The sequence below is a fragment of the Acidovorax bellezanensis genome (assembly GCF_025421555.1).
Classification (GTDB): Bacteria; Pseudomonadota; Gammaproteobacteria; order Burkholderiales; family Burkholderiaceae_C; genus Comamonas; species Comamonas bellezanensis.
The window spans coordinates 1-110,774 of the sequence record NZ_JAODYH010000004.1 but is presented as its reverse complement, the minus strand read 5'-3'; the positions used below and the strand labels follow the sequence as shown (position 1 = coordinate 110,774).

General features: G+C 66.7%; 110 protein-coding genes (1 of these 110 running past the window's edge). 62 read left to right on the top strand and 48 right to left on the bottom strand.

Features of this window, described 5'->3' with window-relative positions:
• From N0K08_RS08700 to N0K08_RS08690, 3 genes are all read right to left on the bottom strand, one after another.
• Positions 1-170: the 5' end (the start) of a CaiB/BaiF CoA transferase family protein gene (locus tag N0K08_RS08700; RefSeq protein ID WP_261499827.1), read on the bottom strand. Its footprint begins 955 nt before the window's first position; the window shows 170 of its 1,125 coding nt (coding positions 1-170); it begins with the start codon at positions 168-170; its stop codon lies beyond the left edge, outside the window.
• Between the two features lie 162 nt (positions 171-332).
• Positions 333-1,310, bottom strand: a complete 978-nt coding sequence (locus N0K08_RS08695) for a Bug family tripartite tricarboxylate transporter substrate binding protein (protein ID WP_261499826.1) — start codon at positions 1,308-1,310, stop codon at positions 333-335.
• Between the two features lie 70 nt (positions 1,311-1,380).
• Complete coding sequence (locus N0K08_RS08690; RefSeq protein WP_261499825.1) at positions 1,381-3,066, bottom strand: acyl-CoA dehydrogenase family protein; 1,686 nt, start codon at positions 3,064-3,066, stop codon at positions 1,381-1,383.
• A 185-nt stretch (positions 3,067-3,251) separates the two neighbouring features.
• On the opposite strand from N0K08_RS08690, the gene N0K08_RS08685 reads away from it, so the two are divergent.
• Complete coding sequence (locus tag N0K08_RS08685; protein ID WP_261499824.1) at positions 3,252-4,163, top strand: LysR family transcriptional regulator; 912 nt, start codon at positions 3,252-3,254, stop codon at positions 4,161-4,163.
• Positions 4,164-4,206: 43 nt separating this feature from the next.
• Entirely contained in the window at positions 4,207-4,836 is a 630-nt protein-coding gene (locus N0K08_RS08680) for an FMN-binding negative transcriptional regulator (protein WP_261499823.1), read from the top strand.
• Between the two features lie 20 nt (positions 4,837-4,856).
• On the opposite strand, the gene N0K08_RS08675 is transcribed toward N0K08_RS08680, so the two are convergent.
• Positions 4,857-5,555 (bottom strand): FadR/GntR family transcriptional regulator, encoded by a 699-nt coding sequence (locus N0K08_RS08675; protein WP_261499822.1) that lies wholly within the window; start codon positions 5,553-5,555, stop codon positions 4,857-4,859.
• Positions 5,556-5,687: 132 nt separating this feature from the next.
• Here N0K08_RS08675 and N0K08_RS08670 point away from each other — a divergent pair, with 132 nt between their 5' ends.
• From N0K08_RS08670 to N0K08_RS08650, 5 genes are all read left to right on the top strand, one after another.
• Complete coding sequence (locus N0K08_RS08670; protein WP_261499821.1) at positions 5,688-6,656, top strand: Bug family tripartite tricarboxylate transporter substrate binding protein; 969 nt, start codon at positions 5,688-5,690, stop codon at positions 6,654-6,656.
• Positions 6,657-6,662: 6 nt separating this feature from the next.
• Positions 6,663-7,865, top strand: a complete 1,203-nt coding sequence (locus N0K08_RS08665; protein WP_261499820.1) for a mandelate racemase/muconate lactonizing enzyme family protein — start codon at positions 6,663-6,665, stop codon at positions 7,863-7,865.
• A 101-nt stretch (positions 7,866-7,966) separates the two neighbouring features.
• Positions 7,967-8,998, top strand: a complete 1,032-nt coding sequence (locus N0K08_RS08660; RefSeq protein WP_261499818.1) for a porin — start codon at positions 7,967-7,969, stop codon at positions 8,996-8,998.
• A gap of 35 nt (positions 8,999-9,033) precedes the next feature.
• Positions 9,034-9,945: a dihydrodipicolinate synthase family protein gene (locus N0K08_RS08655; protein ID WP_261499816.1), complete on the top strand. Its 912-nt coding sequence runs from the start codon at positions 9,034-9,036 to the stop codon at positions 9,943-9,945.
• Entirely contained in the window at positions 9,945-11,420 is a 1,476-nt protein-coding gene (locus N0K08_RS08650; RefSeq protein ID WP_261499815.1) for an aldehyde dehydrogenase (NADP(+)), read from the top strand. Before N0K08_RS08655 ends, N0K08_RS08650 begins: the two co-directional genes overlap by 1 nt.
• Before the next feature lie 46 nt (positions 11,421-11,466).
• Here the strand turns inward: N0K08_RS08650 and copM are convergent, their stop codons facing one another.
• From copM to N0K08_RS08625, 5 genes are all read right to left on the bottom strand, one after another.
• Complete coding sequence (copM, locus tag N0K08_RS08645; RefSeq protein ID WP_261499814.1) at positions 11,467-11,826, bottom strand: CopM family metallochaperone; 360 nt, start codon at positions 11,824-11,826, stop codon at positions 11,467-11,469.
• On the bottom strand, positions 11,823-13,193 hold the full coding sequence (locus tag N0K08_RS08640; RefSeq protein WP_261499813.1) for a YncE family protein: 1,371 nt from the start codon (positions 13,191-13,193) through the stop codon (positions 11,823-11,825). The genes copM and N0K08_RS08640 overlap by 4 nt, the downstream gene beginning before the upstream one ends.
• Positions 13,194-13,295: 102 nt before the next feature.
• Positions 13,296-14,132 (bottom strand): anti-sigma factor family protein, encoded by an 837-nt coding sequence (locus N0K08_RS08635; RefSeq protein WP_261499812.1) that lies wholly within the window; start codon positions 14,130-14,132, stop codon positions 13,296-13,298.
• 11 nt (positions 14,133-14,143) lie between these two features.
• Positions 14,144-14,662 carry an RNA polymerase sigma factor gene (locus N0K08_RS08630; protein ID WP_261499811.1) on the bottom strand — a complete coding sequence of 173 codons (519 nt, stop codon included), beginning with the start codon at positions 14,660-14,662 and terminating at the stop codon, positions 14,144-14,146.
• Positions 14,663-14,851: 189 nt separating this feature from the next.
• On the bottom strand, positions 14,852-15,091 hold the full coding sequence (locus N0K08_RS08625; protein WP_261499810.1) for an acetate--CoA ligase family protein: 240 nt from the start codon (positions 15,089-15,091) through the stop codon (positions 14,852-14,854).
• Between the two features lie 184 nt (positions 15,092-15,275).
• On the opposite strand from N0K08_RS08625, the gene N0K08_RS08620 reads away from it, so the two are divergent.
• The 7 genes from N0K08_RS08620 (at position 15,276) to N0K08_RS08590 (ending at position 22,298) form a co-directional block, all read left to right on the top strand.
• Positions 15,276-15,983: a GntR family transcriptional regulator gene (locus N0K08_RS08620; RefSeq protein ID WP_261499809.1), complete on the top strand. Its 708-nt coding sequence runs from the start codon at positions 15,276-15,278 to the stop codon at positions 15,981-15,983.
• A 75-nt stretch (positions 15,984-16,058) separates the two neighbouring features.
• Positions 16,059-17,000 carry a Bug family tripartite tricarboxylate transporter substrate binding protein gene (locus tag N0K08_RS08615; protein WP_261499808.1) on the top strand — a complete coding sequence of 314 codons (942 nt, stop codon included), beginning with the start codon at positions 16,059-16,061 and terminating at the stop codon, positions 16,998-17,000.
• On the top strand, positions 17,000-18,214 hold the full coding sequence (locus tag N0K08_RS08610) for a CaiB/BaiF CoA transferase family protein (protein WP_261499807.1): 1,215 nt from the start codon (positions 17,000-17,002) through the stop codon (positions 18,212-18,214). The genes N0K08_RS08615 and N0K08_RS08610 overlap by 1 nt, the downstream gene beginning before the upstream one ends.
• Positions 18,215-18,231: 17 nt before the next feature.
• Positions 18,232-19,824: an acyl-CoA carboxylase subunit beta gene (locus N0K08_RS08605; protein WP_261499805.1), complete on the top strand. Its 1,593-nt coding sequence runs from the start codon at positions 18,232-18,234 to the stop codon at positions 19,822-19,824.
• 27 nt (positions 19,825-19,851) lie between these two features.
• The gene (locus tag N0K08_RS08600) at positions 19,852-21,213 is read left to right on the top strand and encodes an acetyl-CoA carboxylase biotin carboxylase subunit (protein ID WP_261499804.1); all 1,362 of its coding nucleotides are present in this window, start codon (positions 19,852-19,854) and stop codon (positions 21,211-21,213) included.
• A gap of 54 nt (positions 21,214-21,267) precedes the next feature.
• A complete protein-coding gene (locus N0K08_RS08595; RefSeq protein ID WP_261499803.1) occupies positions 21,268-21,489 on the top strand; it encodes an acetyl-CoA carboxylase biotin carboxyl carrier protein subunit in 222 nt (73 codons plus the stop codon).
• Between the two features lie 101 nt (positions 21,490-21,590).
• Positions 21,591-22,298, top strand: a complete 708-nt coding sequence (locus N0K08_RS08590) for a GntR family transcriptional regulator (RefSeq protein WP_261499802.1) — start codon at positions 21,591-21,593, stop codon at positions 22,296-22,298.
• On the opposite strand, the gene N0K08_RS08585 is transcribed toward N0K08_RS08590, so the two are convergent.
• A complete protein-coding gene (locus tag N0K08_RS08585; protein ID WP_261499800.1) occupies positions 22,291-23,112 on the bottom strand; it encodes a FadR/GntR family transcriptional regulator in 822 nt (273 codons plus the stop codon). The genes N0K08_RS08590 and N0K08_RS08585 overlap by 8 nt on opposite strands.
• Positions 23,113-23,340: 228 nt before the next feature.
• Between N0K08_RS08585 and N0K08_RS08580 the strand changes: the two genes are divergently transcribed.
• Positions 23,341-24,279 carry a Bug family tripartite tricarboxylate transporter substrate binding protein gene (locus tag N0K08_RS08580; protein WP_261499799.1) on the top strand — a complete coding sequence of 313 codons (939 nt, stop codon included), beginning with the start codon at positions 23,341-23,343 and terminating at the stop codon, positions 24,277-24,279.
• Here N0K08_RS08580 and N0K08_RS08575 read toward each other — a convergent pair.
• Genes N0K08_RS08575 through N0K08_RS08560 form a run of 4 tightly spaced genes read right to left on the bottom strand, consistent with a single transcriptional unit; the run spans position 24,276 to position 27,033 of the window.
• Complete coding sequence (locus N0K08_RS08575; RefSeq protein WP_261499797.1) at positions 24,276-25,049, bottom strand: N-acetylmuramoyl-L-alanine amidase family protein; 774 nt, start codon at positions 25,047-25,049, stop codon at positions 24,276-24,278. The genes N0K08_RS08580 and N0K08_RS08575 overlap by 4 nt on opposite strands.
• Before the next feature lie 4 nt (positions 25,050-25,053).
• Entirely contained in the window at positions 25,054-25,437 is a 384-nt protein-coding gene (locus N0K08_RS08570) for a lysozyme inhibitor LprI family protein (protein ID WP_261499795.1), read from the bottom strand.
• Positions 25,438-25,493: 56 nt separating this feature from the next.
• Complete coding sequence (locus N0K08_RS08565) at positions 25,494-26,591, bottom strand: NAD(P)/FAD-dependent oxidoreductase (RefSeq protein WP_261499794.1); 1,098 nt, start codon at positions 26,589-26,591, stop codon at positions 25,494-25,496.
• Positions 26,581-27,033 carry a ribosomal maturation YjgA family protein gene (locus tag N0K08_RS08560; protein ID WP_261499793.1) on the bottom strand — a complete coding sequence of 151 codons (453 nt, stop codon included), beginning with the start codon at positions 27,031-27,033 and terminating at the stop codon, positions 26,581-26,583. The genes N0K08_RS08565 and N0K08_RS08560 overlap by 11 nt, the downstream gene beginning before the upstream one ends.
• 514 nt (positions 27,034-27,547) lie before the next feature.
• On the opposite strand from N0K08_RS08560, the gene N0K08_RS08555 reads away from it, so the two are divergent.
• Positions 27,548-28,027, top strand: coding sequence for a DUF3597 domain-containing protein (locus N0K08_RS08555; protein WP_261499792.1), 480 nt, complete (start codon positions 27,548-27,550; stop codon positions 28,025-28,027).
• A 61-nt stretch (positions 28,028-28,088) separates the two neighbouring features.
• Here the strand turns inward: N0K08_RS08555 and N0K08_RS08550 are convergent, their stop codons facing one another.
• The 3 genes from N0K08_RS08550 to N0K08_RS08540 form a co-directional block, all read right to left on the bottom strand.
• Positions 28,089-28,244 carry a hypothetical protein gene (locus N0K08_RS08550; protein WP_261499791.1) on the bottom strand — a complete coding sequence of 52 codons (156 nt, stop codon included), beginning with the start codon at positions 28,242-28,244 and terminating at the stop codon, positions 28,089-28,091.
• Positions 28,245-28,394: 150 nt separating this feature from the next.
• Positions 28,395-28,583, bottom strand: a complete 189-nt coding sequence (locus N0K08_RS08545; RefSeq protein WP_261500474.1) for a helix-turn-helix domain-containing protein — start codon at positions 28,581-28,583, stop codon at positions 28,395-28,397.
• Positions 28,522-29,001, bottom strand: a complete 480-nt coding sequence (locus N0K08_RS08540; protein ID WP_261500496.1) for a hypothetical protein — start codon at positions 28,999-29,001, stop codon at positions 28,522-28,524. The genes N0K08_RS08545 and N0K08_RS08540 overlap by 62 nt, the downstream gene beginning before the upstream one ends.
• A gap of 160 nt (positions 29,002-29,161) precedes the next feature.
• On the opposite strand from N0K08_RS08540, the gene N0K08_RS08535 reads away from it, so the two are divergent.
• The 5 genes from N0K08_RS08535 to N0K08_RS08515 all read left to right on the top strand — a co-directional run bounded on the left by N0K08_RS08535 (position 29,162) and on the right by N0K08_RS08515 (position 35,202).
• Positions 29,162-30,739, top strand: a complete 1,578-nt coding sequence (locus N0K08_RS08535; RefSeq protein ID WP_261499790.1) for an acyl-CoA synthetase — start codon at positions 29,162-29,164, stop codon at positions 30,737-30,739.
• Positions 30,740-30,793: 54 nt separating this feature from the next.
• The gene (locus N0K08_RS08530; RefSeq protein ID WP_261499789.1) at positions 30,794-31,936 is read left to right on the top strand and encodes an FAS1-like dehydratase domain-containing protein; all 1,143 of its coding nucleotides are present in this window, start codon (positions 30,794-30,796) and stop codon (positions 31,934-31,936) included.
• A 3-nt stretch (positions 31,937-31,939) separates the two neighbouring features.
• Positions 31,940-33,169: a CaiB/BaiF CoA transferase family protein gene (locus N0K08_RS08525; protein WP_261499788.1), complete on the top strand. Its 1,230-nt coding sequence runs from the start codon at positions 31,940-31,942 to the stop codon at positions 33,167-33,169.
• 112 nt (positions 33,170-33,281) lie between these two features.
• On the top strand, positions 33,282-34,244 hold the full coding sequence (locus N0K08_RS08520) for a Bug family tripartite tricarboxylate transporter substrate binding protein (RefSeq protein WP_261499787.1): 963 nt from the start codon (positions 33,282-33,284) through the stop codon (positions 34,242-34,244).
• Between the two features lie 187 nt (positions 34,245-34,431).
• Positions 34,432-35,202, top strand: coding sequence for an IclR family transcriptional regulator (locus tag N0K08_RS08515; protein WP_261499786.1), 771 nt, complete (start codon positions 34,432-34,434; stop codon positions 35,200-35,202).
• Between the two features lie 68 nt (positions 35,203-35,270).
• On the opposite strand, the gene N0K08_RS08510 is transcribed toward N0K08_RS08515, so the two are convergent.
• The 10 genes from N0K08_RS08510 to N0K08_RS08465 form a co-directional block, all read right to left on the bottom strand.
• Positions 35,271-36,002, bottom strand: coding sequence for a type 1 glutamine amidotransferase (locus N0K08_RS08510; RefSeq protein WP_261499785.1), 732 nt, complete (start codon positions 36,000-36,002; stop codon positions 35,271-35,273).
• A 118-nt stretch (positions 36,003-36,120) separates the two neighbouring features.
• A complete protein-coding gene (locus N0K08_RS08505) occupies positions 36,121-37,290 on the bottom strand; it encodes an acyl-CoA dehydrogenase family protein (protein WP_261499784.1) in 1,170 nt (389 codons plus the stop codon).
• Between the two features lie 16 nt (positions 37,291-37,306).
• Entirely contained in the window at positions 37,307-38,269 is a 963-nt protein-coding gene (locus N0K08_RS08500; RefSeq protein ID WP_261499782.1) for a tripartite tricarboxylate transporter substrate binding protein, read from the bottom strand.
• 49 nt (positions 38,270-38,318) lie between these two features.
• Positions 38,319-39,056, bottom strand: a complete 738-nt coding sequence (locus N0K08_RS08495) for an SDR family NAD(P)-dependent oxidoreductase (protein WP_261499781.1) — start codon at positions 39,054-39,056, stop codon at positions 38,319-38,321.
• Positions 39,057-39,089: 33 nt separating this feature from the next.
• On the bottom strand, positions 39,090-40,058 hold the full coding sequence (locus tag N0K08_RS08490; protein ID WP_261499779.1) for a Bug family tripartite tricarboxylate transporter substrate binding protein: 969 nt from the start codon (positions 40,056-40,058) through the stop codon (positions 39,090-39,092).
• A gap of 36 nt (positions 40,059-40,094) precedes the next feature.
• Positions 40,095-41,066, bottom strand: a complete 972-nt coding sequence (locus N0K08_RS08485; protein ID WP_261499778.1) for a Bug family tripartite tricarboxylate transporter substrate binding protein — start codon at positions 41,064-41,066, stop codon at positions 40,095-40,097.
• 49 nt (positions 41,067-41,115) lie between these two features.
• Positions 41,116-42,351: an alkyl sulfatase dimerization domain-containing protein gene (locus N0K08_RS08480; RefSeq protein ID WP_261499777.1), complete on the bottom strand. Its 1,236-nt coding sequence runs from the start codon at positions 42,349-42,351 to the stop codon at positions 41,116-41,118.
• Positions 42,348-43,727, bottom strand: coding sequence for a DUF1254 domain-containing protein (locus N0K08_RS08475; RefSeq protein ID WP_261499775.1), 1,380 nt, complete (start codon positions 43,725-43,727; stop codon positions 42,348-42,350). The genes N0K08_RS08480 and N0K08_RS08475 overlap by 4 nt, the downstream gene beginning before the upstream one ends.
• On the bottom strand, positions 43,728-45,095 hold the full coding sequence (locus N0K08_RS08470; RefSeq protein ID WP_261499773.1) for a DUF1254 domain-containing protein: 1,368 nt from the start codon (positions 45,093-45,095) through the stop codon (positions 43,728-43,730).
• Positions 45,092-47,254 (bottom strand): acetate--CoA ligase family protein, encoded by a 2,163-nt coding sequence (locus N0K08_RS08465; RefSeq protein WP_261499772.1) that lies wholly within the window; start codon positions 47,252-47,254, stop codon positions 45,092-45,094. The genes N0K08_RS08470 and N0K08_RS08465 overlap by 4 nt, the downstream gene beginning before the upstream one ends.
• Positions 47,255-47,535: 281 nt before the next feature.
• Here N0K08_RS08465 and N0K08_RS08460 point away from each other — a divergent pair, with 281 nt between their 5' ends.
• Entirely contained in the window at positions 47,536-48,264 is a 729-nt protein-coding gene (locus N0K08_RS08460; RefSeq protein ID WP_261499770.1) for a Crp/Fnr family transcriptional regulator, read from the top strand.
• A 6-nt stretch (positions 48,265-48,270) separates the two neighbouring features.
• On the opposite strand, the gene N0K08_RS08455 is transcribed toward N0K08_RS08460, so the two are convergent.
• Positions 48,271-49,185: a LysR family transcriptional regulator gene (locus N0K08_RS08455; RefSeq protein WP_261499768.1), complete on the bottom strand. Its 915-nt coding sequence runs from the start codon at positions 49,183-49,185 to the stop codon at positions 48,271-48,273.
• Between the two features lie 218 nt (positions 49,186-49,403).
• Between N0K08_RS08455 and N0K08_RS08450 the strand changes: the two genes are divergently transcribed.
• The 5 genes from N0K08_RS08450 to N0K08_RS08430 all read left to right on the top strand — a co-directional run bounded on the left by N0K08_RS08450 (position 49,404) and on the right by N0K08_RS08430 (position 57,012).
• A complete protein-coding gene (locus N0K08_RS08450; protein WP_261499766.1) occupies positions 49,404-50,255 on the top strand; it encodes an alpha/beta hydrolase in 852 nt (283 codons plus the stop codon).
• 146 nt (positions 50,256-50,401) lie between these two features.
• On the top strand, positions 50,402-51,613 hold the full coding sequence (locus tag N0K08_RS08445) for an efflux RND transporter periplasmic adaptor subunit (RefSeq protein WP_261499765.1): 1,212 nt from the start codon (positions 50,402-50,404) through the stop codon (positions 51,611-51,613).
• Positions 51,614-51,636: 23 nt separating this feature from the next.
• The gene (locus tag N0K08_RS08440) at positions 51,637-54,867 is read left to right on the top strand and encodes an efflux RND transporter permease subunit (protein WP_261499763.1); all 3,231 of its coding nucleotides are present in this window, start codon (positions 51,637-51,639) and stop codon (positions 54,865-54,867) included.
• 16 nt (positions 54,868-54,883) lie between these two features.
• On the top strand, positions 54,884-56,317 hold the full coding sequence (locus N0K08_RS08435; RefSeq protein ID WP_261499762.1) for an efflux transporter outer membrane subunit: 1,434 nt from the start codon (positions 54,884-54,886) through the stop codon (positions 56,315-56,317).
• Between the two features lie 107 nt (positions 56,318-56,424).
• The gene (locus tag N0K08_RS08430) at positions 56,425-57,012 is read left to right on the top strand and encodes a rhodanese-like domain-containing protein (RefSeq protein WP_261499760.1); all 588 of its coding nucleotides are present in this window, start codon (positions 56,425-56,427) and stop codon (positions 57,010-57,012) included.
• A 387-nt stretch (positions 57,013-57,399) separates the two neighbouring features.
• Here the strand turns inward: N0K08_RS08430 and N0K08_RS08425 are convergent, their stop codons facing one another.
• From N0K08_RS08425 to N0K08_RS08400, 6 genes are all read right to left on the bottom strand, one after another.
• Positions 57,400-57,738, bottom strand: a complete 339-nt coding sequence (locus N0K08_RS08425) for a tetratricopeptide repeat protein (RefSeq protein ID WP_261499758.1) — start codon at positions 57,736-57,738, stop codon at positions 57,400-57,402.
• Between the two features lie 150 nt (positions 57,739-57,888).
• Positions 57,889-59,316 (bottom strand): carotenoid oxygenase family protein, encoded by a 1,428-nt coding sequence (locus tag N0K08_RS08420; RefSeq protein WP_261499757.1) that lies wholly within the window; start codon positions 59,314-59,316, stop codon positions 57,889-57,891.
• Positions 59,317-59,335: 19 nt separating this feature from the next.
• Entirely contained in the window at positions 59,336-60,370 is a 1,035-nt protein-coding gene (locus tag N0K08_RS08415) for a MerR family transcriptional regulator (RefSeq protein ID WP_261499756.1), read from the bottom strand.
• An 88-nt stretch (positions 60,371-60,458) separates the two neighbouring features.
• Positions 60,459-61,472, bottom strand: a complete 1,014-nt coding sequence (locus N0K08_RS08410) for a zinc-dependent alcohol dehydrogenase family protein (protein ID WP_261499755.1) — start codon at positions 61,470-61,472, stop codon at positions 60,459-60,461.
• Positions 61,473-61,507: 35 nt separating this feature from the next.
• Positions 61,508-62,209 carry an SDR family NAD(P)-dependent oxidoreductase gene (locus N0K08_RS08405; RefSeq protein WP_261499754.1) on the bottom strand — a complete coding sequence of 234 codons (702 nt, stop codon included), beginning with the start codon at positions 62,207-62,209 and terminating at the stop codon, positions 61,508-61,510.
• Positions 62,210-62,283: 74 nt separating this feature from the next.
• Positions 62,284-62,790 carry a MarR family winged helix-turn-helix transcriptional regulator gene (locus N0K08_RS08400; RefSeq protein WP_261499753.1) on the bottom strand — a complete coding sequence of 169 codons (507 nt, stop codon included), beginning with the start codon at positions 62,788-62,790 and terminating at the stop codon, positions 62,284-62,286.
• Positions 62,791-62,915: 125 nt separating this feature from the next.
• On the opposite strand from N0K08_RS08400, the gene badH reads away from it, so the two are divergent.
• The 16 genes from badH (at position 62,916) to N0K08_RS08320 (ending at position 76,469) form a co-directional block, all read left to right on the top strand.
• Entirely contained in the window at positions 62,916-63,683 is a 768-nt protein-coding gene (gene badH / locus N0K08_RS08395; RefSeq protein ID WP_261499752.1) for a 2-hydroxycyclohexanecarboxyl-CoA dehydrogenase, read from the top strand.
• A 41-nt stretch (positions 63,684-63,724) separates the two neighbouring features.
• Positions 63,725-64,507, top strand: coding sequence for a 2-ketocyclohexanecarboxyl-CoA hydrolase (gene badI, locus N0K08_RS08390; protein ID WP_261499751.1), 783 nt, complete (start codon positions 63,725-63,727; stop codon positions 64,505-64,507).
• A gap of 17 nt (positions 64,508-64,524) precedes the next feature.
• Positions 64,525-65,682 carry a cyclohexanecarboxyl-CoA dehydrogenase gene (gene aliB, locus N0K08_RS08385; protein WP_261499750.1) on the top strand — a complete coding sequence of 386 codons (1,158 nt, stop codon included), beginning with the start codon at positions 64,525-64,527 and terminating at the stop codon, positions 65,680-65,682.
• Between the two features lie 36 nt (positions 65,683-65,718).
• Positions 65,719-67,356, top strand: coding sequence for a cyclohexanecarboxylate-CoA ligase (gene aliA / locus N0K08_RS08380; RefSeq protein ID WP_261499748.1), 1,638 nt, complete (start codon positions 65,719-65,721; stop codon positions 67,354-67,356).
• Between the two features lie 149 nt (positions 67,357-67,505).
• A complete protein-coding gene (locus tag N0K08_RS08375) occupies positions 67,506-68,219 on the top strand; it encodes an RNA polymerase sigma factor (RefSeq protein WP_261499747.1) in 714 nt (237 codons plus the stop codon).
• Positions 68,220-68,236: 17 nt separating this feature from the next.
• Positions 68,237-68,806 (top strand): ferritin-like domain-containing protein, encoded by a 570-nt coding sequence (locus tag N0K08_RS08370; protein ID WP_261499746.1) that lies wholly within the window; start codon positions 68,237-68,239, stop codon positions 68,804-68,806.
• The gene (locus N0K08_RS08365) at positions 68,803-69,189 is read left to right on the top strand and encodes a c-type cytochrome (RefSeq protein WP_261499745.1); all 387 of its coding nucleotides are present in this window, start codon (positions 68,803-68,805) and stop codon (positions 69,187-69,189) included. Before N0K08_RS08370 ends, N0K08_RS08365 begins: the two co-directional genes overlap by 4 nt.
• A gap of 255 nt (positions 69,190-69,444) precedes the next feature.
• Entirely contained in the window at positions 69,445-70,017 is a 573-nt protein-coding gene (locus N0K08_RS08360; protein WP_261499743.1) for a TRAP transporter small permease, read from the top strand.
• Between the two features lie 27 nt (positions 70,018-70,044).
• Positions 70,045-71,325: a TRAP transporter large permease subunit gene (locus tag N0K08_RS08355; RefSeq protein WP_261499741.1), complete on the top strand. Its 1,281-nt coding sequence runs from the start codon at positions 70,045-70,047 to the stop codon at positions 71,323-71,325.
• 10 nt (positions 71,326-71,335) lie between these two features.
• Entirely contained in the window at positions 71,336-71,995 is a 660-nt protein-coding gene (locus N0K08_RS08350; protein ID WP_261499739.1) for a GntR family transcriptional regulator, read from the top strand.
• Positions 71,996-72,040: 45 nt separating this feature from the next.
• On the top strand, positions 72,041-72,931 hold the full coding sequence (locus tag N0K08_RS08345; RefSeq protein WP_261499737.1) for a fumarylacetoacetate hydrolase family protein: 891 nt from the start codon (positions 72,041-72,043) through the stop codon (positions 72,929-72,931).
• 66 nt (positions 72,932-72,997) lie between these two features.
• Positions 72,998-73,399 (top strand): cupin domain-containing protein, encoded by a 402-nt coding sequence (locus N0K08_RS08340; protein WP_261499735.1) that lies wholly within the window; start codon positions 72,998-73,000, stop codon positions 73,397-73,399.
• Between the two features lie 36 nt (positions 73,400-73,435).
• Complete coding sequence (locus N0K08_RS08335) at positions 73,436-74,473, top strand: TRAP transporter substrate-binding protein (protein ID WP_261499734.1); 1,038 nt, start codon at positions 73,436-73,438, stop codon at positions 74,471-74,473.
• A gap of 104 nt (positions 74,474-74,577) precedes the next feature.
• Positions 74,578-75,354 carry an SDR family oxidoreductase gene (locus N0K08_RS08330; RefSeq protein ID WP_261499733.1) on the top strand — a complete coding sequence of 259 codons (777 nt, stop codon included), beginning with the start codon at positions 74,578-74,580 and terminating at the stop codon, positions 75,352-75,354.
• 12 nt (positions 75,355-75,366) lie between these two features.
• Positions 75,367-76,146, top strand: coding sequence for an SDR family NAD(P)-dependent oxidoreductase (locus N0K08_RS08325; RefSeq protein ID WP_261499732.1), 780 nt, complete (start codon positions 75,367-75,369; stop codon positions 76,144-76,146).
• A 14-nt stretch (positions 76,147-76,160) separates the two neighbouring features.
• Entirely contained in the window at positions 76,161-76,469 is a 309-nt protein-coding gene (locus tag N0K08_RS08320; RefSeq protein WP_261499731.1) for a Dabb family protein, read from the top strand.
• Between the two features lie 36 nt (positions 76,470-76,505).
• Here N0K08_RS08320 and N0K08_RS08315 read toward each other — a convergent pair whose 3' ends face one another.
• From N0K08_RS08315 to N0K08_RS08305, 3 genes are all read right to left on the bottom strand, one after another.
• Entirely contained in the window at positions 76,506-77,477 is a 972-nt protein-coding gene (locus tag N0K08_RS08315; protein ID WP_261499730.1) for a PDR/VanB family oxidoreductase, read from the bottom strand.
• Between the two features lie 78 nt (positions 77,478-77,555).
• Positions 77,556-78,116, bottom strand: a complete 561-nt coding sequence (locus N0K08_RS08310; protein ID WP_261499729.1) for a carboxymuconolactone decarboxylase family protein — start codon at positions 78,114-78,116, stop codon at positions 77,556-77,558.
• 94 nt (positions 78,117-78,210) lie between these two features.
• On the bottom strand, positions 78,211-79,221 hold the full coding sequence (locus N0K08_RS08305) for an AraC family transcriptional regulator (RefSeq protein WP_261499728.1): 1,011 nt from the start codon (positions 79,219-79,221) through the stop codon (positions 78,211-78,213).
• Positions 79,222-79,363: 142 nt separating this feature from the next.
• Here N0K08_RS08305 and N0K08_RS08300 point away from each other — a divergent pair, with 142 nt between their 5' ends.
• The 8 genes from N0K08_RS08300 (at position 79,364) to N0K08_RS08265 (ending at position 86,181) form a co-directional block, all read left to right on the top strand.
• Positions 79,364-80,425: a BKACE family enzyme gene (locus N0K08_RS08300; RefSeq protein WP_261499727.1), complete on the top strand. Its 1,062-nt coding sequence runs from the start codon at positions 79,364-79,366 to the stop codon at positions 80,423-80,425.
• Positions 80,422-81,009 carry an RBBP9/YdeN family alpha/beta hydrolase gene (locus N0K08_RS08295; RefSeq protein ID WP_261499726.1) on the top strand — a complete coding sequence of 196 codons (588 nt, stop codon included), beginning with the start codon at positions 80,422-80,424 and terminating at the stop codon, positions 81,007-81,009. Before N0K08_RS08300 ends, N0K08_RS08295 begins: the two co-directional genes overlap by 4 nt.
• A 73-nt stretch (positions 81,010-81,082) precedes the next feature.
• Positions 81,083-81,484: a carboxymuconolactone decarboxylase family protein gene (locus tag N0K08_RS08290; protein WP_261499724.1), complete on the top strand. Its 402-nt coding sequence runs from the start codon at positions 81,083-81,085 to the stop codon at positions 81,482-81,484.
• A gap of 103 nt (positions 81,485-81,587) precedes the next feature.
• Complete coding sequence (locus tag N0K08_RS08285; protein WP_261499722.1) at positions 81,588-82,598, top strand: Bug family tripartite tricarboxylate transporter substrate binding protein; 1,011 nt, start codon at positions 81,588-81,590, stop codon at positions 82,596-82,598.
• A gap of 104 nt (positions 82,599-82,702) precedes the next feature.
• Positions 82,703-83,677, top strand: a complete 975-nt coding sequence (locus N0K08_RS08280; protein ID WP_261499720.1) for a Bug family tripartite tricarboxylate transporter substrate binding protein — start codon at positions 82,703-82,705, stop codon at positions 83,675-83,677.
• 34 nt (positions 83,678-83,711) lie between these two features.
• On the top strand, positions 83,712-84,743 hold the full coding sequence (locus N0K08_RS08275; protein WP_261499718.1) for a zinc-binding dehydrogenase: 1,032 nt from the start codon (positions 83,712-83,714) through the stop codon (positions 84,741-84,743).
• Complete coding sequence (locus tag N0K08_RS08270; protein WP_261499716.1) at positions 84,740-85,543, top strand: TauD/TfdA dioxygenase family protein; 804 nt, start codon at positions 84,740-84,742, stop codon at positions 85,541-85,543. Before N0K08_RS08275 ends, N0K08_RS08270 begins: the two co-directional genes overlap by 4 nt.
• A gap of 176 nt (positions 85,544-85,719) precedes the next feature.
• Positions 85,720-86,181 carry a bacteriohemerythrin gene (locus N0K08_RS08265; protein ID WP_261499715.1) on the top strand — a complete coding sequence of 154 codons (462 nt, stop codon included), beginning with the start codon at positions 85,720-85,722 and terminating at the stop codon, positions 86,179-86,181.
• Between the two features lie 99 nt (positions 86,182-86,280).
• Here the strand turns inward: N0K08_RS08265 and N0K08_RS08260 are convergent, their stop codons facing one another.
• The 4 genes from N0K08_RS08260 to N0K08_RS08245 form a co-directional block, all read right to left on the bottom strand.
• Entirely contained in the window at positions 86,281-86,970 is a 690-nt protein-coding gene (locus tag N0K08_RS08260) for a Crp/Fnr family transcriptional regulator (RefSeq protein WP_261499713.1), read from the bottom strand.
• A 128-nt stretch (positions 86,971-87,098) separates the two neighbouring features.
• Positions 87,099-88,304, bottom strand: coding sequence for a Rieske 2Fe-2S domain-containing protein (locus tag N0K08_RS08255; RefSeq protein WP_261499711.1), 1,206 nt, complete (start codon positions 88,302-88,304; stop codon positions 87,099-87,101).
• A gap of 39 nt (positions 88,305-88,343) precedes the next feature.
• On the bottom strand, positions 88,344-89,324 hold the full coding sequence (locus tag N0K08_RS08250; RefSeq protein WP_261499710.1) for a Bug family tripartite tricarboxylate transporter substrate binding protein: 981 nt from the start codon (positions 89,322-89,324) through the stop codon (positions 88,344-88,346).
• A gap of 26 nt (positions 89,325-89,350) precedes the next feature.
• Positions 89,351-90,214, bottom strand: a complete 864-nt coding sequence (locus N0K08_RS08245) for a fumarylacetoacetate hydrolase family protein (protein ID WP_261499708.1) — start codon at positions 90,212-90,214, stop codon at positions 89,351-89,353.
• Between the two features lie 176 nt (positions 90,215-90,390).
• Between N0K08_RS08245 and N0K08_RS08240 the strand changes: the two genes are divergently transcribed.
• Positions 90,391-91,395, top strand: a complete 1,005-nt coding sequence (locus N0K08_RS08240) for a porin (protein ID WP_261499707.1) — start codon at positions 90,391-90,393, stop codon at positions 91,393-91,395.
• Between the two features lie 51 nt (positions 91,396-91,446).
• Here the strand turns inward: N0K08_RS08240 and N0K08_RS08235 are convergent, their stop codons facing one another.
• The 6 genes from N0K08_RS08235 to N0K08_RS08210 form a co-directional block, all read right to left on the bottom strand.
• Complete coding sequence (locus N0K08_RS08235) at positions 91,447-93,021, bottom strand: DHA2 family efflux MFS transporter permease subunit (protein ID WP_408642923.1); 1,575 nt, start codon at positions 93,019-93,021, stop codon at positions 91,447-91,449.
• A 21-nt stretch (positions 93,022-93,042) separates the two neighbouring features.
• Positions 93,043-94,341, bottom strand: coding sequence for an HlyD family secretion protein (locus tag N0K08_RS08230; protein WP_261499706.1), 1,299 nt, complete (start codon positions 94,339-94,341; stop codon positions 93,043-93,045).
• An 83-nt stretch (positions 94,342-94,424) separates the two neighbouring features.
• A complete protein-coding gene (locus tag N0K08_RS08225; protein WP_261499705.1) occupies positions 94,425-95,876 on the bottom strand; it encodes an efflux transporter outer membrane subunit in 1,452 nt (483 codons plus the stop codon).
• Between the two features lie 81 nt (positions 95,877-95,957).
• Entirely contained in the window at positions 95,958-96,470 is a 513-nt protein-coding gene (locus N0K08_RS08220; protein WP_261499704.1) for a MarR family winged helix-turn-helix transcriptional regulator, read from the bottom strand.
• Positions 96,471-96,915: 445 nt separating this feature from the next.
• Positions 96,916-97,638 carry a hypothetical protein gene (locus tag N0K08_RS08215; protein ID WP_261499703.1) on the bottom strand — a complete coding sequence of 241 codons (723 nt, stop codon included), beginning with the start codon at positions 97,636-97,638 and terminating at the stop codon, positions 96,916-96,918.
• A gap of 59 nt (positions 97,639-97,697) precedes the next feature.
• Positions 97,698-97,871: a hypothetical protein gene (locus tag N0K08_RS08210; RefSeq protein WP_261499702.1), complete on the bottom strand. Its 174-nt coding sequence runs from the start codon at positions 97,869-97,871 to the stop codon at positions 97,698-97,700.
• Positions 97,872-98,251: 380 nt separating this feature from the next.
• On the opposite strand from N0K08_RS08210, the gene N0K08_RS08205 reads away from it, so the two are divergent.
• Complete coding sequence (locus N0K08_RS08205; protein WP_261499701.1) at positions 98,252-99,172, top strand: hypothetical protein; 921 nt, start codon at positions 98,252-98,254, stop codon at positions 99,170-99,172.
• 19 nt (positions 99,173-99,191) lie between these two features.
• Here N0K08_RS08205 and N0K08_RS08200 read toward each other — a convergent pair whose 3' ends face one another.
• The gene (locus N0K08_RS08200) at positions 99,192-100,118 is read right to left on the bottom strand and encodes a LysR family transcriptional regulator (protein ID WP_261499700.1); all 927 of its coding nucleotides are present in this window, start codon (positions 100,116-100,118) and stop codon (positions 99,192-99,194) included.
• 109 nt (positions 100,119-100,227) lie between these two features.
• Here N0K08_RS08200 and N0K08_RS08195 point away from each other — a divergent pair, with 109 nt between their 5' ends.
• The 9 genes from N0K08_RS08195 to N0K08_RS08155 all read left to right on the top strand — a co-directional run.
• Positions 100,228-102,342, top strand: coding sequence for a 3-hydroxyacyl-CoA dehydrogenase NAD-binding domain-containing protein (locus N0K08_RS08195; RefSeq protein WP_261499699.1), 2,115 nt, complete (start codon positions 100,228-100,230; stop codon positions 102,340-102,342).
• 142 nt (positions 102,343-102,484) lie between these two features.
• On the top strand, positions 102,485-103,666 hold the full coding sequence (locus tag N0K08_RS08190; protein ID WP_261499697.1) for an acetyl-CoA C-acyltransferase: 1,182 nt from the start codon (positions 102,485-102,487) through the stop codon (positions 103,664-103,666).
• A gap of 9 nt (positions 103,667-103,675) precedes the next feature.
• Positions 103,676-104,884 carry an acyl-CoA dehydrogenase family protein gene (locus N0K08_RS08185; RefSeq protein WP_261499695.1) on the top strand — a complete coding sequence of 403 codons (1,209 nt, stop codon included), beginning with the start codon at positions 103,676-103,678 and terminating at the stop codon, positions 104,882-104,884.
• A gap of 10 nt (positions 104,885-104,894) precedes the next feature.
• Entirely contained in the window at positions 104,895-106,028 is a 1,134-nt protein-coding gene (locus N0K08_RS08180; RefSeq protein WP_261499693.1) for an acyl-CoA dehydrogenase family protein, read from the top strand.
• Complete coding sequence (locus N0K08_RS08175) at positions 106,028-106,840, top strand: oxepin-CoA hydrolase, alternative type (protein WP_261499691.1); 813 nt, start codon at positions 106,028-106,030, stop codon at positions 106,838-106,840. The genes N0K08_RS08180 and N0K08_RS08175 overlap by 1 nt, the downstream gene beginning before the upstream one ends.
• 23 nt (positions 106,841-106,863) lie before the next feature.
• On the top strand, positions 106,864-108,117 hold the full coding sequence (locus N0K08_RS08170) for a CaiB/BaiF CoA transferase family protein (RefSeq protein WP_261499689.1): 1,254 nt from the start codon (positions 106,864-106,866) through the stop codon (positions 108,115-108,117).
• Positions 108,118-108,194: 77 nt separating this feature from the next.
• Positions 108,195-109,202, top strand: coding sequence for a Bug family tripartite tricarboxylate transporter substrate binding protein (locus tag N0K08_RS08165; protein WP_261499687.1), 1,008 nt, complete (start codon positions 108,195-108,197; stop codon positions 109,200-109,202).
• A gap of 7 nt (positions 109,203-109,209) precedes the next feature.
• Positions 109,210-110,193: an NAD(P)H-dependent flavin oxidoreductase gene (locus N0K08_RS08160; protein WP_261499686.1), complete on the top strand. Its 984-nt coding sequence runs from the start codon at positions 109,210-109,212 to the stop codon at positions 110,191-110,193.
• A gap of 39 nt (positions 110,194-110,232) precedes the next feature.
• Positions 110,233-110,774: electron transfer flavoprotein subunit beta/FixA family protein (locus N0K08_RS08155; protein WP_261499685.1), on the top strand; the 542-nt coding region annotated here is incomplete at its 3' end.

Genomic DNA, 110,774 nt, shown 5'->3' with positions numbered 1-110,774 from the left:
GGCGGCCCCCAGGCGCGCGTGTCATCGCCGTTGGGCGGTTCGACCTTGAGCACATCCGCGCCATGGTCGCCCAGAATCTGTCCGCACAGGGGCCCGCCCAGAATGCGTGAAAGATCCAGCACCCGCGTGCCTTGCAAAGCGCCGGTGCCTGGCTGTTGTGTCGATTGCATGTGTTTTCCTAATTTGAATGCAGGGTCTCAGCTATCCATCCGTCGCCATGAAACTGGCGCGCCCCAGCAAGGGGGCAGCGAGCAAGCGCCGCCGCGCAGCGAGGCTGCCGTCCCCCTCAGGGGGAAGCGGGGGCGGCCCATGCCGCGCAGTCGCTCAGGGGGTCAATCCAGTTTCGCACCAGACTCGTCGACCACCGTTTTCCACTTGGCCGTCTCCGCCTTGATGAAGCGGGTCAGGCCTTCGGGCGTGTGGTCGGACGCGGATTCCAGGCCTTGGGCGGCAAAGGTGGCGCGCACCTTGTCTTTTTGCAGGGCCTTGATGAAAGCGCTGTTGAGCTTGGCGATGCGGTCCGCGGGCGTGCCGGCCGGGGCGACCACGCCGAAGAACACGCTCACGTCGTAGCCGGGCAGGCCTTGCTCGGCAATCGAGGGCACCTCGGGCATGGCTTGCGAGCGCTTTTCCGTCGCCACGCCGATGGCCTTGAGGCGGCCGGCCTTGATGTAAGGCATGGCCGTGAGAATGTCGGTAAAGCTCATCTGCACCTGGCCGGCGATCAAGTCGTTGAGGGCCGGGCCCGTGCCCTTGTAAGGCACATGCTGCAGCGTGGTGCCGGCCATCTTGTTGAACAGCACGCCCGCCAGGTGGGAAGAAGCGCCGTTGCCCGATGAGGCGTAGTTCAGGCTGTTGGGCTTGGCCTTGTCCAGCGCGATCAACTCCTTGAGGTTGCTGGCCTTGACGCTGGCATTCACCACCAGGATGTTGGGCAGGTAGCCGACACGGATGATGGGCGCGAAGCTGGTCACCGGGTCGTAGGTGACCTTGCTGTACAGGCTCTTGTTGATGGCCAATGGGCCCGACGTGCCGAACATGATGGTGTAGCCGTCGGGCTTGGCGCGCGCCACCGAGTCGGCGCCGATGTTGCCGCCCGCGCCCGCGCGGTTTTCCACGATCACGCTCTGGCCGATTTCTTCCGTCAAGGCCGCGGCCAGGGTGCGGGCCATGGCATCGGTGGGGCCGCCGGGCGGGAAGGGCACGACGAAGGTCACGGGCTTGGACGGGAAGGCATCACCTTGGGCCAGGGCCGGGGTGACGGCCACGCAGGCCAGGCTGCATGCCAGCAGAAATTGACGCTTTTTCATTGCTTGTCTCCATGTGTCGTGAAACTCCGCCCCTGTGTCGGGGCGTGCGCGGGGCGCCAAGGCGCTTTGTTTACTGGGCCCAGTCCTGGGGAATTTCCATGTCCTGCAGCGGATCGCGCGGCAGCACGCGGTGCACCAGCACCAGCTGCGCCCAGCGCATGCGGTCGGCACTGGCCGTCTGGCTGGCTTCCCAGGCCATGGCGATGGCGGTGAAGCTGTTGTACAAGGCCGAACCGGCGGTGCGTGCCAGGCGTTCGCCGTCGGCATTGGCTGCCACGGCCGCGGCCGCAAAGCGGGCAGCGCGGTCCATGGCGTCCTTCAGCGCCTGCTTGAAGGCCGGCGCGGCCTTGACTTGCGCCAGCAACTGGGCCGCGTGGGCTTGCAGCGCCGTCAGCGAGTCTTCGCGGCGGATGGCGCGCAGCACGTCCAGGGCCACGATGTTGCTCGTGCCTTCCCAGATCGAGCCCAGATGGGCATCGCGCACCAGGCGTGGATCGCTCCACTCCTCGATGTAGCCGCAGCCGCCGCGCACTTCCATGGCGTCGCCCGTGACCATGCGGGCGTCGCGGCAGGCGCGGAACTTGATCAGCGGCGTGAGAATGCGCAGCAGGGCGTAGCCGCCGTCTTCGCCGGCATCCGAGCGCTGCAGCGCCTGGGCGGTCTGCAGCACCATGGTGCGGGCCTGCTCGGAGCGGATGCGCAGCTTGTCGAGCTGGCGGCGCATCAAGGGCATGTCCTGCAAGGCCTTGCCGAACGCATGGCGCTCCTGCGAGATGTACTCGGCTTCGGCCACGGCGCGGCGCATCATGCCGGCGGCGCGCACGCCGTTGGACAGGCGCGAGTTGTTCACCATGTCGGCCATCTGGGCAAAGCCCCGGCCTTGTTCACCCACCAGATAGGCCACGGCGCCATCGATGCGGATCTCGCCGCTGGCCATGGAGCGCGTGCCCAGCTTTTCCTTCAGGCGAATGATGTGATAGCTGTTGGTGCTGCCGTCATCGAGGGTGCGCGGCAGCAGGAACAGGGACACGCCCTTCATGCCGGCCGGGTCGCCTTCGACGCGCGCCAGCACCATGGCAAAGGCGGCGTCGGGATTCGAGCAGAACCATTTGTCGCCCGTCAGGCGCCAGGAGCCGTCGGCCGCGGGGCGGGCCAGGGTCATGGTGTTGCCGATGTCGGAGCCGGCCGCCTGCTCGGTCATGAACATCGCGCCCTGCGCCTGGTCGGCGAAGTCGGTGGCGGTGAGCTGCGCCCAGTACTTGCTGACCAGCTCGGGCGCGCCGAACTTGCGCAGCGTGCGCGTCAGCGAATCCGTCATCGACAGCGGGCAGCACAGGCCGAACTCGGCTTGCACGAACAGATAGGTCAGCGCGTATTTGGCCAGGGGCGGCAGCTTGCCGGCCCAGCCCAGCACGCCTTCGCGGTGGGACATGATGGCCAGGCTGAAGTCGCCGTAGGCGACCTGTTCCATTTCCACATAGGCCGGGTGCTTGTGGATGCGCTGTGCGTCCTGGCCGGTGCGGGTGCGGTGCTCCAGCGTCGGCGGATTCTTGTCGGCCACCAGGGCCAGCTCGTCGAGGCGGCCGCCCGCGAGTGCGCCCATGCGCTCGAGGTAGGGCTGCAGGTGGGCATCCACGTCCGGCGGCAGGTACAGCTGCAGCAGGGGTGCGAACTGGGTGTCGGTCGTGTAGAGGTTGCTGCCGTGGCGATCCGGCACCGGATGGGCGGGGGCTGCGGGGGAAGTTGCTTGGCTCATGTGTGTTTGTCTCCTGGAAGGCAGGCGGGCCGCCGGGGTGGAATAGGACAAATTCTGTGCACGGAGCTGATTCGCGTCAAATATTATTAATGTATTGATCTATATTTAGTGACTATGATTCGTGCTTCCTGGAAGGGGGCGCGGCGTTTCGCGCATTGCGCCACTACCAGGGCCTGGAGCCTCCCATGAGCCATCTCGAAACCCGGCAGCTGCAGTACTTCGTGGTGCTGGCCGAAGAGCTGCATTTCAGCCGTGCGGCCAAGCGGCTGTGCATTTCGCAGCCGCCGCTGAGCATTGCCATCAAGCAGCTCGAAAGCACGCTCGACGCCCAGCTGTTCGAGCGCAACAGCCGGGGCGTGCGTCTGACGCATGCGGGGCAGCATCTGTTGCTGCAGGCGCGCGATATCCTGGAGCGCACGCGCCGCGCCGCCATGGATACCCGCGCTGTCGCCCATGGCATGGCCGGCAGCCTGCGCCTGGGCTTCGTGGGTTCGAGCATGTACCGCGGCCTGCCCCAGGCACTGGAGCTGATGCGCGCCCAGTACCCCGACGTGCGCGTGGATCTGCACGAGCTCAACAGCATCGACCAGATCGCGGCGCTGCAAAGCGGCAAGATCGATCTGGGGCTGATGCACACCATCGCCCCGCCCGTGGGCCTGATCGCCCAAGCCCTGGTCAGCGAGCCTTTCGTGGCCTGCATTCCGGCCGGCCACCCGCTGGCGGGTGAGGCAAAAATTGCCATCGCCCAGCTGGCCAACGAACGCCTGATCCTGTTTTCGGAAGCGGTTTCGCCGGACTACTTCCGGGTGATCCGCAACATGTGCCAGAAAGCCGGGTTCGACCCGGAGCTGCGCCACGAAGTGCGCCACTGGCTGTCGGTGCTGTCCCTGGTGGGCGCCGGCCAGGGCGTGTCGATTGTTCCCGCCTGCCTGCAGCGCGCGGGCATGCAAGGCCTGGCGTTCAAGGCGATTGCCGAAAAAACGCCGTCGTCCGTGCTGCAGGCCATGTGGCAGCCCCTGCCCGCGCATCCGCTGATCCCGATACTGCTGGGGCATTTGCAAGCGGTGGTGAAAAAGCAGTTGCGCGCAACGGTTTAAGCTTGGCGCACCGCTCCCTTGTTTTTTCCAGGATTTCGCCGCCATGTATACGCCTTCCCATTTCGCCCTGGTGCAGCCGGATGAGTTGCACCGGGTCATGCGCACCTACGCGCTGGGCACTCTGGTCACGCACAGCGCTGACGGGCTCGACGCCAACCATTTGCCTTTTGAGTTCGACGCGGCCCAGGGCCCGTTGGGCACGCTGACCGGCCATGTGGCGCGCGCCAATCCGGTCTGGCAGCAATGCGCGGCCGGGGCCGACGTGCTGGTCATCTTTCGCGGGGTCGAAGGCTATATCTCGCCGAGCTGGTACCCGAGCAAGCACGAGGCGCACCGCCAGGTGCCGACCTGGAACTACGAAGTGGTGCACGCCCACGGCCGGCTCACGGTGCGCGATGATGAGAAGTTCGTGCGCGGCGTGGTGGGGCGCCTGACGCGCCGGCACGAGGCTGGCGAGCCCCAGCCCTGGAAGATGGGCGACGCGGCGCCGGGCTATATCGACGCCATGCTGCAGGCGATTGTGGGCCTGGAAATCACCATCACGCGCCTGGAAGGCAAGGCCAAACTGAGCCAGAACAAGGAGTTGAGGGACCGGCAGGGTGCGGTGGACGCCTTGCGCGAGCGAACGTACGAGGGCCTGGCGCAGGCGATGGGAAAAACAATAGCGCCCTGAAACGAGGCCCTGCGACAGGCTTAAGCCAGTCCGCTGTGGATGCGCACCACGGCGCGGGCTATGAGCGCCAGCACGGCGGCTTCCGCGCCCTGCGGGTCGTGGGCTTCGATGGCGTGCAACAAGGACTGGTGCAAGGCCAGGGCCTGGGCGTCCGGTCCCCAGGCGTCGCTGGACGCCTGAAAACTGGTTTTCCAGACGGCCGACAGGGCCGTCTCCAACTGCATGATGAACTGGTTGCCGCAGGAGCGCACGACGGCGCCGTGAAAGCGCAGATCGGCCTGGATATAGGTGACCTGGGTCTGGGCCTGGGCCATGGCTTCGAAAGCTTCGCGGATGTCGGCCACCTGCTGCGGCTGCGCCCGGCTTGCGGCCAGGCGGGCGGCCAGCGGCTCGATCGTCTGGCGCAGCTCCATCAGGTCGGCGATCAGTTGGGGGTCGGGCGGCGCTTCACTTTGCCAGCCCAGCACGGCGGGGTCGAACAGATTCCATTCGGAGCGGGGCAGTACATGGGTGCCGGTGCGCGGGCGGATGGACACCAGACCCTTGGCCGCCAGGCTTTTCATGGCTTCGCGAATGATGAGCCGGCTCGCGCCATAGGTTTCGGCCAGTTGGGGCTCGGTCGGCAGCTGGGAGCCCTCTGCATAGCGTCCGGCAACGATGCTGGCACCGACTGCGTCAACGATTTGGTGGTGAAAGTTGCGCAAACGTGGTGGAGACATAGGCCGCAAGCATAACCGCAGCCCTTTGTGTGACTGGCAAATCGCGCCTTGACGTTAATCATATGATGATTGTATTATTGCCACCGACGCTCAGCACCGTCCCATAAATCAACCAAGAGCTGGAGACAAACCATGAAAAAGAGCCTTGTAGCCATTGCGCTCGCATGCGGCGCGACCCTGGTCCTGCACCCTGTTGCACACGCCCAGGACTTCCCTTCCAAGCCAATCCGCATGATTGTTCCGGTGCCCCCGGGCGGTTCGGGCGATTTGGTCTCGCGTTTGACGGCCAATGCCGCCGCCAAGGAGCTGGGCCAGGCCATCGTGGTCGAGAACCGTCCGGGCGCGACCGGCAACATCGGCACGGCCGCTGCCGTCAAGGCGCCCGCCGACGGCTACACCATCTTCCTGTGCAGCATTGGCAACTGTTCGGTCAACTCCAGCCTCTATGCCAACCCCGGCTTCGACCTGTTCAAGGACATCGCGCCGGTGGTGTTGCTCGGCTCCTCGATCAATGTGCTGACGGCCAGCCCCAAGTCCGAGATTCACAGCGTCGAAGACCTGGTGGCGAAGGCCAAGCGCGGGCAACTGAGCTACGCCTCGTCGGGCGTGGGCGCGTCCAACCACCTCGCGGGGGAAATGTTCAAGAAGATGGCCGGCGTCGAGCTGCTGCACGTGCCTTACAAGGGCTCGGGCCCGGCCATCACCGATCTGCTGGGCGGGCAGATCGACGTGTTCTTCGACAACGAGCCGTCGATTGCGCCCTTCGTCAAGAGCGGCAAGGTCAAGGGCCTGGCGGTCACGGGCAAGGGCCGCTCGGCCAATCTGCCCGAGCTGCGCTCCATGGAGGAAATCGGCTACAAGGGCTTCGTCATCGAGCCCTGGTTCGCGATTGGCGCGCCTGCCGGCACGCCCGCGGCCGTGATCCAGAAACTCAACGCTGCGTTCAACAAGGGCCTGCAGGACCCCGTGGTGCGCAAGACCATGAGCGATGCCGGCATCAATCCCCTGGGCGGAGCGCCTGCCGTGCTGGGCAAGCACATCCGCGCCGAACACGACAAGTGGGCCGACCTGATCCGCTCGCAAAAGATTTCCGCGGAGTAACCACGCATGCGCATTACAGCGATTGAAACCACACGCCTGAAAACCCAACCCAACCTGCTGTGGGTGGAGATTGAAACCGATGCCGGCATCGTCGGCCTCGGCGAGACTTTCCGCGGCGCGGAAGCCGTCGAAAGCTATATCCACTCCATGGCCGCGCCGCTGATCCTGGGCCAGAGCCCGCTGGACATAGAGCGCCTGCACAAGATCTTGCTGCGCGGTTACCTGGGCTTCAACGGCAGCGGCGTGGAAACGCGCGCCGCCTCGGCCATCGATATCGCCCTGTGGGACATCCTGGGCCAGGTCACGGGCCAGCCCATCTACCAACTGCTGGGGGGGGCCTGCCACGACCGCATGCGGACCTACAACACCTGCGCCGGCGTCGACTACAACAGCAAGAGCATCCAGCGCCGCCTGGTGCAGCCGGGCGACGCGAAAGTGCGCCACCGTTATGACGACCAGATCGCGTTCATCGAAAGCCCGGCCGAGCTGGCCCAGAGCCTGATCGAAGAGGGCTATAGCGCGATGAAGATCTGGCCCTTCGACGGTGCCGCGGCCGAGTCGGATGGTCAGTACGTGAGCGCAAAGGCGATGCGCCAGGGCCTGGAAGTGTTCGAGAAAATCCGCCTGGCCGTGGGCGACAGGATAGAAGTGATGTGCGAGTTCCACTCCATGTGGAACCTCACCTCGGCCTTGACGATTGCGCGCGAGCTCAAGCAGTACCGGCCGTTCTGGGCCGAGGACCCGATCAAGATGGACAGTCCGGGCGCGCTGGCCGACTACCGCCAGCTGGCGCAGATACCGGTCTGCGGCAGCGAGACGCTGGCCGCGCAGGGCGCGTTTCGCGATCACCTGGCGGCCCACGCCCTGGATTTCGTCATGCTGGATTTGTCCTGGTGCGGCGGCATCACCGAAGGGCGCAAGATCGCCAGCCTGGCCGACGCCTACCAGAAGCCGATTGCGCCGCACGACTGCACCGGCCCCGTGGTGCTGTGGGCTTCGCTGCACCTGGGGCTGGCATCCCCCAACGCCATTTTCCAGGAAGTGGTGCGCGCCTTCCTGAGCACCTTCTACAAGGACCTGGTGACCGAACTGCCGGTGCTGGAAAACGGTTTCCTGCTGCGCCCCGACAAGCCTGGCCTGGGTACTTCGCTGGCGCCCGGCGTCAAGCGCGACCCAGCAGCCAGCACGCGCCGCAGCACCGCCACATAAGACCGTCGCCCGGACCGACGGTTCCCCGCTACGCCCACACCACAAGGCCGCAATGACGGCCGGGCGCAGCCATGCCCGATGACAACAAGGAGACATAAAAAATGAGCCACAAGATCCACCAAAACCTGGCCCTGGGTGCTCTGCTGAGCTGCTGCGCCGCGGCATGCGCGCAGTCGAGCGTCACGCTCTACGGCCGTGCCGACGCCGCACTGTATTCGCAGTCACGCTCGCATCCTGGCAGCAACCAATGGACCCTGTCTTCGGACACCAGCTACTTCGGCCTGCGCGGCCAGGAAGACCTGGGCGGCGGCCTGAGCGCCACGTTCAAGCTCGAAAGCCAGCTCGATCTGTCGAGCGGCGCGAGCAGCACGGCCTTCTTCAATCGCGAAGCCTATGTGGGCCTGTCGGATCGCCGTCTGGGCACGTTGCAGCTGGGCTCGATGTGGGGCCCGTCGGTCTGGATTTCGGGCAAGGCCGATGCGTTCGGTCGCGCCCAGCTCGGCGCGGTGCAGACGCTGCTGCAAGGCGCGAACAACCGCGGCAACACCTTCAAGTTCGACAACGCCGTGCAGTACATCAGCCCCAGGATAGGCAATGTGTTCGGCCGCGCCTACGTGCAGGCCGCCGAAGGCGCGGCCACGGGCCGCAACTATGCGCTGGCGCTGGACTACAGCCGCGGTCCGGCCTTCCTGGGCCTGGCCTTTGACAGCGCGCAGATCGCGGGCTCGGCGGTAGGCCTGAGCACGCCGCAAGTGCGCGCCAACACGCTGGGCATTGGCGGCGCCTACAACTTCGGCGTGGCGCGCATCCATGGCTACTACCAGCGCAACCATGTGCCCGGCCTGGCCGACGCCAATTCCGTCAACGCCAGCGCCGCCATTCCCGTGGGCGCGGGCGAGTTTCGCCTGGCACTGGGCCGCTGGTCGCGGCCGGGCGATGCCAGCGCGCAGCGTCTGGCGCTGGGTTATGCCCACTTCCTGTCCAAGCGCACCCAGCTGTATGGGACGTTTGCGCAGCTGAAAAACGGCAGCCGTTCGACCACCATGCTGTTCCCCATCAGCCAGGACTCGGCGCCGGCCGTGGCCGGGCAGGACGTGCGCGCGCTAGGCGTCGGCATGCGCCACATGTTTTAACCGTATCCATTCCTCTTCCTTTTTCAGGAGCCTCCATGTCCCGTTTCACCCCCTCCCAAGTCCGCGCTGCCTTGAACGGCATTTCCGGCATTCTGGTCACGCCTTTCGACGGCCGGAACCAGATTGCGCCCCAGCGCCTGGCGCCCATTGTTGACAAGGCGATTGGCGCCGGCGTACATGTGCTGGTCGCGAATGGCAACACCAGCGAGTACTACGGTCTGCGCTACAGCGAAAGTGAAGCCATGGTCCGGGCGGCGGCGCAGCTGATCGACGGCCGCGTGCCGCTGCTGGGGGGCGTGGGCCGTAGCGTCGAAGAAGCCTGCGACTTGGCCGCTGCGTCGCAGGCCGCCGGCGTCGATGCCTTGATGGTGCACCAGCCGCCAGATCCGTTTGTGTCCCCGCGCGGCGTGGTGGCCTATGTGCAGCGCATCGCCGAAGCTGCCCCGGGCTTGCCCCTGGTGCTGTATCTGCGCAACGAATCGATTGGCATGGCGGCCATCGAAGCCCTGTGCCGCATTCCGGGCGTGATCGGCATCAAATGGGCTTCGCCCACGCCCTTGCTGCTGGCCGAAGCGATTCGCCGCACCCGCGATCTGGACATCGCTTGGGTGGGCGGCCTGGCCGAGACCTGGGCGCCGACTTCGTATGCGGCCGGCGCGCGCGGCTTCACTTCCGGCCTGATCAACGTCCTGCCCGAACGCTCCATGGCCATCCATGCGGCGCTGGAAAGCAGCAACTATGCCCTGGCACTGCAGCTGATCGAGCAGATGCTGCCGTTCGAGGAGCTGCGCGCGCAGGAGAACAACGGCGCCAATGTGACCGTGGTGAAGACGGCCTTGCGGTTGCTGGACATGGACTGCGGCGCCACGCGTCCACCTTCGGCCTGGCCCATGGCGCCGCAGTCGCTGGACGTGCTCAAGGACTTGCTGCGGTCCCTGCAAAGCTGATGGCCGATCTTCAATCCATAAACGCCCGCACCGGTCAGCCTCTGGGCGCTGCCTGGGCGGCTTCGACGGCCGAGGAGATCGATGCGGCCGTGGCGGCAGCCGCGCAGGCGGCTGCGCTGTTCGCGGCCACGTCGGCCGCCGAGCGCGCGGCCTTGCTGCGCGATCTGGCCGAGGCCTTGCTGGCGGGGCGCGACACGCTGGTGCCGTTGGCCGACCGTGAAAGCGGTCTGGGCCTGGCGCGGCTGGGAGGCGAGCTCGATCGCACGGCGTTCCAGCTGCGCGGCTTTGCCGATGTGCTCGAGCGCGGCATCGTGCACGCCGTCATCGACGATGCCGCCGTGGCCGGCATGCCTCCCGCAGGCCGCCCGCGCATGCTGCGGGTGCGCGTGCCGCTCGGCCCGGTGGCGATGTTTTCTGCCAGCAACTTCCCGTTCGCGTTCTCGGTGCTGGGTGGTGACACGGCCGCGGCCCTGGCCGCGGGCTGCCCGGTGGTGGTCAAAAGCCACCCGGCCCATCCCGAGCTGTCGCGCCAGACCGTGGCTCTGGCCCGGCAGGTGGTGGCAGCGCGCGGCCTGCCGGTGGGGGTGTTCCAGTCGGTGGAAGGCGCTGCGGTCGAAACCGGCGTGCGCCTGGTGCAGGCGCCGGCCATTGCGGCCGTCGCGTTCACCGGGTCCTTTCACGGCGGCATGGCCCTGGCCCGGGTGGCGGCCGAGCGCGCGCGGCCGATACCGTTTTATGGCGAGCTGGGCTCGGTGAATCCGCTGGTGGTCTTGCCGCCGGTGGTGCCGTCCCAGGGCGCGGCACTGGCTGAAACACTGGCCGCGTCCATCTGCCAGGGCGCTGGCCAGTTCTGCACCAGCCCCGGCCTGGTGATCGTGCGCCAGGACGCCGCGGGCGATGCCTTCGTCCAGGCCCTGGCCGACAGGCTCGTTGCACAGACGCCGCACGCCATGCTCACGCCCGGCATCCGCCATGCGTTCGAGCAAGGTGTCAGCGCCTGGAGCTGCCATGCCGGAGTCCAGACCCTGGTGCCTGGCGGGGCGGGCATGGATGCCTTGCCCCGTCCGTTCCTCGGTCAGGTGCAGGCCGGCGACTTCATCGCCGATGCCCGTCTGCAGACGGAAGTCTTTGGTGCGGCGGCCCTGGTGGTGCGCGTGGACTCGCTGGCGCAAACCCTTGCCGTGCTGCGGGCCGTGGGCGGCGCGCTCACCGTGACGCTATGGGGCGCCGACAGCGACACGCCGGAGCACCGCGACCTGGTGCGTGCTGCGACCCAGGTCGCGGGGCGCGTGCTGTTTGCCGGTGTGCCCACGGGCGTGGCCGTCACGGCCGCGCAACAGCACGGCGGGCCTTTTCCGGCGTCGACCGCACCTGCGACGACCTCGGTGGGCTATGCCGCGCTGGACCGCTTTCTGCGTCCCGTGGCCTTGCAGGAAGCGCCGGCCTGGGTGGTGAACTGCCGAGGCCTGGTCTGAAGCAAAGGCGGGGCCTCTGTTTTTAGCCGCTAAAACCCATGCGGCGTCAGCGCCCGCGCGTGCCGCCCAGTGCCGGGAATTCTTCCAGGCCCGCGGCTGGCGCGCGCTGCAGCAAGGCCAGGCGGCGCTGCATGCTGTCGATTTCCACCGTCTGGCCGGCGATGATTTCCTCGGCCAGCTGGCGCGTGATGGGGTCGCGGCCGTGCTGCAGCACCAGGCGTGCCATGTCCACCGCGCCCGCGTGGTGGGGAATCATCATCGCCAGGAAGTCCTGGTCGGCATCGCCGCTGTAACCCGGCGCGTGCATGGACTGCATCATGCGCGCCATGCTGCGGTCCATGTCCTGGGCGAAGAGGCTGTCGGCCGCGGTCGCCGCAGGCGCGTGGTGGTGCGCGCCGTTCTTCATGCCGTCTGCCCGCGCGTGCCCGGCCGCACGTAGACCAGGTTGATGCTCTTCTTGTTGCGCAGTCCGCCCGAAGGCAGGGCCAGATCGCCCAGGGGAATCTGGGCGATGAAGGCCGGGTGCAGCGGATCGCTGACATCGAAGGCACTGCACACGGTCTGGCCCGCGCCAGGCGTGCCCGGCAGTTCGTCCTGCTCATGGGCGACGTAGAGCAGCGTGTTTTCCGGGTTGGTCCACAGGCCGTGGGCTTCGCGGCCGTGGGTGAAGAACTGGCCCACGACCTTGCGCTGGCCCGCGGGGGCCGAGCGGTCGATGATGGCGATGCGGCTAGCCGCCACGCCGCCGGGGCCGCCATCGTCGATGCGCGCCAGGCTGGCGTAGGTCACGCTGCCGCGCGCATTGGCGACGAATTCGACATGGTTGGGGCGCGCGCCCGCGCCCAGGAAGACATGGTCCAGCAGCGCGAAGTCGCCTTGCGTGCTGCGGCAGGAGACTGCGTCGGCGAGCTTGTGCGAGAACCAGACCTCGCTGCCGTCGGGCGTGGTCTTGAGGAAAGGCGTGAAGCCGGGCTTGTCCTGGGCCGCGATATCCAGCGTGGTCAGGCGCCGGGGCTGGGAATGGCCGTCGGCGCCGGCATGGACGCGGAACACGTCGATGCGCGCGACTTTCTGGCTGGCGACGAAGGCCAGCGTGCCTTCGCGGTTGAACCAGACCTGGGCCGGGCCGTGCAGCGTGGGCAGGTACTGGCGCACGGGCGACTGGTCGGCGCCGCGCAGGTGGCGCAGGGCCTGGGCCACGTCGAGGATGGCGATGCGGTCTTCGCCGCGCAGGCTGACCCACAGCTCCTTGCCATTGCGCGTGAACGTGGGTTCGTGCGGTTCGCGGCCCAGCAGAATGCCGCCGGAAACGCGCTCGGCATTGGTACTCGGCCCGGCCAGCGGATTGGGCGTGTTGCCTATGACCTGGCGCTTGACGGCGTCGATCAGGTAGATGTTGCTCGAGCCGCGGCCGCTGGTGGCCAGCAGCGTGCCGTCGGGCGAAGGCACGGCGCCATGGGCATCGATGCAGCCGTGGTACAGCGGCTTGTGGATCATGGCCGCGTGCGTGGGCGCGACGCCGCCGGTGACGAAGCGAAACGGCGGGCGCGGGTCTTCGTCGAAGCTGGTCAGATTGATGGTCTGCTCGACCGTATTGCTGCGCGGGTCGATCACGACCACGGTGTTGGAGTCTTCGTTGGTGATGAAGACCCGGTCGCGCGGGTCCATGGCCGAGGCGGCGCCGGGCGCGGGCTGGGCCATCGCCGCGGGCAGGGCGGCCAGGGCCGTGACGGACAGGGAGTGCTTGAGGAATTCGCGGCGGTCTTGTGTCATGGAAGTGTGGGCGCGCCAGACCCGCGGGTCGGCCGCAGGTGCACGCGCAGGGGTGGGTGAAGAAAAGCGGCCGGCGCACGCGGCGCAGGCCGGGAACAGGTCTCAGGGGCTGGCGGCCGCCGACAGCTGCTGGTGCACGGCGATGGAAATGCGCGCCAGCTCCGCGCGGTCGGCCTCGGACGACAAGGCATAGCCGAACGGGCCGTCCACCCAGTAGAAGACGTTGACGCCGCCTTCGTGGGCAAAGCGGAACGCGGTGTCGGTGTTCACATGGCTGCCCTGGACTTCGGCCAGGTCGTTGATCTGGTTGGAGACATACAGCGTCAGCTTGCGGCCCTGGGCGTCGCGGTACATGAACTGCGCGGCCGGGCCTTGCCCGCCGGGCAGCAGCCGCCCGCCTTCCAGGGAGTAGCCCGTGGCCTGCAGGTGGGGCGGGCGCATGGGCGCGCCCATGCGCTTGCTGAGCCAGGCCACGAGCTGGTCTTCATGGGCGGCATCGACTTCCACGGGACGGCGCTGGTCGGGCGAATAGACCGCGTGGGCGACGGCGGCGCGCTGCACGAAGCCCACGGTCTGCGCCATGGCGCCCGCGGTCTGCCGGGCCAATTGCGGGGCGGGGGCGGGCAGTTGGGCGCCGCGCAGGCTCCAGCCGAGCGCGCCGCTGACCAGGGCCAAGGCCAGGCCGGCCACCAGCCGCTGGGCGTACCAAGGCGTGCGCGGCCGCGCGCTGCGGATCAGGCGTGAGGGCAGGGGCTCGTCCTGCACGGGATCGAACAGGGCGCGCAGCTCGCGCTTTTGCGCGCGCCAGGCGTGTACGCGCTGGGCTTCCTCGGGACGCGTCGCCAGATAGGCTTCGACTTCGCGTGCGCGCTCTGCCGCCAGCTGGCCGTCAAGCCAGGCATGCAGATCGGCCTCGCTGATCGGCGGGGGGGCGTTCATCGGTATGTCTTTCATTTCACCACCCTCAGGCGCACGGGCTCGGCCGGCTGGCCTGAGTCTTCCATCAAGGCCCGCAGGCGTTCGCGGCCCCGGGCCAGGCGCGACATCACCGTGCCTATGGGAATGCCCAGCGTCTGGGCGACGTCGGCATAGGCCATATCTTCCAGCGCGACCAGCAGGATGACCTGTCGTTGTTCCAGGGGCAGTCGCTCCAGGGCGGCCTGCAGGTCCAGCACGGCGATGCGCTCGCCCTGGGTCGCGGCCACCGGGATTTCCGGCGTGTCGGCATCCAGGTTGACGGTCAGCACGCGGGGGCGGCGCACACCGTCCACATGCAGGTTGTGCATGATGCTGAACAGCCAGGCGCGCATGTCGGACACGCCGCCCCAGAGGCCGGCCCGGTTCCAGGCCCGCTCCAGCGTGTCCTGCACCAGATCGTCGGCGTCGTCACGGTTGCCGGCCAGCGCGCGCGCATAACGGCGCAGGCGCGGCAGCCAGGTCAACAGTTGCTGGTGGTCGGTGGTGGGCATGGTGTGGCAGTGTGACAGCAGCGGATGCCCAGGCCCATGGAGGCTGCGGCGCGGGGCGGATGCCGGGCGCCGTCTGTCATGGAGGTGGACGGGCGGTGCGCCGGTTTTATTCCGTGGTCAGCGGAATTTTTGCAGAAGGCGGCCGTGGCCCTGCATGCGCCCCGCCTATTCACCGACCCGCGTCAGGGTTCAAGCGAGCAAGGCCCGGCCATCGACCGCCACACAGCCCAGGCCGGCGCGTCGTACCAGCAGAGGGTTGATATCCAACTCCTGGAGGCCCGCGCCCCAGTCGTGGGCCAGCCAGCTCAGGTGCGACACGGCGTCGGCCGCAGCCTGGATGTCCAGCGCAGGCTTGCCGCGCATGCCTTCGAGCACCGGCGCAATCCGCAGTTGCCGCAGTATGCGCAGCGATTTCCGCCGGACATGCACCCGCAGGCCTGCAGCCCAATTTTTCCCATGGCAAGGGCCCAGCGCTGCAGTGCGTTGGCCCGCGGCCGCGCTGCGGAGCAGTCCCTGGGGGCGGGGTGACTTTTAAAGATTACAAAATTGATTACAAAATTGATTGCAATAATGATTCTTCAAAGTTAGCATGCGATCCAACAAGGAGATTCACATGTCGAGTTCGGCCTCCCCGCGCACAACGGGTACACCCCCAGCAGCGACCCGGCGCGTCACGCCGGGCGCGCCGCGGCTCGACGTGGTGCAGGAACTGCGCCGTCGCATCGCCAGCCACGGTCTGCCGCCCGGCAGCAAGCTGAAGGAGACGGATCTGTCGCTCGAATTCGGCGTGCCAAGACCGCGCATTCGCGAAGCCTTGTCGACCCTGGAGGAGCGCGGTCTGGTGGAACGCATTCCCAACAAGGGCGCCGTGGTGATGCGTCTGGACCTGGCCCAGGTGATGGCCATCTACGAGGCGCGCGAAGCGCTGGAAGGGCTGTGCGTGCGGCTGGCGGCCGAGCGCAGCCCCCAGGGCTATTGGGATGACTTGTGCGTGCTGTTTGGCGAGCCCATGCTCGGCTATCTGCGCGCGGGGGCGTTCGATGCGTTTCTGGCGGGCTACGAGAAATTCCGGATCCGGGTGTTCGCTGCTGCCAGGAACGACGTCCTGCAGGGCATGCTCGACAGCATTCTCGAGCGCACCCAGATGGTGATCCGGCGCGCCATCATCCTGCCCGGACGCGCCGAGCGTGGTCTGGAGCAGCACCGCGCGGTGCTGGCCGCCCTGCAACGGGGCGACGCGGCCGAGGCCGAGCAGATCCGAAAAATGAACTTGCGCGAAGCCAAGGAGTGCGTTCGCCAGCACCACCAGTTTGTCATCTGAGTGAGCACCCTTCCAACTACCAAGGAGACGGCAATGAGGTTCAGGATTTCCCCCGTAGGCAAGGCGCTTGGCGCCATGTTGTTCGCGTCTGCGGCATGTCTTGCGCATGCGCAGAGCGCGTATCCCGCCAAGCCCATCACCATGTATGTGGGCTTCGCCGCCGGCAGCGCCACCGATATCGTGGCCCGGGTGGTGGGACAGAAGTTGTCGGAGCGCCTGGGGCAGCCCGTCGTGGTTCAGAGCCTCACGGGCGCCGCATCCACGCTCGCCACAGCCGCGGTGGCCCGCGCATCGCCCGATGGTTACACGCTGATGACCGTGTCGGGGGCGCTGGCCATCGGGCCGGCCGTCTACTCGAACCTCAAGTTCGATGTCGAGAAGGACCTCACCCCCATCGGACTCGTGGGTTCGCTGCCCACGGTGCTGCTGGTCAATGAGTCGCTGGGTGTGAACTCGTTCAGTGCGTTCGTTGAGCAGGCCAGGAAGCGACCGGGCCAGTTGAACTATGGCTCCTCGGGCAATGGTGGATCGACACATCTGTCGGCCGAACTCCTGAGCCATACCCTGGGTATCAAGATGACCCACGTGCCGTATCGCGGCAATGCACCGGCCGCCTCGGCCCTGATGGCGGGCGAGGTCCAGGTGTTGATGGACACCGTCATGCTGGCATCGCAGTCAGTCAAGACCAACCGGGTGCGTGCGCTGGCAGTGACGGGAAAAACCCGTTCGCCGGTCCTGCCGGATGTGCCCACTTTCGCTGAAGTGGGTTTGCCGAATTTTGATGCCTCCATCTTCTTCGGCATCATGGGACCGGCCAAGTTGGCTCCGGACATTGTGGAGAAGCTCAACCGGGAACTCAATGAGGTGCTCAAGGATCCTGGCGTGAAATCCACGCTGGTCAGCGGCGGCGGCTTGCAGCTGTCGGGCGGAACGCCGGAACAGATGGGCCAACTGGTGCACACCGAGGTGGCCAAGTGGAAAAGGGTCAGCCAGCAGGCTGGCATCAAGGCCGAATGATGACGCATGGATTCACACCCGGACTTGGTTCCCTGGGCAATTACCGCGTCCTGGAACTCGGCTCTACGGTCGCCGGTCCTTTTTGCGGGCGCCTGTTCGCAGACTTCGGCGCCGAAGTTATCAAGGTCGAAATGCCCGAAGGCGATCCGGTGCGCACCATGGGCAGCATTGAAGGGTCCACGTCGCTGTATGCAGCCAGCATTTTTCGCAACAAGTCGCTGATCGCCGTTGATATGCGCACCGCGCAAGGTCAGGACATCGTGCGGCGCCTGGCCGCGAGGTGCGATGTGGTGATCGAGAACTTCCGCCCTGGCACCTTGGAAAAGTGGGGGCTGGGATATGAGGACCTGAGCGCCCTCAATCCGGGCGTGGTGATGGTCCGGATCAGCGGCTTCGGCCAGACCGGTCCCTACAGCGCCCGCCCCGGCTATGGCGTCATCGGTGAAGCGTTGAGCGGGCTGCGCCATCTGACCGGCGATGCCGACAGGCCCCCCACGCGCATGAACACATCGCTGGGCGACTATGTCACCGGCCTGTATGCGGCTTTCGGTGCCATGGTCGCGCTCAATGCCCGCCGGCAGACCGGCAAGGGGCAGGTCGTCGACGCCGCCCTGTACGAGTGCGCCTTCAGCTTCATGGAGCCGCACGTGCCGGCCTATGACCGGCTGGGCATCGTGGCCCAGCGCACGGGATCCGCGCTGCCTGGCTCGGTGCCCAACAACCTCTATACCTGCAGCGACGGCCGGCACATCCACATTACGGCCATGGCCGACGCGATCTTCCGGCGCCTGTGCGAGGCCATGGGGCGCCCGGACCTGGCAAGCATGTACCGGCTTGCCAAGGACCGGATCCAGCAGGCGGCCATGGTCGACAGCGCAATACAGCACTGGGTGGGCGAGCGCACGCTGGAAGAAGTCGAGGCGGCGCTGCTGCAGGCGGATGTTCCGGCGGCCCCGATCTACACCATTGCCGACGTGTTTGCCGATCCGCACTTTCGCGCGCGAGGAATGCTCGCCTCCGTGCCTTCGAACGAACTTCTGACGGATGTCACCGTCGCCAACGTCGTGCCCAAGCTCAGCGCCACGCCGGGGCATATCCGCCATGCGGGCCACGCCGTGGGCGCCGACACGCGGCAGGTGCTGGCGCAGTGGCTGGATCTGGCCGACGAAGAAATCGATACCTTGATCCGTAGCCGCGTGGTGGTGACGGCCTAGTTTTTATGGGAGACAACATGTCTGAGCAGAACAAGATGATGGATGCACCGGATTGGAGCCTGGAGATCCAGGAGCTGGAGCAACGCGCGGCCTATGCGCACGAAATGGGCGGCACCGCTGCCGTGGAGCGCCACCACGCAGCCGGGCGCCTGACGGTGCGCGAACGCATAGTCCAGCTCACCGATGCGCAGTCCTTCCAGGAAGTCGGCAAGCTGACGGGCCAAGGCCATTACGAGCAGGGTGTTCTCAAGGGCGTGACGCCCGCACCCTATGTGATGGGTCTGGCGTCCATCGACGGGCGCTCGGTGGCCATCGGCGGCGAGGACTTCACCATCCGCGGCGGATCGAGCTGGAGCGGCGACCGCAAGAAAGGCGGGCAGGGCGGTTTCGTCGAGGAACTGGCGCTGCAATACCGGATCCCGCTGGTCAACCTGATTGACGGCGCGGGCGGCAGCGTTTCCTCGCAGAAAAAGCGCGGGCACACGGTGTTCCCCGGCGTGCATGGTTTCGAGACTTCGGTCGAGCTGATGGGGGTCGTGCCGGTGGTCAGTGCGGTGCTGGGCACCGCCGCTGGCGGGCCTGCGGGGCGCGCGATCCTGTCGCACTGGTCGGTGATGGTGCAGGGCACGAGCCAGATTTTCGCCGCGGGCCCGCCAGTGGTCGAACGCTCGCTGGGTCAGAAGATCACCAAGGAAGAACTGGGTGGGCCCAAGGCGGCCGTGGACCAGGCCGGGTTGGTCGACAACATTGCCGTCGACGAAGCGCAGTGCTTCGAAATGATCCGGCGCTACCTGTCCTATATGCCTTCCAATGTCTGGGAGCTGCCGCCGGTGCTGCCCTGCCAGGACCCTATTGACCGGCGCGAGGAGGAGCTCGCGCGCATCGTGCCCAAGGACAGGCGCAAACCCTACAACATGCGCAAGCTGATCAGCTTGCTGGTCGACACGGATTCCGTGTTCGAACTCCAGCCGACCTTTGGCAAGGCGGTCATCACGTCGCTGGCGCGCCTCAATGGCAAAGTCGTCGGCATCGTGGCGAACAATCCCATGGTTTATGGCGGGGCCATGGACGTGAAGGCGGCGCGCAAGCAGACCCATTTCATCGAGCTGTGCGACACCTTCCACATCCCGCTGATCTTCCTGGTCGATGTGCCGGGATTCATGGTCGGCAAGGACGCCGAGATGGCCGGGACGCTGCGCGAAGGCATGCGCAGCGTCTACGTCAGCCTGCAGGCCAGCGTGCCCATGGTGACCGTGGTGATCCGCAAGTGCTATGGCATGGCGGGCATGGCCACCACCGACAAGAATGGCATCGGCTTGAAGCTCGCCTGGCCGTCGGCGGAATGGGGCTCGCTGCCCATCGAAGGCGGGGTGGCGGCGGCGTTCCGGCGCGAAATTGCCGAAGCCGCCGATCCGCAGCAAAAGGAACTGGAGCTCGAGGCCGAACTGCGCGCGCTGTCCTCGCCGCTGCGCACCGCCGAGGCTTTCGGCGTGGAGGATGTCATCGACCCGCGGGACACGCGCCGCTATCTGTGCCACTTCATTGATGCCGCGCAATTGCGTCTGAAAACCAGCCTGGGACCCAAGCCGCGGTACGGCGTGCGCCCCTGATCATCTCAGTCATTCACGGAGAAGCCCATGTTCCACAAGATCGTTGTTGCCAACCGCGGCGCCATTGCCGCCCGCGTGCTGCGTGCCTTGAAGAAGCTCGGCATCCGGTCGGTCGCGGTGTATTCGCAAGCCGATGCGGGCCTGCCTTATCTGGCCGAAGCCGATGAGACTTTCTGCATCGGGAGGGCCGAGCCCAAGGCCAGTTACCTGAATCAGGACGCCCTGCTCGACGTGCTGCGCCAATCGGGCGCCGACGGCCTGCATCCCGGTTATGGCTTTCTGTCGGAAAACGCGGAGTTCGCCCGGCGCGTCAATGCCAGCGGGGCGCGCTTCATCGGCCCAAGTCCCGAGTGGATTGAAGCCATGGGCCACAAGACCCGTGCGCGTGACCTGATGGCGCAGCATGGCCTGCCCATGGCGCCTAGCTCCGGCCTGTTGACTGGCGATCCGGCACAGGCACTGAAAGCCGCGCAGGCAATTGGCTTTCCTGTGCTGGTCAAGCCCGCTGCGGGCGGCGGCGGCATAGGCATGGTCGCGGCCCATGACGCCGACGAACTGGTCCAGGCGATAGCGCGGGCCGGCTCGCTTTCCGAACGCAGCTTTGGCTGCGCCGAGATCTATCTGGAGCGCTTGATGCTCAAGCCGCGGCATATCGAGTTCCAGATCCTGGCCGATCGCCATGGCAACGTGCGGCATCTGTTCGAGCGCGATTGCTCCATCCAGCGGCGCCACCAGAAAGTCATAGAGGAGTCGCCCGCGCCGCTGCTGCCGCGCGCGCTTGCCTCGGCGGCCGGCGAGAACATGGTGAAGGTGCTGGGCAAGCTGCGCTATGACGTGATCGGCACGGTGGAAACGCTGTACGGTGGAGGCTCGGACTTTCAGTTCCTCGAGATGAATACCCGGCTGCAGGTGGAGCACGCGGTGACCGAGGAAGTGACCGGCATCGACCTGGTGGTTGCCCAGATCCGCCTGGCGGCAGGGGAGCGCATCGATGACGTACTGCCTCCTGTCATCACCACCCAGGGCCATGCGATCGAAGCCCGTATCTATGCCGAAGACCCGGTGCGCTTCTATCCTTCGCCTGGCCTGCTCAAGAAGCTGCGCTTGCCTAGCGGCGAAGGCATCCGGGTCGAGACCGGCTTTGCCGAAGGCTGCAGTGTGACGCCGTATTACGACCCCATGATCGCAAAGCTGATCGTGCATGCCGCGGACCGCGCCAGCGCGATTGACCGCTTGATTGCCGCGCTGGATGCGACATGCATAGAAGGCGTCAAACACAACATTCCGTTCATCCGCCAGGTGCTGGACAGCGAAGAATTCCGCGCGGGACGGGTGCATACCGGACTGGGCGCCGAAGTTCTGGCGCAAGAACGCAAGGCCGTCGCCTGACGGGCTTATCCCCGCCGGCCGGCAGGTCGGCATATCACCTCTAGGAGTATCGCAATGGCACGTATTGAAATCGCAGCGGAAGTCACGGGCAAGATCTGGCAGATCCAGTTGCAGGAAGGCGCTCAGGTCGGTGTCGATGACTCGATCATGGTTGTCGAATCCATGAAAATGGAAATTCCCGTGGTCAGCACGGGTGCCGGCCGGGTGCTGGAAATTCTGGTCAAGGAAGGGGACTCCGTCGAGGACGGGCAGGTCGTGGCCGTGATCGAGACCTGAGTCGGGAATGCAGTTCTATCTCCAGAATACAAATTTGTATCCAGAAATGATGGAAACAATGTTTCTTAGCAGATAGGATGCGCTGCACCAAGGAGATTCTCATGCCCCGTTCCCCCGTTCCTCAGTCTGCGAGCCCGACCCCGTCAGGCGTCAAGCCCACCAAGCCTGCCGGGGAACGGGTCGATGTGGCGCAGGTGCTGCGCCGGCGCATCGCCAACCACGATCTCCCGCCCGGCAGCAAGCTCAAGGAGGTGGAACTGTCGCTCGAATTTGGCGTGCCAAGACCGCGCATTCGCGAAGCCCTTTCGACCCTGGAAGAGCGTGGTCTGGTTGAACGCATTCCCAACAAGGGTGCGGTGGTGATGCGTCTGGATCTGGACCAGGTGCTGGCGATCTACGAGGCGCGTGAGGCGCTCGAAGGCCTGTGCGTGCGGCTGGCGGCCGAGCGCAGTCCTCCGGGCTACTGGGATGATTTGTGCGTGTTGTTTGGCGAACCCATGCTCGGCTATCTGAAAGCCGGCGACTTTGAATCCTTCCTGGCAGGGCATGAGAAGCTCAGAACCCGGGTGTTCACTGCCGCCAAGAACGCGGTGGTGCAGGGCATGCTCGACAGCATTCTGGAGCGTACCCAGATGATCGTCCGGCGGACCATCATTCTTCCTGGACGCGCCGAGCGCGGTCTGGAGCAAAACCGCGCGGTACTGGCGGCTTTGCAGCGCGGCGATGGCGAGGAGGCCGAGCAATTGCGCAAACTGAACCTGCGCGAAGCCAAGGAGTGCGTGCGCGAGTTCCACAAGTTCGTCATCTGAGGCCGGTGCCAGGCACGGGGCCTTCGCGTTCAGCGCCCAGGCGTGCGGGCTGGACTGTCCCTGCGGCAATCGAAAAATCCCCGCCGCGTGCCAGATCCTGCGGCTGCCCCAGGAAGTGCTCCGCATAGCCGGCGACATGGCGTTCCATGCGGCGGCGCGCTGCGGCGGGGTCGCCGCTTTGCACGGCCTGCAGCACGCGGTGGTGCGACTGCAGGATCAGCTGCCTGGTTTGCGCGGTGGCAATGCCTTCCTTGCCCGACTCCTCCAGGATAGGCCCGGCGATGGAGGAAAAGAAGGCGCGCAAGAGGTCGTTGTGGCAGGCCTCGGCCAGTGCCAGGTACCAGCGCACATTGGCGTCCAGGAACAAGGGAACGTCGTCGATGGTTGCCGCGAGTTCCTGCGTCAGCAGCTCCAGCGCCGCCAGTTCCTCCGGTGTGCGCCGGCCGGCCGCGAGTTCCGCGACCATGGGCTCGACCATCACCCGCACTTCCACGATTTCGCGCAGCGACACCTGCCGTCCGCGCACGAACACGGCAATGGGCTTGTCGAGGGCGTCGCTCGCCGGCTGGCGCACGATGGAGCCGCCGTAGCGCCCCGGCCGGGTTTCGATCAAGCCCTCGGTTTCCAGGATGCGCAGCGCATCGCGCACCGCGGCGCGGCTGAGCCCGGTTTCCGTCACCAGCAGGCGTTCGGCGGGCAGCACGCTGCCGTGCTGGCGCTGCCCGTCCAGGATCTGGTCACGCAGCACATCGGCCAGCGCGTCGCGGGTGCGCTGGCCCTTGATGGGCCCCAATGCATTAGAACTTACCAGCATATACACCACGGAAGTTTGATTTTCATAATAGCAGGGCGCAATGGTTAACCATTGAACAATTAGCGACAGCGCGGTGCACCGGACAGGCCTCGGCGCCTGGCGGTCCGCCGCGCAGCGGTGTATGCGTTCCTCGTGGCGCTATCGGTGTTTTTTGCAACCTGGATCCAGGAGACAGTCATGCCCCAAGACACGAAACAGCCGGTTTCTCGCCGGAATGCTTTGAAAACCATGGCCGCCGCAGCCGCGTGCGCGAGCCTGCCGGCCTACGCCAGCGATGTCTACCCCAGCCGCACCGTGACGCTGATCGTGCCGTTTCCCGCGGGCGGCACGACGGACATCGTGGCGCGCCTGATCGCGCAGAAGCTGTCGGAAAACCTGCACCAGACTTTTGTCGTCGACAACCGCGGCGGCGCCAACGGCCTGATCGGCATGGAAGCCGCCGCGCGCGCCGAGCCCAACGGCTATACCTTGCTGTTCAACACCGCTGGCGCGCAGACGCTGACGCCCGTGCTCTACAAGACCAAGCTGCACCCCGCCGACAACTGGGAGCCCATCAGCCTGGTCAGCACCTTGCCCTTCGTCGTTGTCGCCACGGAAAAGCTGCCGGTGAAGGACTTCGCCGGGCTGGTGGCCCTGGCCAGGGCCGGCAACCCGCCGATCAAGGCTTCGGCCGGCAGCAGCATGCTGACGCTGCTGACCGACGAGTTGAAACGCACCATCGACGCGCCCACGCTGATCAACGTGCCCTACAAAGGCACGGCGCCCCAGGCCCAGGCCGTGCTGTCGGGCGAGGTGGACATTTCGCTCGACTCCTTCGTGACCATGCCCCACATCAAGGCCGGCAAACTGCGCCCGCTGGCGGTCACCTCGGCCAAGCGCGTGGCTTCGCTGCCGGATGTGCCGACGCTGGAGGAGCTGGGCTACAAGGGCATGGTGCTGGGCAGCTGGACCGGTCTGCTGGCGCCCAAGGGCACGCCCAAGGCCGTCGTCGACCGGCTGACCAGCGAAGTGCAGAAGATCGTGCGCGACCCGCAGATCCAGGAGCGTCTGCGCGGCTACGACCATACGCCCGTGGGCGGCACCGGCGCCGAGTTCGGCAAGACCCTCGTGGACGACTACGCGCGCTGGCAGCGCATCGTCAAGGAGACGGGCTACAAGGTGAGCTAGGGCCTTGCTGACAGCGTTGCGACATACCGGCGCACGGCAGCGACCACCTCGCGCGCGATGTCGGCCTGGTGGTGGTGATCGTTGACGTAGGCTTCGTCGACCGGATCGACGATCACGCCGGCCTCCAGCAGCACGGCCGGCATCTCTGTCTGCCGCAGCACCACCAGATCGTCGAAACGGTAGACCCCGATAGCGGGCGCGAGCAGCTCGCGCGACTCGCCCGCAATGGGCTCCGCGTGGTGCAGGGTCGGCGGTCGGCCGAGCTTGCGCATTTCCTCGCCGAGCAGCTGCGCGAACGCATGGCTTTGCGTGAAGCGCGGGTTGCGCTTGGACACGAAGACCGAATAGCCCGCGATCGGGCGCGTCGTCCGATACGCCTCCTGCCCGGCCAGCGTGAATTTTTCCAGGTACTGCAGCTGGGCGGAGTCGTGGTGGATAGACAGGAACAGGTCGGCGCGCCGTGCGTTGGAGATGCGGGCGCGCTCTTCGAGCGAGATCTTCTCGTCCGGCCGCCGCGTCAGCGAGGCGTCGAAGCCGGCCTGGGTCAGCGCCTGCACCACCTGCGAGGCCAGCCGGTCGTTGTAGCGCACCTCGTGGATGGCGCGCACGCCCAGGGCCCCGCCTTGCGCGGGCGTGTGGCCCGGATCGATGACGATGCGTGCCGCAGCGTTCCCGCCGGCCGTGGCCACTGCCGGCAGGCAGGCCGCGACCGACATGGCGAGCGCGGCCAGCATCCCTTGCCAGGAGCGCAAGGATGCGGGGTAGGCCATGGCCTCAGTCCCAGGACTTCTTGGCGACCATTTCGTTGCGGCAGGTGCCGGCCTTGCATTCGCGCACCCGGTCGCGCAAGTATTCCGTCCGGGAGCGATTGACCCGGTAGTTGCAGTCCACATCGATGGATCCACCGGATTCGCATGCGCCATTGCGGTAGCGGATCCAATCGAGTTGCGACTCCTTGAGCTGCTGCTTGGTCGTGTCGTTGACGAGGTTGCGCAAGTCCTTGTAGCTGGCGTTCAACTCGTTGTCGGACTCGAAGAAGATCTTCGCCATGCAGTAGGTCTTGTCGTAGCTGGTGCGGTACTTGTCGCATTCGCCCGCTGCGTGGGCGGCGACGGGCATCAACAGAGCGAGGGTCAGGGACGAGAGGATGCGTTTCATGGGTGGTAGGCAGTGAAGTGATGGGCCTGCAATGGAAGTTGCAGTCGAATCATGCCCTAGGCGGAGGTGTCACCCTTGCGATGGAAGTAAACCCGCTCGGCCGCACGCCGCATGGTCGAGGTGGCCAGCAAGTGGTTGAACACCCAGTCGTTCTGGAAATGGTCGAAAGCCCAGCGCAACGCGCGCTTGATCCTGAAGCGCGGATAGCTTCGCACAAACCATGTGGACGGGTCATCGGCTTCGCCGCGGATGAAACGCGCCACCGCATCGCCCGCGCTCTCGCCGTGCTGAAGCGCTGTGCGGATGCCGCCCGCGGTGACGGGGGAGACCATTCCCGCGGCGTCGCCCACCAGCAGGGCGCGCTCGCGGGCCACGACCGGCAGCACGCCGCCACAAGGAATCATGCCGGCACGAATGGCCAAGGGAACTTCATCGCCAGGAGAAACCACATTCGAAATCTTGGCGAGCAGCGGGTCCAGTCGCAGCGGCGTGCCTTTGCGGCCCGTCATGCGCCGGGCGATGCCGATCTGGCTCATGCCGACGCCGTTGAGCGCCCAGCCGATATAGCCCGGTGCGAGTTGGCGGTCAATGAAGCAATGCAGCAGATCGGGCTCCAGCAGGGCATCCCGGTACTCATGCTCCACGCCATAGAGAAACTCTGTGTTGCGCGAGAGTCCGAGGGCCTTCGCGACGCGCGAATGCGGGCCGTCCGCGCCCACGATGAAACGCGCCTCCAAGGCATCGCCGGTGGCCAGCGGGACCTGCCACGCCGTGCCTGCCCATTGCGCCTGGTCGAACAAGGTGTCGAGCCGGACTTCCACCCCGCAGCGTCGCACGTCTTCCACCATCCAGGCGAGCATCGCGGCGGTGTCCGTGGCCCAGAAGTAGTATCCCGGCGCGTGCAGATCGACGTGGCGCATGTTCGGCGCATAGAGGCGCACGCCCTCGATGCGCCTCACCAGCGCAGGCGGCACTTCGGCCAGCCAGGGCGTGCTGTCGACGGCATCCTTGACGATGATGCCGGTGGTGTGCAGCTTGGCGCCCGAGTTGGACTTCTTTTCGAGCACCACGACACTCAATCCGGCCAGTGCCGCCGCACGGGCGCAAGCCAGTCCGGCGAAGCTCGCGCCGACGATCAGGAGGTCAACTTTCATGGGTGCGGCGCTGCTGGATCCGGATCGCTGCGAGGATCAGCACAAAACCGATGGCGTAGGCCAGCAGATCCAGCCAGTCGAACGTGGCGCCCAATGCAATGTGAAGAATCGTGCCCCGCTTCAGGCCCAGCCAGTCGGCGAGATGGACATACTGCAATGCTTCGATCACGACACAGAAAGCCAGCGCCCCAGCGGCCAGCTTGGCGGAGGCCGCCTGCACAAACGTTTTCAGCAGGCTGAAGACCACGCCGACGACGATCACGTCGCCAACGAACGAGCGTATGAAGCCGCCATGCAAGTATTTGGCGATAGCGATCTCGACGAGCACCAGGACGATGCAGATCGCCAGGAAGCGCAGGTCCATGGGGCCGCGAACGGCAGGCGTGGCGCAAGCCAAGGGCGCAGACGACTGCAGGGTGTTTTCAGTGCTTTGATCGCTCACTGTGGGCTCCGAAAAGGGGAAGCGCCTTCTTTGAAGGGCATGGTCGTGCGAAAAAATGGAACCGCGTGCGCATGACGCAGGCATTGCGAGCCGTCGCCTGGGGGCGGGCGGAGTTCGTCGAAGGCTGTACGGAGCGCGAAATTGTAACCGCCAGGGTCCAACCGCGGCCCGCACGAAGCCGCGACGCAAGCCCTGCGCAGTGAAAGAAATGGCAGCTGCGATCACCGGTGATACGCTCGGCGCTGGCAGGCTGTGGATGGCATGTTTCCCCCTGTCGCACCCGTACTGCCCGACAGCCTGGCCGTAGCCATGGACACCATCCGCAAGGAGCATTTTTATTCTCAAGACCATTGCCAGAACTGCGCTTGTCTGCCTTTGCTCGGCCGTCTTGGCCAGCTGCGTGGCAAGCCGTGACGGGCCTGCGACGCAAGCGTCCATCTCCAGCGGCGTCGAGGACGTGCCGGAGTCAAGCTCCGGAGCGTCGTCCAAAAAGGAGATCGTTTCCGTTCAATGGATGAACCGCGACTTCACGCAGAAAATCGACACTGTGCCGTCGGGCAGCGATGTCGGACTGTGGGTGCAGACCAGAAATTACCCGGTTGGCGAGGTCATTTCGGTCGTTGTGGGCGAAGAGGTCGAAGGACTGAGCGTGGGGGATAGACGCTTTTCCGGGGTGGTCGATTCCGAGGGCAATGTACGCATGCTGGTCGACACGTCGGCGAGAGCGGAGGCGATGACCGAAGCCCAGGTCCGGGAGATGCTCGACGCTCTGGCACGGAAAGCGCCACAGAAGCTCCACTGGGCCACGTCGGTCGTCGATCTGTTGAAGCTGCTCGGGCAAGACAGTTCGCTCGCCGCTCGCCAGCGAGTCGCCGCCGAGGGCCGGTACACCGGCGCAATGGGCGACTCGGCCACGAGAAATGTCTGGATGCATCGCCACGTGATGAGCCAGCTCGCCGCAAGTGGCGGAAAACTGCCGTTCACACTCCGATAGCTTCAGGCCACGCCCTAGGCCATCGTCGACCGGCGGTTCAACGAAGGTGGGCCTGAGCGCTTCAGGTGTCCGTGCCCTGGCGGAACTTGTGCGCCTGGGCACGCGTTTCCTTGAAGGCCTCCGGGCTGGAGGAAGAGGGAGAAGTTCTTGGCGTGTCCATCGATGGCGCCCAGCAGCCGACCCGCTCGCCGTTCATCCAGACACCGAGTGCGGGCATTACCAGCTTCCTTTCGGCTTCTTGTCCTGCCAGCCAGGTGGCAGCGTCTGGGTCTTGAAGGGGCCTATGCCCATGCGGGCTGCTTTGGCGGTCTTTGCGCCTGGGATCTTGGGCCCCAGGCCGTGCAATGGGGCGAACTCCGCCGGCGAACTACCCGTGGTGCGCGGCGCTGAATGCGGTAGAGGGCTTGCTGCAAGAGTGCGTATGACCAGTTCGGCATCGAGCAATTGCAAAACTGCCATAAATTGACCCAGGCTGACCGCCGCCGGGCCATTTTTCAATGGCTGAGACACGCGACTGCGTCACTCCAAGCGGTTGGGCGAGCTGGGCTTGGTTCATGCCTGCCGTCTTGCGCAAGGATTTCAGGTGCAGGCTGAGCTGCTCGGGGAAATTCAATGCGCAGTCCATTGCCTTTGCCTTGGATAAAAACAAGCATGAAGTGATAGTTCAGAGTGAACACCTTTAAATGATATTTCGCAAATATCACCTGCAGATGATGGTCCTGATGGACGCACAGGCTGCGCTGCGTGCCTGCGGTCGCGAATTCCAGCGCACTGCCCCGGATAAACCCTGAATGATGCGCCGCTGACAGCGCCAGGCAGCGCTGTTTTGGCCTTTTCCCGACGACATCGACACTGATCCCAAAGCCATGCCGCGCGGCACGGAGAGGCGCGCGCGAAAACTCGCAAAAAAAGAGCAGCAAAGCCTGCCCAGATATAGAGTCTGGAGGACTTGATCGCCTGCCGTAGGCCTGCATGGAGGGGGCTGCAAGCCAGCGGAAAAGCGGCTCGGTGCGGGGTTTGGCGTTCGATCTATTTAGATTATTTTTGTACTAATACAAACAATAACGCTATTTGACAAAAACTAGCCAAAACTGAACACTGCATTCAACCCCATCAACCACGTTGGATGCAGCCATGACACCTTTGACCGCCTACCAGAGCTATGCCGATGCACAGCTGCAGTTTTCGCCCGAGCGCCTGTGGGATCTGTTCGACGGTCAGCGCGATGCCTTGAACATCGCCCACGAGTGCGTGGACCGCCATGCGGGCTCGGAGCGCGATGCCCTGATCGTGGTGCAGGCCCAAGGCGGCGATGAAGTCATCAGCTACCGGCAGCTGGCGGAAGATTCCTCGCGCCTGGCCTTCTGGCTGCAAGCCCAAGGCATAGGGGCCGGCGACCGGGTGGCCATCATGCTCGAGCCTTCGCGGGCTTTCTACACGGCCATGTTCGGCGTCATCAAGCGCGGCGCGATTGCGGTGCCGCTGTTCACGCTGTTCGGGCCCGACGGCATCCGTCTGCGGGTGCAGGACTGCCAGCCCGCGCTGCTGATCACCAATGCCGACAAGGAAGAAGCCGCGCGGGCCACCGGCCACGCCCATGTGCAGGTCTTCGACGCGGCCTTTGCGCAAATGCTCAAGGCCTACCCCACGGCCTACAAGTCCCAGACCCGGGCCGATGACCTGGCGGTGTTCCAGTACACCTCGGGCACGACCCGCGAGCTGCCCGAAGCCGTCAAGCACACGCACAAGGCGCTGGTGACCTTGATGGTCGCCGCCTTGTACGGCACGGGCCTGCGCCCAGGCGACCGCTATTTCTGCCCGTCTTCGCCGGCCTGGGGCCATGGGCTGTGGCACGGCACGCTCGCGCCCCTGGCGCTGGGCCTGACGGTGGGCGCCTACAGCGGGCGCTTCCATCCCGAGCGGCTGCTGCAAGGCCTGTCCCAGCATGGCTTCACCAATATGTCAGCCGCGGCCACGCACTACCGCATGATGAAGAACTGCGGCCAGGCCGGCGCCCATGCCTACGCGCTGACCAAGCTGTCGTTCACCGGCGAGCCCATCGACGACGACACGGCCGACTTTGTCCGCGCCACCTTCGGCCTGGACGTGTGCAGCATGTACGGCACGACGGAAATCGGCGTGGTGCTGGCCAGCTACCCCGGGGCTGGCGACTTCGCGGTCAAGCGCGGCTCGCTGGGCAAGGCCGTGCCCGGCACCGAAGTGCAGGTGCAGGACGCCGAAGGCCGGGTCTGCGCGCCCGGCGTGACCGGCCAGTTGATGGTGCTGCGCCGCGGCCAGTGGGTGGCGACGAAAGACCTGGGCCGCACCGATGAGGACGGCTACTTCTACCACGGCGGCCGCGCCGACGACGTGATCATTTCCGCGGGCTGGACCATGAGCGCCGTCGAGATCGAGAACGTCATCCTGATGCACCCGGACGTGCTCGAAGCCGCGGTGATCGGCGTGCCCGATGCGCTGCGCGGCCAGGTCGTCAAGGCCTTTGTCGTGGGCCAGCGGCCCGCCTCCCAGGCGCCGGCCTTCGCGGCCGAAATCCAGGCGCTGGTGAAAACCAAGCTCAGCCAGCACGAATACCCGCGCCATGTGGCCCTGGTGGACGAACTCCCCAAGACGCCCGCCGGCAAGGTGCATCGCAAGCAACTGCGCGAGCGCGAACACGCCGCTGCCCTGGCCTGCGCCGCCGGCGTCGCCTGAGCCCCCCCGTTTCCCCGTCCTCACTTTCCCATCCCACCACCAGGAGCCATCACCATGGACATGAAAGCACAGCGCAACTTCCCGAAGATCACCGAAAGCGGCCTGGACGAGTTGCGCCAGCGCATAGGCACGAAGATCGGCCATACCGTCGAGCCCTGGTGCCATGAGGCCACGCGCGACAACATCCGGCATTACGCGCACGGCATCGGCGATGACAACCCGCTGTGGTGCGACCCGGATTACGCCGCGAAATCCCACTACGGCGGCATCGTGGCCCTGCCCAGCTTCTTGTTTTCCACCAGCCGCATCGTCTCGGGCTATGTGGGCGGCCTGCCGGGCGTGCACGCCATGTGGTCGGGCGCCGACTGGACCTGGCACAAGCCCGTGCTGCGCAACGACGAAATCCATACCGAGGCCCACCTCAAGGACCTGGTCGAGCACCAGACGCGGTTTGCCGGCCGCGCCGTGCAGCAGATCTACCACGTCGACTTCTTCAACCAGAGTGGCGACAAGGTGGCCGAAGCCGACAGCTGGTGCTTTCGCACCGAGCGCGACCATGCGCGTGAGCAAGGCACCAAGTACCAGGAAGCGCGCGAGCGCGGCCAGCGCGTCTACAGCGACGAGGAGCTGGCCGAAGCCTTCAAGCTGTACCGCGGCGAGGAAGTGCGCGGCGCCGTGCCGCGCTACTGGGAAGATGTGAAGGAAGGCGAAGCCTTGCCGACCATGTTCAAGGGGCCGATGACGGTGACCGGCTTCATCGCCTACGCCCAGGGCTGGGGCGGCCTGTACATCCGCGCCAACAAGCTGGCCTGGAAGCTGATCGACGCCCATCCGGGCGTGGGCATCAAGAACCGCTTCGGCATCCCGGACGTGCCGGAGCGCGTGCACTGGGAAGAGGACTTCGCGCTGGAAGTGGGCGCGCCCGGGGCTTACGACTACGGTCCGGAACGCACATCCTGGCTGACCCACCATCTGACCAACTGGATGGGCGACGCCGGCTTTCTGCACAAGGCCAGCTGCAAGATCCGCCGCCACAACCCCGAAGGCGACATGCTGTTCATCACCGGCAAGGTGGTGCGCAAGTATGTGCAGGACGGCAAGCACCTGGTCGAGATCGAGCAGATCGCGCACAACCAGGACAACGAGCTGTCGGTGGTCGGTGGCGGCACGGTGGTCTTGCCCAGCCGCGGAGCCTGAGCCATGGACCGCGCAGGTGCTTTGCAGGGGCTGAAGGTCGTGGACCTGACCCGGGTCCTGGCCGGGCCCCTGTGCACGCAAATCCTCGCCGACCACGGGGCGGATGTGATCAAGGTCGAGCCGCCGGCGGGCGACGAGACCCGCAAGCTCGCGCCGCCCTATACGCCCAGCCGCCAGGCCGCCTACTTCTCGGCGCTCAACCGCGGCAAGCAATCCATACGCCTGGACCTGTCCGGGCCTGAAGGCCAGGACGTGCTGCATGCGCTGCTGTCCGACGCCGACGTACTGGTGGAGAACTTCGTGCCCGGCACGCTGGAGCGCTGGGGCCTGGGCTACGAGGCGGTGCTGGCCGCGCGCTACCCGCGTCTGGTGCTGTGCAGCATCAGCGGCTTCGGCGCCGACGGCCCGCTGGGCGGGCTGCCGGGTTATGACGCTGTCTTGCAGGCGATGTGCGGCATCATGAGCGTCAACGGCAGCCCCGAGGCGGGCGGGACCAAGGTGGGGATTCCCGTCGTGGACCATTTGACGGGCTATGTCGCGCTGTCGGGCATTCTCATGGCGCTGCAGGCGCGGGCGCGCGACGGCCGGGGCCAGCGCGTCGAAGCCACGCTGTACGACACGGCCATCAGCCTGTTGCTGCCGCACGCGGCCAACTGGATCAGTTCAGGCGAATGCCCGCAGCCCCTGGGCAATGCCCACCCAAACATCGTGCCCTACGACAGGTTCCAGGCAGCGGACGGCGCGCTGTTCATCGGCATTCTGAACGACGGCCAGTTCGGGCGCTTTTGCGACGTGATAGGGCAGCCCGCGCTGGCGCTGGATGCGCGCTTTTGCGGCAATTCGCAACGCCTGGCGCACCGCCAGGCCTTGTATGCCTGCATCGCCGCGGCGATCAGCGCCCAGCCGGCGCAATTCTGGGCCGAGGCCTTGATGCGCGCCGGCGTGCCGGCCGGGGCGGTGAACAGCGTGGCTGCGGCCTTGAACCATCCGCACACGGCCCACCGGCAGCTGCTGGTGCGCCGAGGGCGCTACACCGGCATCCGCTCGCCCGTGCGGCTGCTGGGCACGCCGGCCTGCCCGGGCGGCCCGCCGCCGGACCTGGACCAGGACCGGGCGGCCATCCTGGCAGGGCTGGGCCTGGCCGAGGCGTCCGCACTTGGCGCTTCCCCGCCTGTACAAGCCCATCGGTCGACCCTGAGAATGCGGGAGGGCCATATCACCACTCCGCTGTAGCTGGCAGAAAACGTCTACCCGAAGGCGACGGCTACGGTACAGCTTCAGTGCTGCCCTCCAGTCCAGACAAAGCCTTTGTGTAGCTCAATCATTGCACCAAGAGGAGACAGACATGAGAGTCGTAGCACTGGGATGGGCGGTCGCGGTGGGTCTTGCAGCAGCGCCTGCGCTGCAGGCGCAGACCTACCCGTCCAAACCCATCAAAATCATCGTGGCCTATCCCGCCGGCCAGGGCACGGACATCGCCACGCGCTATCTGGCCGACCAGATCTCCCGGGATCTGGGCCAGCCCATCGTCATCGACAACCGCCCCGGCGCCGGCGGCAATGTGGGCACGGATGCCACGGCCAAGGCCCATCCCGATGGCTATACGCTGACCATGGGCACCAACGCCACCCATGTGCTCAACGAGTTTCTCTATAGCAAGATCCCGTTCAACGCCGGCAACGACTTCGAGCCCGTGGTCATGGTCGGCACTTTCCCCATGGTGCTGGCGGTGGTCGGCAGCTCGCCGCTGACGTCGGCCCGGCAGCTGGTCGACACCGTGCGCACCACGCCGCGCGGCGCGGACATCGCCCTGCCCAGCACCAGTGCGCGGCTGGTGGTCGAGCTGCTGAAGGAGCGTTCGGCCGTGGCCTTGTTCGGCGTGCCCTACAAGGGCTCGGGCACGGCGGTGACCGATCTCATCGGCGGCCAGCTCACGGCCATCGTCGACACTCCCACCAGCCTGCGCCCGCACCTGCAGGCGGGCAAGCTGCGCGCCCTGGCCGTGACTTCGCTGCAGCCCAGCGCCCTGGTGCCGGGCGTGCCGGCCATCGCCGAGCAAGGCTATCCGGGCTTTGACGTGATCGCCTGGAATGCCTTGTACGCGCCCAAAGGCACGCCAGCGCCCATCATCCACACGCTCAACGCCGCCTTCAACAAGGCCTTGCAACGCCCGGAGACGCGGCAAAGGCTGCTGGAGCTGGGGTTCGAGCCCGCCGGCGGCACGCCCGAATGGCTGGCGGGCTTTGGCAAGACCGAACGCAAGAAGTGGCAAGTGGTAATCGCCACGGCCGGACTCAAGGCAGATTGACGGGCGGCCCATGCCGGGGCGGCCCATGCCGGGGTCGGCCCGGCCGGCGGCCGGTAACCGCTAACAAGGAGCTGTGATGCACGAGATGACAAGCGAAATGCGGCCTGCCTGGATGCCTTTCGGCCAGCCTGTTTGGGGTAAGCTGGACAGCCCATCCACGCGTCACCGCAAGCAGAAAACCCGCACCATGGCCGCTGAACCGAGTAAAAAGCCCAAGGAGGTCCGGGTCCGTCCGGTTCCCGCCGTCAGTCGCTCCATCGCCATCCTGCGCTTGCTGGGCGAGGAAAAGCCGGGCCTGGGCGTCAAAGCCATCGCCGACCGGCTGGGCCTGGTGCCCAGCACCTGCCTGCACATTCTGCGCGTGCTGGTCAGCGAAGACCTGGTCGGCATCGACACCGCCACCAAGCGCTACACGCTGGCCGCGGGCATGATCAGCCTGGCGCGCAGCGTGCTGGAAGGCGGCAGCTTCGCGAGCCAGGTCCAGCCGGGACTGGACCGGCTGGCCGCCCGGCATGGCGTGACGGCCATGGGCGTGGAAGTGACCCAGCACCAGAGCGTGGTGGTGCTGGCCCTGTCCAAGTCCAACCAGCCGTTTCGCTTGCACACCGATGTGGGCAGCCAGTTTTCCAGCCTGGTCAGCGCCACGGGCCGGCTGATCGCCGCCCAGCTCGACGCCAGTCCCGCCCAGCTGAAGAAGCTTTTTGCGGCCATCGCCTGGGATGATGCACCGTCCTTCACTACCTGGAAGAACGAAGTCGCACTGGCGCGGCAGCAGGGCTGGGCGCTGGACCGCGACAATTTCGTGCGCGGCCTGAGCGTGGTGGCACTACCGGTGTTCAACGTGCGCGGACAGCTCACCCACACGGTGGTCGCGGCCGGCATGAGCAGCCTGCTCAACGCGCCGGCCGTCCACCGGCTGGTGGAAGACATGCGCCAGGAAGTGCAGGCGCTGGGGTAAAGGCACCTCCATGCTGCCTCGGCCTGGGGGCGGATTGGGATAGCGAGATGCCATAGGGACGCAGGTGTTCAAGCGCTCCAGCCAGCGCTCACGGCCATCACCGGACGCTCGATCTGATCGGTCCAGGCCCCATACACCTGGTAGGCCGTGGCCCGCAGTTCCGGCGCGCGCGCTGACAGTTCGCTGAGGATTTGCGCCTCGGTCTGCACGGCCGGGCCGCGGGCGCATTGCAGTTCATCGTGTCCCGCGGCGCACCAGGCCTGGACGCTTTCGGGCGTGACTTCGAGGTGGCCCTGGAAGGCCCACTGCCGGCCGCGGCGAAAGCCCTTGTTCAGGCAGTGCTTGCCGTACATGGTGCGCACGGCGCCGCGCGGGATGTCGAAAGTGTCGTAGTGCCAGTGAAAAATGGTGGTCTGGCCGGGCAGGTGCATCAGTTGCTGCGCGGGCTGGGTCACCCAGACCTTGCTCCAGCCGATATTGGCGCAGGTATTGCGCCAGACGCGTGCGTCCATGGCGCGCGCCAGCATCTGGGCGCCAAAGCAATGGCCCAACGCTGGCAGGTCGTGCTGCTGGGCGTCGCGCAGCAAGGCCAGTTCGGCGTCAATCCACGCCAGGCGTTCGTTGGCGCAGTGGTTGCTGCCCAGGGACACCACGGCGCTGTAGTCGTGGGCCTGCCGGGGCGCGCTGCCCTCCAGGGGCGGGCAAAAAAGTTGGTAGGGAATGTCCAGGGAGTCCAGATGCTCGCGCAGCACACCCGGGCCTTGCGTGGCTTCGTGCTGGAGAATGGCGATGGGTTTCATGGGGACACAGCCTCTTGCAAGAGGCTGGTTGTTGCGAGACCTTGAATCTAAGGAATCGCCCCTCAAGACCGCATCGAGATTGCATCCTCGCGCGTCAAGACCGCATCAAGATGCGGCGTCAAGCGTGCAGACGCTGCTTGAAGGCCCGTTTGGCGATGGCCGCGCGGTGCACTTCGGAGGCGCCGTCATAGATGCGAAACGGCCGCAGCATGCGCAAAATCATGGACAGCGGCACATCCTCGGAAATGCCCAGGGCGCCGGTGATCTGCACGGCGGAATCCGCCACGCGATTGACGGCTTCGGAAACGAAGACCTTGGCCATGGACGAGGTGTGGCGTATGGACTCGCCCAGGTCGAGGCGGCGCGCCACGTCCAGCGTCATCAGCCGCGCCGCATACAGGTCGATGTGCGCGTTGGCCACCATGGCCTGCACCATCTGGTGTTCGGCCAGCCGCGCGCCATGGGATTGCCGCTGGGCCGCATAGTCCTGGGCCATGTCCATGGCGCGCGACGACAGTCCGATGAAGCGCATGCAGTGGAACAGGCGCGCGCCTTCCAGGCGCAGCTGTGCGTACTCCAGGCCCTTGCCTTCCTCGCCGATCAAGGCTTCGGGGCCGAGCTGGCAATCCTTGAGCAGGATTTCGGCATGGCCGCCGACGTCAAACGGCTCCATCGAGGGAATATCGCGCAGCACCTGGAAGCCGGGGTTGGAGGTGTCGACCAGGAACCAGCAGACGCCGTTGTCGCTGCGCGCCACGACGATGGCGAAATCCGCGCGCATGGCGCCGCTGATGAACCATTTGTGGCCGTCGAGCACCCAGCCGTCGCCCTGGCGGCGTGCCGTGGTGGCGAGCATGCGCGGGTCCGAGCCCGCCCCCGGGGCCGGCTCGGTCATGGCAAAGCAGGAGCGCGATTGGCCGCGTGCCAGCGGATCGAGGTAGCGCTGGCGCTGCCAGGGACTGGCGAGCTGTTCCAGCGCGGCGATGTCGGGCTGGCCCGGCGGCGCGCACTGCAGGATGGCGGGGCCCAGAAAGCTGCGCCCGGCCTCTTCGAGAAAAGCGCAGCACTCTTCCCAGGACAGGCCCAGGCCGCCTTCGCTCACGGCCAGGCGCGGCGCGCCAAAACCCAGGGCTTGGGCGCGCAGGCCCAGTTCGGCGCTGAGGCGCTGCACGGCAGCCCCGTCGTGGGCCGAGCGCAGGTCTTCGCGGGGAATCACTTCCTGGTCGATGAAATCGCGCAGACCGGCGATCAGCGCGGCGAATTCGGTGGCGGGGCGGGTCAGGCTCATGGTGCAGGTCTATTCATCAGGGCTTGACGGCTTTGACCGCGGCTTCCCAGCGCTGCGCATCGGTTTTCACGAAATGGGCGAAATCGGCGGTATTGAGAAACGCCTCTTCGCCGCTGGCGCTGACCAGCCGCTCCCTGACTTCGGGCGTGCGGGTGGCGGCCTGGATGGCGGCCTCCAGCTTCTGGATGATTTCGGGCGGCGTGCCCGCGGGCGCATGCAAGCCGTACCAGGACAGGGCGGTGGAGCCCGGATAGCCGGCTTCGGCGATGGTCGGGACCTTGGGCAATTGCGTGGAGCGGCTGCCGCTGGTGTTGGCCAGGGCGCGCAGCCTGCCGGACAGGATGTGTGGGTAGGCCACGCTGGACGGCACGACGCTCATGGGCAGCACGGCGTTGAGCAGGTCCGGAATCATGGGCGGCGCGCCCTTGTAGAGCACGGCTTCCAGCCGGATGCCCGCTTCGTGCTGGAGCATTTGCACGGCCATGTCCTGGGTGGTGCCTACGCCGCCGCTGGCGAATTGCAGGGGCGGTGTGGCCTTTTTGGCCAGCTGAACGAATTCCTTGAGCGATTGGACGGGCGAGGACGCCGGCACGACCAGGTAGCTGGGCGACTGCGCGAAGCGCGCCACGGGCGCAAAACTTTTCGGCGACCAGCGCAGGCTGTTCTCCAGCAGGGGGTTGAGGGTGATGTAGGGCGCCGAGACCAGCAAGGTGTAGCCGTCGGCCGCGGCCCGGGCCACGAAGTCGGCGGCGATGTTGCCGCCCGCGCCGGATTTGGCCTCGACCACGATGGGCTGGCCCAGTTCCACGGCCAGGCGCTGGGTGACCGCGCGGGTCTGCACGTCGACCACGCCGCCCGCCGAGAACGGCACGATGACGGTGATGGGCTTGCTGGGGTAGGGCGGCGGCGCCCCATGGGCCAGGGACAGACCCAGCCAGGAAACAGAGCCCAGAACCAGGCTCACCAAGGTGCTTTTCATGACGATGCTCCAAAAAGAAGGGGGCTGACGGCTCGCTATCGGCTTGGCTTCAGGCCCGGCGCATCAGGCTGTAGCTTTGCGCCGTGGGGCCGCGGTCGGCCTGGGTGGCCAGGAACATGGCCAGCGGCACGACGTCCGCGGGCTCCTTGATCCACTCCTGCGGCGGAAAGGTCTGCTCGCCAAAGCGCGTCATGGCGGTCTTCACGGGCCCGGGAATCAACTCGTTGACGCTGATGTTGAACTCCTCGAGTTCCACGGCCAGGACCTGGGTCATCATCCACAGCGCGTTCTTGGAGCAGGCATAGGCCGACATCCCGGGCACGGGGCGGTGGCGGCTGCCCGATCCGGTGAGGATGATCTTTCCCGCGCCCCGCGCCTGCAGGTGGGGGATGGCGGCGTGCACGGTGTGGTAGGCGCCGATCACATTGACTTCCATGGTCTCGCGCCAGCGTGCGGGATCGCTGTTGTGCAGCTTGCGGGATTCACCGGCCGTGCCCGCGTTGACCAGTACGATGTCGACGCCGCCGTGGCGGTCGGCGGCATGCTGGAACAAGGCCGTCATCTGGGCGTGATCGACCACGTCGGCGGCGAACAGGCTGGCTGTGCCGCCGGCTTGGGAGATCAGCGCCACCGTTTCCTGCAGCTCTTTTTCCTGGCGGGCATTGCACACCACGGCCGCGCCGGCCTGGGCGTAGGCACAGGCAATGGCGCGGCCGATACCGCGGCCCGCGCCGGTGATCACGGCCACTTTGCCGGCCAGGGGCTGGTGCTGGGAGTTTGCGTTCATGGGATTCCTGCGGTGGTGAAAGTGAAGGGACGGCTATTCGGGCTGCAGATCGAGCTTGCGCACCAGCACGCCCCACTGGGCCATGTCCTGCTGCACCACGCTGGCGAACTGCTCGGGCGTGGTCAGCGGCAGGTCGGTGAAATTGAGCTCGGCCAGGCGCTTGGCGGTGGCGGGTTCCTGCAGCATCTGCTGCATGGCCGCGTTGAGTTTTTGCACGATGGGCCGCGGCGTGCCGGCCGGCGCGAACACGCCGTACCAGGCGTAGTTGCTGAAGGGGTAGCCGGCCTCGTTGAGCGTGGGCACGTCGGGGAAATTCGGCAGGCGCGTGGGGCCGCTGAGGGCGATGGCGCGGACCTTGCCGGTCTGCACCAGGCCGATGGTGGAGGTGACATCGGCGAAGCCGGCCTGGACCTGGCCGGCCATGATGTCCTGCACGCAGGGCATGGCGCCTTTGTAGGGCGCGTGGGTCATGACCAGGCCGGCCTGCTGCTTGAGGTTCTCCATGGTCAGGTGCCCGCCTGAACCCGTGCCCCAGGAGCAGTAGTTGAGCTGGTCGGGGCGGGCGCGCACATAGTCCACGAACTCCTTGACGGTCTTGACCGGCAGCTGGGGGTTGACCAGCAGGACATTTCCGCCGCGGCTGACCTGGGCAATCGGCGCGAAGTCCTTGAGCGCGTCATAGGGCATCTTCTTGAGCAGATAGGGATTGACCACATGGGCCGCGGCGTAGGTCAGCAGCAGGCGGTAGCCGTCGGGCTTGGCGTGGGCGACGCTGTCGGTGCCCAGAACGCCGTTGGCGCCGGGCTTGTTCTCCACGATGAAGGACTGCTGCAGGATCTTGCCCAGCCGGTCGGCGATGAGGCGGCCGACGATGTCCGTGCCGCCTGCCGGGGGCGTGGGCACGACCAGCGTGACGGGCCGCTCGGGATAACGCTCCTGGGCGCCGGCCAGCGCGGTGAAAGCGGCGAGAAAAAAGCCAAGGCCATGTAGCAAACGTGTCATGAGTACTCCTGCGAAAGGAAGGCGGGGCGCTTGCGCCTATTGCGGCTTGAGATCGAGCGTGCGCACCAGCGCGCCCCACTGGGCCATGTCCTGCTGCACCACGCTGGCGAACTGCTCGGGTGTGGTCTGCGCCAGATCGCTGAAGTTGAGTTCCTGCAGGCGCTTGATGGTGGCGGGCTCCTTGAGCACCTCCTGCACGGCGGCGTTGAGCTTTTGCACTATGGGTCTGGGCGTGCCGGCGGGGGCGAAGATGCCGTACCAGGAATAGGTGGTGAAGGGGTAGCCGGCCTCGTTCATGGAGGGCACGTCGGGGAAGCTCGGTACGCGCTGCGGGCCGCTGATGGCGATGGCGCGGACCTTGCCGGCCTGCACCAGGCCTACGGTGGAGGACACGTCGGCAAAGCCGGCCTGGATCTGGCCGGCCATGATGTCCTGCACGCAAGGCATGCTGCCTTTGTAGGGCGCGTGGGTCATGACCAGGCCGGCCTGGTGCTTGAGGCTTTCCATGGTCAGGTGACCGCCCGAGCCCGTGCCCCAGGAGCAGTAGTTGAGCTGGCCGGGGCGGGCGCGCACATAGTCCACGAACTCCTTCAAGGTCTTGACCGGCAGCTGGGGGTTGACCAGCAGGACGTTGCCGCCGCGCGCAATCTGGACCACCGGGGCAAAGTCCTTGAGCACGTCGTAGGGCATCTTCTTGAGCAGGAAGGGGTTGACCACATGGGCCGCGGCGTAGGTGAACAGCAGGCGGTAGCCGTCGGGCTTGGCGTGGGCGATGCTGTCGGTGCCCAGAACGCCGTTGGCGCCGGGCTTGTTGTCCACGATGAAAGGCTGCTTGAGCACGTGGCCGAGCCGGTCCGCGATCAGGCGGCCCACGGTGTCCGAGCCGCCCGCGGCGGCGGTGGGCACTACCAGCGTGACGGATCGTTCAGGATAGCTGTCCTGGGCGCCGGCCAGCGCGGCGCCAGCAGCCAGCACAGCGCCCAGGCCGAGGTGTACAAAACGGGTCATGAAAAGTCCTGCTCAAGGTTGGCGTGGAAGGCGTGGATCGACGGCGACTTCAGCGGGCGGGCTCCAGGGAGCGCTCTATCTGTGCGGCACCGTTCTTGTAGAGGCTGCGCGAGACGTAGCTGGGCACCTGGGCTACGCGCTCGCGCAGCCAGCCGGCCTTGAGCGCCTTGGCCTGGGCGATTTCCGGGGCCGGGCCTTCGGCCAGGGCCAGCAGGTCGATCACATGCAGGGCGAGCTGCAACTCGCCGCTGGCGGCCAGCTGCCGCGCCTGGGCCAGCACGGCGGCCTTGTCGGTGATGGCCGCGGCCTGGGCGCGGGCCACGGCGTCGGGCGCGGCGGGGTGCAGCGTGGTGGGGTTGCGGTCCCACCAGCCGTTTTCCGAGCGGTAGATGTCGCGCACGATGTAGCTCGGGTCGCCGTAGACCGGGCGCATCCAGGGCGTGCCGAACAGTTCCGCGGGGTAGTCCATGCTGGCCAGGATTTCGCGTTCGTCCAGGCCCTGGTTCATGCGCCGCACGACTTCGGCGCGCAGCCAGCGCAGCGCACGCGCCGTGTGCGCGAGCACCCGCTGGGCTTGCTCGCCGTCCAGCGTGCTGCCGAATTCGCGCACCAGCTGGTCGGGCTTCAAGGCCGCCAGCGCTTGCAGCGTATCGGCCCAGCGCACGGTGTCGCGCAGCGTGCGCAGCGGCGTGCCGACGTTGGGAATGGAGTCGATCACGGCCGGGCCGCCGTACAGCACGCGCTGCGTGGGGCACCAGACGGCGATGCCGCAGTCGGTCTCGGCCGGCGCCCAGCGCAGCTCGACGCGGCCCTCGCCTTCACCGATCACGAGCAGCTCGTCGAACAGTTCCATGGGGTCGTGCAGCACGATGTCGAAAGAGCCCGTGGGCAGGCGGAACTGGATCTCGGCCAGGTGCTGCTGCAGGGCCTGGGTCTCGCGGTAACGCGCATAGCGGCGCGGCACATTGCGGTGGGCGATGAGGCGCGGCGCGGGCTCGCCGCGTTCGGCCGCATGGGCCAGCCACTGGGGCACGCCGGCGTTGTAGCCGATGTGGCCGTGGCTGTAGCACAGCGCGTGCACGGGAGCGTCGCTGCAGCCGCGCAGCGCGGCGATCATGGCGTCGGTGGGCTTGCCGCCGGGGCCGGCGTCGACGACCACCAGGCCGGCGGAGGTTTCGGCCACGAAGGACTGGCCCTGGCCGTGCAGCACCCACAGGCCGGGTGCGATGGCCTGGGCGCCGGAGCCCGTGCGCAGCGGGGATTTTTCGTCGGATGCGAGGCTCATGCTGTCAACTCCAGGGGGGGAAGGGTGTAGTTGCCGTCCAGCAGGGCGGCATCGGGCAGGTAGGCGCGCAGGCAGAGGTAGAAGCCGCCGGCGGGCGCGGGCAGCCAGTTGGCGCGCGCGGCCGGGTCCAGCGGCGGGCTGTGCTGTATGTGCAGCGTGAGCCCGCCATCGGCGTCGCGCTGCAGGTCCGGCGTGCGGTCGCCGATGACGTAGCGGTCGATGGCGTTGGGCACCAGCATGTAGTCGCTGGCGTCATACATCGTCAGCGACCAGAAGGCCTGCACGGGCGGCAGCTGTCCGGGCGCAAAGCGCAGGCGGTAGGCGTTGCGGCCGTCGAGCAGTCGGCCTTGGCTGTCCGCATGGGCCATGGGGTAGCTGGCCTCGCGGCTTTCGAGCGCGCCGATGTACTTGAGCGCCACCAGGGCACGGCCCAGGTAGTTGTCGCCGAAGCTTTGCTCCAGCAGCGGCATGGTCTGCCAGCCCGTGGGGCCGGTCGCGCCAATCGCCGCCTCGCGCCACAGCGCCAGGCACTGCGCCAGCGCGGCGTTCAAGGCCGCCTGCTGGGGGGCGGTGAGCGCCGCGGCATCGGCCGCCGCGGCATCGGCGCCCAGGCCCAGGGCCCGGAAGCGTTCGACCATGGCCTGCTCATGGGCTGGCGGCGGGTTGTGCAGGAGGGCGCGGTTGACCACGGCGGCAAAGCGCAGGGCCTCGGGCGCGGCTTCGCTGCGGGCGTGGGTGTCGAAATCCGGATCGAAGCGCTTGCCGGTGCGGGTGGCGTCGTTGCCGGCGCTCCAGTCGGCCAGCGTGCGCAGGCAAAAGCCGTCCTGCAAGGCGTTGACGGCGGCCACGTCGTCAGGTCCTTCGACCAGGATGCGGCCGATGATCCAGACCCAGGGTGTGGGTGCTTCGATGCGGGCATGCAGGGCCGCGGGCAGTGCGCCTTTCCAGCCCGGCGGCGTGATGACGACGGAGCGCGCCTGCGTGCCCGTGGTGCGCTGGCCTATGCCGGCAAAGGGGTTGGTATAGAAATCCAGCAGGCCCAGCACGTAGTAGCGCCCGGCCGTGTCGGGCACGTCGATGACCAGCGGGCCGTCGCTCAGGTCCAGCCAGGCGTTGGTGTAGAGCGTGTCGTGGTTGGGCGTGACCACGCGGCTGCGGCCGGCGCCCAGCAGCGCCCGCGCGTGGATGAGGACGTTGTTCCAGCGCTGTGGGCTGTCGGGCGCGTCGCCGGCCGGGCCGAGCGCGCATTGGCGCGGCGAGGTGTTGGCGCGCATGCGGCTCATTTCATAGAGCGGATAGGCGTAGGTCACGGCTTCCATGGCCAGGGCCTGCAAGGCCTGGTCGGCCACGGCGGGGGGCGTCAGTGGGGCGTGCATTCAGCTCTCCTCGGGCTGGAGCGCGGGCACCTGCCAGCGGGGTGCATCCGCTTGCGGGTGGTACAGGCGCACGATCAGGTAGAAAGGCCCGGCCGGCGTGGGCAGCCAGTTGGCGCTGTCGGCCGGCGCCTGGTGGGAGAACGTCAGCGCCAGGCCGCCGTCCGCATCGCGCCGCAGGCCGGGCGTGCGGTCTCCTATGGAATGGCGGCGGGCCGCATTCGGGTAGAGGAAGCGGTCGGCGTCGTACAGCGTGACCGACCAGAACGCGTCGGCCGGCGGCATCTCGTCGGCGGAAAAACGCATGCGGTAGTTGCGCTGGCCGGTGAGCGGCTGGGCCTGGGCGTCGAAGTGGCCCGCGCCGTACAAGGCCTCATCGGTGGCCAGGGCGCCCAGGCCGATGTAGGCCGTGAGCGCGCGCACCAGATAGTCGTTGCCATAGCGGCCGGCGCGCGACGCCAGCACCCAGGGCTTGGCCCGCCGGCTGCGCGCGGCCGAGGCCACCAGGGCCACGGCATCGGCAAAGCCTTCGATCAGGCCGGCGCGCGTGGGCGCGTCCAGTGCTTCCCAGGCGAAAGCCGGGCTGGCGTGCAGACCGGCCTGGCCCAGCCAGGCGAGCAGGCCCTGGTCCTGGCTGCGCGCCGGGGAATCCGCCAGGGCCTGGCACAGGGCCGTGAAAAAGCGCGGTGCCACGTCCTCGGGCGGCCGCTGCTGCTCATGGACTTCGGCCATGGCATCGAGCGGCTCGCCCTGCCACTGCTCGACGGCCACGGGGCGGCGGCCCAAAGCCGTACCCGGGGCGGGCGCGAGGGCGATTTCGGCTTGCAGCGCGCGCGCGGCGGGCAGGTCGTCGGCGTCGCCCACCAGGATGCGGCCTATCAGCCAGACCAGATTCGTGGGGCAGCGCACCACGCGGTGGCCTTGCAAGGCGGCGGGCACTTCGCCGCCGGGGCCGACCAGGACCACGGTTTCGCCGTCGGGGTTGCAGTTGCGCGGTCCCAGGTTCTCGAAGTTCTCGGTGTAGGCGTCGTACAGCGGCAGCACGAAGTAGCGGCCCGGGTGGCGGCGCGCGGCCGGCACGGTGAGCAGGCGCGGGCCATCGCCGAGGTAAATCCAGGCCGTGCTGTAGAGCAGGTCGTTGGCCGGCGTCACGATGTCGCGGTCACGGTCCGTGGACGCCTGGGTGATGTGGTAGAGCGCATCGATGGGCGCGCGTGCGGGCGAGGAGGCGCTGCCGCCGGTCTGCAAGCGGCAGGTGCGCATGGATTCCACCAGCGGGTAGCCATAGACGAAGGCGGCGAGGCCGATGGAGCGGGCCAGGGCCTGGCGTGGCGGCCCGGCCTGGGGAGTGGTTGAAGTCGTGGTGCTCATGCGATGGCTTCCTGCAGTGGCTGGGAAAGGGGTGGGACGGGGCTGGCCGCTGCCGGCGCGGCGTGGCCTATGACCAGGGCGTCGACGGCCACGCAGCCGCCCTCGGCGGCGGGCCGGGCGATCAGCGGGTTGATTTCGGCGCTTTGCAGCGTGTCGCCGGCGGCGGTGGCGAAGTCGGCCAGCGCGAGCAGGCTGTCGGCGATGGATTCGAGGTCCACGGCGGGCCTGCCGCGCGCGCCCTGGAGCAGTGGCAAGCCCTTGAGCTCCAGCACCATGGCCTGCACCTCGGCGCGCGTGACGGGCAGGGCGCGCAGGCTGACATCGCGCAGGATCTCCACATGCACGCCGCCCAGGCCGAACATCAGCACGGGGCCGAACACGGGATCGCGGTGCACGCCGGCGATGCATTCCACGCCGCCGCGCACCATGCGCGCCGCCAGCACGCCGTCCAGGCGGGCCGTGGGCTGGGCCGCGCGCACGCTGGTCTGCATGCGCGCGAACGCGGCCTGCACCTGTTCCGCGCTGCGCAGTCCCAGCGCCACGCCGCCGATGTCCGACTTGTGCGGGATGTCGGCGCTGGCGATCTTCAGCGCGATCTCGCCGCCCAGGGCCGTGAGGGCCAGCACGGCCTCGTCGGCCGACTGCACCAGGTGGTGCTCGACCACGGGCACGCCGGCGCCCGACAGCAGGGCCAGGCCCATGGGCTCGGACAGGGTGCCGGGCGGCAGGCGTACGGGCTCGGGCAGGGCCAGCGTGCGCACCGGGGCGGACACGGGGCGCGCGCCGCGGCCCGCGAGCGCGGCGATGGTGCGAATGCCCACCGAGGGGTCGGAAAACACCAGGCAGCCCAGGGCTTCGATCTCGGCGCGGCGCGCGGGCGACAGCAGGGTGCAGATGGCCAGCACGGTATCGGGGTAGGCGGCGCGCAGGCTGGTGACCAGCTGGTGCAGCACCGGCCAGACCTTGTCCGAGGCGCCCGCCGCGGCGAAAAAGCCCATCCACGAGGCGAAATTCTGGTCTTCCAGCATGACGCGGGCGCTGCGCTCCATGAGCGTGAAATCGTTGGTCACCTGGCCGGTGATGTCCACCGGGTTGCGCGGCGCGGCGAACGGCACCCAGTCACGCAGGGTCTGCTGGGCCTCGCTGGACAGCGGCCGCACGTCCAGACCGGCCGCGCTGGCGTCGTCGGCCATCATGGCACCGACGCCGCCCGAGAGCGTGAACAGGCCGATGGAGCGGTCGCGCGGCGTGCCGGCGATGGCGGCGCTGGCGGCCAGATCGAAGAACTCGCTGAGGGTGTGCGCGCGCAGCACGCCGTACTGGCGAAAGATCGCGTCGTAGACCGCGTCGTCACCGGCCAGCGAGGCGGTGTGCGAGGCCGCGGCCTCGGCGCCCAGCGCCGTGGTGCCGACCTTGACCATCACCACCGGCTTGTGGTTTGCCTGCGCCAGGGCCAGGGCGGCGCGCAGCTTGGGGCCGTCGCGGCAGCCTTCCATATAGGCCATGATGACGTCGGTACCCGGATCCTGGGCCAGCCAGGCCAGGCAGTCGGCGACCTGCACGTCGGCTTCGTTGCCCGTGGTGGCCCACAGCGACAGGCCTATGCCCCGCTCGCGCGCCATGGAGTAGGCATAGGCGCCGAAGGCCCCCGACTGGCTGACCAGGCCGATGCGCCCCGGCTGCACCCGGCCCACGCCCGGAGCGGGGGAGAAGGTGGCGTAGACATTGCGCGCCAGATGCATGAAGCCCAGGCAGTTCGGGCCTATCAGGCGTATGCCCGCAGCGCGCGCCTTGTGCGCCAGCCGTGCCTGCTCGGCCGCGCCCTGGTCGCCGATCTCGGCAAAGCCCGAGGAGAACAGCACGATGCTTTTCACGCCGGCGGCAATCGCGTCGTCCAGCGCCGCGGGCACCAGGGCCGCGGGAATGGCGAAGATCGCCAGGTCCACCGGCGCGCCGATCGCGTCCAGGCTGGCATGGGCCGCCAGGCCTTGGACCAGGCCGCCGCGCGGGTTGACGGCGTACAGCGGGCCTTGGAAGCCGAAGCGCAGCAGGTAGTCCAGCGGAATGCCGCCGATCTTGCTGGGCGTGGCCGAGGCGCCGACGATGGCGATGGAGCGCGGCGAGAACAGCGCGGACAAGGAGTCGATGTCGTGGTGCATGGAGTGCCTCAAAAGGGGTGGCAAAGGTCCAGAGCGATGGCGTGGTACGGGGCGGCAACGGTCATGTTTTTCATGGGTGCTGGCGGCTTTCATGCGTGGGGCCTGGACCGGTGGGAGCGCCAGTGCGCGACCCGGTTCCCACTGTATGAATGGGGGGTAGACTCACTCTGTCAAGCGATTGACAGTGGCCGGCAATGGGCTTGATGGAATACCCTCGCTGGTGCGCGCCGCGAAGAATTGTTCAGCGCCCGGCGCTGCTTGACTGCCCTGGAGTTCGCCCCATGTCCCAAGTTTTGGTTCCCGTGGAAACGCTTGCGCTGATCCACCATGCCTTGCGCAGTTGCGAGCTGTTTCGCGATTGGCCCGAGATCACGCTGGACCGCATTGCGCGCATCGCGCACCTGGAGCGCTATGACCGCGGCACCGAGGTCCTGGCGCAGGACAGGCAGCGGCGCGAGCTGTTGCTGGTGGTCTCGGGCTGCCTGGAAACCAGCGGGCTGAATGCGGGCGGAACGAAGTTCCTGCTGGCGCTGCTCGGTCCCGGCGATGTGGTGGGACTGATTCGGCTGCTCAAGGCCGTGCCCCTGGTCTACAACTACCACGCGCACGAGGACACCATGCTGGTGCACTTGCCCAGCGAGGCGCTGGCGGCCATCCTCGACGAGACGCCGCTGCTGTGGAAGGATGTGGCCATGCTCGCGCTCAAGCGCCAGAGCGAGAGCATCGCGGCCATGCAGCGCCGCGCGCTGGGCCACCTGCAGCAAGGCCTGGCGCAGATCCTGGTCCAGCTCGCCGGCTGGTACGGCCAGCCCGTTGACGCGGGGCCGGCCTTGCGCTTGAAAACCTCGCAAAGCGACCTGGCGTCCATGCTGTCGGTCTCGCGCCAGACCATGAACAAGGAACTGCGCCTGCTGGCCCAGCAAGGCGCCGTCGCGGCGGATTACGGCAGTCTCACGATTCGCGATCTGCCGCTGCTGCGCCGCATTGCCGAAGGGGCCGCGGCCCCGTAGGCCAGGTTAGGCCCGCTGCAGCAGCGGGTTCTGCGCGAACAGCTCGGCGGCCCAGTCGACAAACGCGCGCACCTTGGCGCTGAGGTGGCGGTTGGGCGGATAGACCACATAGACCGGCAGCGCGGGCTGGGGCCAGTCGGGCAGCAGGGCCACCAGTTCGCCGCGTTCCAGATGCGGCTGGGCCTGGAAGGTGGTGATCTGGCCTACGCCCTGGCCGGCGACGATGGCGAACACATAGGCATTGCTTTCGTTCACCGTGAGGTGCGGATTGTTGGCAACCTCCACGACTTCGCCGTCGCGGTGGAATTCCAGCGGATAGCGGCGCTGCGAGACCGGCGAGAAATAGGTCACGATGCGGTGGCCCGATTCCAGGTCCAGCGGATGGGCCGGCGTGCCGTGCTGCGCAAGATAGTCGGGCGTGGCGACGGTGATGAACTCCAGGTTGCCTATGCGTCGCGCGACCAGCGACTGGTCGCTGAGTTCGCCGCCGCGGATCACGCAGTCGACGTTGTCGCTGATCAGATCGATGGTGCGGTCGCTGACACCCAGGTCGATCTGTATGTCGGGGTAGCGCTGCTGGAATTCGGCGAGCCGCGGAATGATCAGCATGCGCGCCACCGAAGTGCCGATATCGACGCGCAGCCGGCCGCGCGGATTGGCGCGTGCATGGGTCATGCTCGCTTCCATGTCGTCGAAGTCGGCGAGCAGGCGCACGGCGCGGTCGTAATAGGCGGCGCCGTCGGTGGTCACCGTGACGCGGCGGGTCGTGCGGTTGAGCAGTTTCACGCGCAGACGCTCTTCCAGCGCCTGCACGTGCTTGGTCACGGTGGCCTTGGGCAATTGCAGCGAGTCGGCCGCATGCGTGAACGTGCCGGCTTCCACCACGCGGGCAAACGTGCGCATGGCTTGTATCTGATCCATGGGCTCTCCTTCTATGCGCGCCACGCATCGGGTAAAAATTGTGTAGCCAGACCCTGGCATGGCGGTAGCGGTACCCCGCCGCAGGGAAAAGAATTCTGACACGCTGCCTGACCCCTGATTGTTCAGGAATTGGAAACACTGCTGCCGCATTTGTCGGGTTTATGGCCTGGGCCGCAGCGTTTACATTTGTGTCTCCACGGTTTCGTCCGGATCACACCATGTCCTCTACCCTGCCTGAACGCCTCTTGCCCACCCTCCAGTCCGACGACGTCATTGCCCTGGCGTCCGGTCAGGAGGTGGCGGTGCGCCTCTATGGCCGCAAGAAGACGGGCGAAGCCTCGCCCCTGGTGGTGCACTTCCATGGCGGCGCCTTCATTTCCGGTGACCTGGACAATGGCTGCACCGTCGCCCATTTGTTCGAGGCCGTCGGTGCCCGCGTGGTGTCGGTGGCCTATCCGCTGGCGCCCGAACATCCGTTTCCGCAGCCGCTGGAAATCGGCTACGGCGTGCTGCAGTGGGCATTCAAGCACCGCACGCGGCTGGCGGGCAAGGGGGCCCAGGTCTACCTGGCGGGCGAGGAGGCCGGTGGCAATCTGGCGGCCGGCGTATGCATGATGGCGCGCGATCAGCGCCATCCGCCGCTGGCCGGACAGATCCTGCTGTCTCCCATGCTCGACCCCTGCGTGGGCACGCCCTCGCTGCGCGCCGCCACGGGATCGGCGACCGACTGCAAATGGGCCCAGGGCTGGCTGCAGTTCCTGCGCTCGGCCTGCGACGCCGTACACCCCTATGCCGTGCCCAGCACCGCCCAGCGCTTGGCAGGCCTGCCGCCCACGCTGATGCTGGTCGGCCTTAACGACCCGATGCGCGACGAAGCCCTGGCCTATGCGGGCCGGCTTGAAGCCGCGGGACTGAGCGTGACGCGCCATGTCTTCGACAAGGCCCAGCAGTGGCCCGATGCGCTGCTCACACCCGATCCACGGCCCTGTCCCTGCGCACAGGAAGTGCAGGAACAGTTCCAGCAGTTCTTCGCGGCGACGCGATGTAGACCGCCCGATCTGATCTCCTGATCTCCGCCGCCTGACACCGCCGCGCCTGGCTCCCCGGGCGCGGTTGTCCCCGGTTTCGCCATTTTTCGCTCTTTTCCGGCCCCCGCGCCGGAAGGGATTGCTGCGCCCAAAAAACCGTCCGCTTCCTCGTTTTCCAAAGACCAACCATGAACCACTCCTTCCTCTCCTCCTTGCGCCGCCGCTGGCGCACCACGGCCATCGCGGCTGCCGCCATTGCCGCCGTGGGCGGCGCGGCGTTCGGCCTGCAGGCCTCGGCCAATGCGCCGGCGCAGGCCAGCGCGCCGCCGGCCATCGCCGTCTCCGTGGCCCAGGTCGTGCAGCAGGACGTGGCGCTGTGGGACGAGTTCTCGGGCCGGCTCGAAGCCGTGCAGCGCGTGGACATCCGCCCGCGCGTCGCCGGTGCCGTGCAGGCCGTGCACTTTCGCGAAGGCGCGCTGGTCAAGCAGGGCGACCTGCTGTTCAGCGTGGACGCCGCGCCGTTTGCGGCCGAAGTCGACCGCGCCCAGGCCCAGGTGGTCGCGGCCCAGGCCCGGCTGTCGTACACCCACAGCGAAATGGAGCGTGCGACCCGGCTGTGGGAAGAGCGCGCCATCGCCCAGCGCGAGCTCGACGAGCGCGTGAACGCCCAGCGCGAAGCCGACGCGAACCTGCGCGCCGCCCAGGCCGCGTTGCAGACCGCGCGCCTCAATCTCGGCTACACCCAGGTGCGCGCGCCCATCGCCGGCCGCGTGGGCCGCGTGGAAGTCACCGTGGGCAACCTGGTGGCCTCGGGCGCCGGCGCGCCGGTGCTGACCACGCTGGTCTCGGTGAGCCCGATCTACGCCAGCTTCGACAGCGACGAGCAGGTGGTGGTCCGGGCGCTGGACGGACTGGAAGGCGGCCAGGGCGGGCGTGGGCGCATAGAGCGCATTCCCGTGCAAATGGGCACGGGCACGGCCGGCAGCACGCCGCATACCGGCCATTTGCAGCTCATCGACAACCAGGTCAATGCCCAAAGCGGCACGGTGCGCGTGCGCGCCATGTTCGACAACGCCGACGGCGCCCTCATTCCCGGCCAGTTCGCGCGCATCCGCATGGGCCAGGCGCGCAGCACCCAGGCCGTGCTGGTCAACGAGCGCGCCGTGGGCACGGACCAGAGCAAGAAGTTCGTGATGGTGGTGGGCGCGGACAACCTGGCCGAGTACCGCGAAGTGCAGCTGGGCGCGCCGGTCAACGGCCTGCGCATCGTCACTTCGGGCCTCAAGGCCGGCGAACGCATCGTCGTCAACGGCCTGCAGCGCGTGCGCCCCGGCGCCCACATCGCCCCGCAAGACGTGCCCATGTCCGCCAAGGCCGAGCTGGCGCAGCCCGCCGCTTGAGTGGTGACTGAAAAGAACAATCTATGAATCTCTCCCGCTTTTTCATTGACCGCCCCATTTTTGCCGGGGTGCTGTCGGTGCTGATCTTCCTGTCCGGCCTGATCGCCTTGCGCGCGCTGCCGATCTCGGAGTATCCCGACGTCGCGCCGCCTTCGGTGGTGGTGCGCGCCCAGTACCCGGGCGCCAACCCCAAGGTGATCGCCGAAACCGTGGCCACGCCGCTGGAGGAATCCATCAACGGCGTCGAAGGCATGCTCTACATGGGCAGCCAGGCCACGACCGACGGCGTGATGACGCTGACGGTGACCTTCGCCCTGGGCACCGACCCGGACAAGGCCCAGCAGCTGGTGCAAAACCGCGTCTCGCAAGCCGAGCCGCGCCTGCCCGAGGAAGTGCGCCGCCTGGGCATCACCACCATCAAGAGCGCGCCCGACCTGACCATGGTCGTGCACATGGTGTCGTCCAACGGCCGTTACGACATCGACTACCTGCGCAACTACGCCGTGCTCAACGTCAAGGACCGCCTGGCCCGCATCCAGGGCGTGGGCCAGGTGCAGATCTTCGGCGGCGGTGACTACGCCATGCGCGCCTGGCTGGATCCGCAGAAAGTCGCGCAGCGCGGCCTGTCGGCGGCTGACGTGGTGGCCGCCATCCGCGGCCAGAACGTGCAGGCCGCGGCCGGCGTGGTCGGCGCTTCGCCCGGCCTGCCCGGCGTGGACATGCAACTGTCGATCAATGCCCAGGGCCGACTGCAGACCGAAGAGGAATTCGGCGACATCATCGTCAAGACCGGTGCCGACGGCGCCGTGACGCGTCTGCGCGACGTGGCCCGCCTTGAACTGGGCGCGGCCGACTATTCGCTGCGCTCGCTGCTCAACAACGAGCCCGCCGTGGGCATGGGCGTGTTCCAGGCCCCGGGCTCGAACGCGTTGGACATCTCGGCCAATGTGCGCGCCACCATGGCCGAGCTGCAAAAGAACATGCCCGAAGGCGTGGAGTTCCGCATCGCCTACGACCCCACGCAGTTCGTGCGCGCCTCGATCCGCTCGGTGATCACCACCTTGCTCGAAGCCGTGGCGCTGGTGGTACTGGTGGTGGTGCTGTTCCTGCAGACCTGGCGCGCCTCCATCATTCCGCTGCTGGCCGTGCCGGTGTCGGTGGTGGGCACGTTCGCCGTGCTGCACCTGCTGGGCTTTTCCATCAATGCGCTGAGCCTGTTCGGCCTGGTGCTGGCCATCGGCATCGTCGTCGATGACGCCATCGTGGTGGTGGAGAACGTGGAGCGCAACATCGAGATGGGCTTGACGCCGCGCGAAGCCACTTACCGCGCCATGCGCGAAGTCTCGGGCCCCATCATCGCGATTGCGCTGGTGCTGGTCGCGGTGTTCGTGCCGCTGGCCTTCATCAGCGGGCTCACGGGCCAGTTCTACCGCCAGTTCGCGGTGACGATTGCGATTTCCACGGTGATTTCGGCGATCAATTCGCTGACGCTGGCGCCCGCGCTCAGCGCCTTGCTGCTCAAGGGCCACGACGCGCCCAAGGATGCGCTGACACGCGGCATGGACCGTGTCTTCGGCGGCTTCTTCCGCGGCTTCAACCGTCTGTTCCAGCGCGGCTCGAATGCCTACAGCGGCGGCGTGCAGCGCGTCATCGGCCGCAAGGCGCTGATGCTGGTGATCTATCTGGCCTTGGTCGGCGCCACCTGGGGCCTGTTCAAGATCGTTCCCGGCGGCTTCGTGCCGGCGCAGGACAAGCAGTACCTGGTCGGTTTTGCGCAGCTGCCCGACGGCGCCACGCTGGACCGCACCGAGGACGTGATCCGCCGCATGGGCGAGATCGTCAAGAACAACCCCAACGTGGAAGACGCGCTGGCCTTTCCGGGCCTGTCGATCAACGGCTTCACCAACAGCTCGAATTCGGGCGTGGTGTTCATCACCCTCAAGCCCTTTGCCGAGCGCAAGCGCGCCGACCAGAGCGGCGCCGCCGTGGCCGGTCAGCTGAACCAGGACTTTGCCGGCATCCAGGAAGCCTTCATCGCCATGTTCCCGCCGCCACCCGTGGCGGGCCTGGGCACGACCGGCGGCTTCAAGCTGCAGATCGAAGACCGTGCCTCGCTGGGCTATGCCGCCATGGACTCGGCCGTCAAAGCCTTCATGGCCAAGGCCTACCAGACGCCGGAACTCGCCGGGCTGTTCACCAGCTGGCAGGTCAACGTGCCGCAGCTCTATGCGCAGATCGATCGCACCAAGGCGCGCCAGCTGGGCGTGCCGGTGACCGACATCTTCGAGACCCTGCAAATCTACCTGGGCAGCCTGTACGCCAACGACTTCAACCAGTTCGGCCGCACTTACAGCGTGCGCGTGCAAGCCGATGCGGCCTACCGTGCGCGCGCCGAAGACGTGGGCCTGCTGAAAGTGCGCTCCACCACGGGCGAAATGGTGCCTTTGTCGGCGCTGATGAAGCTCGAACCCAGCTTCGGCCCCGAGCGTGCCATGCGCTACAACGGCTTCCTGGCCGCCGACGTGAGCGGTGGCCCTGCGCCCGGCTTCTCCTCGGGCCAGGCCCAGGCCGCCATCGAGCGCGTGGCCGCCGAAACGCTGCCCCAAGGCATTGGCTTTGAGTGGACCGAGCTGACCTACCAGGAAATCCTGGCCGGCAATTCCGCCGTGCTGGTCTTCCCGCTGGCCATCCTGCTGGTGTTCCTGGTGCTGGCCGCGCAGTACGAAAGCCTCACGCTGCCGATTGCCATCATCCTGATCGTGCCCATGGGCCTGCTCGCGGCGATGACGGGGGTCTGGCTCACGGGCGGGGACAACAACGTGTTCACGCAGATCGGGCTGATCGTGCTGGTCGGGCTGTCGGCGAAGAACGCCATTCTGATCGTGGAGTTTGCGCGCGAGCTGGAGTTTGCCGGGCGCACGCCCGTGCAGGCCGCCATCGAGGCCAGCCGCCTGCGACTGCGCCCCATTCTGATGACCTCGCTGGCCTTTGTCATGGGCGTGCTGCCCCTGGTGCTGGCCACCGGCGCGGGCGCGGAAATGCGCAGCGCCATGGGCGTGGCGGTGTTCTTCGGAATGATTGGCGTGACGGCTTTCGGCCTGTTCCTCACGCCCGTGTTCTACGTCGTACTGCGCCGCCTGGCCGGCAACCGGCCGCTGCTGCAGCACCCCAGCCCCGCAGCGCCCTTGGCGCAGCCTGGCTCGGGCGCCGTCGCCCACCCCGTGCTCGCCGCGCCGCGGGGCCACGATGAATAAGAAGAGAAGTCATTCCATGAAACCCATGCCTTTCCCCCTGGCGCGTCTCGCGCCGCTGTTCGCCGCCCTGGTGCTCGCCGGTTGCGCCAGCGCCTTGCCGGCCCCGGCCGAACATGCGGGCGTTGAGCTGCCCGCCACCTTCAGCAGCGCCGAAGGCGGCGCCACCTGGACGCAGGCCGCTGCCTCTGAAGCCCAGCCGCGCGGCGCCTGGTGGCTGGCTTTTGCCGACCCGCAGTTGAGCCAACTCGTCGAGCGCGCGGGCGACGCCAATACCGACATCCAGGTCGCGGCCGCGCGCCTGGCCGAAGCCCGCTCGCTCTTGCGTTCGGCCGACGCCCAGCGCCTGCCGCAGATCGGTGCTTCGGCGGGTGTGGCACGCCAGGCCGGTGCCCAGTCCGCTGGCGGCAGCACGCCGACGACGCTGGGCACGGCGGGCCTGACCCTGTCGTACGAAGTCGACCTGTTCGGCAAGCTGTCCCAGGCCAGCGCCGCCGCGCTGCAGGACGCCCAGGCGCGCGCCGCGCTGCTGCAAAGCACGCGGCTGATGGTCCAGGCCGATGTGGCCCAGAGCTATCTGCAGCTGCGCGCGGTGCAGACCGAGCGCGCGCTGGTGGCGCAAAGCCTGGTCTCCTACCGCGATACCTTGCGCCTGATCGAGCGCCGCTACCAGGCCGGCGATGCGGCGGAGCTCGACGTGGCGCGCATGCGCACCGAAGTCTCGGCCACCGAGTTCGAAGTGCTGGCGCTGGAGCGCCAGCAGGCGGTGCTGGTCCATGCCTTGGCCGTGCTGACCGGCGACGTCGCGGGCCGCTTCACGCTGGCCGAAGCCAGTGCCCAGGCCACGCTGCCGCAGATTCCGGCCGGCGTGCCCGGCACGGTGTTGGCGCGCCGCCCCGATGTCTCGGCCGCCCAGGCCCAGGTGCAGGCCGCGCTGGCCCGCGTCGGCGTGGCCCAGGCCGCCTGGTTTCCGACCGTCATGCTGACCGGCCAGGGCGGCTATGCCTCGCCCGAACTCGGTGATCTGTTCCTCTGGTCGGCCCGCTCCTGGGGCCTGAACGCTCTGTTGTCCCTGCCGATCTTCGACGGCGGCCAGCGCGCGGCCCAGGAAGAGGGCGCCAAAGCCCGACTGGAAGCGGCCGTGGCGGCCCAGCGCGGCCAGGTGCTAGGCGCGTTTCGCGACGTGGAAGACCAGCTCAGCGCCCTGCGCCTGCTGGCCGGCCAGGCCCAGGTGCTGGACCAGGCCGTGGAATCGGCCGAGCGCGCCAGCCACCTGTCGGACGTGCGCTACCGCAATGGCTTCGTCAGCCAGCTGGAACTGCTGGACGCCCGCCGCAGCGCCTTGCGCCAGCGCCGCAACGCACTGCAGGTGCGCACGGCGCAATACACCACTACCGTGATGCTGATCCGGGCGTTGGGGGGGAGTTGGGAGCAGGGGGCTGGGCAGGTATAAGCGGAGAGGGGGCACGCCGCTGTGCTCCCGACAACTCCTCCATTGATGCACCTGTCAACCCATATATGAGTGGTTCGAAATTTTTCGCATGATCGATGATCTCGGCCATGGGTGGCGAAATGTCGATCACGATTGAGGAGCGGGCCATGAGGAAAATCTCGAATTTTTGGCATCTTTCCAGCGCCTTTGCGCTCACTCTCTGTGCCATGACTTCTTTTGCACAGGATGTGGGATTTGCTGACGAACTTAAAGATTACGGGGTTGCAGCAACCAAATATCCCAGACCGCGAAGTTCCGGCTACGGTACGGCTACACCGACGGAAATTCCCGGTGCCAAAGTGCTGACGACCAAGGATCTGATCAGCATGCTGGCCAGTGACACCAAGCCCATCGTGGTGGCGGCGTATCGCGCCGAAAAAACGGTGGCCGGTGGCGTCGTGATGGATGGCGCTGGTGAAGATAGATTGTTGGGGCTGGACAAGGAAAAATTTGACAACGCCCTGTCTGGACTGACGGCAGGGGATAAATCAAAACCTATCGTGTTTTATTGCCACGGATCGAAATGCTGGCTTTCCTACAACGCAACTTTGCATGCCGTAGATTCGGGTTACTCAAACGTGTACTGGTATCGAGGTGGACGGGATGCCTGGAAAGCAGCTGATCAAAAATTCAAAATGCCGGCTGGGAGTTGGTAGGGAATGGATGGTTGGCCGCTGTGCAGTTAATGCGAGCTTAAATTCCACTTAAAGAAGCGCCAATGGTTTGGTGCTTTGAAAATCTTGAACCGACAGCAATGCAGGCGAAAAAATTGCCTCCAGCAGCACGATCCTGGCTATGAAGAAACGCGGGGTGAGCGGGGTGGACCTCAGCGGTGCCACGGTCGAGCGCGTAGCCGAACAGAAACCGGATACCCCTGTCTTGGCAGACACTGATATGCCAAACACTCACGGGATGACGCGCGAAGGCGAAAGGGTCTCTGCCTGGATCTGAGTGGTTCAAGCGATGAATTCACCATCGCGGCTGAGCTCCAGAGCCCGCGTCTAAAGGCCAATGGATGCGCTGGCTTCAGTCCGTCCAGTGGTCTATGGTGTACTGGGCGCCTTTGCCGCCTTGGCAAACCATTCCTTGGCCAGTGCCGGATTTCTTTCGACGCCGCTCCCCGTGTTGTACATTTTTCCCAGTATTTCCTGTGCAAAAGGCTCGCCAGCTCGGGCTGCCTGCAGGTACCAAGGTGCTGCGCCTGCGTAATCCTTTTTCCCAAAATGGCCCCAGATGTACTGTTCTCCCATCAGGAATGCCGCGCGTTTGTCACCACGCTCCGCGAAGCATTGGATGATGTCGGTTTCAGGGCGGTCGGTGAATATCGTTTCCACAATGCCTTGGTGCGGGCAGTCGCACGCGCTGAATACATAGCGGATCACAATGAACTGGTATTCATCGCACTGGGGGCAAGCAGCACCCTTTTCCTGTTATTCCTTGGGGCGGGAGCCCTTGGGGATGGCACTCCTCCTGCGACGGCAGGGGGACAGACCTGTATTGGGCTGATTTCTTGCAATGTGTCCAGGCGGCCCTTACACCCCCGCCCGCCAATTCCCATGAAACCCGAATGGCACGCGATGCGGCAAACGGGCCACGGCCACGGGCCCTGCGGCCAGTTGCATGGCATTGAAAACCAGCAGGTCGCTGCGCTGTTCCTGCGCACGCCAGGCCACGGCGAGCAGCCAGCCGTCGCCTTCGGCCGCGTCGCTCGCGCGCGGCACGAACACCGGTTCTGACACCACGTCGCCGTGGGGCAGCGTGTACAGCTGGCGCTCGCCGCTGTCGAAGTCGAAACGCGCGAGGCTGTCGAAGAGCACGCTTTCGGAATCATCCCGCGCGCGCGCCGTCGCATGGCAGGTGTAGAAGCCGTAACGGTTGCGCCGGCCCGTGTAGCGCTCGTCTATGCGTGGAAACTCCGCCACCAGGTCGTCGAGGTACTCGCGCCGGAAGCCGATGTCGGCGCTGCCCAGGTCGAAGGTCCAGCGGCACAGGCGCGCGGCCATGGCGTCGGGGTCGCCGGGGCGGCCTTCGGCGTCGGGCAGGCCGGGGGCGGTGTCCGACTGCATCACATAGGCCACGATGGTGTCGCCGTCGTCCCAGGCATTCATCACATGGAACACATGGCAGGCGTCGGTGTCGAACCAGCGCATGCGGTCCGCCGTACCGCCGCGCGGCATCACACCGACGTGGGTGCGCAGGCCTTCATCCCAGGCCAGCAGGGGCTTGCCGCGCATGGCGCGTTCCATGCTGAGCGTCAGCGGCGTGACGGGGAAGAGCACATGGCCGCGCGTCAGCACGAAGTCGTGCGCCATGCTCGCGTACGGCGCAGTGAAGGACTGGATTTGCGTGACTTCGCAGTGCGGGTCCATCACGCCATACAGCATGGTCGGCGAACAGGGGCCGTCGGGCGAGTAGGCGAAGAAGTGCAGTTCGCCGCTGTCCGGATCCGCCTTCGGGTGCGCGGTGCAGCGTGAAGTCAGGCGCTCGCCAAAGCTCTGGTGCCCCTTGGCGGCCAGCGTGCGGGCGTCGAGTTCAAACGGTTGATGCGACTCCTCGAGCGCGAAAAGCCGCTCGCCATGCCACAGCATGCTGGTGTTGGCCGTACCGCCGTTGCGGCCCTGGGCCAGCGGGTCGGTGGTGGCGGGGTTGCCGAAGGTGCCGAAGAGCGCGCGTCCTGCGTCATGTTCGAGCTGCCATTTGGGCGTGCGCACCCAGCGGTTGCGGTAGGCCACCTGGCCGCCCGCGATGTGGAAGGCATGGACCATGCCGTCGCCGGAAAACCAGTGGTAGTTGTTGTCGCGTGGAGCGTACTGCGGGCTGGGGCCTACGCGGTACAGGCTGCCGGAGAGCCCGGGCGGCAACTTTCCGTCGATGGGCAGCTGCGCGATGTCGTGCTCTTCGGTGAGCGGCGCATAGTTGCCGGTGAAAAAGTGGGGGTAGGTCTGCGCTGCTGCGTTCATGGGAGGCCTTGGGGTGCGGTCAGGAGGGGGATACGGCGCCGAGCTGCGCGATGGCTTGGCCTACATAGGCGGCCAGCGTCTCGTCGATGCCGGAGCCGAAGCGCAGGGCCGCGTCGTGGCGGAACGCGCTTTGCAGCTTGGCGTGCAAAGCGGTATCGCCGCCGGCCTTGGCCAGCGACAGCGCCTGCCATCGTTCGGCCAGCGCCCGCATGGTGGCCCCATCGGCGGGGGCGCTTGCCAGCATCTGCTGGCGCACTTGGGCGATGAGCGGCGGCCAGGCATCGGTCTGAGCGACGTAGTGCTGGCGCAGCGTGTGCATCTCGTCGGCGCTGCAGTGGGGGGCGTAGCGCTGCAGGCGCGCAAAGGCCATGGCCTGCGAGATGTAGCGGATGCCGGCGCGGTCCACGCCGGTCAGCGCGTGCAGCGACGGCTCGTTCCAGTGCATGGCGTAGAGCTTCATCAGCAGGCCTTCGTCGCCACCGGTCTCTTCGAGCAGCATGGCAATCCAGCGTTGCGCCAGGGGCTGGGCCTGCGGGTCCTCGGGCGCCACGCCGGTCGCTACCAGGCGCCGCAGCCAGGCCGACAACTCGGCGCGCAGGGGCGCGGCCGCGGCGCTGTCACGCTGCGCCTGCAGCGTGCGCTGCTCGGCGTCGCTGAAGTACTTCGTGCCCGTGACCATGCTTTCTAGCGCGAAAAGCCAGTCGTCGATGCCGGGCTCGTGGTCGGCCCGCAACTGGGCTTGCAGCGCGTGCAGGTGGCTGCGCAGCGCCGACGCCTGCTGGATTTCGTGGTCGAGTTGCGCGAGCTGCCGGGCGACGACTTGTGCAATGTCGCCGGCGGCGTTGGCGAGCAGGGCTTGTATGTCGGCGAGCGACAGGTCGAGTCGCCGCAAGGCCTGGATGCGGTAAAGCCTCGCCACGTCCTTGTGGTCGTACAGGCGGTAGCCGCTGCTGGACCTTTGGGAAGGCACCAGCAGGGCGATGTCGTCATAGTGGCGCAAGGCGCGCACCGTCAGCCCGGTGCGCCGGGCCAGTTCACCAATCTTCAAAAGCATGCCTTCCCTCTCAAGTTGAAGGCATGCTAAACCCTGCCGTTACGAGAGGGTCAAGCGCTTTGTGCGGCCCCTTTCGCGCCGGCCCGGCTCAATACTCCAGCACGATCTTGCCGAAATGCTGGTTGCTTTCCTGGTGGCGGAAAGCATCGCCCATGGCGTCGAGCGCGAAGCTGCGGTCCAGCACGGGCTTGACGCCGGTGCTGTTCAAGGCGCGGACCAGGTCCAGCTGGTCGCGCCGGCTGCCCACCAGCAGGCCCGTGAGGCGCAGCTGCTTGCGCAGGATGTTGGCCACCATCACATTGCCGGACAGGCCGCCCAGAATGCCGATCACCGCGATGTGGCCGCCGGGGCGCGCGGCCAGCATGGACTGGTCCAGGGTGTTGGCACCGCCCACGTCGATCACATGGTCCACGCCGCCGCCGGAGATTTCCGCGGCGGTCTGGCCCCATTGGGCGTTGCTGCGGTAATTGATCACGTGGTCGGCGCCCAGGGCCGTGAGGCGCTCCATCTTGGCGTCGGAGGACGAGGTGGCGATCACCGTGGCGCCCGCGGCCTTGGCCAGTTGCAGCGCAAAAATCGACACGCCGCCCGTGCCCTGCACCAGCACCGTGGCGCCGGGCTTCATGGCGCCGTCGGTGTACAGCGCGCGCCAGGAGGTCACGCCGGCGGTGGTCAGCGTCGCGGCTTCGGCATGGCTGTAGCCTTTGGGTGCGTGCGTGAAGTAGCTGACCGGGGCCGTGACGGCGTCGCGCGCGTAGCCGTCGATGCCGTCGCCGGGCGTGGTGGCAAAGCCGGAAATGCGCGGCGGGCCGTCGATCCAGCCGGGGTAGAAGGTGCTGACCACGCGGTCGCCGATGGCAAATTCGCTGACGCCGTCGCCTACGGCCGTCACTTCGCCCGCGCCGTCGGCCATGGGAATGCGGCGGTCGACGCTGAGCTTGGCGCGGCCGGCGACCACGGCGTAGTCATGGAAGTTGAGCGAGCTTGCCAGCAGGCGCACGGTGATCTGGCCGGCGGCGGGGGCGGGTGTGTCCACGGTGCCCTGCTCGATGCGGTCCAGGCCGCCGGGGGCGTTGACGAAGATGGCGCGGGTAGAGGTCATGAAGATACTTTCAGCAAACAGTGAATGGGCTGGGTTCAGGGCTTGTGGCCCACCGTGACGGGCAGCGCAGCGCCTGTCACGGCCGCGGAGGCTTGGCCCAGGAAGAACAGCACCACCTGCGCCAGATCGGCGGGGCGCACCCAGCCGCTGGTGTCGGCGCCGGGCATGTCGCGGCGGTTTTGCGGCGTGTCGATGATGCTGGGCAGTACGGCGTTGACGTTGATTCCCGCGTCGGCGAGTTCCGCGGCCAGCGCCTCCGTCAATTTGAGCACGCCGGCCTTGGAGGCGGCGTAGGCGCCCATGCCGGCGGTGGCGTGGAGCGCGGCTGTCGCCGCGACATTGACGATGCGCGCCTGAGGCCGGGCGCGCAGATGGGGCAGGGCGGCGCGCGTGGCGAGCACGGCGGTCTTGAGGTTCATGTCGAACATCCGCTCCCAGGCTTCGAAGGCATCGCCTTCCACGGTCTGCCACTGAAAGCCGCCGGCCACGTTCACCAGCGCGTCCACGCCGCCGAGTTCGTCGGCCGCACGCTGCAGCGCGGCGTTCGCGGATTGCGGGTCGGTCAGGTCGACGTTGGCGATGACCAGGGCCTTGTCCGGCGCTGGCGCCTGCGCCGCGCCATGGCCGAGCAGGCAGACGCGCGCGCCGGCCTGCGCCGCCGCGCTGGCGATGGCCTGGCCCAGGACGCCGAAAGCGCCGGTGATGACGATGTTCTTGGAGTGCAGTTCTTGTGCCATGGTGATTCGATGGTGGGCCGCCAGTGCGGTCAAGGTCCTTGGCGGCGCTGGGCGGCAAGCCGGGGTGCGGTTTGTCAGTCGCCTGCCGAAGCGGGCTCTTTGTCGTTGTCCAGACGCTTCATATTCTCCAGCAACTTGAGCAGGTAGTGCAGCGTATGGGTGAGGTCGTTGCTGGAAAAGCCGTCCAGCGCCTGCTCGTAATAGTCGTGGATCTTGGGTTGCGCCAGCCGGGTCCAGACATCGCGGCCTGAGTCCGTCATCGTCACCAGGCGTGAGCGGCGGTCGCGCCCATCGGGGGCCGAGCCTATATGGCCGGCGCTTTCCATGCGGCTGATCAGCCCCGACAGGTTCTGGCGACTCACCATCAGGTAGCGCGCCAGGTCCCCGACGCTCATGCCGCCTTCGGCATCCGGGCGCGACAAGGCGCCCAGCACCGCCCACTGCTGCGTGGTGAGGCCTTCGGCTTCCACGGCGCGCGTCCCTGTTTTATGCAACATGTTTGCACATTGATAGAGGCGAAAAAACACCCTGTTGGCCAGGTCTGCACGCGCGGAAGTACTCAGTTCACTAGGGTTAACCATAAAAATCCTGCAGAAATATGCGCTTGCTCTTGAAAGCGGCGTGACCTAATATACGTAAATGTATTGACGTAATTTGCCGGTCGATGCAGCAAGCATACCAACCTCAATGGCGCATGGAGAAAAGCATGGGAAAACTGGAAAACAAGACGGTCATCGTGACGGGCGGTGGTGGCGGCATCGGTGGGGCGACCTGCCGGCGCTTTGCCGCGGAAGGCGCCAAGGTCGCGGTGTTCGACATGAACCTTGAAGCCGCCCAGCGCGTGGTGGCCGAGATCCAGGCCGCGGGCGGCACGGCGCAGGCCTTCCGGTGCAACATCACGGACCGCGCCGAAGTCGATGCCGCCGTGGCGGCCGCGCAAGCGGCGCTGGGGCCCATCGCCGTGCTGGTGAACAACGCCGGCTGGGACGTGTTCAAGCCTTTCCTCAAGACCGTGCCGGCCGAGTGGGAGCAACTGATCGCCATCAACCTGACGGGCGCGCTGCACATGCACCACGCCGTGCTGCCGGGCATGGCCGAGCGCAAGTACGGCCGCATCGTGAACGTGGCATCCGATGCGGCGCGCGGCGGCTCCTCCGGCGAGGCCGTCTATGCGGCCTGCAAGGGCGGCCTGGTCGCCCTGTCCAAGACCCTGGCACGGGAACACGCCCGCCAGGGAATCAGCGTCAACGTGGTCTGCCCCGGCCCCACCGATACCGCCTTGCTGGCGGATGTGGTTGACGGCGCGCGTGACCCGGCCAAGCTCATCGAGGCGTTCAAGAACGCCATTCCCATGGGCCGCCTGGGCCAGCCCGACGATCTGGCCGGCGCCATTGTTTTCTTCGGCAGCGACGACGCCGCCTTCATCACCGGCCAGGTCATCAGCGTGTCGGGCGGCCTGACGATGCACGGCTGATCGGCCGCACTTTCTTTCCACCCTGACGAAAAGAGAACAGCATGCAATTCGAAGACATTCTTTACGAAGTACGCAACGGCGTGGCCTGGATCACCATCAACCGCCCCGAGAAGATGAACGCCTTTCGCGGCACGACCTGCGATGAATTGATCAAGGCGCTGAACAAGGCCGGCTACGACCGGAGCGTGGGCGCCATCGTGCTGGCCGGCGCGGGCGAGAAAGCATTTTGCACCGGCGGCGACCAGTCGGCCCATGACGGCAACTACGACGGGCGCGGCACCATAGGCTTGCCCATGGAAGAGCTGCACGACGCCATCCGCAACGTGCCCAAGCCCGTGATTGCCCGCGTGCAGGGCTTTGCCATCGGCGGCGGCAACGTGCTGTGCACCATCTGCGATCTGACGATCTGCTCGGACAAGGCCCAGTTCGGTCAGGTCGGCCCCAAGATGGGCTCGGTCGATCCGGGCTACGGCACGGCTTTTCTGGCCCGCGTGGTCGGCGAGAAGAAAGCCCGTGAGATCTGGTACCTGAACCGCCGCTACTCCGGTACAGAGGCCGTGGCCATGGGCCTGGCCAACGTCTGCGTGCCGCACGAGCAGCTCGACGCCGAAGTGCAGAAGTGGGGCGAGGAAATCTGCGAGCGCAGCCCCACGGCCCTGGCGATCGCCAAGCGCAGCTTCAACGCCGACACCGCCCACCAGGCCGGCATTGCGGGCCTGGGCATGTACGCGCTCAAGCTGTATTACGACACCGAGGAGTCGCGCGAAGGCGTCAATGCGCTGAAGGAAAAGCGCAAGCCCGATTTCCGCAAGCACGCCAAGTAAGCCCCTGGAGACCCGCGATGAATCCCAACCCCTATATCGACGAAGACCTGCAGGCGCTGGCCGAGCACGCGCGCCGCTTTGCCACCCAACGTGTCGCACCCGGTTTTCTGGCGCGCGACCAGACCCGTGTTCTGGACCGCACGCTGCTGCGCGAGATGGGTGAACTTGGGTTCATCTGTCCCGAGCTGCCCGAAGCCTTCGGCGGCCTGGGGCTGGGCTGCCTGGCCGCGGGCGTGATCCACGAGGAAATCGCCCGGGCCGACCTGAGCATTTCCTATCTGAACCTGCTGGCGTCATTGAACGGACAGATCCTGTCCCAGCATGGCCAGCCCGAGATCGTCGGCCCCTGGCTGAAGAAGCTCACCCGGGGTGAAGCCATTTGCGCCATCGCCCTGACCGAGCCGCGCGGCGGCTCCGACGCGGCCAATCTGCGCCTGCGCATCGTGCGCGACGGCGACTTCTACGTCATCAACGGCGAGAAGACGTCGATTTCGGCGGCCGACCAGGCCGACATCACGGTGGTGTTCGGCCGCACGGGTTCACCCGAGGACGGCGCCCACGGCGTGACCGCGCTGCTGGTGCCCATGGACTTGCCCGGCTTGACGACCAACCGCTTCGACTGCCACGGCCAGCGCGCCATCGGCCGCGGCTCCATCTTCTTCGAGAACGTGCGCGTGCCCGTCAGCCACCGGCTGGGCGAAGAGAACAAGGGCTTTGTGCAAGTCATGCAGGGCTTTGATTTCTCGCGCTCGCTGATCGGCCTGCAGGTGCTGGCCGTCGCCCGCGCGGCCCTGGATGAGACCTGGGAATACATCACCCAGCGCCAGGCCTTCGGCCAGCCCCTGTCGGCTTTCCAGGGCGTGACGCATCCGCTGGCCCAGTTCGACACCGAAGTCGAAGGTGCGCGCCTGCTGTGCCTGCAAGGCCTGTGGCTCAAGGACCAGGGTCTGCCGCACTCGGCGGAAGCCGGCATGGCCAAGTGGTGGGGGCCCAAGCTGGCCTACGACACCATCCACCAGTGCCTGCTGTGCTTCGGCCACGGCGGCTATGACCGGGGTCTGATGGAGCAACGCCTGCGCGATGTGCTGGGCTTCCAGATCGGCGACGGCACGGCCCAGATCATGAAAACCGTGATTGCTCGCGTACGCGCCGGACGCAAGTTCGTGCCCGCCTGACGGCGTGATCGACAAAAAATACCAGGAGACAAGCGCATGGAATTCGACCCCGTCCTGATCGCGCCCCGCCGGGCGCACAGCGTAGCCCAGGGCTTTTGGCACGACCGCACCATCAACGACGACCTGGACGCCTGCGTGGCCAGTTGCCCGGACCAGATGGCGCTGACCGCACTGCGGGCGGAAAGCGGCGAGACCACACGCTTCACCTACCGCGAGCTCGCCACCATGGTGGACCGCGTGGCTGTCGGCCTGAGCCGCCTGGGCGTGGGGCACAACGATGTGGTGGCCTGCCAGCTGCCCAACTGGTGGCAGTTCAGCGTCATCTACCTGGCCTGCTCGCGCATAGGCGCGGTGATGAATCCGCTGATGCACATCTTCCGCGAGCGCGAGCTGTCCTTCATGCTCCAGCATGGCGAGGCCAAGGTGCTGATCGTGCCCCAGCGCTTTCGCGGTTTCGACTTCGAGAAGATGGCCGCGGCGCTGCAGCCCGATCTGCCCTGCCTCAAGCACCTGGTCGTCGTCGACGGCGCGGGGGCCAACAGCTTCGAGGCGCTGCTCAGCGGCCCGGCGTGGGAGAAGGCGCCGGACGCCCAGACCCTTTTGACGCGCCACCGGCCCGGCCCCGATAACGTGACGCAACTGCTGTACACCTCGGGCACCACTGGCGAGCCCAAGGGGGTGATGCAGACCGCCAATACCACCATGGCCAACATCATTCCCTACGCCCGGCGCCTGCACCTGGGTGCGGACGACGTGGTGTTGATGGCTTCGCCCATGGCCCACCAGACCGGTTTCATGTATGGCCTGATGATGCCCATCATGCTGCGCGCCAGCGCCGTGCTGCTCGACATCTGGGAGCCGCTCAAGGGCATAGACCTGATCCGCCACGAAGGGGTGACTTTCACCATGGCCTCGACGCCCTTTCTGACCGACCTGGCGCGCGGCGTGGACGAATCGGGCCTGGCTGTGCCGACGCTGCGCACTTTTGTGTGCGCGGGCGCCCCCATTCCGGGCGCGCTGGTCGAGCACGCCCGGCGGGTGCTGGGCAGCAAGATCATCTCGGCCTGGGGCATGACGGAAAGCGGCGCCGTGACCCTGATCCAGCCGGACGATGACGACCAGCGCGCCGTCACCACCGATGGCTGTCCGCTGCCGGGCGTGGAACTCAAGGTGGTCGACGCCGATGGCAGCGCGCTGCCTGCGGGACAGGCCGGCAAGCTGCTGCTGCGCTCCTGCTCCAACTTCGGCGGCTACCTGAAACGCCCGCAGCTCAATGCCACCGATGCCGACGGCTGGTTCGATACCGGCGATCTGGCGCAGCTGGACGCGCAGGGCTATGTGCGCATCACCGGCCGCAGCAAGGATGTGATCATTCGCGGCGGCGAGAACATTCCGGTGGTGGAGATCGAAGCCCTGCTGTACCGGCATCCGGCCATCGCCATGGCGGCCATCGTCGCCTACCCGGACGAGCGCCTGGGCGAGCGCGCCTGCGCCGTGGTGGTCGTGAAGCCGGGCCAGCACATCGACCTGCCGACCATCGTCGAGTTCCTGAAGTCCCAGAAAGTCGCCATGCAGTACATGCCCGAGCGCCTCATCGTGCGTGAGGCCATGCCGTCCACGCCCACTGGAAAGATCCAGAAGTTCAAGCTGCGGGAACTGCTGCTCGCGCCATGAAGGAGCGGCGGGGGCGCGGGGATGGGGCGAGGTCCGTTCTCGCCCCGCGCTGACGGCCGCCGTGCCGGGTGCCCATCCTCGGCGTGGGGGTTTGGGCGTCGCCGGAACGTGGCGCATCCTGGCGCCATCCAATGGACAGGACACACGCCATGCACTCCTCCAGCCAACCCTCAGCCGTACCGTCCGACGCCACGCCCGACGCCGAGCTGGCGCTGCGTGCCGCCCAGGGCGACGCCGGCGCTTTCGAGCGCATCATGCGCCGCCACAACCGGCTGCTGTTCCGCACGGCGCGCAGCATTCTGAAAAGCGATGCCGAAACCGAGGAGGCGGTGCAGGAAAGCTATCTGCGCGCCTGGCGTGCGCTGGGCAGTTTCCGGGACGACGCCAAGCTCTCCACCTGGCTGGTGCGCATCGTCATCAACGAGGCGCTTGGGCGGGTGCGCCGCCATGCGGGCCAGGTGATTGCATTCGACACCGGCCAGACCCTGGACGGGCCATCCGCGGAGGATTTGATGCCAGCCGATCCCGACGAGCGCCCCGACCGCCTGGCCGCCCGCGCCGAAATGCGCCGGCTGGTGGAGCGGCGCATCGATGCCTTGCCCGAAGCCTTTCGCACGGTGTTCGTGCTGCGCGCGGTGCAGGAGATGTCGGTCGAAGAAGTGGCGGCCGCCGTGGGCATTCCCGAGGCCACGGTGCGCACGCGCTTTTTTCGCGCCCGCAGCCTGCTGCGCGAGAGCCTGTCGCGCGACATGGACTTCGCCATGGAAGACGCTTTTTCGTTTGCCGGAGCGCGCTGCGACCGCATCGTGGCGCGCGTGCTGGCGGACATCACGCCGGGGGCCAGCGCGCCGCCCGTTTCTTGACCCACCAGGAGACTGCCATGTCCTTCTTCCAAATGACCAGCCCCGCGTCCGCGCGGCGAATGTTTCTGGGCCAGTCCGGCCTGGTGCTGTCGGGAGCGGCCGTTGCGCTGCTGTCGGGCAACGAGGCGCTCGCGGCCAAGGCCGGCGGGCACAAGGCGGACGACGCACGGATTCTCAACACCGCGCTGGGCGCCGAGCTCGAAGCGATTGCCGCGTATCAGCTGGGCGCGGAAAGCCAGCTGCTGGAAAAACCGGTGCTGGCGCTGGCCCTGAGCTTTCAGGGCCACCACAAGCAGCATGCCGAACTGCTGGCCAAGACCGTCGAGAAACTGGGCGGCAAGCCTGTGGCGGCCAAGAGTAAGTACGACTTCCCGGTGGCGCAGCTCAAGGCCCAGGCCGATGTGCTGAAGTTCGCGGCCCAGTTGGAGCAGGGCGCTGTGAGCGCCTACCTGGGGGCCGTGCCGCTGTTCGGCAACCGCGACCTGGCCAAGGCGGCGGCGAGCATCCTGGGCGACGAGGCCATGCACTGGGCCGTGCTGCGCCAGGCCCTGGGCGAAGTCGCCGTGCCCTCGGCCTTCATGTCATGACTGCCGCGCGAGGGCTGCTCGCCGCCATGGCCTTGGGCGCGGCGGCATCGGCTGCCACTGCGGCGCCTGATGTCCTGCGCGGAGAGCAGATCTACGTGCGCTGCATGGCCTGCCATGCACTGGCCAGCGACCGTGTGGGGCCGCGCCACTGCGGCCTGCTGGGGCGGCGCGCGGGCAGCGTGCCGGGCTTTGACTATTCGCCGGCGATGAAGAATTCCAAGCTGGTCTGGGACGAAAAAACGCTGGACCTGTTCATCAAGGCCCCGACCCAGTTCGTGCCCGGCACGGCCATGACCTACGACGGCGTAGCCGATGCGGGGGAGCGCCAGGACTTGATCGCCTACCTGAAGAAGGCCGGGCAGTCGGACGCCTGCAAGCCTTGAACGCCGGGCGCGGCACCTGAAAACAGCTTCTGGCGTGTCGGCGCGCCAGAAGCTGTTTTTCGTTGGAGTGCCGGGCCTGTGCAGTGAACGGCGCGGAAAAGCGCAGAAAACCCGGCAACTGGTGAAAACCCTAGGTGATTTTGCGGCCTGGGATGGATAGTCTGTGCACTAGAATTCAGTTTTGCATACAAAACAGATAATTGCATACCTAAGTCTGTTGGTGTATCCGCTGACGGCTAAGCCAAAGGATGGTCCATGAACCGCTTGTTGAATCGTTATTGCCGGGCCTTGGAGGCCGTGTGTGCGCTGCTCATGGCCGCCATGGTGTTTCTGGTGTTTGGGAATGTGGTGCTGCGCTACTTCTTCAGCACCGGTCTGCTGCTTTCCGAAGAGCTGTCGCGCTGGATGTTTGTCTGGATGGTGTTCATGGGCGCCGTGGTGGTGATGCGTGAGCGCGGCCACATGGGCACCGACATGGTGGTGGTGCGCCTGCCGGCATGGGCGCAGCGCCTGTGCCTGGTGGTGGCGCAGATCGTCATGCTCTACATCACCTGGCTGATGCTCGACGGCAGCTGGAGCCAGGTGGCGGTGAACCGGGAGACGGAAGCGCCGGTCAGCGGCCTGTCGGTCGGCATCTTCTACTTTGCCGGCGTGCTGTTTGCCCTGTCCACGGCCGTGATCCTGCTGCACCAGCTGTGGCTCACGGTGAGCGGCCAGCTGTCCGACCAGGAGCTGGTCATGGTGCAGGAATCGGAAGAGATGGCCCACCTGGCCCTGCCGCCAGAGGCCGATGACCCGGCGCCGGGCACTTCCCACGGCCAGCGTTGAGCACTTCCAGACATACCGGAGACATAAATGACCGTGTTGATTTTCGTCGGCGCACTGCTGGGGGCCATGGCCATAGGCATGCCCATCGCGTACGCGCTGCTGTTCTCGGGCCTGGCCCTGATGCTGCATCTGGACCTGTTCGATGCCCAGATCCTGGCGCAAAACGTCATCAATGGCGCGGACAGCTTCCCGCTGCTGGCCGTGCCTTTCTTCATGCTGGCCGGCGAGATCATGAACGTCGGCGGCCTGTCCAAGCGCATCGTCCATCTGGCGATCACCCTGGTCGGGCACATGCGTGGCGGCCTGGGCTTCGTGGCCATCATCGCCGCCTGCCTGATGGCGGCGCTGTCGGGCTCGGCCGTGGCCGATACCGCGGCGCTGGCTGCCTTGCTGCTGCCCATGATGGTCAAGGCCGGGCATGACAAGGCGCGTGCCGGCGGCCTGATCGCCTCGGCGGGCATCATCGCGCCCATCATCCCGCCTTCCATCGGCTTTGTGGTGTTCGGCGTGGCCGCCAACGTGTCCATCGGCAAGCTGTTCATGGCGGGCATCGTGCCGGGCCTGTTGATGGGCGTGTCCATCGCCATCGCCTGGTGGATCGTCGCCTCCCGCGAGAACGTCAGCCTGCCGCCCGTCTCCACGACGCGCGAGAAGCTGCAGGCGTTCAAGGACTCGCTGTGGGCCCTGGGCCTGCCCGTGATCGTCTTGTTCGGCCTGAAATTCGGCATCTTCACGCCCACCGAAGCGGCCGTGGTGGCCGCGGTCTATGCGCTCTTCGTGGCCATGGTGGTCTACCGCGAAATCAATCTGCGCCAGCTGTACGCGGTGTTCGTCACGGCGGCCAAGATCACCTCCGTGATCATGTTCCTGGTGGCGGCCTCCATGGTCTCGGCCTGGCTGATCACGGTGGCGGAAATCCCGGACCAGATCATTGCCCTGCTCGAACCGCTGCTGGACAGCCCCACGCTGCTGCTGATTGCCATCATGGTGCTGGTGATGGTGGTGGGCACGGCCATGGACATGATGCCCACCATCCTGATTCTCACCCCCGTGCTCATGCCGGTGATCAAGGAGGCCGGCATCGACCCGGTGTACTTCGGCGTGCTGTTCATCATGAACAACGCCATCGGCCTGGTCACGCCGCCCGTGGGCTCGGTGCTCAACGTGGTGGCCGGTGTGGGCAAGATGCGCCTGGACGACGTGGCCAAGGGCGTGATTCCCTTCATGATCGCCCAGTTCATCGTCATGTTCCTGCTGGTGTTCTTCCCAGCCATCGTGATGGTGCCCCTGAACTTTTTGACGAAATGATTTTGCAGCCATGAGCACCAAGCTTTCCGCCAAGCCCACGAGCCAGGGCGTACTCGAAGCCGTGAGCGCCCATTTGAACGCGCTGCGTTCAGAGATCACCGAGCCCATCCGGGTGCGCGAGGAAGACCTGGCCCACCAGCTGGGTGTGAGCCGCACGCCGGTGCGTGAAGCGCTGATCCGCCTGGACAGCACCGGGCTGATCAGCCTGCGCCCCGGGCGCGGCGCCTTGCTGCAACCGGTGAGCGACCGCGATTACCTGGAGTGGCTGCAGTTGCGCGAGCAACTCGAAGGCTTCGCCGCGCGCGAGGCCGCGCTCAACGCCTCGCAGCGCGACGTGATGGTCTTGAAGGCGATCTTCGAGCCGTTTCTCGAACCCGGCGTGGCCGAGGCCCAGCCCAAGGAATATGCGCAGGCCAACGTCGCCTTCCATACCGAAGTGATTCGCCTGGCCAACAACCACCTGCTGGAGCGCGTGTGGGCCTCGTTCGGCCACCGCCAGACCAGCTACCGCCGCCAGACCATTGCGCGCCTGCACCGCAGCGCCGATTCGCTGCGCGAACACCTGGCCATCATCGCCGCCATCGAGCAGCGTGATGCCGACCAGGCCGAAGCCTTGGCGCGCGCCCATGTGCGCGCCTTGCACGTGGCGGTGGAACACAAAGCCTCGTAAGAAGCTCGACGCCAGCGCACGCTATTCCAACACTGAAGAGTCCGCATGAAATTCCTGAACTTTCTCCATGCCCAAGGTCCTCGACTGGGTGTCCTGCTGGATGACGACAACATCCTGGACCTGACGGCCGTCTGGCCGGCCGAGCCAGCCCCCGCGTCGGTGGACGAGCTCATCGCCGGCGGTGATGCGGCGCTGGCGCTGGCGCGCCAGGCCATCGCGGCGCCAGGCCATGCGCTGCTGGCCTATGCGGACACCACCATCTTGCCGCCCGTGGCACCCACGGGACGCAATATCTTCAATGTGGGCCGCAACTACCGTGACCACATCATCGAAGGCAATCTGGCCAACGGCCGGCCGGCCGACGCCTTTCCGCCGGCCATCGAGTTCTTCACCAAGCCGCGCACGGCCCTGGTGGGCCACCGCGGAAACGTACTGCGCCACGCGGCGCTGACCGACAGCCTGGACTATGAAGTCGAGCTGGCGATCGTGATCGGCAAGGGCGGGCGCGACATTGCGCCGGAGCAGGCGCATGCCCATGTGTTTGGCTACACCATCCTCAACGACGTGACCGCGCGCGACCTGCAGCGCCTGCACGGCCAGTGGTTCAAGGGCAAGGGCCTGGACACCAGCTGCCCGCTGGGGCCGGTGGTGGTGCATGCGAGCGCCATCGCCAATCCCGATGCGCTGGCCCTGGAACTGGACGTGGATGGCGAACAGCGCCAGAGCGACAACACCAGCGACATGCTGTTCAACGTGGCCGCGATCATCGCCCAGCTGTCGGCCGGCATGACGCTGCTGTCGGGCGATGTCATCGCCACCGGCACACCCAAGGGCGTGGGCTTTGCCATGCGCCCGCCGCGCTGCCTGCAGGTGGGCCAGACCGTGAACGCCCGCATCCAGGGCATTGGCGAGCTCAGCAACACCGTCGTCGCCTGACAGATTCCGGCCGTGCGCCCGCGCGGCCGCCTGATTGACCGCACCCGAACCCCCAAGGAGATCCCCATGGCAGTGATGACCCCCTTCTTGCCGAATGCTGAAAAGTACGGCCCCCTCGACTCGCGCAACATGGCGGTGGATGCGCTGCCGTGGAAGCCCACGCCCACGCCGGGCATCGATATGAAAGTGCTGGTCAAGGACGATGAGACCGGCCTGCTGACGGCGCTGTTCCGCTGGCAGCCGGGCACGGTGCTGGCGCTGCACGAGCATGTGGAAATCGAGCAAAGCTATGTGCTCGAAGGCGAGTTCGAGGACGACGACGGCGTCTACCCCGCCGGCAACTTCGCCTGGCGTCCCAAGGGCCACCGCCATATTGCCCGCTCCCCCAAAGGTGCCCTGGTGCTGTGCTTCTTTCTCAAGCCCAACAAGTTCCTGGGCGGAGAACTGGACGGTCAGGAACTGAAGTAAGCCCCTCTTTCCCCCTTCGATCCACAGGAGACAGACATGCAGACAAAAAAAATCACCCCCCAAGTTCGCCGCCTCAGCTTCGCCATCGCCGCCGGCCTGTTCGCGCTCACCGGCCTGCAGGCCCAGGCCGCGGACATCAAGGACCGCAAGATCAAGTTCAGCTACGCCGTGGCCAAGGACAACCCCATCGGCCTGGCGGTGGACAGGTTCTCGCAGATCGTCGCCGGCAAGAGCGGCGGCAAGCTGAAGGTGTCGGGCTTTCCCAATGCCACGCTGGGCAATGAAATCCAGTCCATGTCGTCGGCGCAGGGCGGCATCCTGGAGATGACCGTGGTGTCCACGGCCGGCGCGGCGGGCAATGTGAAGGAACTGGCGGTCTTCGATCTGCCGTTCATCTTCCGCAGCGAAAAAGAGGCCGATGCCGTGGTCGACGGTGACGTGGGCCAGTCCATGCTCAAGAAGTTCGCCGACAAGAACCTGATCGGACTGTGCTACCTGGACTACGGCTTTCGCCAGGTCACCAACAACAAGCACCCGATCAAGCGCCTGGAAGATTTCCGTGACCTGAAGATTCGCACGCTGCAAAACCGGGTCTACCTCGACATCTTCAAGGGCCTGGGCGCCACGCCGCTGCCGCTGCCTTATCCGGAAACCTATACGGCGCTGGAAACCAAGGCCATCGACGGCCAGGAAAGCGCCTATCTTGTCACCAAGTCCAGCTCCTACCAGGACATCCAGCAGTACCTGACGGAAACCCGCCACGTCTATCTGCCGGCCGTGGTGCTGGTGAGCAAGAAGTTCTGGGACAAGCTCAGCGCCGACGAGCGCGGCGTGATGGAGTCCTCGTGCAAGGAAGCGCAGACCTACCACCGCGAAGTCAGCCGCAAGATGGAAGCGGACGTGGTCAAGGATTTGATCAAGGCCGGCATGAAGTTCAACACCATCGAGCCCAAGGAGCACGCGCGCATGGTGCAGGCGACGGCACCGGTGATCGAGAAATACAAGTCCGAGCTGGGCGTGGAACTGGTCAACAAGACTCTGGCCACCATCGAGACGGCGCGCAAGGCCCCCTGAGCGCCGCTGCAGGAAGTGCGCGGGCCGCCTTCCTGCCCCTTTCCCTGAGTGCGGGCCCCAGCCGGTGAGCGCCGGGCCTGCCCGCTCGACAAAGGCTTATTGAAATGAACCGCGACTTACAAGGCCTGCGCGTCATGGTGACGGCCGGCGCTTCGGGCATTGGCCTGAGCATCGCCCAGGCGTTCGCCCATGCCGGTGCCCGCGTGCACATCAGCGATATTTCCGAAGGCGCGCTGGCCGCAGCCTTGCCGTCCTTGCCCGGCGGGGCGGGCATGTGCGCCGATGCGTCCAGCCCCGAGGCCGTGCAGGCCTGGTTCGGGCAGGCGCTGGCGGCGCTGGGCGGGCTGGATGTGCTGGTCAACAACGCCGGCATCGCCGGGCCCACGGCCCGCATCGAGGACGTCACGCCCGAACAGTGGGACCAGACCATGGCGGTCAACCTGCGCAGCCAGTACCTGTGCGTGCGCCAGGCGGTGCCCGCGCTGCGGGCCTCGCACCGGGCCAGCATCATCAATCTGAGTTCGGTGGCCGGGCGCCTGGGCTATCCGCTGCGCACGCCTTATGCCGCATCCAAGTGGGCGGTGATAGGGCTGACGCAAAGCCTGGCGCTGGAGCTGGGCGAGGACGACATCACGGTGAATGCCATTCTTCCCGGCATCGTCGACAGTGACCGCTCACGCCAGGTGACGGCCGCCAAGGCGCAGGCGCGCGGCATCAGCGAGGCCGACATGTGGAGCGACATTCTGGGCAATGTCGCGCTGCACCGCCGTGTGCCTTTGTCGGCCGTGGCGGACACCGCGCTCTTTCTCGCGTCCCTGGCCGGGCGCAGTTTCACGGGGCAGAGCCTGAACGTCTGCGCCGGCATCCAATCCTTACGTTGAAAGCAGTTCGACATGGTGGCGTCTTATCTTGAAAAAACATTCGGCCTGCAAGGCCGGGTGGCATGTATTACCGGCAGCGCTGCCGGCCTGGGCCTGGCGATCGCCACCCACCTGGGGCAGGCGGGCGCGCGCATTGTCGTCAACGACCTCGATGCGCAGCGTTGCGAGGACGCGGTGCGAACGCTCACCGCCGCGGGCATAGAGGCGCGGTACGCGGTGTTCGACGTCTCCCAGGCCGATGCCGTGGGCCAGGCCATAGCCACCCTGGCCGAGCAGGGCTGGGCGCCGGACATCCTGGTCAGCAATGCCGGCAACCAGAATCGCCAGCCCGTGACGGACATGACGCTGGCGCAGTGGAAATCGCTGTTCGCCGTGCATGTGGACGGCGCCTTCAATTGCGCCCACGCGGTGTTGCCGCACATGGTGAAAAAAGGCTTCGGGCGCATCGTGCTGATGTCGTCGGTGGCCGGACAGGCCTGCATGCCCGGCATAGCCGCCTATGCCTCCGCCAAGGGGGCCATCGCGGCGTTCACCCGCGCGCTGGCCGTGGAGTACGGCAGCGCGGGCATCACCAGCAATGCCTTGGCACCGGGCTTTGTGCGCACGCAGTTCACCCGCGGGCTGCAGGAGCGCGAAGGTTTCGATGATTTTCTGCACAGCGCCGTGCCGCTGGGGCGTTGGGGGGAGCCGGACGACATCGCGCCGGCCGTGGTCTACCTGGCGTCGAACGCCGGGGCGTTTGTCAACGGGCACGTGCTGGCGATCGACGGCGGCATGCTGGCCCGCATGTAAAGGAAAGCACAGATATGTACCTGCATCTCGTCATGATGGAGTTCAGTCCCGCCGCGGACGCCGAGTTTTTCGCCCGCGTGGAGGCCTATGCCGAGCGCATCCGCCAGGAATGCAAGGGCCTGAGCATCTACCATTTCGGCAGCAACGAGGCCGCGCGCTCCCTGGGCTTCATGCACGCCGTCGTTTCCGCGTTCGAGAGCGCCCAGGCCCACGACGACTACCAGGTCAGCCCGGCCCATGTGGAGATGAAGACTTACATGGGCGCCTTCATCCAGCGCATCGTGGTTTTTGATGGCGCGGCGCCGTTGCTGGTGGCTGCCTGACGTTCCTGCTTTAGCGGCCCGGCGCCCGCCCGCTGCTTACAGCTCGAGCAGCAGCTCCGGGGATTTCGCGCGTGAGCAGCAGAGGATGATCTGCTGGCCGCAGGCTTTCTCGGCGTCGGACAGGACATGGTCGCGGTGGTCGGGAACGCCGCCCAGCACGCCAGTGGTGCACATGCCGCAAATGCCGCTCATGCAGGAGTAGGGCACGTCCACGCCGGCGTCGAGCAGGGCTTCGAGAATGCTGGTGTCGTTGTGTACCGGAATCAGCCGGCCGCTTTTGGACAGGCGCACGCTGAAGGCCTGGTTGGCGCTTGCTGCGTCCTGGGCCGGTGCCGGCGGCGCGGCGAAATATTCCCGGTGTACCCGCTCGGGGGGCAACTGTGCCGTGGCCGCCTCGAAGGCCTGGAGCATGCGCGCCGGGCCGCAGCAGTACAGATGGGCATTGGCCGGGCTGTCCTGGGCGATGGCCTGCAAATCCAGCCCCTGGTCGCTGACGCCGCCATCGAAATACAGTATCACCTTGCCCAGGCTGTTGGCGGCCAGCGCCACGAACTGCTCGGCAAATGCGGCGCTGGCAGGCGTGCGCGTCGCATAGTGCAGCGTCCAGGGCCGGCCCAGTTGCGCCAGCCGCTGGGCCATGCTCCACAGCGGCGTGATGCCTATGCCGCCGGCGATCAGGATGGACTGCGCCGCGGATTCCTCCAGCGGGAAAGCATTGCGCGGTGCGGAGATCTGCAGTTCGTCGCCTACGCGCAGCGTGTCGTGCAGGTAGCGCGAGCCGCCTTGACCCGTGGCATTGCGCTGCACCGCCACCACGTAGCGGTGGCTTTCGCCGGGTGCATTGACCAGCGAGTAGCTGCGTGACAGCCGGGGCGCCAGGTGCAGGTCCACATGGGCGCCGGCGCAGACCGCCGGCCATGCCGTCTCATCGGTGGGGCGGAATTCAAAGCGCTGAATTCCGGTAGCGAGTTGCTCAATCGCGTGCAGTCGGGCTTGGAGTGTCTTCATGCCCCCATTCTTGGGCAGTGGCGCAGGCGGTTCAAACGTCTGCGGCGTGCAACTGTTGTCGATGTTGCATTTGCCCGATCACGCCGCCGGCGGGAAGGCGTGGGGCTGGCCGGCTTCGGGTTCGAGATCGCAGTCCAGCGAGTTGACGATGCGCGCCACGCAGCAGTAGAACGCGCCGGTTGCGAGCAGCTCCATCACCTGCTTCTCGCCAAAGTGCGCTATCAAGGCCTGCATGGTCGCCGCCGTCGCGCCGCGGGCATGCGTCAGGTCGTCCGCGAGCTGCAGCACCAGGGATTCGCCAGCGTCGAACAGCTGCGGGCTATCGTGCCAATGGGGCAATGCGGCCAGCTGGGCCTGCGTGACGCCTTCGGCCAGCGCCATGTGCGCGTGGTGTCCGTATTCGTACCGGGATTCGTGCCGGCAGGCGATCTGCACGATCAGCAACTCGCGCAGCCGGCGCGGGACCGACAGATCGTTGCGCAGGCCGCGCGCGAAAGGCGCCCACACTTTGGCCAGCCGGGGGGACCAGGCCATCATGCGGTAGACGTTCAGCACCGTGCCGCGCTGCTTCATTGCCTCGAAGACGTCCTTGAGTTCCGGGTCCACGGTGTCGGTGTCGACCATCTTCATGCGTGCCATGTGCTTGCCTCCTTCGGTGTTTGGATGCGTGACATCATGCGATCGGGTCATGCGTGGAAATTGATCAATCGTTGCAGGGAATTGTTTTCCCGTCTCATATGCGGTGGGCCCGCCGGGATCGGATGAAGCTGGTGCCGTAGCTGGCCTGGAACCAGTGCGCAAAGGCGCTGGCAGAGGAGAAACCGAGCATCGAGGCAGCATCCTCCAGCGAGTGGTCGCTGTCGTTGCACAGCTTCACCGCCACTTCGCGGCGCACCGAATCCAGCACCGACGTGAACTGTTCGCCCTCCAGCGTCAGCTGCCGGTGCAGGGTCTGCCGGCTGACACCCAGGTGCTGCGCCACCTTGTCGACCGTGCAACGACCGTTGCCCAGCAAGGCCATGATCAGGTGGCGCACGGTTTCCCGCCGCGCGGGCTTGCGCTGGTGGAGCGCGGTGTCGAGAAAGCGGCGCGCAAAACTGGCCAGCCCGGGTTGCGTCGGGGTCAGCTTACGGGCCATGTCGCTGGCGGAGCAGACGATGCCGTTGAACGCGCTGTTGAACTCGATGTTCTTGCCGAGGAAGGACTGGTGAAACCGCAGGTCGCGCGGTGGCCTGTGGGTGAAGCAGACCAGGCGCGGCTGCCATCCGGGGCCCAGGAGGTCGCGCAGCACCTGGAACATGACCCCGACCGTCAGCTCTATCGCCTGGCGCGTGGGCACGGACTTGCCCAGCATCAATTCCTCGTGGATGGCCACGGCATCGCCTTCTTCCTCGGTTTGCGCCTGCAGTGCGTCATTGAGCACCCGGTTGTAGCTCAGCAGCGTCTTGAGCGCGGCCAGCGCCGTGCGCTCCTGCTTGATCACGAGACTGACGGGGCCGAGTTCCCAGATATGGCGACGGCTGGCCAGGCGCAGCCCGAAGGCCTCCATTTCCGCGGCCTGCGCGCAATCGGTCAGCAGGTGGCACACGGCCTCCATGCTGATCAAGGTCTCGTTGTCGTCGAGACAACGGCGCGGCAGATCCGCCTTGCGCATCATCTCGAAGGGGTCGAGTCCGGCCGATTGCGCCAGGTCCGTGAAGCCGGTCAGGCTGGCGCTGCGGATGAGGTGGGAAGTCAGGGTCATGGGGATTTCCTGCCCCCCGCTTGAGACAAATCATCAATTCGTCGAGACGACGGATCAATTCGGCGGGGACGAGGCTACGCATCATAGCGGCAAGCGCGGTCACAGCCTGCCATCGCAGACGCCGCAGCTTCCAAGGAATACCATGCACTTCCTCGACGGCGCCCTGCTTCCCGAAAACCAGGAAAAACTGGTCATTACCGCTGCCCCCTATGGCCCGCAATGGGAACCGGGCGATTTCCGCTCCGACATCCCGGTCACGATCGCGGAGCAGGTGCAAAAGGCCGTGGATTGCTACAACGCCGGCGCCACGGTGCTGCATTTCCATGTCCGCGAAGACGATGGTTCGGGCTGCAAGAACCTGGACCGCTTCAACGAGGTGCTCTCGCGCCTGAAGCAGGCGGTGCCCGACATGATCATCCAGGTCGGCGGCTCGATCTCCTTCGCTCCCGTCGAGGAAGGCGCGAACGCCGAATGGCTGAGCGACGAGACGCGCCACATGCTGGCGCGCCTCAAGCCCACGCCCGAGCAGGTCACCGTGGCCATCAACACCGGCCAGATGAACATGGTGGAGCTGATGACCCCCGAGGACCGCGCAGGCACTTCGTTCGCCCGCAAGGCGGTCTACGACGCCTACGAAGAGATGATCGTGCCGGCCGGCCCCGCCTGGCTGCGCGAGCATCTGGCGCAATTGTCGGCCAACGGCATCCAGCCGCACTTCCAGATCACGCAGAAGTCGGGCCTGGTCACTCTAGAACGCCTGATCCGTGAGGGGGTCTACAAGGGGCCGATGAATGTGAACTGGGTCGCGCTCAGCGGCGGTTTCGACAACCCCGATCCCTACAGCATGATGGAGTTCATCCGCCTGGTGCCCGACGGCTCCACGCTCACGCTGGAAGCCCAGATGCGTGCCTGCCTGCCGATCAACGCCATGGCCATCGCCATGGGCCTGCATGTGCGCTGCGGCATCGAGGACACGCTCTGGGGACCCAGCGGGGACCACATGAGCAGCGTGCAGCAGATCGAGCAACTGGTGCGCATCTCGCGTGAACTGGGACGTGGCGTCGCGTCGGCCAAGGAGGCGCGCAAGATCTTCAAGATCGGCACGCAATACCAGACGGTGGAGCAGACGCTGTCCGAGCTGCGCTATCCCAGCGCCCGCCGCCCGGTCCACCCGGCGCTGGCCGAACGCAAGGTGGCGGCATGAGCGCCAGCGCCACGCTGCTGCTGGTGCCCGGCCTGCGCGAGGAAGCGCCGGGCCACTGGCAGGCGATCCTCGCCGGCCAATGTCCGGGCGCGGTGTCGCTGCCGGCGCTGGGCCGGCGCAACATCGATCTGGCTGCCCGTCTGGCGCAGATCGAAGCCGCGGTCCAGGCCATTCAGGGGCCGGTGGTGGTGGTCGCGCACAGTGGCGGCGCCATCGCCACGGCGCATTGGGCCCAGCGCACGCGCGCCGTCATCCACGGCGCCCTGCTGGCGACGCCGCCGCTATTCGCCGGGCCGCTGGGCCCCGGGTTTCCAGAGCTGGCCGAATTCGAGCGCCACGGCTGGGCGCCGATTCCCCGCGCACCGCTGCCGTTTCGCTGCGTCGTGGCGGCGAGCAGGAACGACCCCCTGGGCTCCTACGAGGGGGTCAGCGCACTGGCGCGGGACTGGGGCGCGCGCCTGTTCGATCTGGGCGAAAGCGGCCACCTGAATCCAGCCTCGGGCTTCGGCCCCTGGCCTGCGGCGCTGGAACTGGTGCGCGCACTGTCGTTTGCCGCGCCCATGCCCGTGGGGCAGGCCGCGTGATGGTGGCAGCGTCCGCATTCCAAGGCCGACGCCATCCAGCGGTGGTGTCGAAAATCATTCGGAAGGAATTGTCATGAATATCGATAGCAAGTCCATGCCCCATTGCCATGCCATGCGCGAAGCGGGTGACTGGAACGCGGATTGGGAGGCGATGGCGGAGTTGCAGCCGGAGTGGACGGAGCGGTTCATGCAGATGGTCCAGCCCTGCATGGATCCCGCCGTGCTCGATCCGAAGATCTTCGAACTGGTATGCATAGCGATCGATGCTTCCGTGACGCATATGTATGCCCCGGGAACGCGCCGGCATATGCGCCGCGCCTTGGAGATCGGCGTCAAACCGCAGGAAATCCTGGCGGTGCTGCAACTGACGGCATCGCTGGGTTTGCACACGATGAGTCTTGCGGCCCCCATGTTGCGGGAAGAGATGCAACGGCAGGCGGCCGCGCACCAGGCCGCCGAGGTCGCTGCGGCGTGAGCCGACTCGCAGGGATCCACTCGTCCCGGGTTTAATGCGTCCGGCATAACCCGAGCCTGCGGCATCCCGCGCAACGCCCTCAAGAATATTCAGGAGACACATCATGCTTGCTCGTACGTCGATCACTTCCCAGGTCCTGGCGCGCCGTTTTGTCATGGCGGCGATGACCGGCTGGTGCGCCGCAGCCCCGCTGCTGACGGTAGCCCAGCCGCTGTCGGATCGGCCCATACGCATCATTGCCGTCGGCACCGCCGGGGCCACCGCGGATATCCTGGCGCGCACCGTGGGAGATGCCCTCTCCCGGAGCCTGAAGCAGCCCGTGATTGTGGAAAACAAGCCGGGGGCGGGTGGGGCCGTGGCCATGGACGCCTTTCTGAAGGCTCCGGCCGATGGCCATACCTATCTTCTGGCGATCAGTGCCCTGGTGTCGGAACTGCCCTATACCTTCAAGCCCAAGTACGACCCCTTCAAGGACATCAAGCCGCTGGCCGATCTCGGCGGCTTTGGCGTGGTCCTGGTGGGCAATGCCAAGTTGCCCCCCAGGAATCTGGCGGAGATGGTGACTTACGTGAAGGCGCACAAAGGCGAGGTCAACATCGCCTCGTATTCGCCGGGAACGATGTCCCATGTGCTCGGACTGCGGTTCAATCAGCTGGCGGGGCTGGATATGAACATCGTGCACTACAACGGCTCCACCCCGGGCCTGGTGGATGTCATGGGCGGCAACGTGCAATTCATGATGGATGCCCCGGTCACCTCCATTCCCCTGATCAAGAGCGGCAAATTGCGGGCGTTTGCCACGGGCTCGGCGCAGCGGCTCGAAGCGCTGCCGGACGTGCCTACTTTTGCGGAACTCGGCTACGAGAGCATGGGCCGGGTCTCATGGATGGGGCTGTGGACGCTGCCGGGAGTGAAGAGCGAAATGCAGCAGCGGATCCGCGCGGAGGCGCTCAAGGCCTTGGCGCAGCCTGAAGTCATGGAGCGCCTGACCGGCCTGGGCTTGGTCGTCAACGTCAAGCATCCGCGTTCACCCGAGGAGCTTTCCGCCAGCCTGGTCGCTGACTACCAGGCCACGGGCGAGATGCTCAAGGCCGTGCATTACAAGCCCAACTGACCTGCCCCCTGTCTGGATGGCCTCCGGCGCATCCAGGAACCGGATCCATTGCATTCCATTGCCCGCGCAGCGCAAGGCCGCGCGCAAAACCCAAGGAGACATCAATGAAGACTTCGATCCACATGGCTTGTCGTTTCACGCTCGCCGCATTGCTCCTGGCCGGCACATCGCTGGCCCAGGCCTGGCCCGAACGGGTCATCAAGATCATCGTCCCCGCGCCCCCCGGCGGCAACATGGACGTGCCGGCACGGGTCTTTGCCCACTTCCTGTCCAAGGAAGTCGGCTTTCCCGTCATCGTCGAGAACAAGGCGGGCGCGGGCGGGAGCATAGGCGTGCAGGCCATGCTGAACGCGCCGGCCGACGGGCACACCATTCTCTACACCAGCTCCAACGTGCTGACCGAGATACCGCATGTCATGAAAGTGCCCTACGACCCGATGAAGGACGTGCGGCCGGTGGTGGCGCTCGCCAAGTACCGCTACGTGCTGGTGGTAGCCGCTGACTATCCGGCGAACGACCTGGCCGGCATGGCGCGCCTGCTCAAGGCGGAGCCCGACAAGAGCAGCTTCGCGTCGCCCAGTCCCGGAACGATTGCGCAGTTCGGCGGCGAGATCCTCAACCGCAAGCTCGGCGTGAACATGCAGCATGTGCCGTTTTCGGGTACGCCCCCGGCGCTCAACGGCGTGATGTCCCGGCAGATCACGATGTACCTGGACAGCGTCGTCACTTCGGGGCCCTTGCTGCAGGGCGGCAAGCTCAAGGCGCTGGCCATCGCCGGCAGCACCCGCTACGCCGGCATGGCGCAGGTGCCGACCTTTGCCGAGCAGGGCTACCCGGAGTTCAGTGATTTCAGCAGCTGGCAGGGCATTGCGGTGTCTCCCAAGGTGCCGGCCGCCATCGTCGACAAGCTCTACGCCACCGTGCAGCGCATCGCTGGCCTGGCGCCATTCCATGACCAGATCGCCCGCATGGGGTTCGAGCCGGTCCTGCCGGATTCGTCGCAGCAGTTCGCGCAGCGCCTGCAGTCGGACCACGAGCACTTTGGCGCCCTGAATCGCACGTTCGCCCTGAAGCAATAAAGCCCAGCCAACCTTTGAAGGAAGTGAGTCAGATATGAAAGCAGCCATGATTGTTGCGGGCCCGCAAGGCGGCCGCCTGGAAATCCAGCAGATTCCGCGCCCGGCGCCAGGCCTGGGCCAGGTGGTCGTGCAGGTGATGGCTTCGGGCCTGAACCGGGGCGAGCTGGTGCGCGTGCGTGAAGCCAGAAGCGGGGCCGCGATCCAGGCCGGCATCGAATTCGCCGGCATCGTCAGCCAAGTCGGGCCGGGCGTGCGCAATGTGCGCGAAGGCGACCGCGTCGCCGGTCACGGCTGGGGCGGCCAGGCCGAATATGTGCTGGCCGAGGCGCGTGCGCTGATGCCCATGCCGGCCAGCCTGTCCTGGGCCGAGGCGGCGGCCTTTCCCAATGTGTTCATCACCGCCCACGATGCGCTGGTCACCAATGGCGAGTTCCGCGCCGGCCAGTCCGTCCTGGTGAATGCCGCCACGGGGGGCATCGGCCTGGCCGCGATACAGCTGGCCGCCCAGCTCGGCGCCAGCCGGGTCATAGGCAGCTCGCGCTCGGCGGCAAAGCTGGCGCGGCTGCGCGAATATGGCGCGACGCACCTCATCGACGCTTCGCAGCCGGACAGCGTGCAGGCCGTCATGGATGCCACCGACGGGCGCGGCGTGGATGTGATCATCGACTCGGTGGGTGGCTCGGTGTTCGACGCCCATCTCAAAAGCCTGGCGGTGTGCGGCCGGCTGGTCATCCTCGCGCGCATGAGCGGTGTCGATACGGCCCAGGTCGACCTCAAGCACCTGTGGCTCAACCGCCTGAAGGTGATTGGCACCACGTTCCGCACCCGTACCGAGGAAGAGCGGCTCGCCTTGATCGAAGCCTGCGCGCGCGACGTGCTGCCGCTGTTGGGCGACGGGCGCCTGAAACAGCCGATCGACCGCATTTTTGCGCTCGACGATATCGCGCAGGCCCATGCCCACATGGCCAGCGACCAGCATTTCGGCAAGATCATCCTGGCCGTGCACGACAGCGCCATGGACGCCGGCACACCAACATCGCAGCAAGCAACGAAGGAGATGGCATGACTCTGAAGATCACCCCGCTCACCGGTTCGGTCGGAGCCGCAGTCGAAGGCATTTCGCTCGCCGAGCCCTTGAGCTCTGAGCAGTTCGAGCAGTTGCGCGAGGCCTTCCAGCGCCACTGCGTGCTGGTGCTGCGCGACCAGCACCTCGCCCCCGCGCCTCAACTGGCTTTCGCCCGTCGCTGGGGCGAGCCCATGGTGTCGGCCTTGCTCTCCAAGCTGCAACTTGAGACGTATCCCGAAGTGATCCAGGTCCGCACGACCTCGAAGGAGCTCGTCTCCACCGAGGCCTGGCACTACGACGCGCCGCACACGCCCGTGCCGCCCAAGATCACCATGCTCAGCGCGCAGGTGGTTCCGGCGGGGGGCGACACCATGTGGAGCAACCAATACCTGGCCTATGAGGGCCTGTCGCCTGTCATGCAAGGCATGCTGGAAGGTCTGCGAGTGCATTTCCGCGCCGTGAAGCTGGCCCGCTCCCAGGGCGTCACCGATTCCGACCTGCCCTCGGCCGTGCATCCGCTGGTGCGCACGCATCCGGAGACCGGCCGCAAGGCGCTTTATATCGGCCACGCCGACAACGTCGTCGGCATCGAAGGCATGCGCGAGGCCGAAAGCCGGCCCTTGCTGAATTTCCTCTACCAACACAGCACGCAGCCGGACAACATCTACCGCCACATGTGGCGTGCCGGAGATGTCGTCATGTGGGACAACCGCTGCACCATGCATTACGCGGTGCATGACTACGGCACGCAAGAGCGTCTGCTGAACCGGGTGACCCTCAAGGGCGAAGTGCCCGCCTGAGGGGCGCCGGCCGGTGGCCGGGGGGCGCTGCGCCACCGGTCCTCCGGCGGCGCGGCCGTCCAGCGCCGCGCATCGCAACAAAGCGCACAATCGCGGCGCTTTGTGCCTTGCCGGCGGTGCGGCCGTTGTGCAGACTTGGCAGGTGAATGCGCCCTGACCCACGAAAGTCCCCCTCCATGATCGATTTTTCCGAACCGCCGATGCTGGGAGATGCCCTGCTGGACCACGACCACGCGCAACTGTTTCTGCTGTGCCGGGCGCTGCTGGATGTGCCCAGCGACGCCATCCGGCCGGCCGTCGAGCAGCTGCGCGCCGAGATGCGCGCGCATTTCGCCAGCGAGGACGCGAATCTGCGCGGGCTGGGCGGCAACAACGCCGACTGCCATCTCGACGAACACGCGGCCGTGCTGGCTTCGCTGGACGAAGTGCATTTGATTCTGGGCGAGCCCCAGACCAGCCAGGCGATGGCACAGCGGCTGATTTCCAGCCTGGCGCTGGAGCTGCTGCACTGGCTGCCCGAGCATGTGGGTGAAATGGATGCGAACCTGGCCGCGGTGCGCAGCCAGTCACGCTTTGGCGGCGTGGGCGTGCGGATCACGCCACGCCTGGCGCAGGGTCCACGCAGCGCGGGGGCTTGACGGCCGTGTACCGCCGGCGCCGGGCCGCCCCAAGCTGGCGGACGGCCCCCTCGGGGGGGCAGCGAACCACCTGCCCTGTGGGTGAGTGTGGGGGGCTGCCTACTCCGCGCCCAGGGCCATCTGCTTGAGCTTGTCGCTGTCGGTGATCGAGATGCGGCCGTAGCGCACCTGGACGGCGCCTTTTTCCGCCATCTCCCGCAGCACGCGGTTCACCACCTGTCGGCGCGTACCCAGCATCATCGCGATTTCATCCTGTGACAGATTGACTTCGGCGTCGGCGCGGCCGTGCACGCTGCGCGCATCAATCGACTGCAGCAGGCCGGCGATGCGCGCCTGGGTAGAGTCGACGGCAGCGCTGGCATGGCGCAGCTGGGCCCGCAGGTGACGCCGCTCGAGTGCGGCAAACAGGGAAAAGGACAGGCGCCCATTGCCGGCGATCATTTCGCGCAACAGCGCGCCGGGAATCCGGACCAGCACACTCTTTTCCTTGCAGACCGCGGTGAACATATGCGGGGCCTGGGCCAGGACCGGCCCCAGGCCGTGGAATTCACCCGCCAGGTGCAGTCCGCCGGTGAAATGGCGCCCTCCAGGCATTTCCCGCGACAGGTTCATCGAGCCGGCGACCAGCAAGGAGACATATTCGGCGGCATCGCCAGCGCGGTGCACGCAGGTGTCGGGCTCCACCATCAGCACGGTCGCGTGGGCGATGAGTCGCGCGATGGCGTCGTCGGGCCATGGGGAGAAAAGCTCGGATTGGGTGATCGCGAGCCGTACGAGAGTGTCATTCATTCCAAGCCACATCCTTGCCGCGCCGCCAAGGCGGCGGCGGGTCGAAAATCACGGCAGCGGCGGCGCGGCTGCCGTGATCGGCGCTGAATCTATCACAGTCCCCGCGGTTTCCCGGCGGGGAGCAGGCTTCAGACCGCAGCGTCGGCGGCCGTGTACTGGAACAGCGTCGAGGCCTGTCCGATGCGGTGCCATGGCTTGGTCGGCGCTCCGCTGCGCAGGGCTTCGAGCTCGCGCGCCAGAATCCGGCGCAGCATGGCAATCCCCATGTCGGACGCGCCCAGTCGCTCGTGCACGCGGTCGGCGATCGCGCCCTGGCCGATGAGGGCCACGTAGTCCTGGGCACTGGTCAGGCGCACCAGCGGATCGTCCGGGTACTGGCCGGCGAACAGTTCGTCGTGGTGGTCGGCGGCGCAATAGTCATCGCAGCCGTCGAAATACTGCTGCAGCTGGGCATCGGCTTCGGGCGTGGTGGACGGCGCCGCGCGCAGCGAGATGCGCAAGGTGTGGGTGTCGTCGATGGGCACCATCCAGTTCGCGCTTTCCATCCAGGGGCCGCCGGCATGGACGGCGGGAATGGCGACGTGGTTGCCATAGGGGAAAGTCCAGTCGCTGACGCGGACCTGTGACTTGCCGTCGATTTCGCGCACGGCGGTCTGCTGGATGCCGGCCGACGTTTCTTCATAGCTCAGCGTGGGCACGCCGCTGGTGATGGCGTCGCCGAAGACACCGACCTTGCCCATCTGGTGGGCGAAGCTCACGTGCACGGCGTCCAGGGAGTTTTCGGCATGCTGCAGCCAGTTGCAAGGCCAGATTTCCTGGCGCTGGAACAGCATCACCCCGTCTTCCTCGAACTTGGGCTTGCGCGGCAGGTCGAACACCGGCGGCGTGCCTTCACCCAGGTAGGCAAAGACCAGGCCGCAGTACTCGTGCACGGGGTAGGAGGTGACGCGGATGCTGGCGTGGCTGCCCGGCCGCTCGGCCGGCCGCTCCACGCATTGGCCGCGGGCGTCGTACTTCCAGCCGTGGTACATGCAGCGCAATTCGTCGCCTTGGACCCAGCCCGTGTGCAGCTTGGTCAGCCGGTGGGCGCAGCGGTTGGCCAGCAGATGGGCCGTGCCGCCTTCGCCGCGGTACAGCGCCAGGTCTTCGCCCAGCAGGCGGACTTCGCGGGCCTGGCCCGGGGCGACGCTTCTGGACAGGGCGATGGGGTGCCAGAACTTGCGCAGCAGCTGGCCCATGGGCGTGTCGGCCGAAGTCTGGGTCAGCTGGGCCATGCGGGCGGCCATGGAGGCGCGTGGATCCTGGGACAGGGAGGGGCTATCGCTGTGGGTCATGGTGGTGCTCTTGTGGGTTGGGCGCCGTGGGCTGGCGCTTTATTTGAGAGAGATCTTCGATTCGGTAATGACGTTGCGCCAGCGGACGATTTCGCTGGACAGCAGCTCGTAGGCCTGGGCCGTCGTGCCGCCGGGTGCACGCACGCCGATGTCGGCGAGTCGCTTGGCCACGTCGGGCTGCTCCAGGGCGCGCTGTACGCCTCGGTTCAGGCGCTGGACCACGGCATCGGGCGTGTTCGCGGGCGCGAGGATCATTCCCCAGGACGAAACGCTGAAGCCAGCCACGCCTTGCTCGGAGACGGTAGGAACATCGGGCAGCACCGCGGAGCGCTTGCCATTGGCGATGGCCAAGGCCCGCAGCTGGCCGCTCTTGACCAGAGGCAGCGTGGGCGGAACGAACTCGAAGCCGAGGTCGATGTCGCCGGCGGCCAAGGCGGTGGCGACGGCCGCGGCCGTCTTGAAGGGTACGATGGTGAAATCGACCTGGGCGCGCTGCTTGAACAGTTCGGCACACAGGTGCTGGGTGGTGCCCAGCAGACTGACGCCGACCATGCAATTGCGTTTTTTCTCCTGGGCCAGGCGGATGAAGTCTTCCAGCTGGGTGAGCTTGGAGTCCTTGCGCACCAGCAGCAGAACGTCATTGCTGCTGGCGATGGAAATCGGCGCAAAGCTGGCGAGCATGTCGTAAGGCTGGGGCTTGAACAGCCCCTGGCTGATCGCCACGCCGGCGCCGATGTACAGCAGGGTATGGCCGTCCGGCTTGGCCGCAGCCACCATCTTGACGGCGCCCACGCCTCCCGCGCCCGGGCGGTTCTCGACGATCACCTGCTGGCCGAGAAAGTTGCCCAGATGCATGGCAATCAAGCGCCCGATGATGTCGGCCGCGTTGCCGGGACCGAACGGCACCACGAGCGTGACCGGTTTGCTGGGGTAGGCGTTGTCTTGTGCCAGCGACGCGGTGGCGGACCACGCAAGTGGCAGGCTGCCTGCCGCTTTCATCAGTACTCGTCTGTTCAGCATGTTCTTGATCTCGGTTGTTGCGGGCCTCAACCCACGGTGACGCGCAGTGTATCGAGGCCGCTGACTTCGATTTCCAGCGTATCGCCCGTGGTCAGAAAGCGGTTGCGGGCCACGCCCACGCCCGCCGGCGTGCCGGTGGCAATGACGTCGCCGGGCAGCAGCGTCATGTACGAGGACAGGGTGGCAATGATCTGCTCGGTGGAGAAGATCATTTCCCGCATGCTTTCGTGCTGCACCTGCTCGCCGTTGAGCCGCGTGGTGATGTGCAGGCTGCGTGCGCGCAGCTGGGCCAGGATGTCCGGGCCGCAGGCGATGGTCGGGCCCAGCGCCGAGCCGCCGTCCAGGCCCTTGTTGGCGGTCCAGTCCGGCCAGTAGGTCGCGGTGGGGCCGGCCTGGCCCAGCGCGACCTTGCTGATGTCGCGCGCGCTGCCGTCGTCGAAGGCGCAGATGCCGGCCACGAAGTCCAGGGCGTTGTCGACGGTGGCGTTCTTGCAGCTGCGGCCGATGACCACGGCGATCTCGCCTTCGTAGTCGAACTTGGCCGTGAGCTGCTTGTTCGGGTTGAGCCTGCCGCCGTGGCCCACGAAGTTCGACGGCGCCTTGTAGAACATCAGCGGCCGCTTGGGCGGCTGGGCCTTGGCTTCGGCGCCGTGGGCGTGGTAGTTGATGGCGATGGCGAAGACCCGGGCGCGCGGATCGAGCGGGGCCAGCAATTGCACGTCGGCGGCCGCCAGGCGCCGCTTGGCTGGGAAGTCGGATGGGGGATTGCCCAGTACGAGCGGCAGATCGTCGTTTTCGCAGACGACGTCGATGCAGTCGCCGGCGCGGCGGCCGATCACGGTCTGGCCATTGACAAGGTAGCGGCCCAGGTGGAAGTTCGCGTTGTTCACAGTGTTCCTTCGTGGTGGTTGTCAGATGCCATGTCAGTGTCTCCAGCGCTGCCGTGCCAGGCCAGGCATAAAACGCGGCGATTGTTGCGTTTGTTGCTTTGGCTGCCGGGCGTGCGTTGTGCGGGCGCGGGGCGAATCGGAAGATCGCCAGCACCACATAAGGAGACAAACCAGTGATGCATCGTTTTTATTTGAGTGCGCTCGGAACCCTTGCATTGGCAGCCGGCATGGCCCCCGCCCAGGCGCAAAGCGTGCAGGTCTACGGCCGGGTGATTTCGTCGGTGAACAGCGTGCGCACCGGCGACGTGCGGCAGACCCACCTGGAAGACAACGGCTCGAAACTGGGCTTTCGCGGCGTGGAGGACCTGGGCGGCGGCCTGGCCGCGCAGTTTGGCGTGGAGATGGGCTTCGACACCTCGTCGGGCGTCAACACCAAGCCGCCCTTGCGCAACAGCTATGTGGGACTCAAAGGCGGCTTTGGCGCCCTGGCGCTGGGGCGGCTGGACTCGGGCACGCCCGTGGGCTCACCGATTTTTTCGCAGGCGTTGAGCATCATCAACCTCGCGCCCAATGACGCCGGTGCCACGCAGATAGGCCCCAACTACCTGAACCTGCGCAACCGCACGTCCAACGGCATAGGCTACGTCAGCCCCCATATGGCGGGCTTCGTGCTGCGCGGACGCTTTTATTTCCGCGGCCCGCCCGACGATGTGGGCGCGGAAAACGGCGCCAAATCACTGGATCTGGGCTTGAGCTACGCCAACGGCCCCTGGCGCACGGGTATCAGCTATGGCCGGGATTCCCGCCCGGGCGGCTTGTTGCCCAATGAGTTTTCCCGCAAATGGCAGGCCGGCCTGCGCTACGACATCGGCTGGGTCGCGCCCTATGTGCTGCTGGGGCGGGACAGCTACGCCAACACCGCCACCAGCCGGCGCAATGCGGACTACTGGCTGCTGGGCGTGAAGTTCGCGCACCAGGCGCATGCCGTGGTGCTCAACGTCATGCAGCGTGACGTGCAGACCTCGCGCACGGCCAAGCGCCCGCGCCAGCAACTGGCCTATACCTATGCGCTGTCCAAGCGCACCGAGTTCCAGGCTTTCTACGACCATGACAAGGTCGACTCCAGCAAGCCCCAACTGGACAAGCGCGTGTTCGGCGTGGGGTTGCGGCACGACTTCTGAAGGCGCCAGGGCAACCGCCCGCCCAGCGCGGGTTGGTTGCCGGTCAGGCCCTCAATGCGCTCCCGCCGCATCGGCGCTGCCGGCGCCGCCCGGCTTGGGTCGGTGGGTCTGCCAGATCAGGACGATCAGCGTCAGGAACAGGAAGGACGAGCCCAGGAAGATGTCGTCCGCGGCGCGCGTATAGGCCTGCTGGTCGATCAAGCGGTTGATCTGGGCCAGCGCCTGCACCTGGCTCAGTCCGCTGGCCTGCAGGTTTTGCAAGGTGATGGCGAACACGCCCTGGCCCTGGATCAGGCCTTCGGTCAAATGGGCGTGGTGCAGGGTGGCGCGGCTGTCCCACAGCGTGGTGGCGATCGAGGTGCCCATGGCGCCGGCCGTGATGCGCACGAAGTTGCTCAGGCCGGCCGCGGCCGGAATGCGCTCGGGCGGCAGGCCGGACAGGGTCAGCGTGGTCAGCGGAATGAAGAAGAAGGCCATGGCCCCGCCCTGGATCACCGTGGGGATCAGGATGTGGACCAGATCCGTCTCCGTGGTGAACTGCGAGCGCATCCACAGCACCAGCGCGAAGACCACGAAGGCCCCGGTGGCCATCTTGCGCGGGTCCCATTGGGCGACCTTCTTGCCCACCAGCGGCGTGAGCAGGATGGCAAAAATGCCCACGGGCGCGAGCGCCATGCCGGCCGTGGTCGCGGTGTAACCCATCCATTGCTGCAGCCACAGCGGCAGCAGCACCACGTTGCCGAAGAACAGGCCATAGGCAATCGACAGCGAGATCGAGCCGGCCGCGAAGTTGCGCCGCGCGAACAGCCGCAAATCCACCACCGGGTGATCGTCGGTCAGTTCCCAGACCACGAACACCGCAAAGCCCAGCAGCGCCACCACGGCCAGGGTGATGATTTCCCCGGACGAGAACCAGTCCAGCTCCTTGCCCTTGTCGAGCATCAGCTGCAGCGAGCCCACCCACAGCACCAGCAAGGTCAGGCCTATGGTGTCTATGGGCAGCTTGCGCGTGGGCGTTTCGCGCTGGCGGTAAATGCCCCAGGTCAGCGCGGCGGCGAACAGGCCGACAGGCACGTTGATGTAGAAGATCCAGGGCCAGGAGATGTTGTCGGTGATCCAGCCGCCCAGCAGCGGCCCGACCACGGGGGCCACCAGCGTGGTCACCCCCCATAGCGCCAGCGCCGTGCCCGCCATGGCGCTGGGGTAGCTCGACAGCAACAGGGTTTGCGACAGCGGAATCATGGGGCCGGCGACCAGGCCTTGCAGCACCCGGAAAAACACCAGCATTTCCAGCGAGGTGGCAAAGCCGCACAGCCAGGAAGTCAGCACGAACAGCAGCACGCTCATGGTGAACAGCCGCACGGCGCCAAAGCGCTGGGTCAGCCAGCCGGTCAGCGGCACCGAGATGGCATTGGCCACGCCGAAGCTGGTGATGACCCAGGTGCCCTGGGCGGGACTCACCCCCAGGTCGCCGGAAATCGACGGAATCGCCACGTTGGCGATCGACGAGTCGAGCACGTTCATGAAGGTCGCCAGGGACAGCGCCATGGTGCCCAGCAGCAGGGCCGGGCCGTGCAGCGGCGACAGCTTGAGCGGCTGCTGGGGGGCGTTAGAGGAGGAACTCATGCGATTTCCTTCGCACCCGCCTTACTGGCCGGCCGCCTGGCTGGTGGCGGACTGGGCGGCGACCGCCGGCAAGGCCTTGAGCGGGGGCAGAACCGCACCGGCGACGATGCGCGCAATGCGCTCATCGGCTTCGGACAGGCCGGTGTCATAGATCGCCGTCGACGCCACGGGCGTGGTGCGTGGCACGCTGGCCAGCATCGCTCCGGGCTCGCCGTCCTGGGCGCGGATATCCACCCGCACTTCCATCGACAGGCCTACGCGCAGCGGGTGGGCATCCAGGTCCTTGGGGTCCAGCGTGATGCGCACCGGCACGCGCTGCACCACCTTGATCCAGTTGCCCGTGGCGTTCTGGGCCGGCAGCAGCGCAAAGGCCGCGCCCGTGCCCGCACCCAGGCCCAGCACCTTGCCGTGGTAGGTGACCTTGTCGCCATAGACGTCGGCCGTGGCTTCCACGCTCTGGCCTATGCGCAGTTCGGCCAGCTGGCTTTCCTTGAAATTGGCGTCCACCCACAGGTCGTGCAGGCCGACCACCGTCATCAGCGGCGCGCCGGCGGCCACGCGCTGGCCCAGTTGCACGCCGCGCTTGGCCACATGGCCTTCCACGGGCGACAGCAGGCGTGTGCGCTGCAGGGCCAGATAGGCTTCACGCACCTTGGCGGCGGCGCGCACCACGTTGGGATGGTCTTGCGGCGTGCTGCCTTCGGTCTGCGCCTCGGCGGCGGTGAGCTGGGCCCGCGCCGCGCGCACGGCGGCCTGGGCCGCGTTGACCGCATTGCGGCTGGACGTGGACTGGGTCAGGGCATGCTCGAACTCTTCCTTGCCCACGGCGCCGGTGGCGACCAGCGGACGGCGGCGGTCCACGTCTTCCTTGGCGCGTGCGGCGTCGGCTTCCAGGCGCTGCAGGTCGGCCTCGCGCAGCGCCACCTGGGCTTGCAGCGGCGCGTTGTTGGCGTAGAGGGTCCGTACGTCACGCACGGTCTGGGCCAACTGGGCTTCAGCCTGGGCCAGAGCGACCAGGGCGTCGGCGGCGTCGAGCTGCAGCAGCAGCTGGCCGGGGCGCACGAAGTCGGTATCGTCGGCGCCGATGCTGATCACGGTGCCGCCGATCTGCGGCGTGATCTGCACCACGTTGCCCGAGGCATAGGCGTTGTCGGTGGTCTGGAAGTTGCGCGCATGCACCCAGTGCCAGCCGCCCCAGCCGATGGCGGCGATGGCGGCGACGGTGGCGATCAGGAGCAGGCCTTTGCGGCGGGCGGGGGGATTGCCGGCGGTCTTGGGAGCGGCGGGAGCGGCGTTGGCGGGCGTTTGGTTGTCGGTCATGGAATCGGCGCTTTGTTATGCAGTAAGTGTTTTTGCGGCCGGGGCAGGCTGGCTGCCCCCAGGTCTGGAAATGGGCGTGCGGTTCAGTGTTGGCTGACCTGCAGTTGGGCGGTGTCGTCGCTCCAGCCGCCGCCCAGGGCCTTCATCAGGCCGATGCGGGTGTCGAGCTGGCGGGCCTGCAGGTCCACCGCCAGGCGGCGCTGGGCGATCACCTGGTTTTCGGTGGTGAGCACCGTCGTCTGGCCGGTCAGCCCGGCGCGGTAGCGCTGCACGGCGAAGTCGTAGGCCTGCTCGGCCTTGGCGACGGATTCGGTTTGCAGCGTCTGCTGGCGGCCCAGCGACTGCACGGAGGCGATGGCGTCGCCGGCTTCCTTGACGGCGTCGAGCACGGCGCCGTTGTACTGGGCGATGGCCGTGTCCAGCTCGGCCTGGCGACCGCGCAGCTGGGCGCGCAGGCGCGTGCCGTCAAAAATCGGCAGGCGCAGCGCGGGCGTCACGCCCATCTGGCGCGAGCTGCCCTTGAGCAACTGGTCCAGACCGATGGAGTTCAGGCCGACGAAAGCCGTGAGGTTGATGTCGGGGTAGAAGTCGGTGCGTGCGCGCTGTATGTCCTGGCCCGCGGCTTCCACGCGCCAGCGCGCGGCCACGACGTCGGGGCGGCGGCCCAGCAGGTCGGAGCCCAGCACTTCGGGAACGTTTTGCAAGGCCAGCTGCTTGAGCTGCGGCTGCAGCCCCTGCTGCGCATCGGGCGCCTGGCCGCACAACACGGCGATGGTGCGCTGGGCCAGGGTGATCTGCTCGCTGAGCATTTCGAGCTGGGTGCGCGCGTCGGGCAGTCCGGCCTGGGCCTGGGTGAGTTCGACCTGGCTGTCCAGGCCGGCGCGGGTGCGCTGCTGGCTCAGGGACAGCAGTTGCTGGCGCTGCTCCAGCGTGCGCTGCGCCACATCGTGCTGGGCCCGCAGGCGGGCCAGCGCCACATAGCTGCGCGCCACCTGGGCGGCGAGCTGGTTGGCGGCGGCGGCGCTGTCGGCCTGGGCCGCACGCGCCTGGCCCAGCGCGGATTCCAGCTCGGCCGCGTGGCGGCCGAAGAAATCGGGCGACCAGCTCAGGCCGGCCTGGATGTTGCCGCTGTCATAGGTGTGGCCGGCGATCGGCGGCGGCACCAGGCCATTGGCGCTGTAGCGCTGGCGCGTGGCGTCCAGCCCCAGGCTGCCATGGACCTGGCCGGCCGTGCTGCTGGCCGTGGCCAGGGCGGCGGCGCGTTCGAAGCGCGCGCGGCTGGCTGCGAGGCTGGGGTTGCCTTGCAAGGCCTGGGCGACCAGTGCGTTCAGCTGGGCGTCGCCCAGAGCGGTCCACCACGCGGCCGTGGGCAGGGCGGCGGCGCCGGGCAGGTCGGTCGCGCCCAGGCCGGCCGCAGTGGGGGTCAACTGGGCCAGCGGTGTGCGGTCCGGGCCGGGCAGGGCGCAGCCCGTGAGAGCGAGCGCAGCACAAAGCGCCAGCAGCCGGGGGCTGGGCGATGAGGGAAATGGATGCATGGCGATGAAGGGGTGAGGGTGCGAGAAAAACAGGGGCGGCCCACGGAAGGGCGGCCCGCGGGCGCGGACAGTGCTGGGTATTCAGCCGTTGGCGGGCGGGGCATTCGGGGCCTGGGCGGCGCGCAGGGCTTCGCCGTTGTGCAGCATGCGCCGCAGCATGCCTATCAGCAGGCGGCATTCGTCGTGGCTGAAACCGCTCAGGTGGGCGTTGAGCACGCTGGCCAGTGCCTGGGGCACCTGGGCGGCGATGGCCCGGCCGGCGTCGGTCAGCACCAGATGCACCACGCGCCTGTCGGTGGTGGAGCGCTCGCGGCGCAGCATGCCCTTGGCTTCCAGCCGGTCCAGCGCGCGCGTGATCGCTCCCGGGTCGCTGCACAGGTCGCGCGCCAGGCTGGCGCTGGTGGTGTCGCTGCTGAGCATCAGCTTGTACAGCGGCAGCCATTGCACATAGGTCAGGTCGTGCACGGCGAGTTCGGCATCGGCCTGCTGCAGGATGGAGCTGAGCACCCGGCGCATCAGAAAGCCCGCGCTCTCGTCGGGCGTGTAGACGCCGGCCTGGTAGTAGTCCGAAGGAGGGAGAGGCGGGCTGGTCATCGACGCGTGTTCAAAAAATTGATTGCCTAGACAACTATTGTTGCTCAAATTATTACAAACACATACATCGAGGCCGTCCACCGGGGATGGCATCAGGGTTTTTAGGGGGGGGGCTGGGCCGGCGGGCACGGGGGCTGCGGCCTGGCGAAGACCGGCCGCTGTCGGGAGGCGTGGCGCCTGGGGTATGAGGGGGATCAAGAGGTCGGGGGAGCGGGCAAGTGCATGCATGACAGGTGCGCGCGGCGCCTGCGTCATCCTGCCGCGAGTTCCAGGCCCAGCTCGGCGGGCATGCCTTGGCGCAGCGCGCCTTTTCCCAGGGCGGCGGAAGCCACCTTGGGGTCGGGCAAGGCCTATGGGGGCCTGAGGGCAGCGTCCAAAGCGTTGCCCCCGGGCGTTCACCCCATTTCTGGGGCTGGAGCTGTCCGACCGCCGATCCGCAGAGGAATCACAAGCCGCAGCCCCATGTCCAGCCGGACGCGCAGGCGCTGTCATATCCCGTCAACAAGGCGGAAATCTCGTCTTGGTGTGTGTAGTAATAGGCCGTTGTCGCCACGACCGCGGCGCCAGTGAGCAGGAAGGATGGGAGATGGCTGCCGGTGGCGGACTCCTGCAGAAGCAGCGGCTCTGGCTTCGATTTCGACGCCGAATCAAAATCCGGCGTCACCTGTTGCCGCTGCTCTTGCTCCGCAACCGGCTGCGACGCCGAGTCCGAGTCCGAGTCCGAGTCCGAGTCCGAGTCCGAGTCCGAGTCCGAGTCCGAGTCCGAGTCCGAATCCGAATCCGAATCCGAGTCCGAGTCCGGGTCCGGGTCCGGGTCCGGGTCCGAGTCCGGATCCGCGTCCGAGCCTGGGCCCGAGTCCGGACCGGAGTCAGGGTCCGAGCCTGGGCCTGAGCACGGGCCTGAGACGTAGTCTTCATCCGGGTCCAAGTCCAGGCCTGCACCAATTGTCTGGATCGTTTCCATCTTCGGTGCCCATGCCGAGTCGGAGTCGGAGTCGGACTCTGCCTCTGCCTCTGCCTCTGCCTGCGTATGCCGCTCTTGCTCTTCCTCCAGCTCCTCCTTCAGGCGCTGCAGTGTTTCGCGCAACTGTTTCGTTGTCGCATCCAACTGCTTCTGGGTGTCCTTCTGTTGCAGGCCGACCTCCTTGCTCTGCGCTTTCAGCGTCAAAAGCTGCGCCTTCAGCGCCTTCTCCTCTTGCTGCCGAGCATCCGGATGATCCGGCCGCTCTAGCCAATACAGCCGAGCCGCCCCGCCACCTGGTCCGCCATGGTCGTCTGTTGTTGCCGTTGATGTTTCAGCTCTTCCTGCAGCAACTGTAACTTGACGGTCTCAAGGGTCAGAAGTTGCGGCGCAAGCGCCGTTTGCTTCCTCGGCTGGGTTTTTGTTTCGTTGCGGCTCATGGTGATTTAAAGAAATCAAGGGTTTAAAAAATGTCCAGACCGGTCATCTCAGCCCAGTGGCTGGACACCGACGCAGTCAGGTCCGCTGCTCGCAGCGACCAGAACTACAATAGGTTGCATGATTGATTTGGCTATCAATCATTTACTTTAAATAGCATGCGACTATCATTATGTAGGATTGCACCCCGTAAAGAGGGCTGCCTGGCGGCGGGCAAGTGGGCCTGGCGCGGTGCGAAGGAGATCGAGAGGCCGTGGGAGCGGGTCAAGTGCATGAATGACAGGCCCGGGGCGGTGGAACCAAGTGGGCGCAGGTGTTACGAAACCACATCTGCTGCTTCAGCAGTGAGCTTTGCCTGGCTTCAATTCATGAAAGGTCTGCAGTGAATCCGACACAGAGCCAATCTCTGGGCAGCACCAGTCCCGCGGCGCTGGGCAGCGTCGACGCCGGGGATGAATGGGACGACGCTTTTCAGCAGGAAGATGTGGATTTCAAGTGTGCCGAAACCGAACTGGCAATGTCGCGGCTGTTCGACGCCAAGACTGTGACCTACCAATCGGCGAGCAGCGCATTGAAAGCGGAGTTGAAGGACCGGGTGATGGCGGGCGAGCCGCACCACAATCCGACCGAATTCCTGCGATTCATCGTGAAGCACACGAATCCCAGCAAAGTGCTGTTCTCCTGGAAGAACCTGCTGGCGGCGATCGCCGACTGTGCCAGGCAGCTGTCGCTGTCGCCTCTGGTCAATGTCGTGCTGTCGCAAAACTGCGTGCATTGCGCGCGTGCCGTCGATCAGACATTGCGCCTGGCGTTTTCGCACAAGGCCGGCGCTGGCGCGCAGATGGATCTGCTGCAAGTCAATCAGCGAAAAATGGGCGAGTTCTATGAGATCTGCGGCATGGACCGGTTGCAGAACTTTTCCAGCAAGCCCAACGATGGCGGCCAGTACCTGGAGCAATTGCAAGGCATTGTCCGTCCCGGGCAGCTCGCCTGCATTTCGGTGCCCGTCACTTCGGCGCTGGGGGCATTCGGGCATGCGATGAATATCGTCAATATGGGGCCGGCGGAACAAGGCGGCCAGGACCGGGTGTTCGTGCTGTGCGGGCAAAGCGGCAAGGTCTTTGACCTGTTGAAAGATACGGATGTGGCGGATTTTCTGGCGCGCCACACCTGCAGCGATCCGGACAACGACGGCAACGTGTTCTTCACGCCGCCGCAGGCCATGGACAGCGGGGCAGCGGACGCCGCCGCTGCGGTCTCGCCGGGCGAGCAGGGCCCCCCGCTGGGCACCGCGCTGGCCTGAGGCGCGCGCCGGCCGAGGCTCAGTCGCTGGCCGCGGCTTCCGGCAAGGCCGGGTCCGAACCGGGCCGGGCGCGGGCCAGCAGGTAATCGATGCAGGTGCGCACGGCGCGCGTCTGGTGGCGCTGGGGCATGTAGAGCAGGTACATCTGGTTGCCGAAGATGCTCAGGCGCCATTCGTCCAGCGTGGTCAGCACTTCGCCGCTGGCCACGGCGTCCTGCATCACATAGTCCGGCACCAGGCCCACGCCCAGGCCGGCCAGGATGCCTTGGCGCAGAAACGGGAAATGCTCGGAAATCAGCGTCGGCTCCAGCGTCACTTCCTCGCGCAATGTGCCCTGGTAGGCGCGCAGGCGCAGCTGGCGGCCGACCACGCCGGCCGTGATCAGCGGCGCGCTGCGCAGCGCTTCGAGCTGGGTGGGCAGGCCGTGGGTCTGGGCATAGGCGCGGGATGCGCAGGCGATGTAGCGCACCCGGCCCAGGTCGCGCGCCACCAGCGTCGGCGGTGGCTCGGGCATGACGCGCACGGCGATGTCCACGTCGTCGCGGATCAGGTCGTCGACCCGGTTCTCGAACAGCACGTCGAGCACGATGCCCGGGTACAGGCGCTTGAAGTCGATCAGCCAGTCGGACATCACCAGCTGGCCGTAGCCGCTGGGCACGCTCAGGCCCACGCGGCCTTGCAGGCCCTGGCCCAGCATGGTGATGGTTTCGCGCGCGGCCAGCATTTCGTTCTGGATGGCGCGGCCATGGGCGTACAGGCGCAGGCCGACTTCGGTGGGCTCGACCCGGCGCGTGGTGCGGCGCACCAGTTGCACGCCCACCGATTTCTCCAGCTGGGTCAGGTGGTAGCTGACATTGGCGCGCGTCATTTTGAGGTTGCGCGCGGCCTGGCTGAGGTTGCCGGCATCCAGAATGTCTACCAGTACGGTGAGGGACGTCAGTTCCATGGATGTTTGTCAAAAATTGTTTGACAGTCTGTCAATGATTGATGTAATTGTCAAGATTGTTTGGCGGCTTCACAATCGGCGATTCACTTGCCATTCTGGAGAATCGTCCATGGGCGCTGCCCCCCTCGCTTCCGCTGTCACTACTGTCCGCACGGGCGCCATCTTGGTCGTGACGATTAACAACCCCCCAGTCAATGCTTTGGGCCAGGCCGTGCGCCAGGGCCTGGCCGCTGCCATGCAGCAGGCCGAAGCCGATGACGCCGTCGCCGCCGTGCTGCTGGTGGCTGCCGGCAAGGCCTTCATCGCCGGCGCGGACATCCGCGAGTTCGGCAAGCCTGCCGTGCCGCCGTCGCTGCCCGAAGTCTGCCGCAGCATGGAAGAATGTTCCAAGCTGGTGGTCGCCGCCATCCATGGCGCCGCTCTGGGCGGTGGCCTGGAAGTGGCCATGTCGGCCCATTACCGCCTGGCCTTGCCGGGTGCCAAGCTGGGTCTGCCCGAAGTGCTGCTGGGCCTGTTGCCCGGCTCGGGCGGCACGCAGCGCGCGCCGCGCCTGATGGGCGTCAAGGCCGCCACCGAGCTGATGCTCAGCGGCAAGCAACTGGGTGCCAAAGCCGCACTGCAGGCCGGTCTGGTCGACCGCCTGGCCGAAGGCGACGACGCCCTGGCCGCCGGTCTGGCCTATGCCAACGAATTGCTGGCGCAAAAAGCCCCCCTGCGCCGCACGCGCGACATCGCCATTGCCGACCCGGCAGCGGCCCTGGCCGAGCTGGAGCAGCTCAAGGCCGAGACCGCCAAGAAGAGCCGCGGCCTGTTCTCGCCGCTGAAGATCATCGAATGCGTGCAAGCCGCCGTGCAGCAGCCGTTCGACCAGGGCCTGGCCACGGAGCGCGCCCTGTTCCTGGAATGCCTGGACAGCCCGCAGCGCGCAGGCCTGGTCCACGCCTTCTTCGCCGAACGCGAAGTGGCCAAGATTCCTGAAGCCAAGCTGGCCGCGCCACGCCCGTTCTCCACGATTGCCGTGATCGGCGGCGGCACCATGGGCGCGGGCATCACCGTCTCGGCCCTGGACGCGGGCTTCGCCGTGACCATGATCGAGCGCGATGCCGAGTCCATCGCGCGCGGCCAGGCCAACGTGGAAAAGGTCTACAACGGCCTGATCGCCAAGGGCCGCATGACGCCTGAAGCCAAGGCCGCCATCATGGCGCGCTACACGCCCACGACCCGCTACGAAGACATCGCCCAGGTGGATCTGGTGATCGAAGCCGTGTTCGAGGACCTGGAAGTCAAGAAGGCCGTGTTCCGCGAGCTGGACCGTGTCTGCAAGAGCGGCGCCGTGCTGGCCACCAACACGTCCTACCTGGACATCGACGCCATCGCCGACGCGACCAAGCGTCCGCAGGACGTGATCGGTCTGCACTTCTTCAGCCCGGCCAACATCATGAAGCTGTTGGAAATCGTCGTGCCGTCCAAGGTCAGCCCCGACGTGGTGGCCACGGCCTTCGAACTCGCCAAGAAGCTCAAGAAGGTGCCGGTGCGCGCCGGTGTCTGCGACGGCTTCATCGGCAACCGCATCCTGGCGGTGTACAAGCAGGCCGCCGACTTCATCATGGAAGACGGTGCCAGCCCTTACGAAATCGACGCCGCCGTGCGCGCTTTCGGCTACCCCATGGGCCCTTTCCAGGTCACCGACCTGGCCGGCGGCGACATCGGCTGGGCGACGCGCAAGCGCCGCGCCGCCACGCGCAACCCGCTGGCCCGCTACGTGGAAGTGGCTGACCGCATCTGCGAACGCGGCTGGTACGGCCAGAAGACGGGCCGGGGCTTTTACCTCTACCCCGAAGGCGTGCGCGTGGGCCAGAACGACCCCGAAGTGCTGGCCATCGTCGATGCCGAGCGCGCCAAGAAGGGCGTGACGCCACGTGCCTTCACCCAGGAAGAGATCCTGCGCCGCTACATGGCGGCCATGGTCAACGAAGGCGCCAAGGTGGTGGCCGAAGGCATCGCCCTGCGTCCGCTGGACGTGGACGTGACCTTTGTCGCCGGCTACGGCTTCCCGCGCCACCGCGGCGGTCCGATGAAGTGGGCCGATATGCAAGGCCTGCCGTCCATCCTGGCCGACATCGAAGCCTTTGCCAAGGAAGACCCGCTGTTCTGGCAGCCCGCACCGCTGCTGGTGCAACTGGTCAAGGAAGGCCGCAACTTCGACAGCCTGAACCAAGGCTGAGTGAAGACCACCCACGGCGTTCGTCCTGAGCTTGTCGAAGGAAGAGCGCGGTGGGCCGATGACATTTTGAATTAGAGCTGGCGCTGCGCTGCCCCCAAGGGCGGTGCAGACGCCACGCCACCCAACCAAAGAGACAATCATCATGCGTGAAGCCGTAATCGTATCCACCGCCCGCACTCCGCTGACCAAGTCACACCGCGGCGAGTTCAATGTCACGCCGGCTGCCCAGCTGGCCGCGTTTTCCGTCAAGGCGGCCGTCGAGCGTTCGGGCGTGGACCCCGAAATGTTCGAAGACCTGATCCTGGGCTGCGGCAACCCCGACGGCTTCCAGGGCCGCAACCTGGGCCGCCAGACCGTGCTGCGCGCGGGCCTGCCGCTGTCGGTCGCGGGCACCACGATCACGCGCTTTTGCGCTTCGGGCCTGCAATCCATCGCCATCGCCGCGGGCCGCATCGTCGCCGAAGGCGTTCCCGCCATGCTGGCCGGCGGTGTGGAAACCATCTCCGGCCTGCGCCCGGGCAACAACCTGCCGGGCGACATGGACCCGTGGCTGCTGGCGAACAAGCCCGAGCTATACATGGCCATGATCGATACGGCCGACGTGGTGGCCCACCGCTACGGCATCAGCCGCGAAGACCAGGATGCGTTCTCGCTGCTGAGCCAGCAGCGCACGGCCGCCGCCCAGGAAAAGGGCCTGTTCGACGACGAAATCATTGCCTGCGCCACGCGCATGGCCGAGAAGAACAAGGAAACCGGCGAAGTCACGCTGCGCGACGTGGTCGCCACCAAGGACAACTGCAACCGCGCCAGCACCACCCTGGAAGGCCTGGCCAAGCTCGAGCCCGTCAAGGGCGCCGGCCAGTTCATCACCGCGGGCAATGCCTCGCAGCTGTCCGACGGCTCGTCGGCCAGCGTGCTGATGGAAGCCAAGGAAGCCGAGCGCCTGGGTCTGCAACCCCTGGGTGCTTTCCGCGGCTTTGCCGTGGCCGGTTGCGAGCCCGACGAAATGGGCATCGGCCCGGTGTTCGCCGTGCCCAAGCTGCTGGCGCGCCACGGCCTCAAGGTCGAGGACATCGATCTGTGGGAAATGAACGAAGCCTTCGCTTCCCAGGCCTTGTACTGCCAGCGCCGCCTGGGCATTCCTTCGGAACGCCTGAACGTCAACGGCGGCGCGATCTCCATCGGCCACCCATTCGGCATGACGGGCGCACGCCTGGTCGGCCATCTGCTGCTCGAAGGCCGTCGCCGCAAGGCCAAGTACGGCGTGGTCACGATGTGCATTGCCGGCGGCATGGGCGCTGCCGGCCTGTTTGAGATTTACTGAGAACACCCCATGGATCTGAATTTCACTCCCCAAGAGGAAGCCTTCCGCGCTGAAGTGCAGGGCTTTCTGAAAGACAAGCTGCCCAAGGAGCTGGCTGCCAAGGTCAAGGCCGGTCAGCGCCTGAGCAAGGGCGACCAGGAAAACTGGCAAGCCCTGCTCAACGAGCGCGGCTGGTTCGCCAACCACTGGCCTGAAGAATGCGGCGGTCCGGGCTGGAGCCCGGTGCAGAAGTTCATCTTCGACAACGAGTGCGCTGTCGCGGGTGCGCCGCGCATCGTGCCGTTCGGCGTCAACATGCTGGGCCCGGTGCTGATCAAGTACGGCAACGAAGCGCAAAAGAGCTACTGGCTGCCGCGCATTCTGAGCGGTGCCGACTGGTGGTGCCAGGGCTACTCCGAGCCCGGTTCGGGTTCGGATCTGGCTTCGGTCAAGACCACGGCTCAGCGCGGTGTCGACGCCCAAGGCGATCACTACATCGTCAACGGCCAGAAGACCTGGACCACCCAGGGCCAGCACGCCAACATGATTTTCTGCCTGGTGCGCACCGACAAGAGCGTGCGTCCCCAGTCGGGCATCAGCTTCCTGCTGGTCGACATGAACACGCCCGGCGTGGAAATCCGCCCCATCCGCACGCTGGACGGCGACCGCGAAGTCAACGAAGTCTTCTTCACCGACGTGCGCGTGCCGGCCGAGAACCTGGTGGGCGAAGAGAACAAGGGCTGGACTTACGCCAAGTACCTGCTGACCTATGAGCGCACCGGCATCGCCGGCGTGGGCTTCTCGGTGGCCGGTCTGGAAAAGCTCAAGGCCGTGGCCAGCCGCGCGCAGCGCAACGGCAAGCCGCTGGACCAGGACCCGCAGTTCGCGGCCCGCATGGCCAAGGTCGAGATCGACCTGGAAAACATGAAGACCACCAACCTGCGCGTGATCGCGGCCGTGGCCGGTGGCGGCGTGCCGGGCGCGGAAAGCTCCATGCTCAAGATCCGTGGCACCGAGATCCGCCAGGAAATCCTGTCGTTGATCCGCCGCGCCATGGGCCCGTACGCGCTGCCGTTCACGGACGAAGCCCAGTACGCCGGCTATGCCGAGGCTCCCGTGGGCCCGGCCGAAGCAGCCACGGCTGCAGCCAACTACTTCAACTACCGCAAGCTGTCGATTTTCGGCGGCTCCAACGAAATCCAGAAGAACATCATCTCCAAGATGATCCTGGGCCTGTGAGATTGTTGCGATGAACTTTGAACATAGCGAAGACCGCCGGATGCTGGCGGACACCCTGGACCGTTTCGTGGCCGAGCAATACGGCTTTGAAACGCGCAACGCCATTGCCTATGGCGACGTCGGCATGGCGCCGGCCCTGTGGAACCAGTTTGCCGAGCTGGGCGCCATCGGCGCGCTGTTCCCCGAAGCCGACGGCGGCTTTGGTGGCGCGGGCTTTGATGTCGCCGTGGTGTTCGAATCCCTGGGCCGCGGCCTGGTGGTCGAGCCTTTCCTGGGTGCCTTGATGGTCGGTCGCGCCCTGGTCGCGGCCGGCACGGAGGCGCAAAAAGAGCGTATCGCCAGCCTGATCGACGGCTCCGCCATCGCCGCCCTGGCCCACGATGAGCCGGGCAGCCATTACGAGCTGTCCCGCGTCGCCACGCGTGCGCTGCGCAATGACGGCGGCTGGAAGCTGTCGGGCGCCAAGGCCGTGGTGGTGCAGGGCGAACACGCCCAACTGCTCTTGGTGTCGGCCCGCACGGGCGGCGAAGTGGACAGCGAGGACGGCATTTCGCTGTTCCTGGTACCCGCCGATGCCGCTGGCGTTGTGCTGCGCGGCATGGGCCGCATGGACGGCGGCCGCGTGGCCGAAGTCACGCTGAACGACGTGCAAGTGGGCGCCGACGCGCTGCTGGGCGCTGAAGGCCAGGGCTTTGCCACGCTGGAACTGGCCCAGGCCTGGGGCCTGCTGGCACTGTGCGCCGAAGCGCTGGGCGCGATGGAAGTCGCCAAGCGCGACACGCTGGAATACCTGCAGACGCGCAAGCAGTTCGGCGTGGTGATCGGCAGCTTCCAGGCCTTGCAGCACCGCATGGCCGATCTGCTGCTGGAAATCGAGCAATCGCGCTCGGCCGTGATCAATGCGGCCGCGGCCATGGACGCCGACCGCAGCACGCGCGAACGCGCACTGTCCGCCGCCAAGTACACCATCGGCCGCATCGGCACGCTGGTCTCGGAAGAAAGCATCCAGATGCACGGCGGCATCGGCATGACCTGGGAACTGCCCTTGTCGCACTACGCCAAGCGCCTGGTCATGATCGACCACCAACTGGGTGACGAAGACCACCATCTGGCGCGCTTCATGGCGCTGGGACGGGGCGCCTGATGAGCGACGCGAACAACGCCCCCCTGATCAGCCGCCGCGAAGGCGCGGTGCTGGTGCTGTCCAACAACAACCCGGCCGCGCGCAATGCGCTGTCGCCCGGCTTCTATGCGGCCTTCACCGAGGCGCTGCAGGCCGCACAAAATGACCCCACCGTGGGCGCCATCGTGCTCACCGGCGAAGGCGGCCATTTCTGCGCGGGCGGCGACTTGCGCCAACTGGCCAAGCGCCGCGACCTGCCCGAAGCAGACCGCCGCGCCAAGCTCGAAGGCCTGCACGACCTGGTGCGCGCGGTGCGCGACTGCCCCAAGCCGGTGATTGCCGCCGTCGAAGGCGCGGCGGCCGGCGCGGGCCTGTCGCTGGCCCTGGCCTGCGATATGCTCGTGGCGGCGCGCAACGCCGTGTTCTCGGTGGCCTATGTCAAGGTCGGGCTCACGCCCGATGGCGGCGCCACGGCTTTCCTGGCGGAGTTCGTTTCGCGCCAGGTGCTGACCGAGCTGTGCCTGACGGGTGAACGCATCTCCGGCGAGCGTCTGCACGCCCTGGGTCCGGTCAACCGTCTGGCCGAGCCCGGCCAGGCATTGGCGCAGGCGCTGGTCCTGGCCGAACAGCTGGCCAGCGGACCCGACCAGGCCATGGCGAGCATCAAGGCATTGTGCCGCGAGGCCTACGGCAACACGCTGGAAGAGCAGCTGGAGCAGGAAGCCTTGCGCATGGTGCGCGCGCAGGCGACCGAGGAATCACGCGAAGGCATGGCGGCCTTCCTGGAAAAACGTACGCCGGATTTCACGCAGCTGCGCCAGTCGCGCGTCTGAACCCCGGCAAGGAGACAAAAAACATGAACGACAAAACGACCACCACTTCCCAGTCCGCTGAAGACGGTATGGACTTTCCGCTCGAAGGCGTACGCGTGCTTGATCTGTCGCGCGTGTTTGCCGGCCCCATGTGCGGCATGGTGCTGGCCGACTTCGGCGCCGAAGTCATCAAGGTGGAGCACCCCGAACGCGGCGACGACACGCGCGACTGGGGCATGCGCATCGGCAAGACCGAGACCACCTACTACAACGCCATGAACCGCAACAAGCGGTCCGTGACGGTGGATCTGCAATCGCCCGAAGGGCTGAAGATCATCCACGAGCTGCTGCCCCAGTGCGACGTGGTGATCCACAATTTCAAGACCGGCGGCGCCGAGAAGCTGGGCCTGGGCTACGAGCAGCTCAAGGCCCTCAAGCCCGGCCTGGTCTACTGCGCCATCGCCGGCTACAACAGCGCCGGCTCCGAAGCCAAGCGCCCCGGCTACGACCTGGTGATCCAGGGCGAGTCGGGCCTGATGGCCATCAATGGCGAAGCCCAGCAGCCGCCGCTCAAATTCGGCGTGGCCGTGGTCGACCTGATGACCGGCATGTATGCCGCCCAGGCCGTGCTGGCCGCGCTGTTCCGCCGTGAACGCACGGGCAAGGGCCGCTTGATCGAGATGGCGCTGTATGACTGCGGCATCTCGGTCACGGGTTACTACGGCCTGGACGCCATGCAGCTGGGCCATGACCCCAAGCGCTACGGCAACTCCCATCCCTCCATCGTGCCTTACGGCATGTTCGAGGCCGTCGACGGCCCGCTGATCATTGCCGTGGGCAACAACCAGCAGTTCGAACGCTTTTGCAACCAGGTGCTGATGCGCCCCGACATTCTGCAAGACGCGCAGTTCGCCAGCAACGTGGAGCGCGCCAAGAACCGCTCGGCGCTGCTGCCGCTGCTGGTGGAGCTGATTCGCGGCCTGCCGCGCGACCTGCTGATAGAGCGCATGGCCGTGCACGGCATTCCCTGCGGCAAGGTCGCGGGACTGCACGAGGCCTTGACCAGCGAGCGCACCCGCGAAGGCGGCCTGATGCAGGAAATGCCCCATCCGGTGGCGGGCAGCACCCATGTGTTCGCGCCGCCTTATCGCCTCGACGGCCAGCGCCTGCCGATCCGCAAGGCGCCGCCCACGCTGGGCGAAGGCACGAAGGACGTGCTGCAGAAACTGCTGCAGCTGTCCGAGTCGGAACTTCTGGCCCTGCAGGCCAAGGGCGTGCTGACGCTGCCCACGGCCTGAGGCCGGGCCTGCGCCGACCCTCCAGCTGCCCGTGGCGGCTGGAGCCTTTTCAAACCAATAAAGAGACAGAGACAATCATGAGCCCACATGGCATCAACGCCCTGGCGCGCGGCACGCGGCGCACCCTTCTGGCCCTGGCGGTCGCACCGCTGTTGATCGGCGGCGCCTTCGCGCAACAGCCGGCCTGGCCCGCCAAGATGGTCAAGATCATCGTGCCGTTCCCCGCGGGCGGCCCCACGGACACGGCTTCGCGCATCGTCGGCCAGAAGCTGGGCGAGCGCCTCAAGCAGACCGTGCTGGTCGAAAACCGCCCCGGCGCTTCTGGCTCCATCGCCGCGGCCCAGGTCTCCAAGAGCCCGGCCGACGGCTATACGCTGGTCATGCTGGCCACGCCCACGCTGCTGGCACCGCATCTGTACAAGACCGCGGGCTACGACACCGTCAAGGACTTCGCGCCCGTGGCCACGGTCTATGACCTGCCCATCGTGGTGGTGGTCAACCCCAAGCTGCTGCCTGAAGTCACCGACCTCAAGAGCCTGATCGCCCACGCCAAGACGCAGAAGACCGCGCTCAACTACACCAGCTCCGGCGCGGGCAGCTTCGGCCACCTGAGCATGGAACTGCTCAAGCAGATGGCCGGCTTCGAGATGCAGCATGTGCCCTACAAGGGCGGCACGCCGGCCATCACCGACACCATCGGCGGCCAGGTGCCCATCATGTACGCCGACCTGGTCGCCGCGCTGCCGCACATCCAGGCCGGCAAGCTGCGCGCCATCGCCGTGGGCTCGCCCCAGCGCGTGACCATGCTGCCCGACGTCAAGACCATTGCCGAACAAGGCATCAAGGGCTACGACGCCGTGTCCTGGGGCGGCCTGCTCGCCCCGCAGGGCACGCCCAAGCCGGTGGTCGACCGCATCGCCAACGAAGTCAAGCTCATCCTGGCCGATCCCGAGATCCAGAGCCGTTTGCTCAACGCCGGCGCCATCGCCCATTTCCAGTCGCCCGCCGAGATGGGCCAGCGCATCCAGCAGGACTACACCCGCTGGGGCCAGCTGATCCGCGACAAACACATTGCTTCGGAGTGATCTGCACATGAAGACCCGCATCACAGAGCTGTTCGGCATCGAGCACCCCATCATCCAGGGCGGCATGCACCATGTGGGCCTGGCCGAGCTGGCCGCGGCCGTGTCCAACGCCGGCGGTCTGGGCATCATCACCGGCCTGACGCAGCGCACGCCCGAGCTGCTGGCGCGCGAAATCGCGCGTTGCCGCGCCATGACGGACAAACCTTTCGGCGTGAACCTCACGTTCCTGCCTTCGGTGAACCCGCCCGACTACCCCGGCTATGTCCGGGCCATCATCGACGGCGGCGTGAAGATCGTCGAGACCGCAGGTAACAACCCGCAAAAATGGATGCCAGCGCTCAAGGAGGCCGGCATCAAGGTCATCCACAAGTGCACTTCCGTGCGCCATGCGCTCAAGGCGCAGGCCATTGGCTGCGACGCGATCAGCGTCGACGGCTTTGAATGCGGCGGCCACCCCGGCGAAGACGATGTGCCCAACTTCATCCTGCTGCCGCGCGCGGCCGATGAGCTGAAGATTCCTTTCGTCGCTTCGGGCGGCATGGCCGACGGCCGCTCGCTGGTGGCGGCCCTGGCGCTGGGCGCCGAAGGCATCAACATGGGTACGCGCTTCATTGCCACGCAGGAAGCGCCCGTGCACGACAACGTCAAGCAGGCCATTGTCGCGGCCAGCGAGCTGGACACCCGCCTGGTCATGCGCTCGCTGCGCAACACCGAGCGCGTGCTGACCAACGACGCCGTCGAGCGCCTGATCGCCAAGGAGCGCGCACTCGGTGCGGCGCTCACATTCGAGGACATCCTGCCCGAAGTGGCAGGCGTTTATCCGCGCATCATGCAGCAAGGCGAGATGCAGGCCGGTGCCTGGTCCTGCGGCATGGTCGCGGGCCTGATCAACGATGTGCCCACTGTCGAGCAATTGATCAACAGCATCATGGCCCAGGCCCACGCGCTCATCAGCGCACGGCTGGCCTCCATGCTGCAACCGACGGCCTAGAGCCGTCCTTTTCAAAACCCCATTGGAGAACCTCTTTCCATGAAAATCATCGTCCCAGTCAAACGCGTGGTCGACTACAACGTCAAGGTCCGCGTCAAGTCCGACGGCACAGGCGTGGATATCGCCAACGTCAAGATGAGCATGAACCCGTTTGATGAAATCGCCGTCGAAGAAGCCGTGCGTCTCAAGGAAAAGGGCGCTGCGACCGAAGTCATCGCCGTCTCCTGCGGCGTGACCCAGTGCCAGGAAACCCTGCGCACCGCCATGGCCATCGGCGCCGACCGCGCCATCCATGTGCTGACCGACGTCGAACTCCAGCCCCTGGCCGTGGCCAAGCTGCTCAAGGCCCTGGTCGACAAGGAACAACCCGGTCTCGTGATCCTGGGCAAGCAGGCCATCGATGACGACGCGAATCAGACGGGGCAAATGCTCGCGGCCTTAGCCAAGCTGCCCCAAGCCACGTTCGCTTCCAAGGTGGAAGTCGCTGGCGACAAGGCTGGCGCGCCCCGAGTCAATGTGACGCGCGAAATCGACGGTGGCCTGGAAACCCTGGCCCTGTCGATGCCCGCCGTGATCACCAC

Excerpts from the sequence above, each read along its gene's own strand:
- N0K08_RS08695 (WP_261499826.1), bottom strand. The coding sequence starts at position 1,310 with ATGAAAAAGCGTCAATTTCTGCTGGCATGCAGCCTGGCCTGCGTGGCC.
- N0K08_RS08690 (WP_261499825.1), bottom strand. The coding sequence starts at position 3,066 with ATGAGCCAAGCAACTTCCCCCGCAGCCCCCGCCCATCCGGTGCCGGAT.
- N0K08_RS08685 (WP_261499824.1), top strand. The coding sequence starts at position 3,252 with ATGAGCCATCTCGAAACCCGGCAGCTGCAGTACTTCGTGGTGCTGGCC.
- N0K08_RS08680 (WP_261499823.1), top strand. The coding sequence starts at position 4,207 with ATGTATACGCCTTCCCATTTCGCCCTGGTGCAGCCGGATGAGTTGCAC.
- N0K08_RS08675 (WP_261499822.1), bottom strand. The coding sequence starts at position 5,555 with ATGTCTCCACCACGTTTGCGCAACTTTCACCACCAAATCGTTGACGCA.
- N0K08_RS08670 (WP_261499821.1), top strand. The coding sequence starts at position 5,688 with ATGAAAAAGAGCCTTGTAGCCATTGCGCTCGCATGCGGCGCGACCCTG.
- N0K08_RS08665 (WP_261499820.1), top strand. The coding sequence starts at position 6,663 with ATGCGCATTACAGCGATTGAAACCACACGCCTGAAAACCCAACCCAAC.
- N0K08_RS08660 (WP_261499818.1), top strand. The coding sequence starts at position 7,967 with ATGAGCCACAAGATCCACCAAAACCTGGCCCTGGGTGCTCTGCTGAGC.
- N0K08_RS08655 (WP_261499816.1), top strand. The coding sequence starts at position 9,034 with ATGTCCCGTTTCACCCCCTCCCAAGTCCGCGCTGCCTTGAACGGCATT.
- N0K08_RS08650 (WP_261499815.1), top strand. The coding sequence starts at position 9,945 with ATGGCCGATCTTCAATCCATAAACGCCCGCACCGGTCAGCCTCTGGGC.
- copM (WP_261499814.1), bottom strand. The coding sequence starts at position 11,826 with ATGAAGAACGGCGCGCACCACCACGCGCCTGCGGCGACCGCGGCCGAC.
- N0K08_RS08640 (WP_261499813.1), bottom strand. The coding sequence starts at position 13,193 with ATGACACAAGACCGCCGCGAATTCCTCAAGCACTCCCTGTCCGTCACG.
- N0K08_RS08635 (WP_261499812.1), bottom strand. The coding sequence starts at position 14,132 with ATGAACGCCCCCCCGCCGATCAGCGAGGCCGATCTGCATGCCTGGCTT.
- N0K08_RS08630 (WP_261499811.1), bottom strand. The coding sequence starts at position 14,662 with ATGCCCACCACCGACCACCAGCAACTGTTGACCTGGCTGCCGCGCCTG.
- N0K08_RS08620 (WP_261499809.1), top strand. The coding sequence starts at position 15,276 with ATGTCGAGTTCGGCCTCCCCGCGCACAACGGGTACACCCCCAGCAGCG.
- N0K08_RS08615 (WP_261499808.1), top strand. The coding sequence starts at position 16,059 with ATGTTGTTCGCGTCTGCGGCATGTCTTGCGCATGCGCAGAGCGCGTAT.
- N0K08_RS08610 (WP_261499807.1), top strand. The coding sequence starts at position 17,000 with ATGACGCATGGATTCACACCCGGACTTGGTTCCCTGGGCAATTACCGC.
- N0K08_RS08605 (WP_261499805.1), top strand. The coding sequence starts at position 18,232 with ATGTCTGAGCAGAACAAGATGATGGATGCACCGGATTGGAGCCTGGAG.
- N0K08_RS08600 (WP_261499804.1), top strand. The coding sequence starts at position 19,852 with ATGTTCCACAAGATCGTTGTTGCCAACCGCGGCGCCATTGCCGCCCGC.
- N0K08_RS08595 (WP_261499803.1), top strand. The coding sequence starts at position 21,268 with ATGGCACGTATTGAAATCGCAGCGGAAGTCACGGGCAAGATCTGGCAG.
- N0K08_RS08590 (WP_261499802.1), top strand. The coding sequence starts at position 21,591 with ATGCCCCGTTCCCCCGTTCCTCAGTCTGCGAGCCCGACCCCGTCAGGC.
- N0K08_RS08585 (WP_261499800.1), bottom strand. The coding sequence starts at position 23,112 with ATGCTGGTAAGTTCTAATGCATTGGGGCCCATCAAGGGCCAGCGCACC.
- N0K08_RS08580 (WP_261499799.1), top strand. The coding sequence starts at position 23,341 with ATGGCCGCCGCAGCCGCGTGCGCGAGCCTGCCGGCCTACGCCAGCGAT.
- N0K08_RS08575 (WP_261499797.1), bottom strand. The coding sequence starts at position 25,049 with ATGGCCTACCCCGCATCCTTGCGCTCCTGGCAAGGGATGCTGGCCGCG.
- N0K08_RS08570 (WP_261499795.1), bottom strand. The coding sequence starts at position 25,437 with ATGAAACGCATCCTCTCGTCCCTGACCCTCGCTCTGTTGATGCCCGTC.
- N0K08_RS08565 (WP_261499794.1), bottom strand. The coding sequence starts at position 26,591 with ATGAAAGTTGACCTCCTGATCGTCGGCGCGAGCTTCGCCGGACTGGCT.
- N0K08_RS08555 (WP_261499792.1), top strand. The coding sequence starts at position 27,548 with ATGAACCGCGACTTCACGCAGAAAATCGACACTGTGCCGTCGGGCAGC.
- N0K08_RS08550 (WP_261499791.1), bottom strand. The coding sequence starts at position 28,244 with ATGCCCGCACTCGGTGTCTGGATGAACGGCGAGCGGGTCGGCTGCTGG.
- N0K08_RS08545 (WP_261500474.1), bottom strand. The coding sequence starts at position 28,583 with ATGAACCAAGCCCAGCTCGCCCAACCGCTTGGAGTGACGCAGTCGCGT.
- N0K08_RS08540 (WP_261500496.1), bottom strand. The coding sequence starts at position 29,001 with ATGCAGGCCTACGGCAGGCGATCAAGTCCTCCAGACTCTATATCTGGG.
- N0K08_RS08535 (WP_261499790.1), top strand. The coding sequence starts at position 29,162 with ATGACACCTTTGACCGCCTACCAGAGCTATGCCGATGCACAGCTGCAG.
- N0K08_RS08530 (WP_261499789.1), top strand. The coding sequence starts at position 30,794 with ATGGACATGAAAGCACAGCGCAACTTCCCGAAGATCACCGAAAGCGGC.
- N0K08_RS08525 (WP_261499788.1), top strand. The coding sequence starts at position 31,940 with ATGGACCGCGCAGGTGCTTTGCAGGGGCTGAAGGTCGTGGACCTGACC.
- N0K08_RS08520 (WP_261499787.1), top strand. The coding sequence starts at position 33,282 with ATGAGAGTCGTAGCACTGGGATGGGCGGTCGCGGTGGGTCTTGCAGCA.
- N0K08_RS08515 (WP_261499786.1), top strand. The coding sequence starts at position 34,432 with ATGGCCGCTGAACCGAGTAAAAAGCCCAAGGAGGTCCGGGTCCGTCCG.
- N0K08_RS08510 (WP_261499785.1), bottom strand. The coding sequence starts at position 36,002 with ATGAAACCCATCGCCATTCTCCAGCACGAAGCCACGCAAGGCCCGGGT.
- N0K08_RS08505 (WP_261499784.1), bottom strand. The coding sequence starts at position 37,290 with ATGAGCCTGACCCGCCCCGCCACCGAATTCGCCGCGCTGATCGCCGGT.
- N0K08_RS08500 (WP_261499782.1), bottom strand. The coding sequence starts at position 38,269 with ATGAAAAGCACCTTGGTGAGCCTGGTTCTGGGCTCTGTTTCCTGGCTG.
- N0K08_RS08495 (WP_261499781.1), bottom strand. The coding sequence starts at position 39,056 with ATGAACGCAAACTCCCAGCACCAGCCCCTGGCCGGCAAAGTGGCCGTG.
- N0K08_RS08490 (WP_261499779.1), bottom strand. The coding sequence starts at position 40,058 with ATGACACGTTTGCTACATGGCCTTGGCTTTTTTCTCGCCGCTTTCACC.
- N0K08_RS08485 (WP_261499778.1), bottom strand. The coding sequence starts at position 41,066 with ATGACCCGTTTTGTACACCTCGGCCTGGGCGCTGTGCTGGCTGCTGGC.
- N0K08_RS08480 (WP_261499777.1), bottom strand. The coding sequence starts at position 42,351 with ATGAGCCTCGCATCCGACGAAAAATCCCCGCTGCGCACGGGCTCCGGC.
- N0K08_RS08475 (WP_261499775.1), bottom strand. The coding sequence starts at position 43,727 with ATGCACGCCCCACTGACGCCCCCCGCCGTGGCCGACCAGGCCTTGCAG.
- N0K08_RS08470 (WP_261499773.1), bottom strand. The coding sequence starts at position 45,095 with ATGAGCACCACGACTTCAACCACTCCCCAGGCCGGGCCGCCACGCCAG.
- N0K08_RS08465 (WP_261499772.1), bottom strand. The coding sequence starts at position 47,254 with ATGCACCACGACATCGACTCCTTGTCCGCGCTGTTCTCGCCGCGCTCC.
- N0K08_RS08460 (WP_261499770.1), top strand. The coding sequence starts at position 47,536 with ATGTCCCAAGTTTTGGTTCCCGTGGAAACGCTTGCGCTGATCCACCAT.
- N0K08_RS08455 (WP_261499768.1), bottom strand. The coding sequence starts at position 49,185 with ATGGATCAGATACAAGCCATGCGCACGTTTGCCCGCGTGGTGGAAGCC.
- N0K08_RS08450 (WP_261499766.1), top strand. The coding sequence starts at position 49,404 with ATGTCCTCTACCCTGCCTGAACGCCTCTTGCCCACCCTCCAGTCCGAC.
- N0K08_RS08445 (WP_261499765.1), top strand. The coding sequence starts at position 50,402 with ATGAACCACTCCTTCCTCTCCTCCTTGCGCCGCCGCTGGCGCACCACG.
- N0K08_RS08440 (WP_261499763.1), top strand. The coding sequence starts at position 51,637 with ATGAATCTCTCCCGCTTTTTCATTGACCGCCCCATTTTTGCCGGGGTG.
- N0K08_RS08435 (WP_261499762.1), top strand. The coding sequence starts at position 54,884 with ATGAAACCCATGCCTTTCCCCCTGGCGCGTCTCGCGCCGCTGTTCGCC.
- N0K08_RS08430 (WP_261499760.1), top strand. The coding sequence starts at position 56,425 with ATGGGTGGCGAAATGTCGATCACGATTGAGGAGCGGGCCATGAGGAAA.
- N0K08_RS08420 (WP_261499757.1), bottom strand. The coding sequence starts at position 59,316 with ATGAACGCAGCAGCGCAGACCTACCCCCACTTTTTCACCGGCAACTAT.
- N0K08_RS08415 (WP_261499756.1), bottom strand. The coding sequence starts at position 60,370 with ATGCTTTTGAAGATTGGTGAACTGGCCCGGCGCACCGGGCTGACGGTG.
- N0K08_RS08410 (WP_261499755.1), bottom strand. The coding sequence starts at position 61,472 with ATGACCTCTACCCGCGCCATCTTCGTCAACGCCCCCGGCGGCCTGGAC.
- N0K08_RS08405 (WP_261499754.1), bottom strand. The coding sequence starts at position 62,209 with ATGGCACAAGAACTGCACTCCAAGAACATCGTCATCACCGGCGCTTTC.
- N0K08_RS08400 (WP_261499753.1), bottom strand. The coding sequence starts at position 62,790 with ATGGTTAACCCTAGTGAACTGAGTACTTCCGCGCGTGCAGACCTGGCC.
- badH (WP_261499752.1), top strand. The coding sequence starts at position 62,916 with ATGGGAAAACTGGAAAACAAGACGGTCATCGTGACGGGCGGTGGTGGC.
- badI (WP_261499751.1), top strand. The coding sequence starts at position 63,725 with ATGCAATTCGAAGACATTCTTTACGAAGTACGCAACGGCGTGGCCTGG.
- aliB (WP_261499750.1), top strand. The coding sequence starts at position 64,525 with ATGAATCCCAACCCCTATATCGACGAAGACCTGCAGGCGCTGGCCGAG.
- aliA (WP_261499748.1), top strand. The coding sequence starts at position 65,719 with ATGGAATTCGACCCCGTCCTGATCGCGCCCCGCCGGGCGCACAGCGTA.
- N0K08_RS08375 (WP_261499747.1), top strand. The coding sequence starts at position 67,506 with ATGCACTCCTCCAGCCAACCCTCAGCCGTACCGTCCGACGCCACGCCC.
- N0K08_RS08370 (WP_261499746.1), top strand. The coding sequence starts at position 68,237 with ATGTCCTTCTTCCAAATGACCAGCCCCGCGTCCGCGCGGCGAATGTTT.
- N0K08_RS08365 (WP_261499745.1), top strand. The coding sequence starts at position 68,803 with ATGACTGCCGCGCGAGGGCTGCTCGCCGCCATGGCCTTGGGCGCGGCG.
- N0K08_RS08360 (WP_261499743.1), top strand. The coding sequence starts at position 69,445 with ATGAACCGCTTGTTGAATCGTTATTGCCGGGCCTTGGAGGCCGTGTGT.
- N0K08_RS08355 (WP_261499741.1), top strand. The coding sequence starts at position 70,045 with ATGACCGTGTTGATTTTCGTCGGCGCACTGCTGGGGGCCATGGCCATA.
- N0K08_RS08350 (WP_261499739.1), top strand. The coding sequence starts at position 71,336 with ATGAGCACCAAGCTTTCCGCCAAGCCCACGAGCCAGGGCGTACTCGAA.
- N0K08_RS08345 (WP_261499737.1), top strand. The coding sequence starts at position 72,041 with ATGAAATTCCTGAACTTTCTCCATGCCCAAGGTCCTCGACTGGGTGTC.
- N0K08_RS08340 (WP_261499735.1), top strand. The coding sequence starts at position 72,998 with ATGGCAGTGATGACCCCCTTCTTGCCGAATGCTGAAAAGTACGGCCCC.
- N0K08_RS08335 (WP_261499734.1), top strand. The coding sequence starts at position 73,436 with ATGCAGACAAAAAAAATCACCCCCCAAGTTCGCCGCCTCAGCTTCGCC.
- N0K08_RS08330 (WP_261499733.1), top strand. The coding sequence starts at position 74,578 with ATGAACCGCGACTTACAAGGCCTGCGCGTCATGGTGACGGCCGGCGCT.
- N0K08_RS08325 (WP_261499732.1), top strand. The coding sequence starts at position 75,367 with ATGGTGGCGTCTTATCTTGAAAAAACATTCGGCCTGCAAGGCCGGGTG.
- N0K08_RS08320 (WP_261499731.1), top strand. The coding sequence starts at position 76,161 with ATGTACCTGCATCTCGTCATGATGGAGTTCAGTCCCGCCGCGGACGCC.
- N0K08_RS08315 (WP_261499730.1), bottom strand. The coding sequence starts at position 77,477 with ATGAAGACACTCCAAGCCCGACTGCACGCGATTGAGCAACTCGCTACC.
- N0K08_RS08310 (WP_261499729.1), bottom strand. The coding sequence starts at position 78,116 with ATGGCACGCATGAAGATGGTCGACACCGACACCGTGGACCCGGAACTC.
- N0K08_RS08305 (WP_261499728.1), bottom strand. The coding sequence starts at position 79,221 with ATGACCCTGACTTCCCACCTCATCCGCAGCGCCAGCCTGACCGGCTTC.
- N0K08_RS08300 (WP_261499727.1), top strand. The coding sequence starts at position 79,364 with ATGCACTTCCTCGACGGCGCCCTGCTTCCCGAAAACCAGGAAAAACTG.
- N0K08_RS08295 (WP_261499726.1), top strand. The coding sequence starts at position 80,422 with ATGAGCGCCAGCGCCACGCTGCTGCTGGTGCCCGGCCTGCGCGAGGAA.
- N0K08_RS08290 (WP_261499724.1), top strand. The coding sequence starts at position 81,083 with ATGAATATCGATAGCAAGTCCATGCCCCATTGCCATGCCATGCGCGAA.
- N0K08_RS08285 (WP_261499722.1), top strand. The coding sequence starts at position 81,588 with ATGCTTGCTCGTACGTCGATCACTTCCCAGGTCCTGGCGCGCCGTTTT.
- N0K08_RS08280 (WP_261499720.1), top strand. The coding sequence starts at position 82,703 with ATGAAGACTTCGATCCACATGGCTTGTCGTTTCACGCTCGCCGCATTG.
- N0K08_RS08275 (WP_261499718.1), top strand. The coding sequence starts at position 83,712 with ATGAAAGCAGCCATGATTGTTGCGGGCCCGCAAGGCGGCCGCCTGGAA.
- N0K08_RS08270 (WP_261499716.1), top strand. The coding sequence starts at position 84,740 with ATGACTCTGAAGATCACCCCGCTCACCGGTTCGGTCGGAGCCGCAGTC.
- N0K08_RS08265 (WP_261499715.1), top strand. The coding sequence starts at position 85,720 with ATGATCGATTTTTCCGAACCGCCGATGCTGGGAGATGCCCTGCTGGAC.
- N0K08_RS08260 (WP_261499713.1), bottom strand. The coding sequence starts at position 86,970 with ATGAATGACACTCTCGTACGGCTCGCGATCACCCAATCCGAGCTTTTC.
- N0K08_RS08255 (WP_261499711.1), bottom strand. The coding sequence starts at position 88,304 with ATGACCCACAGCGATAGCCCCTCCCTGTCCCAGGATCCACGCGCCTCC.
- N0K08_RS08250 (WP_261499710.1), bottom strand. The coding sequence starts at position 89,324 with ATGCTGAACAGACGAGTACTGATGAAAGCGGCAGGCAGCCTGCCACTT.
- N0K08_RS08240 (WP_261499707.1), top strand. The coding sequence starts at position 90,391 with ATGCATCGTTTTTATTTGAGTGCGCTCGGAACCCTTGCATTGGCAGCC.
- N0K08_RS08235 (WP_408642923.1), bottom strand. The coding sequence starts at position 93,021 with ATGAGTTCCTCCTCTAACGCCCCCCAGCAGCCGCTCAAGCTGTCGCCG.
- N0K08_RS08230 (WP_261499706.1), bottom strand. The coding sequence starts at position 94,341 with ATGACCGACAACCAAACGCCCGCCAACGCCGCTCCCGCCGCTCCCAAG.
- N0K08_RS08225 (WP_261499705.1), bottom strand. The coding sequence starts at position 95,876 with ATGCATCCATTTCCCTCATCGCCCAGCCCCCGGCTGCTGGCGCTTTGT.
- N0K08_RS08220 (WP_261499704.1), bottom strand. The coding sequence starts at position 96,470 with ATGACCAGCCCGCCTCTCCCTCCTTCGGACTACTACCAGGCCGGCGTC.
- N0K08_RS08210 (WP_261499702.1), bottom strand. The coding sequence starts at position 97,871 with ATGAGCCGCAACGAAACAAAAACCCAGCCGAGGAAGCAAACGGCGCTT.
- N0K08_RS08200 (WP_261499700.1), bottom strand. The coding sequence starts at position 100,118 with ATGGAACTGACGTCCCTCACCGTACTGGTAGACATTCTGGATGCCGGC.
- N0K08_RS08195 (WP_261499699.1), top strand. The coding sequence starts at position 100,228 with ATGGGCGCTGCCCCCCTCGCTTCCGCTGTCACTACTGTCCGCACGGGC.
- N0K08_RS08190 (WP_261499697.1), top strand. The coding sequence starts at position 102,485 with ATGCGTGAAGCCGTAATCGTATCCACCGCCCGCACTCCGCTGACCAAG.
- N0K08_RS08185 (WP_261499695.1), top strand. The coding sequence starts at position 103,676 with ATGGATCTGAATTTCACTCCCCAAGAGGAAGCCTTCCGCGCTGAAGTG.
- N0K08_RS08180 (WP_261499693.1), top strand. The coding sequence starts at position 104,895 with ATGAACTTTGAACATAGCGAAGACCGCCGGATGCTGGCGGACACCCTG.
- N0K08_RS08175 (WP_261499691.1), top strand. The coding sequence starts at position 106,028 with ATGAGCGACGCGAACAACGCCCCCCTGATCAGCCGCCGCGAAGGCGCG.
- N0K08_RS08170 (WP_261499689.1), top strand. The coding sequence starts at position 106,864 with ATGAACGACAAAACGACCACCACTTCCCAGTCCGCTGAAGACGGTATG.
- N0K08_RS08165 (WP_261499687.1), top strand. The coding sequence starts at position 108,195 with ATGAGCCCACATGGCATCAACGCCCTGGCGCGCGGCACGCGGCGCACC.
- N0K08_RS08160 (WP_261499686.1), top strand. The coding sequence starts at position 109,210 with ATGAAGACCCGCATCACAGAGCTGTTCGGCATCGAGCACCCCATCATC.